Origin of the sequence: Nocardioides astragali (assembly GCF_024436375.1) — a bacterium.
GTDB classification, from domain to species: Bacteria; Actinomycetota; Actinomycetes; order Propionibacteriales; family Nocardioidaceae; genus Nocardioides; species Nocardioides astragali.
In genome coordinates this window covers 81,627-196,969 of record NZ_JAFMZM010000003.1, presented here as the reverse complement: position 1 = coordinate 196,969, position 115,343 = coordinate 81,627, and the positions used below count along the sequence as shown (strand labels likewise).

The 115,343-nt window shown below is 70.7% G+C and carries 94 protein-coding genes and 1 pseudogene (1 of these 95 only partly in view); 47 read left to right on the top strand and 48 right to left on the bottom strand.

All coding sequences use genetic code 11. From position 1 onward, the window contains the following. The 9 genes from J3P44_RS10005 to J3P44_RS09965 all read right to left on the bottom strand — a co-directional run. A protein-coding gene (locus J3P44_RS10005) for a (Fe-S)-binding protein (protein ID WP_372496551.1) crosses the window boundary here: on the bottom strand, positions 1-25 show its 5' portion. Its footprint begins 704 nt before the window's first position; only the first 25 of its 729 coding nucleotides appear in the window; its start codon is at positions 23-25; the stop codon falls past the left edge of the window. Beyond that, complete coding sequence (locus J3P44_RS10000; RefSeq protein WP_255890192.1) at positions 22-1,482, bottom strand: rhamnulokinase; 1,461 nt, start codon at positions 1,480-1,482, stop codon at positions 22-24. The genes J3P44_RS10005 and J3P44_RS10000 overlap by 4 nt, the downstream gene beginning before the upstream one ends. Before the next feature lie 21 nt (positions 1,483-1,503). Continuing rightward, complete coding sequence (locus tag J3P44_RS09995) at positions 1,504-3,567, bottom strand: bifunctional aldolase/short-chain dehydrogenase (protein WP_255890190.1); 2,064 nt, start codon at positions 3,565-3,567, stop codon at positions 1,504-1,506. 75 nt (positions 3,568-3,642) lie between these two features. Next, entirely contained in the window at positions 3,643-4,821 is a 1,179-nt protein-coding gene (rhaI, locus tag J3P44_RS09990) for an L-rhamnose isomerase (RefSeq protein WP_255890189.1), read from the bottom strand. Then, positions 4,821-5,228, bottom strand: a complete 408-nt coding sequence (locus J3P44_RS09985; protein ID WP_255890188.1) for an L-rhamnose mutarotase — start codon at positions 5,226-5,228, stop codon at positions 4,821-4,823. The genes rhaI and J3P44_RS09985 overlap by 1 nt, the downstream gene beginning before the upstream one ends. Before the next feature lie 94 nt (positions 5,229-5,322). Beyond that, entirely contained in the window at positions 5,323-6,369 is a 1,047-nt protein-coding gene (gene rhaS / locus J3P44_RS09980) for a rhamnose ABC transporter substrate-binding protein (protein WP_255890187.1), read from the bottom strand. A 21-nt stretch (positions 6,370-6,390) separates the two neighbouring features. Beyond that, entirely contained in the window at positions 6,391-7,461 is a 1,071-nt protein-coding gene (locus J3P44_RS09975; protein ID WP_255890185.1) for an ABC transporter permease, read from the bottom strand. After that, on the bottom strand, positions 7,458-8,543 hold the full coding sequence (locus J3P44_RS09970) for an ABC transporter permease (RefSeq protein WP_255890184.1): 1,086 nt from the start codon (positions 8,541-8,543) through the stop codon (positions 7,458-7,460). The genes J3P44_RS09975 and J3P44_RS09970 overlap by 4 nt, the downstream gene beginning before the upstream one ends. Continuing rightward, entirely contained in the window at positions 8,540-10,057 is a 1,518-nt protein-coding gene (locus J3P44_RS09965; RefSeq protein WP_255890183.1) for a sugar ABC transporter ATP-binding protein, read from the bottom strand. The genes J3P44_RS09970 and J3P44_RS09965 overlap by 4 nt, the downstream gene beginning before the upstream one ends. Positions 10,058-10,231: 174 nt before the next feature. Between J3P44_RS09965 and J3P44_RS09960 the strand changes: the two genes are divergently transcribed. Continuing rightward, positions 10,232-11,245, top strand: coding sequence for a LacI family DNA-binding transcriptional regulator (locus tag J3P44_RS09960; protein WP_255890182.1), 1,014 nt, complete (start codon positions 10,232-10,234; stop codon positions 11,243-11,245). Between the two features lie 50 nt (positions 11,246-11,295). On the opposite strand, the gene J3P44_RS09955 is transcribed toward J3P44_RS09960, so the two are convergent. Continuing rightward, on the bottom strand, positions 11,296-11,958 hold the full coding sequence (locus J3P44_RS09955) for a hypothetical protein (protein ID WP_255890181.1): 663 nt from the start codon (positions 11,956-11,958) through the stop codon (positions 11,296-11,298). A gap of 391 nt (positions 11,959-12,349) precedes the next feature. On the opposite strand from J3P44_RS09955, the pseudogene J3P44_RS25800 reads away from it, so the two are divergent. Beyond that, positions 12,350-13,087, top strand: a pseudogene (locus tag J3P44_RS25800) (DUF222 domain-containing protein); the annotation flags it as partial. 373 nt (positions 13,088-13,460) lie between these two features. Next, a complete protein-coding gene (locus J3P44_RS09945) occupies positions 13,461-13,760 on the top strand; it encodes a hypothetical protein (RefSeq protein WP_255890179.1) in 300 nt (99 codons plus the stop codon). Positions 13,761-14,266: 506 nt separating this feature from the next. Here J3P44_RS09945 and J3P44_RS09940 read toward each other — a convergent pair. Beyond that, positions 14,267-14,731: a hypothetical protein gene (locus J3P44_RS09940; protein ID WP_255890178.1), complete on the bottom strand. Its 465-nt coding sequence runs from the start codon at positions 14,729-14,731 to the stop codon at positions 14,267-14,269. 128 nt (positions 14,732-14,859) lie between these two features. On the opposite strand from J3P44_RS09940, the gene J3P44_RS09935 reads away from it, so the two are divergent. Then, a complete protein-coding gene (locus J3P44_RS09935; RefSeq protein ID WP_255890177.1) occupies positions 14,860-15,600 on the top strand; it encodes an SMI1/KNR4 family protein in 741 nt (246 codons plus the stop codon). 64 nt (positions 15,601-15,664) lie between these two features. Here J3P44_RS09935 and J3P44_RS09930 read toward each other — a convergent pair whose 3' ends face one another. Further along, on the bottom strand, positions 15,665-16,057 hold the full coding sequence (locus tag J3P44_RS09930; protein ID WP_255890176.1) for a hypothetical protein: 393 nt from the start codon (positions 16,055-16,057) through the stop codon (positions 15,665-15,667). A gap of 100 nt (positions 16,058-16,157) precedes the next feature. Here J3P44_RS09930 and J3P44_RS09925 point away from each other — a divergent pair, with 100 nt between their 5' ends. Continuing rightward, positions 16,158-16,859, top strand: a complete 702-nt coding sequence (locus J3P44_RS09925) for a 4a-hydroxytetrahydrobiopterin dehydratase (protein WP_255890175.1) — start codon at positions 16,158-16,160, stop codon at positions 16,857-16,859. A 25-nt stretch (positions 16,860-16,884) separates the two neighbouring features. Here the strand turns inward: J3P44_RS09925 and J3P44_RS09920 are convergent, their stop codons facing one another. Together J3P44_RS09920 and J3P44_RS09915 are read right to left on the bottom strand one after the other, a co-directional pair. Beyond that, positions 16,885-17,559: a Type 1 glutamine amidotransferase-like domain-containing protein gene (locus tag J3P44_RS09920; protein WP_255890173.1), complete on the bottom strand. Its 675-nt coding sequence runs from the start codon at positions 17,557-17,559 to the stop codon at positions 16,885-16,887. After that, on the bottom strand, positions 17,556-18,392 hold the full coding sequence (locus J3P44_RS09915; RefSeq protein WP_255890171.1) for an endonuclease/exonuclease/phosphatase family protein: 837 nt from the start codon (positions 18,390-18,392) through the stop codon (positions 17,556-17,558). Before J3P44_RS09915 ends, J3P44_RS09920 begins: the two co-directional genes overlap by 4 nt. 22 nt (positions 18,393-18,414) lie before the next feature. Here J3P44_RS09915 and J3P44_RS09910 point away from each other — a divergent pair, with 22 nt between their 5' ends. From J3P44_RS09910 to pntB, 3 genes are all read left to right on the top strand, one after another. Beyond that, positions 18,415-18,978, top strand: coding sequence for a nucleotidyltransferase family protein (locus tag J3P44_RS09910; RefSeq protein WP_255890169.1), 564 nt, complete (start codon positions 18,415-18,417; stop codon positions 18,976-18,978). A 140-nt stretch (positions 18,979-19,118) separates the two neighbouring features. After that, a complete protein-coding gene (locus J3P44_RS09905; protein ID WP_255890168.1) occupies positions 19,119-20,648 on the top strand; it encodes a Re/Si-specific NAD(P)(+) transhydrogenase subunit alpha in 1,530 nt (509 codons plus the stop codon). 9 nt (positions 20,649-20,657) lie between these two features. After that, on the top strand, positions 20,658-22,112 hold the full coding sequence (pntB, locus tag J3P44_RS09900) for a Re/Si-specific NAD(P)(+) transhydrogenase subunit beta (RefSeq protein ID WP_255890167.1): 1,455 nt from the start codon (positions 20,658-20,660) through the stop codon (positions 22,110-22,112). A 119-nt stretch (positions 22,113-22,231) separates the two neighbouring features. Here pntB and J3P44_RS09895 read toward each other — a convergent pair whose 3' ends face one another. Genes J3P44_RS09895 through J3P44_RS09885 form a run of 3 tightly spaced genes read right to left on the bottom strand, consistent with a single transcriptional unit; the run spans position 22,232 to position 24,730 of the window. Further along, positions 22,232-22,960: a VIT1/CCC1 transporter family protein gene (locus tag J3P44_RS09895; protein WP_255890166.1), complete on the bottom strand. Its 729-nt coding sequence runs from the start codon at positions 22,958-22,960 to the stop codon at positions 22,232-22,234. Positions 22,961-23,018: 58 nt separating this feature from the next. Beyond that, on the bottom strand, positions 23,019-23,585 hold the full coding sequence (thpR, locus tag J3P44_RS09890) for an RNA 2',3'-cyclic phosphodiesterase (RefSeq protein WP_255890165.1): 567 nt from the start codon (positions 23,583-23,585) through the stop codon (positions 23,019-23,021). Beyond that, a complete protein-coding gene (locus J3P44_RS09885) occupies positions 23,585-24,730 on the bottom strand; it encodes an acyl-CoA dehydrogenase family protein (RefSeq protein WP_255890164.1) in 1,146 nt (381 codons plus the stop codon). The genes thpR and J3P44_RS09885 overlap by 1 nt, the downstream gene beginning before the upstream one ends. A 94-nt stretch (positions 24,731-24,824) precedes the next feature. Here J3P44_RS09885 and J3P44_RS09880 point away from each other — a divergent pair, with 94 nt between their 5' ends. Next, the gene (locus J3P44_RS09880) at positions 24,825-25,679 is read left to right on the top strand and encodes a M15 family metallopeptidase (RefSeq protein WP_255890163.1); all 855 of its coding nucleotides are present in this window, start codon (positions 24,825-24,827) and stop codon (positions 25,677-25,679) included. Between the two features lie 98 nt (positions 25,680-25,777). After that, complete coding sequence (locus J3P44_RS09875) at positions 25,778-27,634, top strand: sensor histidine kinase (protein WP_255890162.1); 1,857 nt, start codon at positions 25,778-25,780, stop codon at positions 27,632-27,634. On the opposite strand, the gene J3P44_RS09870 is transcribed toward J3P44_RS09875, so the two are convergent. Together J3P44_RS09870 and J3P44_RS09865 are read right to left on the bottom strand one after the other, a co-directional pair. Then, positions 27,559-28,257 (bottom strand): NAD-dependent deacylase, encoded by a 699-nt coding sequence (locus J3P44_RS09870; RefSeq protein ID WP_255890161.1) that lies wholly within the window; start codon positions 28,255-28,257, stop codon positions 27,559-27,561. The two genes, J3P44_RS09875 and J3P44_RS09870, sit on opposite strands and share 76 nt — an antisense overlap. 47 nt (positions 28,258-28,304) lie before the next feature. Continuing rightward, positions 28,305-28,997 (bottom strand): NUDIX hydrolase, encoded by a 693-nt coding sequence (locus J3P44_RS09865; protein WP_255890160.1) that lies wholly within the window; start codon positions 28,995-28,997, stop codon positions 28,305-28,307. A 92-nt stretch (positions 28,998-29,089) separates the two neighbouring features. Between J3P44_RS09865 and J3P44_RS09860 the strand changes: the two genes are divergently transcribed. Continuing rightward, entirely contained in the window at positions 29,090-30,097 is a 1,008-nt protein-coding gene (locus J3P44_RS09860; protein ID WP_255890159.1) for an SPFH domain-containing protein, read from the top strand. Next, positions 30,094-30,972 carry an NAD(+)/NADH kinase gene (locus tag J3P44_RS09855; RefSeq protein ID WP_255890158.1) on the top strand — a complete coding sequence of 293 codons (879 nt, stop codon included), beginning with the start codon at positions 30,094-30,096 and terminating at the stop codon, positions 30,970-30,972. Before J3P44_RS09860 ends, J3P44_RS09855 begins: the two co-directional genes overlap by 4 nt. Positions 30,973-31,012: 40 nt before the next feature. Here J3P44_RS09855 and J3P44_RS09850 read toward each other — a convergent pair whose 3' ends face one another. The 7 genes from J3P44_RS09850 to J3P44_RS09820 all read right to left on the bottom strand — a co-directional run bounded on the left by J3P44_RS09850 (position 31,013) and on the right by J3P44_RS09820 (position 40,813). Beyond that, entirely contained in the window at positions 31,013-33,529 is a 2,517-nt protein-coding gene (locus J3P44_RS09850) for a polynucleotide kinase-phosphatase (RefSeq protein WP_255890157.1), read from the bottom strand. Next, entirely contained in the window at positions 33,522-34,934 is a 1,413-nt protein-coding gene (locus tag J3P44_RS09845) for a 3' terminal RNA ribose 2'-O-methyltransferase Hen1 (RefSeq protein ID WP_255890156.1), read from the bottom strand. The genes J3P44_RS09850 and J3P44_RS09845 overlap by 8 nt, the downstream gene beginning before the upstream one ends. Positions 34,935-35,296: 362 nt before the next feature. Continuing rightward, positions 35,297-36,892, bottom strand: a complete 1,596-nt coding sequence (locus J3P44_RS09840) for a TROVE domain-containing protein (RefSeq protein WP_255890155.1) — start codon at positions 36,890-36,892, stop codon at positions 35,297-35,299. A 391-nt stretch (positions 36,893-37,283) separates the two neighbouring features. Further along, a complete protein-coding gene (locus J3P44_RS09835) occupies positions 37,284-38,201 on the bottom strand; it encodes a nucleotidyltransferase domain-containing protein (RefSeq protein WP_255890154.1) in 918 nt (305 codons plus the stop codon). Between the two features lie 89 nt (positions 38,202-38,290). Continuing rightward, positions 38,291-39,037, bottom strand: a complete 747-nt coding sequence (locus J3P44_RS09830; protein ID WP_255890153.1) for a hypothetical protein — start codon at positions 39,035-39,037, stop codon at positions 38,291-38,293. 88 nt (positions 39,038-39,125) lie between these two features. Continuing rightward, complete coding sequence (locus tag J3P44_RS09825; RefSeq protein ID WP_255890152.1) at positions 39,126-39,809, bottom strand: hypothetical protein; 684 nt, start codon at positions 39,807-39,809, stop codon at positions 39,126-39,128. 68 nt (positions 39,810-39,877) lie between these two features. Beyond that, a complete protein-coding gene (locus J3P44_RS09820; RefSeq protein WP_255890151.1) occupies positions 39,878-40,813 on the bottom strand; it encodes a 1,4-dihydroxy-2-naphthoyl-CoA synthase in 936 nt (311 codons plus the stop codon). A 141-nt stretch (positions 40,814-40,954) separates the two neighbouring features. Here J3P44_RS09820 and J3P44_RS09815 point away from each other — a divergent pair, with 141 nt between their 5' ends. Next, positions 40,955-41,395, top strand: a complete 441-nt coding sequence (locus J3P44_RS09815; protein ID WP_255890150.1) for a nitroreductase family deazaflavin-dependent oxidoreductase — start codon at positions 40,955-40,957, stop codon at positions 41,393-41,395. Positions 41,396-41,399: 4 nt separating this feature from the next. On the opposite strand, the gene J3P44_RS09810 is transcribed toward J3P44_RS09815, so the two are convergent. Then, entirely contained in the window at positions 41,400-41,585 is a 186-nt protein-coding gene (locus J3P44_RS09810; RefSeq protein WP_255890149.1) for a hypothetical protein, read from the bottom strand. A gap of 134 nt (positions 41,586-41,719) precedes the next feature. Between J3P44_RS09810 and J3P44_RS09805 the strand changes: the two genes are divergently transcribed. After that, positions 41,720-43,036 carry an MFS transporter gene (locus J3P44_RS09805; RefSeq protein ID WP_255890148.1) on the top strand — a complete coding sequence of 439 codons (1,317 nt, stop codon included), beginning with the start codon at positions 41,720-41,722 and terminating at the stop codon, positions 43,034-43,036. Positions 43,037-43,055: 19 nt separating this feature from the next. On the opposite strand, the gene J3P44_RS09800 is transcribed toward J3P44_RS09805, so the two are convergent. The 6 genes from J3P44_RS09800 to J3P44_RS09775 are packed head-to-tail and all read right to left on the bottom strand — an operon-like array spanning position 43,056 to position 52,944. Then, complete coding sequence (locus tag J3P44_RS09800) at positions 43,056-43,652, bottom strand: ACT domain-containing protein (protein WP_372496571.1); 597 nt, start codon at positions 43,650-43,652, stop codon at positions 43,056-43,058. A 46-nt stretch (positions 43,653-43,698) separates the two neighbouring features. Beyond that, the gene (gene recD, locus J3P44_RS09795; RefSeq protein ID WP_255890146.1) at positions 43,699-45,450 is read right to left on the bottom strand and encodes an exodeoxyribonuclease V subunit alpha; all 1,752 of its coding nucleotides are present in this window, start codon (positions 45,448-45,450) and stop codon (positions 43,699-43,701) included. Beyond that, on the bottom strand, positions 45,447-48,839 hold the full coding sequence (locus tag J3P44_RS09790; protein ID WP_255890145.1) for a UvrD-helicase domain-containing protein: 3,393 nt from the start codon (positions 48,837-48,839) through the stop codon (positions 45,447-45,449). Before J3P44_RS09790 ends, recD begins: the two co-directional genes overlap by 4 nt. 4 nt (positions 48,840-48,843) lie before the next feature. Then, on the bottom strand, positions 48,844-52,200 hold the full coding sequence (gene recC / locus J3P44_RS09785) for an exodeoxyribonuclease V subunit gamma (protein ID WP_255890144.1): 3,357 nt from the start codon (positions 52,198-52,200) through the stop codon (positions 48,844-48,846). A 35-nt stretch (positions 52,201-52,235) separates the two neighbouring features. After that, complete coding sequence (locus tag J3P44_RS09780; RefSeq protein ID WP_255890143.1) at positions 52,236-52,370, bottom strand: hypothetical protein; 135 nt, start codon at positions 52,368-52,370, stop codon at positions 52,236-52,238. Between the two features lie 28 nt (positions 52,371-52,398). Then, entirely contained in the window at positions 52,399-52,944 is a 546-nt protein-coding gene (locus tag J3P44_RS09775; protein ID WP_255890142.1) for a CinA family protein, read from the bottom strand. Positions 52,945-52,993: 49 nt separating this feature from the next. Between J3P44_RS09775 and J3P44_RS09770 the strand changes: the two genes are divergently transcribed. Beyond that, positions 52,994-54,184, top strand: a complete 1,191-nt coding sequence (locus J3P44_RS09770) for a hypothetical protein (protein ID WP_255890141.1) — start codon at positions 52,994-52,996, stop codon at positions 54,182-54,184. Here the strand turns inward: J3P44_RS09770 and J3P44_RS09765 are convergent. Both J3P44_RS09765 and J3P44_RS09760 read right to left on the bottom strand, forming a co-directional pair. Beyond that, positions 54,174-54,347 (bottom strand): CsbD family protein, encoded by a 174-nt coding sequence (locus J3P44_RS09765; protein ID WP_255890140.1) that lies wholly within the window; start codon positions 54,345-54,347, stop codon positions 54,174-54,176. The genes J3P44_RS09770 and J3P44_RS09765 overlap by 11 nt on opposite strands. A gap of 119 nt (positions 54,348-54,466) precedes the next feature. Next, on the bottom strand, positions 54,467-54,745 hold the full coding sequence (locus J3P44_RS09760) for a DUF7218 family protein (protein ID WP_255890139.1): 279 nt from the start codon (positions 54,743-54,745) through the stop codon (positions 54,467-54,469). Between the two features lie 86 nt (positions 54,746-54,831). On the opposite strand from J3P44_RS09760, the gene J3P44_RS09755 reads away from it, so the two are divergent. Further along, the gene (locus J3P44_RS09755) at positions 54,832-55,293 is read left to right on the top strand and encodes a DUF6328 family protein (RefSeq protein WP_255890138.1); all 462 of its coding nucleotides are present in this window, start codon (positions 54,832-54,834) and stop codon (positions 55,291-55,293) included. On the opposite strand, the gene J3P44_RS09750 is transcribed toward J3P44_RS09755, so the two are convergent. Beyond that, the gene (locus J3P44_RS09750; RefSeq protein ID WP_255890137.1) at positions 55,290-55,745 is read right to left on the bottom strand and encodes an SRPBCC family protein; all 456 of its coding nucleotides are present in this window, start codon (positions 55,743-55,745) and stop codon (positions 55,290-55,292) included. The two genes, J3P44_RS09755 and J3P44_RS09750, sit on opposite strands and share 4 nt — an antisense overlap. 140 nt (positions 55,746-55,885) lie before the next feature. Between J3P44_RS09750 and speB the strand changes: the two genes are divergently transcribed. Both speB and J3P44_RS09740 read left to right on the top strand, forming a co-directional pair. Then, on the top strand, positions 55,886-56,896 hold the full coding sequence (speB, locus tag J3P44_RS09745) for an agmatinase (RefSeq protein WP_255890136.1): 1,011 nt from the start codon (positions 55,886-55,888) through the stop codon (positions 56,894-56,896). A gap of 13 nt (positions 56,897-56,909) precedes the next feature. After that, positions 56,910-58,031 carry a LacI family DNA-binding transcriptional regulator gene (locus J3P44_RS09740; RefSeq protein WP_308212248.1) on the top strand — a complete coding sequence of 374 codons (1,122 nt, stop codon included), beginning with the start codon at positions 56,910-56,912 and terminating at the stop codon, positions 58,029-58,031. Here the strand turns inward: J3P44_RS09740 and J3P44_RS09735 are convergent. Continuing rightward, complete coding sequence (locus tag J3P44_RS09735; protein ID WP_255890134.1) at positions 58,013-58,903, bottom strand: helix-turn-helix domain-containing protein; 891 nt, start codon at positions 58,901-58,903, stop codon at positions 58,013-58,015. The genes J3P44_RS09740 and J3P44_RS09735 overlap by 19 nt on opposite strands. Before the next feature lie 165 nt (positions 58,904-59,068). On the opposite strand from J3P44_RS09735, the gene J3P44_RS09730 reads away from it, so the two are divergent. The 14 genes from J3P44_RS09730 to J3P44_RS09665 all read left to right on the top strand — a co-directional run bounded on the left by J3P44_RS09730 (position 59,069) and on the right by J3P44_RS09665 (position 72,202). Further along, positions 59,069-60,073, top strand: a complete 1,005-nt coding sequence (locus J3P44_RS09730; RefSeq protein ID WP_255890133.1) for an ABC transporter substrate-binding protein — start codon at positions 59,069-59,071, stop codon at positions 60,071-60,073. A gap of 178 nt (positions 60,074-60,251) precedes the next feature. Continuing rightward, complete coding sequence (locus tag J3P44_RS09725; protein ID WP_255890132.1) at positions 60,252-61,826, top strand: sugar ABC transporter ATP-binding protein; 1,575 nt, start codon at positions 60,252-60,254, stop codon at positions 61,824-61,826. Then, complete coding sequence (locus J3P44_RS09720; RefSeq protein ID WP_255890131.1) at positions 61,819-62,877, top strand: ABC transporter permease; 1,059 nt, start codon at positions 61,819-61,821, stop codon at positions 62,875-62,877. The genes J3P44_RS09725 and J3P44_RS09720 overlap by 8 nt, the downstream gene beginning before the upstream one ends. Further along, complete coding sequence (gene yjfF / locus J3P44_RS09715; protein ID WP_255890130.1) at positions 62,874-63,875, top strand: galactofuranose ABC transporter, permease protein YjfF; 1,002 nt, start codon at positions 62,874-62,876, stop codon at positions 63,873-63,875. The genes J3P44_RS09720 and yjfF overlap by 4 nt, the downstream gene beginning before the upstream one ends. After that, positions 63,872-64,915: a LacI family DNA-binding transcriptional regulator gene (locus J3P44_RS09710; protein ID WP_255890129.1), complete on the top strand. Its 1,044-nt coding sequence runs from the start codon at positions 63,872-63,874 to the stop codon at positions 64,913-64,915. The genes yjfF and J3P44_RS09710 overlap by 4 nt, the downstream gene beginning before the upstream one ends. A gap of 2 nt (positions 64,916-64,917) precedes the next feature. Further along, positions 64,918-66,642 (top strand): ribulokinase, encoded by a 1,725-nt coding sequence (gene araB, locus J3P44_RS09705; protein WP_255890128.1) that lies wholly within the window; start codon positions 64,918-64,920, stop codon positions 66,640-66,642. 1 nt (position 66,643) lies between these two features. Further along, on the top strand, positions 66,644-67,321 hold the full coding sequence (locus J3P44_RS09700; RefSeq protein ID WP_255890127.1) for an L-ribulose-5-phosphate 4-epimerase: 678 nt from the start codon (positions 66,644-66,646) through the stop codon (positions 67,319-67,321). Positions 67,322-67,391: 70 nt separating this feature from the next. After that, entirely contained in the window at positions 67,392-68,903 is a 1,512-nt protein-coding gene (gene araA / locus J3P44_RS09695; protein WP_417629404.1) for an L-arabinose isomerase, read from the top strand. A gap of 11 nt (positions 68,904-68,914) precedes the next feature. Further along, positions 68,915-69,910, top strand: coding sequence for an aldo/keto reductase (locus J3P44_RS09690; RefSeq protein ID WP_255890126.1), 996 nt, complete (start codon positions 68,915-68,917; stop codon positions 69,908-69,910). Positions 69,911-70,055: 145 nt separating this feature from the next. Then, positions 70,056-70,202: a hypothetical protein gene (locus tag J3P44_RS09685; protein ID WP_255890125.1), complete on the top strand. Its 147-nt coding sequence runs from the start codon at positions 70,056-70,058 to the stop codon at positions 70,200-70,202. A 92-nt stretch (positions 70,203-70,294) separates the two neighbouring features. After that, the gene (locus J3P44_RS09680) at positions 70,295-70,771 is read left to right on the top strand and encodes a hypothetical protein (protein ID WP_255890124.1); all 477 of its coding nucleotides are present in this window, start codon (positions 70,295-70,297) and stop codon (positions 70,769-70,771) included. Between the two features lie 116 nt (positions 70,772-70,887). Then, complete coding sequence (locus J3P44_RS09675; protein ID WP_255890123.1) at positions 70,888-71,346, top strand: SRPBCC family protein; 459 nt, start codon at positions 70,888-70,890, stop codon at positions 71,344-71,346. Continuing rightward, a complete protein-coding gene (locus J3P44_RS09670; protein ID WP_255890121.1) occupies positions 71,343-71,720 on the top strand; it encodes an ArsR/SmtB family transcription factor in 378 nt (125 codons plus the stop codon). The genes J3P44_RS09675 and J3P44_RS09670 overlap by 4 nt, the downstream gene beginning before the upstream one ends. Further along, positions 71,717-72,202 carry an SRPBCC family protein gene (locus J3P44_RS09665; RefSeq protein ID WP_255890120.1) on the top strand — a complete coding sequence of 162 codons (486 nt, stop codon included), beginning with the start codon at positions 71,717-71,719 and terminating at the stop codon, positions 72,200-72,202. Before J3P44_RS09670 ends, J3P44_RS09665 begins: the two co-directional genes overlap by 4 nt. Before the next feature lie 12 nt (positions 72,203-72,214). Here the strand turns inward: J3P44_RS09665 and J3P44_RS09660 are convergent, their stop codons facing one another. Beyond that, positions 72,215-73,372, bottom strand: coding sequence for a glycoside hydrolase family 15 protein (locus J3P44_RS09660; RefSeq protein ID WP_255890119.1), 1,158 nt, complete (start codon positions 73,370-73,372; stop codon positions 72,215-72,217). A gap of 65 nt (positions 73,373-73,437) precedes the next feature. On the opposite strand from J3P44_RS09660, the gene J3P44_RS09655 reads away from it, so the two are divergent. The 6 genes from J3P44_RS09655 to J3P44_RS09630 are packed head-to-tail and all read left to right on the top strand — an operon-like array spanning position 73,438 to position 81,006. Further along, on the top strand, positions 73,438-74,427 hold the full coding sequence (locus J3P44_RS09655) for a LacI family DNA-binding transcriptional regulator (RefSeq protein WP_255890118.1): 990 nt from the start codon (positions 73,438-73,440) through the stop codon (positions 74,425-74,427). A 9-nt stretch (positions 74,428-74,436) separates the two neighbouring features. After that, entirely contained in the window at positions 74,437-75,714 is a 1,278-nt protein-coding gene (locus J3P44_RS09650; RefSeq protein WP_255890117.1) for a sugar ABC transporter substrate-binding protein, read from the top strand. A gap of 1 nt (position 75,715) precedes the next feature. Next, entirely contained in the window at positions 75,716-76,669 is a 954-nt protein-coding gene (locus tag J3P44_RS09645; RefSeq protein WP_255890116.1) for a carbohydrate ABC transporter permease, read from the top strand. Between the two features lies 1 nt (position 76,670). After that, positions 76,671-77,564: a carbohydrate ABC transporter permease gene (locus J3P44_RS09640; protein WP_255890115.1), complete on the top strand. Its 894-nt coding sequence runs from the start codon at positions 76,671-76,673 to the stop codon at positions 77,562-77,564. A 37-nt stretch (positions 77,565-77,601) separates the two neighbouring features. Beyond that, a complete protein-coding gene (locus J3P44_RS09635) occupies positions 77,602-79,161 on the top strand; it encodes a glucoamylase family protein (RefSeq protein WP_255890114.1) in 1,560 nt (519 codons plus the stop codon). Then, positions 79,162-81,006: a GH39 family glycosyl hydrolase gene (locus J3P44_RS09630; RefSeq protein ID WP_255890113.1), complete on the top strand. Its 1,845-nt coding sequence runs from the start codon at positions 79,162-79,164 to the stop codon at positions 81,004-81,006. 29 nt (positions 81,007-81,035) lie between these two features. On the opposite strand, the gene J3P44_RS09625 is transcribed toward J3P44_RS09630, so the two are convergent. From J3P44_RS09625 to J3P44_RS09605, 5 genes are all read right to left on the bottom strand, one after another. Further along, entirely contained in the window at positions 81,036-82,490 is a 1,455-nt protein-coding gene (locus J3P44_RS09625) for a glycoside hydrolase family 32 protein (RefSeq protein WP_255890111.1), read from the bottom strand. A gap of 56 nt (positions 82,491-82,546) precedes the next feature. Then, positions 82,547-83,440, bottom strand: a complete 894-nt coding sequence (locus tag J3P44_RS09620) for a carbohydrate ABC transporter permease (protein ID WP_255890110.1) — start codon at positions 83,438-83,440, stop codon at positions 82,547-82,549. Between the two features lie 3 nt (positions 83,441-83,443). Next, positions 83,444-84,448: a carbohydrate ABC transporter permease gene (locus J3P44_RS09615; protein ID WP_255890109.1), complete on the bottom strand. Its 1,005-nt coding sequence runs from the start codon at positions 84,446-84,448 to the stop codon at positions 83,444-83,446. A 53-nt stretch (positions 84,449-84,501) separates the two neighbouring features. Next, entirely contained in the window at positions 84,502-85,812 is a 1,311-nt protein-coding gene (locus J3P44_RS09610) for an extracellular solute-binding protein (RefSeq protein ID WP_255890108.1), read from the bottom strand. A 107-nt stretch (positions 85,813-85,919) separates the two neighbouring features. After that, complete coding sequence (locus J3P44_RS09605; protein ID WP_255890107.1) at positions 85,920-86,954, bottom strand: LacI family DNA-binding transcriptional regulator; 1,035 nt, start codon at positions 86,952-86,954, stop codon at positions 85,920-85,922. A 253-nt stretch (positions 86,955-87,207) separates the two neighbouring features. Here J3P44_RS09605 and J3P44_RS09600 point away from each other — a divergent pair, with 253 nt between their 5' ends. After that, positions 87,208-89,793: a GH32 C-terminal domain-containing protein gene (locus J3P44_RS09600; protein ID WP_255890106.1), complete on the top strand. Its 2,586-nt coding sequence runs from the start codon at positions 87,208-87,210 to the stop codon at positions 89,791-89,793. A 65-nt stretch (positions 89,794-89,858) separates the two neighbouring features. On the opposite strand, the gene J3P44_RS09595 is transcribed toward J3P44_RS09600, so the two are convergent. Next, positions 89,859-90,092, bottom strand: coding sequence for a hypothetical protein (locus tag J3P44_RS09595; protein ID WP_255890105.1), 234 nt, complete (start codon positions 90,090-90,092; stop codon positions 89,859-89,861). Between the two features lie 77 nt (positions 90,093-90,169). After that, entirely contained in the window at positions 90,170-95,308 is a 5,139-nt protein-coding gene (locus J3P44_RS09590; protein WP_255890104.1) for a family 43 glycosylhydrolase, read from the bottom strand. Positions 95,309-95,515: 207 nt separating this feature from the next. Here J3P44_RS09590 and J3P44_RS09585 point away from each other — a divergent pair, with 207 nt between their 5' ends. From J3P44_RS09585 to J3P44_RS09575, 3 genes are all read left to right on the top strand, one after another. Continuing rightward, positions 95,516-100,132, top strand: a complete 4,617-nt coding sequence (locus J3P44_RS09585) for an alpha-L-arabinofuranosidase family protein (protein ID WP_255890103.1) — start codon at positions 95,516-95,518, stop codon at positions 100,130-100,132. A gap of 26 nt (positions 100,133-100,158) precedes the next feature. Then, positions 100,159-103,860, top strand: a complete 3,702-nt coding sequence (locus J3P44_RS09580; protein ID WP_255890102.1) for an immunoglobulin-like domain-containing protein — start codon at positions 100,159-100,161, stop codon at positions 103,858-103,860. Positions 103,861-103,943: 83 nt separating this feature from the next. Then, positions 103,944-104,984, top strand: a complete 1,041-nt coding sequence (locus J3P44_RS09575; RefSeq protein ID WP_255890101.1) for an aldose epimerase family protein — start codon at positions 103,944-103,946, stop codon at positions 104,982-104,984. 14 nt (positions 104,985-104,998) lie between these two features. On the opposite strand, the gene J3P44_RS09570 is transcribed toward J3P44_RS09575, so the two are convergent. Then, positions 104,999-106,159 carry an ROK family protein gene (locus J3P44_RS09570; protein ID WP_255890100.1) on the bottom strand — a complete coding sequence of 387 codons (1,161 nt, stop codon included), beginning with the start codon at positions 106,157-106,159 and terminating at the stop codon, positions 104,999-105,001. Between the two features lie 89 nt (positions 106,160-106,248). Between J3P44_RS09570 and zwf the strand changes: the two genes are divergently transcribed. From zwf to eda, 3 genes are read left to right on the top strand one after another with little or no spacing between them, the layout of a single operon-like run. After that, positions 106,249-107,739: a glucose-6-phosphate dehydrogenase gene (gene zwf, locus J3P44_RS09565; protein ID WP_255890099.1), complete on the top strand. Its 1,491-nt coding sequence runs from the start codon at positions 106,249-106,251 to the stop codon at positions 107,737-107,739. Then, positions 107,736-109,625: a phosphogluconate dehydratase gene (gene edd, locus J3P44_RS09560; RefSeq protein WP_255890098.1), complete on the top strand. Its 1,890-nt coding sequence runs from the start codon at positions 107,736-107,738 to the stop codon at positions 109,623-109,625. The genes zwf and edd overlap by 4 nt, the downstream gene beginning before the upstream one ends. Further along, positions 109,609-110,250, top strand: a complete 642-nt coding sequence (gene eda, locus J3P44_RS09555; RefSeq protein ID WP_255890097.1) for a bifunctional 4-hydroxy-2-oxoglutarate aldolase/2-dehydro-3-deoxy-phosphogluconate aldolase — start codon at positions 109,609-109,611, stop codon at positions 110,248-110,250. Before edd ends, eda begins: the two co-directional genes overlap by 17 nt. Positions 110,251-110,266: 16 nt before the next feature. Here the strand turns inward: eda and J3P44_RS09550 are convergent, their stop codons facing one another. Continuing rightward, positions 110,267-111,166 carry a LysR family transcriptional regulator gene (locus J3P44_RS09550; protein WP_255890096.1) on the bottom strand — a complete coding sequence of 300 codons (900 nt, stop codon included), beginning with the start codon at positions 111,164-111,166 and terminating at the stop codon, positions 110,267-110,269. 74 nt (positions 111,167-111,240) lie between these two features. On the opposite strand from J3P44_RS09550, the gene J3P44_RS09545 reads away from it, so the two are divergent. Together J3P44_RS09545 and J3P44_RS09540 are read left to right on the top strand one after the other, a co-directional pair. After that, positions 111,241-112,173, top strand: coding sequence for an EamA family transporter (locus J3P44_RS09545; RefSeq protein WP_255890095.1), 933 nt, complete (start codon positions 111,241-111,243; stop codon positions 112,171-112,173). Between the two features lie 99 nt (positions 112,174-112,272). After that, positions 112,273-113,808 (top strand): MDR family MFS transporter, encoded by a 1,536-nt coding sequence (locus J3P44_RS09540; protein ID WP_255890094.1) that lies wholly within the window; start codon positions 112,273-112,275, stop codon positions 113,806-113,808. A 175-nt stretch (positions 113,809-113,983) separates the two neighbouring features. Here the strand turns inward: J3P44_RS09540 and J3P44_RS09535 are convergent. After that, positions 113,984-115,343: Ig-like domain-containing protein (locus tag J3P44_RS09535; protein WP_255890093.1), on the bottom strand; the 1,360-nt coding region annotated here is incomplete at its 5' end.

Here is a 115,343-nt window from a genome sequence, read left to right as displayed (position 1 = left end):
AGGTGATCTGGAGGGCGACCCTCACGCCTCGACATCCTTCCACGCACGCGCGTGCGGCTCGTATCGGCGGAGGTGCTGGGTGCGCGCGATCAGCGCCCGCAGGTCGCCGAGCCCGCCGCGTACGGCCCCAGCGGCGCGGGCCTGCACCAGCACGTTGCCGAGGGCGGTCGCCTCGACCGGTCCGGCGACCACCGGCAGGCCGGTGCCGTCGGCGATCGCCTGGCACAGCAAGGTGTTCTGGCTGCCGCCGCCGACGACGTGCACCACCTCGACCCGCTTGCGCGCGAGGCGCGACGCCGTCGTCAGCGCCTCGGCGTACGCCGCCGCGAGCGACTCGACGATGCAGCGCACGATGCCGGCCGCGTCGCTCGGCGCGGCGACGTCGTGCTCGGCGCACCACGCCGCGATCCTGGCTGGCATGTCGCCGGGCGGCACGAAGCGCGGGTCCTGGACGTCCACGACCGGCACGGGACCAGTGACGTCCCCGGCTGCCGCAAGCAGGGCGGGCAGGTCGTCGCGGCCCCACGCCCGCAGCGACTCGCTGAGCAGCCAGGTGCCCATCACGTTGGTGAGGAACCGGGTCGTCCCGTCCACCCCGCCCTCGTGGGTGAAGTTGGCCAGCCGGCTCTCCTCGGTGAGCACCGGCTCGTGGAGCTCGAGCCCGACGAGGCCCCAGGTGCCGAGGGAGACGTACGCCGCCTCCGCCCGCTCGAAGGGCACCCCGACCACCGCGGACGCGGTGTCGTGGGAGCCCACGGCGACCACCGGCAGGCCCGGGGCGCCGACGGCCTCGCCGACCTCCGGGAGGAGGGTGCCGACGGTCGTGCCGGGGTCGACCAGGTCGGCCAGGAGCGAGCGGGCGATGCCGAGCCGGGCGATGACCTCGTCGTCCCACTCGCGGGTGCGGACGTCGAGCAGACCGGTCGTCGAGGCGTTGGTGCGCTCGGCAGCCTCGACGCCGGTCAGCCAGTAGGCCATCAGGTCGGGCACGAGCAGCAGCCGGTCCGCGTCGGCGTGCAACGGATCGGCGGCGAGCTGGAACAGCGTGTTGAACGGCAGGAACTGCAGCCCATTGCGCGCGTACAGCTCCTCGGGCGGGAGCACGTCGTGCACGAGCAGCGGCCCTCGGTCGCTCCGCACCTCGTCGCGGTAGTGGAAGGGATGCCCGAGCAGGCGTCCGTCGCGGAGCAGGCCGTAGTCGACCGCCCAGCTGTCGATGCCGACGCTGGCCAGCCGTCCGGCCGCGGTGTCCGCGGCCAGCCGGCGCGCAGCCGCCAGTCCGGCCAACGTCTGCCGGTGCAGCTCGTGCACGTCCCAGTGCAGGCCGTCCGTGGTGCGGATCGGCTCGTTGCCGAAGCGTGCGGCCGCGTGCAGGCGGAGCACGTCGGGTCCGACCTCGCCCACCATCACCCGGCCGCTCGAGGCCCCGAGGTCGACGGCGGCGACGGCGACGGGTGGTTTCGAGGCTCGCTGCGCTCGCACCTCAACCACCGAAGCGCTCGGTCACCGGAGGAACGCCGCCGCGACCCCGGCGTCCACCGGGACGTGGAGGCCGGTGGTGTGGCTGAGCTCGTCGGAGCAGAGCACGAAGACGGCGTTGGCGATGTTCTCCGGCAGCACCTCGCGCTTGAGCAGGGTGCGCTGGGCGTAGAACTTGCCGAGGTCCTTCTCGTCGACTCCGTAGACGGCCGCCCGCGACGCGCCCCAGCCTCCGGCGAAGATCCCGGAGCCCTGGACGACGCCGTCGGGGTTCACGCCGTTGACCTTGATGCCGTGCTCGCCGAGCTCGGCGGCCAGGAGGCGCACCTGGTGGGCCTGGTCGGCCTTGGCGGCGCCGTACGCGACGTTGTTGGGGCCGGCGAAGACCGAGTTCTTCGACGAGATGTAGACGATGTCGCCGCCGATGCCCTGGTCGATCATCACCTTCGCCGCGGCCCGGGCCACGAGGAACGAGCCCTTCGCCATCACGTCGTGCTGGAGGTCCCAGTCCTTCTCGGTCGTCTCCAGCAGGGAGCGCGACAGGGAGAGCCCGGCGTTGTTGACGACGAGGTCGAGGCCGCCGAAGGCCAGCACGGCAGCGTCGACGGCGGCCTGCACCGCAGCGGCGTCGGAGACGTCGACCTGGACGCCGACGGCGACGTCGGGGCCCCCGATCGCCGCGGCCGCCTCCCGGGCCAACTCCTGCGACAGGTCGGCGATCACGACGCAGGCGCCCTCGGCGGCCAGCTTGACCGCGGTGGCCCGGCCGATGCCGGACGCGGCGCCGGTGACGAGCGCGACGCGCGTCGCGAGCGGCTTGGGCTTCGGCATCCGCTGGAGCTTGGCCTCCTCCAGCGCCCAGTACTCGATACGGAACTTCTCCGACTCGTCGATGGGGGCGTACGTCGACAGGCCCTCGGCGCCGCGCATCACGTTGATGGCGTTGACGTAGAACTCACCCGCCACGCGAGCGGTCTGCTTGTCCTTGCCGTAGCTGAACATGCCCACGCCCGGCACCAGGATGATCAGCGGGTCGGCGCCGCGCATCGCGGGCCACTCGCCCCCGAGCGCCTTGGCGTTGTGGTCGTAGTAGGCCGCGTAGTCGGCGCGGTAGGCCTCGTGCAGCTCGGCGACCCGGGTCCGCACCTTGTCCATCGGGGCGTCCGGGCCGAGGTCGAGCAGCATCGGCTTGACCTTGGTGCGCAGGAAGTGGTCGGGGCACGACGTGCCGAGCTCGGCCAGGCGCGGGGCGTTGCGGCTGGCGAGAAAGTCGAGGACGACCTTGTCGTCGATGAAGTGGCCGACCATCGGGCGGTCCTGCGACGCGACGCCGCGCAGCAGCGGCGCGACCTCGGCGGCGCGGGCACGACGCCTTGCCGGGCTGAGCGGCTCGTACTTCTTCACGCGGGCACCGAACGGGTTCTTCTTCGAGTGCTGCTTGATGTAGCGCTCCGCGGTGCGGATGATCCAGAGCGAGTTCTTGCGCGACTGCTCGCTGGTGTCGCCCCAGGCGGTGATGCCGTGGCCGCCGAGGACGCAGCCGATCGCCCGCGGGTTGGCCTCCTTGATGGCGGCGATGTCGAGCCCGAGCTGGAAGCCTGGCCGGCGCCACGGCACCCACACCACCTTGTCGCCGAAGACCTCCTTGGTCAGGTGCTCACCATCCGCGGCAGTGGCGATGGCGATGCCCGAGTCGGGGTGCAGGTGGTCGACGTGGGCGGCGTCGACCAGGCCGTGCATCGCGGTGTCGATCGACGGCGCGGCCCCGCCCTTGCCGTGGAGGCAGTAGTCGAAGGCCGCCACCATCTCGTCCTCGCGGTCCACCCCGGGGTAGACGTCGACGAGCGCGCGCATCCGGTCCAGCCGGAGCACCGCGAGGCCCGAGGGCGTCAGCGTGCCGAGGTCCCCCCCGGACCCCTTCACCCACAGCAGCTCGACGTCCTCGCCGGTGACGGGGTCCGTCGCAGTGCCCTTGGCCGAGGTGTTGCCACCGGCGTAGTTGGTGTTCTTGGGGTCCGAGCCCAGCCGGTTCGAGCGCTCGACGAGCTCGGCCACAACAGGGCTGGCGGTGGGGTTGAGGTCATTCACGATTGCAGGATTCCTGTTCGGTTTCGCTGGTCGAGGAGGTCGCTCTGGCGACCGTCACGAGACCGGGTTGATGTGTCAGTTCCAGCCGGCCTGCGAGCCGCCGACGCGGTCCGCCTCGATCTGCTGCTGGTAGCCGGAGTCGAGGTAGGCACGCATGGGGTCGGCCGGCAGGCCGCGCTGCTCGCGCCAGGCGGCCAGGTCGCGTCGTACGTCGGTGTAGAAGGCGTCCATGTAGATCTCGTTGGCGAGCAGCACGTCGCCGGACGTACGCGCCTTGTCGAGCGCGTCGGTGTCGAGCAGCAGTGCCCGGGCCGTCATCTCCTGGACGTTGAGCACGGAGCGGATCTGCCCGGGCACCTTGGCCTCGATGTTGTGGCACTGGTCGAGCATCAGCGCGACGTCGTTGGGCCTGCCGTCGGCGCTGTTGCCGTAGCCGCCTCCGCGCACGACCTCGACCATGATCCGGAAGAGCTGGTAGGGGTCGGCGGCACCGACGATCAGGTCGTCGTCGGCGTAGAAGCGGCTGTTGAAGTCGAACGAGCCGAGCCGGCCGAGCCGCAGGAGCTGGGCGACGATGAACTCGATGTTGGTGCCGGGCGCGTGGTGGCCGGTGTCGAGGCACACCATCGCGCGGTCGCCCAGGGCGGTGCAGTGGGCGTACGACGTGCCCCAGTCCGGCACGTCGGTGTGGTAGAACGCCGGCTCGAAGAACTTGTACTCCAGCACCAGCCGCTGGTCGTCGGAGAGCTGGTCGTAGATCGTGCGCAGGCCCTCGGCCAGCCAGTCCTGGCGCGCGCGGATGTCGCCCTGGCCGGGGTAGTTCGTGCCGTCGGCGAGCCAGATCTTCAGGTCGCGCGAGCCCGTCTGGTGCATCACCTCGATGCAGTCGAGGTTGTGCTGCACCGCCTTCGCGCGGACGGCCGGGTCGGCGTGGGTGAGGCTGCCGAGCTTGTAGTCGTCGTCCTGGAAGGTGTTGGAGTTGATGGTGCCGAGGCGCACGCCCTGGTCCTCGGCGTACGACGCGAGCGCGGCGTAGTCGTCGACGAGGTCCCACGGGATGTGCAGCGCCACGGTCGGCGCCAGGCCGGTGAAGCGGTGCACCGTGGCGGCGTCGGCGATCTTCTCCTGGACGCTGCGCGGAGTCCCGGGGGAGCCGAAGACCTTGAAGCGGGTGCCGGAGTTGCCGTAGGCCCAGGACGGCACCTCGATCGCGAGGTCGCCGAGCCGGGCGCTGATGGCGGAGAAGGTGGTCATCACTGGTCCTGAGCTGTCTGGGTGGGTGCGTCTGGGCGTGTGTCTGGCTGTGCGTCTGGCTGTGTGTCGGCGGTGAGGTCGGCGAGCTGGTCCTCGAGGTGGAACACCTCGGTCAGCTGCCAGAACCCCTGGTCGGCGGGAAGGTCGAGGTCCTCGAAGAACGGGGCCATCTCGGCCTGCCAGCGGACGTTGACCTCGGTGTCGGCCATGCCATGTCGGGCGGCTGCGAGGTCCGGGGTCTCGAGGTAGCCGACGAGCAGGCCGTCCTCGCGCAGGAAGAGGGAGTAGTTGTGCCAGCCGGTGTCACGGAGGGCGCGGAGCATCTCGGGCCACACCGCGGCGTGGCGCTCGGCGTACTCCGCCATCCGGTCACGGCGGACCTGGAGGGTGAAGCAGACGCGGTGCATCGCGTTCTCCTTGCTCGTGGGGGCACGGTGGTGGGAGGTCCCGGGGCCGGCGGATGTGGCGCCGGCCCCGGGACGTCAGGTGGTGGGGGGCCGATCAGAAGTCGAAGTCGCCGATGTTGTCCGCGTTGAAGGTGAACGGCTCGCCGAGGAGCACGACGCCGTCGGCGCCGACCTCGAACTCGCCGAGGTCGCCGGCCTCGAAGGTGTCGCCCTCCTCGCCGGAGATGTCACCGTTGACCAGCGCGGCCGCGGCGTACGTCGCCAGGAAGCCGAGGTCCTCGGGGTTCCACAGGGCGAAGGACTCGACCGTGCCGTTCTCGACGTACTCACGCATCTGGTTGGGGGTGCCCAGACCGGTCAGAGCGACCTTGCCCTTCGCGTCGGAGTCCGACAGGTAGCGGGCTGCGGCGGCGATGCCGACCGTGGTGGGCGAGATGATGCCCTTGAGGTCGGGGTGGTTCTGCAGCAGCGCCTCGGTCTGGTCGAAGGACTTCTGGTCCTCGTCGTCGCCGTAGACGGTGTCGACCAGCTCGATGTTGGCGTAGTCGGGGTTCTCGGCGAGCTCGGTCTCCATCATCTCGATCCACGCGTTCTGGTTGGTCGCGTTGGCGCTGGCGGACAGGATGGCGATCTCGCCCTCGCCGCCGATCTGCTCGGAGATGAGCTCGAGCTGCTTGGCCGCGATGCCCTCGGCGGTGGCCTGGTTGACGAACAGGTCGCGGCACTCGGGGTTGGTGTCGGCGTCGAAGGTGACGACCTTGACGTCGGCGCTGCGGGCCTCGTCGATCGCGTCACAGAGGGCCTCGGGGTCGTTGGCGGAGAGGATCAGCGCGTCCTGGCCCTGCTGTGCGACGGTGTTGATGTAGGACACCTGCGCGTCAGGGCTGGCGGCCTCGGGGCCGACCTCCTCGATCTCCGCGCCGAGCTCCTCGGCCGCCTTCTCCGCGCCCTTGGTGCTGGTGTCGAAGTAGGGGTTGCCCAGGTTCTTGGGGAGCATGGTCATGCTGAGCGCGCCGCCACCATCGCCGCCGCTGCCGGAGTCGCCGCCGTCGCCCCCGTCGTCGCCGCAGGCGGTCAGGGCAACGGACGCGGTGAGCAGGATCGCAGCCAGTGCCGTCGGCCGCCTCGTGTGGAACTTCATGCGTGTCTACCTTTCGTGTTCCTAGACGCCGGCGGATGCCGCGTTCTGGGTGGGGCGCGACTCCGGGGGAGTCGCTGCCTTGCGCGGCAACCTCGATGAGGTCGACGCAAGGACGCTGGGGAGGATCACCGAGGCCACCAGCAGGCAGCCGACGATGATGTTGGTGACGTTGACCGTGACGCTCTCCAGACGGAGCGCGCTGGAGATGACACCGATCAGGACGACGCCGGCGAGCACGCCGTGCAGCCGGCCGCGACCACCGAAGATCGAGACGCCGCCGAGGAGCACGGCTGCGATGACCTGCAGCTCGTAGCCGGTGGCGTTGTCGCCCCGGGCGCTGCCGAAGCGGAGCGTGAAGTAGATGCCGGCGAAGGCGGACACCACGCCCGACAGGACGAACAGGATGAACTTCGTGCGTGCCACGTCGACGCCGGTGAAGTGCGCCGCCTCGTCGTTGAGACCGATGTCGTAGACACCGCGCCCGAAGGTCGAGAAGTGCAGCAGGACGACGAAGGCGACGGCGAGCACCGCGAACGGGATGATGACCAACGGGATGCGGCTGTCGCCGATCGTGCCGGTTGCCACGTCGCTCCACTTCTCCGTGAAGTCCGTGACCGCCTTCGTGCCGAGGAGGCCGACCGCGATGCCCCGGAAGAGCGCCAGGGTGCCGATGGTGACGGCGAGCGAGGGCAGTCCCACGTAGGCGATCAGGAACCCGTTGAGGGCGCCACACGCGAGGCCGGCGAGCAGCGCCAGGAGCGCCGCGGCGGGGACGGACATGCCGTTCTCGTGGAGCACGCCGAGCAGCACGCTGCTCAGGCCCATGATGCTCGCGACGGAGAGGTCGATCTCGCCGGTGATGATCACCAGCGTCATCGGCAGCGCGATCAGCAGGATCGGTGCGATGTCCTGGAGGAGGAACTTCAGGGTCAGCGGCCCGTCGAAGTTGGGCACGTTGACGATCGAGTAGAGGATCACCGCCGCAGTCAGGGCGATGACGGCCGTCTCCCGGGTGAGCAGGACACGTCGCCACAGCGGCGCCGAGTACGCGGCGTACGTGCGGGCGGGTGCCGTCGGCTTGTGGGTGCTCATGCGTGGTCCCTCGATTCGGCGAGCCGGCGGGCCTGTCTGGCGGCGAGGACGCGGTCGAGCACGATCGCGCCGAGGATCAGGGCGCCCACGACGGCGCGCTGCCAGAAGTCCTCGATGCCCAGGCTGGGCAGGGCTCGGTTGATGGTCACGAGCAGGAAGGCGCCGATGGCTGCGCCCCACACGGTGCCGCTGCCGCCGAAGATCGCGATGCCGCCGATCACGGCCGCGGCGACGGCCTGGAGCTCGATGCCGTTGCCGACGCTCGAGCTCACCGTGCCGTAGCGGGCGGTGTAGAGGGCGCCGGCCAGCCCGGCCAAGGCGCCGCTGAGGACGAAGGCGGCCAGCACGCGACGGCGTACGGCCAGGCCGTAGAGCACGGCCGCGTCGGGGTCGGAGCCGATGGCGTAGAGCTCCCGGCCGCCACGGGCGGTGTGGAGGTAGTAGCCGACCGCGGCGAGCACCACGAGCGCGATGATCGTCAGGATGGGTACGCCGAGGACGGCGCGGGTGCCGAGCCGCAAGAACTCGCGGGGGAGGTCGCCGGCGTTGATCCGGTCGCTGCCCGCCCAGGTGAGCATGATCCCGCGGTAGATGTAGAGGGTGCCGAGCGTGATGACGAGGGCCGGCACGTTGCCGTACGCAACCAGCGCGCCGTTGACGAGGCCGAGGACCGCGCCGAGCAGCAGACACGCGGCGAGGACCACGACCACCGGCAGGCCGGGCTGCTCGATGAAGAGCCGGCCGGTGAGGTAGGCAGTGAGCGCCATCACCGAGCCGACGGACAGGTCGACGTTGCGGGTGATGATCACGACGCCCTGGCCGACTGCGAGCAGCACCAGGATCGACGGGTTGAGCAGGAAGTTGCGCCAGCCGTCGGAGCTGAAGAGGAAGCTCTCGTTCTTGGCGGTCGCCAGCACGACGACCGCGACCAGCACGAGGAAGATGGACAGCTCGCGCGAGCGCAGCACGGTGGTGAGGACCCGGCGGGTGGGCGAGAGCCGACTCGGCTCGACGAGCAGGGCCTCGCTCGCGGACACCTCGCTGGACTCCGCGTCCGGGCGCTCGATGTCGGTGTGGCTCATCGCGCGGCCTCCAGGTGGTGGGTGGCCGCGTGCATCACGGCCTCGGGGGTGGCGTCGGCGCGATCGAGCTCGGCGGTGATCCGTCCCTCGCAGAGGACCAGGACGCGGTCGGCCATGCCGAGGACCTCGGGGAGCTCTGAGGAGATCATCAGGATCGCGAGGCCCTGGCCGGCCAGCTCGGAGAGCAGCCGGTGGACCTCCGCCTTGGTGCCGACGTCGATGCCGCGGGTGGGCTCGTCGATGATCAGCAGCTTCGGCCCGGTCGCCAGCCACTTGGCGATGACCACCTTCTGTTGGTTGCCTCCGCTCATCGTGGCCGCGGTCATGTCGAGCGCGCTGGTCTTCACCTCGAGGGTCGCGGCCCAGGGGCCGGCGGCACGGTGCTCCATCGCCGAGGTCAGCAGGCCCGCCTTCGCGATGCCGCGACGGATCACGCCCGCGACGTTGCGGGTCACCGAGGAGTCGATGACGAGGCCCTGCTTGCGTCGGTCCTCGGGGATGAACGCCATCCCGGCGCGGATGGCCGAGCGCGGGTCGTGGCCCTTGACGGGCTTCCCGGCCACCGACACCGAGCCCGAGTCGTAGCGGTCGACGCCGAAGACGGCGCGGGCGATCTCGCTGCGGCCGGCGCCGACCAGTCCGGCGAGGCCGACGATCTCCCCGGCCCGCACCTCCAGGTCGATGTCGTGGAAGACCCCGGCACGGTTGAGGCCGCGCACCTGGAGGACGGGCGCGCCGATCTCCGCGGGGACCTTGGGGAAGAGGTCGTCGACGTCGCGGCCCACCATCAATGAGACCAGCTCGGACGGCGACGTCTCGTCGATGCGGCGCGTGTCGATGTAGGCGCCGTCACGCATGACGGTGACCGTGTCGGCGAGCGCGAAGACCTCGTCGAAGCGGTGCGAGATGAACACGAGGGCGCGACCCTCGTCGCGCAGGCTGCGAGCGACGGCGAACAGCCGCTCGACCTCGACGCCACTCAGCGCGGCGGTCGGCTCGTCCATCACCAGGAGGCGCGCGTCGAGCGAGATCGCCTTGGCGATCTCGATGATCTGCTGGTCGGCGATCGAGAGGCCCTCGGCGGGGCGGCGCGGGTCGATGCGGACGCCCAGTCGGGTGAAGAGGCCCTCGGCCTCGGCGTACATCGCCTGCCGGTCGATCCGGCGGCCCCGGCTGAGCAGCTGGCGGCCCATGAAGATGTTCTCGGTCACCGACAGGTCGGGGAAGAGGGTCGGCTCCTGGTAGATCACCGCGATGCCGGCCTGCTTGGACTCTGCGGTGGAGGAGAAATCGACCGGCTCGCCACCGAGCTCGAAGGTGCCGGTGTCGCGGCGGTGCACGCCGGCAACGACCTTGACCAAGGTCGACTTCCCCGCGCCGTTCTCGCCGACGAGGGCGTGGATCGAGCCGGCGTCGACGCGCAGGCTGCCGGACCGCAGGGCGACGACGGGGCCGAACGACTTCGAGACGTCACGCAGCTCGAGCACCGGCGCGGCGGTGTTGCTGGCGATCATGGAGCTCCTCGGATTGAAAGGTTTCAACGAAAGGTAAGTGAGCGCCGTCACAGGTGTCAAGAGGTGTCTTCGCGGAGATTCGCCGCTGATCCCTGAGCCGGTGCCGCAGGGAGGGGGAATGGCGTACGCTTCCCGCCACATCGTTTCAACCGCCGACAGCGGGGAGGTGCACAGGTGGCACGGGCACATTCCGTCAAAGACGTCGCCGCGCGCGCCGGCGTCTCCTTGGGCACCGTCAGCAACGTCCTCAACCGGCCTGACCGCGTCTCGCCCAAGACGCGGGCGAGGGTCGAGCAGGCCATGCAGGACCTGGGCTTCGTCCGCAACGAGTCCGCGCGCCAGCTGCGCGCCGGGCACAGCCGGACCCTCGCCTACGTCCTGCTCGACGCCCGCAACCCGTTCTTCACCGACGTCGCCGAGGGTGCCGAGCGCGCCGCCGAGGCCGCCGGACTGCGGCTCTTCCTGTGCCACTCGGACAACCGGGCCTCGCGGGAGGGCGACTACCTCGCCCACCTCGTCGAGCAGCGCGTGCAGGGGATCCTGGTGACGCCCGTCGATCCCCAGGCGTCCGTCCTGGACGACGTACGCCGCAACGGCACGCCGCTGGTCATCGTCGACCGCACCCGTGAGGACGACCAGTTCTGCTCGGTCGCCGTCGACGACGAGCTCGGCGGGCGCCTGGCCGTCGAGCACCTCGTCGAGCAGGGACACACGCGCGTGGCCTTCATCGGCGGGCCCGACACGATCGGCCAGGTCCGTGACCGGCTCGAGGGCGCCCGTCGCGCCTGGAAGGAGGCGGGCCTTCCCGACGACCAGCTGACCGTCGTCCCGACCGACGGCCTCACCGTGGTCGAGGGTCGCTCGGCGGGCGAACGGTTGATGGGCCTCGCCAAACGCCGCCGCCCGTCCGCCGCGTTCTGCGCCAACGACCTGCTCGCCCTCGGCCTGCTCCAGCAGCTGAGCACGTCGGGCCTCGCCGTTCCGGGCGACCTCGCGATCGTGGGCTACGACGACATCGAGTACGCCAGCGCCGCGGCCGTCCCGCTGACCTCGGTGCGGCAGCCACGGCAGGAGCTCGGGCGGCGCGCCGCCGAGCTGGTCCTCGACGAGGCCGACAACCCCGCGCACGTGCACGAGCAGCTGGTCTTCCTCCCCGAGCTCGTGGCCCGGCGCTCCACTCTCGGCTGAGAGTCCTTGCGCTCCCATCCTGGCTTCAGGATCGTCGGCGAGCCCAAATCCTAGGCGTGAGCGGTCGTGTGGTCAGGGTGCGTGGGCCACCGGGCGTCAACGGTCGCCGGGTCGGACCAGACACCGGCGGCGGCACGCGCCTGCTCGACGGTGTCGGGGAAGGTGATCGGCCGGCCCAGGTCGAAGTGGTACGTCGACGCGTCCCGCACCTCGACCAGGGCCAACCCGGCGGGCTCGACGCCGAACCCGATAACCACGACATCGACCTCCGGCAGCGCGGTCGTGAAGGCCGCCCAGGCCCCCGCCCAGTCCAGCACCGACGCCGAGACGGTCTGGTGGTCGACCATCCAGGACGCCTGCCGCCACCCCGTGTGACCGGCGGCTCGGGACAAGGCGACGTCCAGCAGCCGTTGGCCGTAGTCGTCGGGCCGGTTCGCCAGGTCAGGCATGGTCGCGTCCACCACTGCCACCGCGGCTATCCCAGCAGCCCGTTCGTCGGCGTCGACCCCGGCACCCGGGAACCGGTCGCCGGAGAAGGTGCCCACCTGCGTCCACGGGCGCCGGGAATCTCGCCGCGTGCTCCCGTGCCCCAGCCAGACCCCGGTCGCGGGAGACCCCAGGCGGCCCTCCACACCGTCGAGCCACCGCGGGCCGTCCGGGCCGTCGGAGAGCCCGTAGACGGGAAAGTCCAGAACCGGGTGAGTCATCTCCATGCGCCCAGCATGGCGCTAGCGGTCATTGTCGGCGCCGGTGGGCGCCCGGTCGGGTAGCGGGGCGCGAGCAGAAGTTCGCTGATGACCTCGGCCTCTGAGGCACGGGCACTGCAAGAGCAGCGCAAGCGTCCGTCAAGCGCGGCGGCCGACTCTGGTCAGGTCACACCCACTCGACCAACGGGACTACTGCGCCAAGTACTGACCCAAGGGCGCCGACGTGCGCCAGCTCACCACCACCGAATGCGACCACGTCGCACTGAGCCTGAACACCAGGCCCGCAAGACCCTCGAATGGCAGACCTCCCGGCCAGGCCCTCAACAAGAGGCTCGTTGCAACAGCCGTTTGATCTCGCTGTCGGCGATTGTCAGTGGCGATCTCTAGAATCGAACACATGATCGGGACGCTTGCACGGAGACGCGAGGCAGAGGTCGGAGACCTCGACGCCTCCGGTCTGCTCGCCACGATCAAGGCCTCGCGAGAGGTCGAGAACGCCGAAGCTGCCCGTCAGCTCGACCTCGCCGCCCGCTGGGCGGACCTCCATCCGCCGGAGTCGATCCACATGGCGGCGACCTTCACCGTGCCGGGATGTGAGCACGAGGAACCCATCGCCGGTGAGGGCTGCCCGGCGGTGGCGGAGTTCTGCGTCGCCGAGCTCGGCACCGTCCTCGGGATCTCGACGGTGTCGGCGAAGCGGCTGATCGGGCACGCCCTGGAGCTGCGGCACCGGCTCCCGCGGTTGTGGGCGCAGGTGCAGTCGGGTCGGGTCGCGCCGTGGCGGGCCCGGATGGTGGCCGAAGCCACGATCCACGCCACCCCGTCGCTGACTCCTGAGGCGGCCGGGTGGGTCGATGCCCAGGTCGCGGCCGTCGCCGGACGCATCGGCCCCGCCCAGCTCGACCGGCTGGTCCCAGAGAGCATCAAGCGCTTCGAGCTCGCCCCAGCGGATCCGGCGGCGGACCCCGATGACGGCTACCTGTCCGTGGACCCGCGGCACGTCACGGTTCACGGCGAGGACGTCCACTTCGCCGGCACCGTACGGATCGAGGCGGAGGTCGACCTGGCCGACGCCCTCGACGTCGACCGCGTCCTGACCCACGGCGCCGAGCGGCGCAAGGCCCTCGGCTCCACCGAGTCCCTCGACGCCCGAAGGGCTGCCGCCCTCGGCGACCTCGCCCGGACCCAGACCGCCCTCGACCTCCATTCCCAGACCAAGGCCAGGCAGGTGCATCCGGCCAGAACGGCCTCCCGGCCGCGCGGGCGGTGGTGCTGCACGCCCACTTCGACGCCCGCTCCGTCGAGGACGGCCACACGGTGTTCACCCCGACCGGGCGGCTCGAGGAAGGCCAACGCCTCCTGCTGCTGGAGCAGGTCCGGGCCTGGTGCGGCGACTCCCGCACGAAGGTCACCGTCAAGCCCGTCATCGACCTCAACGCTCACCTCGAGGCGCCCGGATACGAGATCCCGGACCGAATCCGCGAGCAGGTCATTCTGCGAGACCGGACGTGTGTCTTTCCCTGGTGCAGCCGGCCGTCCAGACGCTGCGACGTGGACCATTTGTCATCGAGTACGACCACGACGCCGAGGCCGAAGGCAGACCCCAGCCCGGACCCACCGAGACCGACAACCTCGGTGCGCTGTGTCGGTTCCACCACCGCCTCAAGACCCACACTGCATGGCACTACGACGTCATCGGGCCCGGCGAGTTCGTGTGGACCAGCCCCCACGGCCACCGCTACCGCCGCGACGCCACCGGCACCATCCCACTCGACCCGCCCGGGATCGCGCAACAGCGTCGACGATGACCCCGCCCCACACCCCGCTGCGCACCAGGCAGCGGGGCCATCGGCACGCCCGGGGGCTCAGCTCGCCTGCTCGATCGGGCTCGCAAGAGGCAGATCGCGCACATCGGTACGAGTGGGCGTACGGGTCGCGGTGGATCAGTGCGTTGCGTCAGACAACCAGCAGGCGGTCTCCTAGGCTGATCTGGTAGCTCTTGTAGTGCGCCTCAGGTGTCTCCCGAGAAGCCGAGCTGCACCTGGTGCTGGCCGAAACCGACAAAGGTCAGTGCGCAACCGCTCAGGGGACTCAGGTCGGTGTCACGGCTCAGTCCGTACATGCCGACACGCTGTCAGCCTCGACGTTGGTCCGCCCATCGGCTGTGTGAGCGCATCGGGGCCCATCCGGCTGCTCGTCAGGGGAGGTGGCGCGCTTCGCGGTGACGCAAGGAACCGGCACGGAGGTCTCGCAAGAAGTGCTGCACATCATCAGTTCGTCGCTGCGTCAACTGCGCCTGCGTTCGGCCGACCAGCTACTCGCGTCGGTTGTCGGCAATGAGTGCAGCGTTGCCGACTCGCCGCGCGGTCTTGCGGAGAAGGCCGCGCACCTCGTACCGCTGCGCCAGGACCACCTCGGCTCCAGTGCGATCAACGGCTCGCGCCAGCACCGCGTCGGTGCGCCTGCCTTCGACGGTGAGGTAGCCGTCCCAAGCGCCGCAGGCGCCGTCTACGTCAGCATCCACTTCAGCGGTCCGGTCTCCGCGGTCCCCGGCAATGACGGCCGCCAGGTGCTGCTCGACCTCCGCCAGGCCGTCCTCGAGGCGTTCGGTGAGGAAGCGCTGCAGACTCAGCCGGTCGCCCGTGCGTGCGAGAACGAACGGGATGAGTGGACCCCCACTGGCCTCGACGCTGTCGATGGCGTGGTCCAAGCCGGTGAAAGCCAGGTGGAGCAGGGGGTCGGCGTCGGGGTTGGCGTTGGTGGAGTCCGGTGAGTCCATGCACGTGATTGTCCCAGACCGGCCTGCCGGTAGGGCTCCGAGAGCCAGGCGGGTGTCGTCTCTCACGTAGCGTGGACCGAACCATGAGAGGGGCTTGTGTGAGAGCCGATTGGCGCGACTTCTACCTGGTGAAGGACGAGCTGAGGCTCTGGACGGACGCCGACGTCGACGCCGCTGGGGAATCCCTCGACAGTCGGCTACCGCCCGGATACCGCGAGCTCATGACCACGCTCGGCGACGGGACGTTCTACGACGACCTCCGCCTGTTTGCGCCGACGGACCTCGCGAGCAAGCAAGCCTTCTTCCGAACCGTGGTCGAGGAGTCGTGGTTCTTCGACGGTCCAGACGAGGAGCTCACCCCGGCGTACGCACTCGCCTCAATGTCTGTCGCCGAGTCCTTGCAAGGTGACCAGATCATCTTCCACGCAGGGACGGGCCGCATTCATGTGCTGCCGCGGGACGGGGACCGGACTTACATCGCCGGAAGCGACCTGCCTGAAGTCGTTGCGTGGTGGCTGGACTCCGGAGTCATGTTGCGCCCACGCGGATTCCGATTCTTCGAGTCCCCTCTCGGTCCAACCGGCGCTGTCAACGGCAAGGGCGACAGAACGAGCCTCGTTCGCGTCAGCGAGGCAATCAGATCGCTGCAGGCCCACGATGTCGAGGTCGCCGAAGAGGACGGGGCCGGCCGTACGTTCTTCGTGCGGGCGGTCGGGGGCTTCGTCTCGGTCCAAGGGACCGGTCCCACGGACGTGTCCGTTCACTTCCGCTCTCAGGCGGACCGTGCGCCAGAGATACGCGCACAGCTGCAGGAAGCAGCAGTGGGCGGCGGAGTGACGTTCGCAGAGCCCTGGTCGATGACGCCCTGACTGCGAGGCTTGCACGCCATCAGCTCGGGACGTACCGGTCGCGTCGGCAGACTGGCCCAGCGCGCTAGCCGGACTGAGCGACAGTCCACTGCGGCAAAGCCTCGAACCGCTCACGGCAGTCCGACGGAACGGGCCGCGAGGCGCTGGAGCCTCCGCCGCCGAGGGCGATGCTGTCGCCTGTGCCATACGTCGAAACGGCATACCGAAGCCCCTCGTCGCTCCACTCGACCTCGTCCGCCGGGAAGTAGACGAGGAAGCGCTCGCTGGTGCTGGCTTCGACGAAGAAGCAGCCGTCGTCTAGTTGGACAGTTCCCTCAAGCAGCGCGCCATCACCACCCTCGCCAGTGGCCTCGTAGGTGCCGACATGACGCGAAACCTCATCGGACGTCCCCGCGCTGCAACCAGCGCCAGCGACACACAAGAGTGCCAAGGTCACGGTGACGGGGACATGCCGCATGCCAGTACGACGCTTACCCGTCGTGGATCGTTGCTCCGACCGCGAAGCGATGAGCTCGGGTGCTCCGCCTGGATCGGGGCTAGGGTCCCAGCGTATGGACATGCTGAGGGGTGACAAGATCGCCGAGGCCGATCTGACCGACTGGCGCAAGCTCGCTCAGGGACTGCACGCCCGGTACGTGGTCGACGACTTCGCTGCCGGCGCACGGTTCGTCGCCGCGGTGGGCGAGGCGGGCGACGCGCTCGGCCACCACCCGCGCGTGTCGATCGGCAAGGGGTACGTCGACTTCAAGCTGGTCAGTGACGACGCGATCTACCGCGACGACGAGGGCACTGAACACGTCGTCGAATGGGTGACCCAGCAGGACGTCGACCTTGCGCGACGGATCACCGAGGTCGCCGCCGACCACCAGCTCACGTCTGACCCGGGCTCGGTCAGCCACATCGAGCTCGGCCTCGACACGGCGGACTCTGCGGCCATCGCCCCGGTGTGGGCCGCGCTGCTGACCGGAAGCGCTGAGGCCCAAGGCCGGGGAACCCCCAGCGACGAGATCCGGGACGCAACGGCACGCGTGCCGAATCTGTGGTTCGGGGACGCCGACGAGCACGAGACCGCGGGGCGGCGGTTCCACATCGAGGTCTACGTGGCGCCCGAAGTGGCCGAGCAACGGGTCGCCGCCGCCGTCGCCGCCGGCGGGACCGTCGTCGACGACAGCAACGCGCCCTCGCACACCGTGATCGCCGACCAGGACGGCAACAAGGGAATCGTCTGCGTCGACGTGTCCGCTGCGAAGAAGAGCTGAGACACCGACTCGTTCAGCGTGGCCCTCAAGGTCCTGCCGGGAAGGCCTTCCAGTGTCCCTCGGAGATGACCTCGACCCTGCCCTCGGTCACCTTGATGGCGGTCTGGTCGTCGATCGCGTACGCCGGACCTGCGATGTCGGCCGCCCATCTCTCCGCCTCGGCCAACGTGTTCCCCGGCATCTGCTCGTGGTCCAGGTGGGGGTAGATCGAGAAGTCGACGACCCCGAGCGCGCGGTCGTCCGGGGCGGACGGCCACGAGACGAAGTCGTCACCGATCCGCGGTGTCATCACCATGCTGCCGGCACTCATCCCGACCCAGACCGTCTCGGGCAGCGACGCCATGACCCGCGACAGCCCTGACTCCCGCATCCAGTGGCACAGGTACGTCGTGTCGCCGCCGTCCACCAGCAGCACGTCGGCCTCTCGGACCCACGCCACCCACCGCTCCTCGCCGATGCTGGGCAGCGCGGTGAGCTCGAGGACGCCCAAGGACGCCCAGCCCAGGCTGGCCATCCTGTCGAACGGAGGCTCGCCGGCGACGGAGCGTCGTACCGTGGCGGGCCCGAGCATCGGGTGGCCCCACTGCGCCGTGGGGATGCAGAGCGCGTGGGACGCGGAGATCGGCTTGCCCAGCAGATCGACCAGAGCGTCGCGGATGCTCTCGTTCGTGATGCCTCCGGACGTGAGAAGGAGCTTCACCACGCCTCCTGAGACGAGTGCGACGGATTCGGACGACGTCGGTCGGACACGTCGACCACCAAAGCCCGGTGGTCCGACAGCGGCATCTCGACCGCGCGACCGGTAGCCGTCGGCAGGTCGCCGTCGAGCAGGACGTGGTCGAGCTGCATGCGCGGCGTGTGCGCCGGGAAGGTCGGCTGGGACACCAGCGGTCGCATCCCCGTGATGCGCGCCGCCCGTGCCGGCCCCATGTTGAGGTCGCCCATCAGCACGAGCGGGCGGTTCGCGGTCGCCAGCGAGTCGCGCACCAGCGCCAGCTGACGGCCGTTCCACCACTCGACGAAGGTGAGGTGCACGTCGGCGACCGTCACCATGCCGTGGGGTGTCTCGACGGCGGCCGCGACCGCCACGCGCGGCTCGTCGCGGATCAGCTCGGGGCGGCGCGAGCCCTTGAACCACATCGGAAACTTGAGCGGGACCGGGGCCAGGCGGACGGTGTGCCAGGCGTGCACCGGGTAGCGGGAGAGCAGCGCGATGCCGTACGCCGCGCTGTCAGGCTGCTCGTTGCCGTCCGCGGCCATCCAGGTCGCGCCAGGCACGCCGGACAGCGCCGCGACGAACCGGTGCTCCGGGGCGCCCATGGCGTCAGCGGCGACCGCGGTGAGATCGGCGTCCGAGGAGCGGGACTGGTAGCGGTCGACCTCCTGGAGCGCGAGCACGTCGGCGTCCAGGGACGCGATGGCCGCGGCGAAGCGGTCGATGTCCACGCGATCGTCCTGCTGCGAGCGCGCGTGCAGGATGTTGAAGCTGGCGAGTCGCATCTCCCCCTCGTGCCCCATCGGGCGTGAAGTCATGCATGACGGGTACCTGCCCGGCATGGACGGTTCCCAGGAGGCCCTGCGCGAGGCGCTGAAGCGCGTCGCCGTGGCGTTGAAGCAGTCCGGTGTCCCCTTCGCGCTGACGGGCGGCTACGCGGTCTGGGCACGCGGTGGCCCAGAGCCCGACCACGACGTGGACTTCCTCATCGCGGCCGAGGACGTGGACCAGGTCGAGGAGTGCCTCGAGGCGAACGGGCTCGAGGTCGTCCATCCGCCGGAGGACTGGCTCTTCAAGGTCTATAGCGACGGCGCCATGGTGGACCTGATCCACCGGCACTCCAGCGGCCCCGCCGAGCGCGCGGTCGTGGAGGACGCCGACGTCCTGGAGGTCCTGTCCGTGGAGATGCCGGTGCTGTCCGCGACCGAGGTCGTCGTGCAGAAGATGCTCGCCCTCGACGAGCACTACTGCGACTTCGGGGCGATGATCCCGGTGGTCCGCGCGTTGCGCGAGCAGGTCGACTTCGCGCGGGTGCGGGAGGAGACCGCGACGAACCCCTTCGCCGCGGCGCTGCTCTTCCTGCTCGAGCGGCTCGAGGTCGTGGAGCCCGTACGCGAGACGTGAGCGCGGGGCTCGACGCGGCCGACACGTGACCCACCTCACCTGAGACGTCGGCGGTGCCGGACGGGACTTCGGTACGTTGAGCCGGGCCCGCACGCCTTGAGGTCCCGTCCAGATTCCCCGGCCCCCACCAGGAGGCAGCAGTGCGCATCGGCATCCCACGTGAGTCCCGACCCGGCGAGACGCTCGTCGCCGCCACGGCGAAGACCGCGTCGCAGCTGGCCGCGCTCGGGTACGACGTCGTCGTGGAGCAGGGCGCCGGAGTGGCGGCCGACCAGCCGGACACCGCCTACACCGATGCCGGGGTGAGGGTCGGTCCCGCCGACGACGTCTGGTCGAGCGACGTGGTGGTGAAGGTCAACGCTCCCACCGACGACGAGATCGCGCGGCTGCGCCCCGGCGCCACGGTCATCGCCCTCCTGGCTCCGGCCCGCAGCCCTGAGCTGGTCGAGCGGCTCAGCGCCGCGGGAGTCACCGCGCTGGCGATGGACGCCGTCCCCCGCATCTCGCGCGCGCAGTCGATGGACGTGCTGTCCTCGATGGCCAACGTCGCCGGCTACCGCGCCGTGATCGAGGCCGCCCACGAGTTCGGGCGCCTCTTCACCGGCCAGGTCACTGCCGCCGGCAAGGTGCCGCCGGCCCGGGTCTTCGTCGTCGGCGCCGGTGTCGCCGGCCTGGCGGCGATCGGTGCGGCCGGCTCCCTGGGCGCGATCGTGCGCGCCTTCGACGTACGCCCCGAGGTGGCCGAGCAGGTCGAGTCCATGGGTGCGGAGTTCGTGACCGTGGAGATGGAGCAGGAGGTCTCCTCCGACGGCTACGCCAAGGAGATGACCGCCGAGCAGGAGGCCGCGACCGCGGCGATGTACGACGAGGAGGCGCGCGCCGCCGACATCGTCATCACCACCGCCCTCATCCCCGGCCGCCCCGCTCCGCAGCTGGTGCGGGCCGAGACCGTCGCGGCGATGCGACCCGGCTCGGTCATCGTCGACATGGCCGCCGCCAACGGCGGCAACGTCGCGGCCACGGTCAAGGACGAGCGGATCGTGACCGACAACGGCGTCACCGTCCTCGGCTACACCGACCTCGCCGGCCGCCTGGCCGCCCAGACCAGCCAGCTCTACGGCACCAACATCGTCAACCTGCTCAAGCTGCTCACGCCCGAGAAGGACGGGCAGCTCACGCTCGACATGGACGACGTGGTCCAGCGCGGGATCACCGTCTCCCGCGACGGCAGCACGATGTGGCCGCCCCCGCCCGTGCAGGTCAGTGCTGCCCCGGCCGCCGCCGCTCCGGCCGCCCGGCCCGAACCGGTGGAGAAGAAGCCGGTCGACCCACGGCGCAAGCTCTTCGCAGCAGCGCTCGCGGCCGTCCTCTTCGCGCTCGCCGCGGCGTACTCACCGCCGAGCTTCCTGGGGCACTTCACCGTCTTCGCGCTGGCGATCTTCGTGGGCTACTACGTCATCTCCAACGTCGCGCACGCCTTGCACACACCGCTCATGAGCGAGACCAACGCCATCTCCGGGATCATCCTGGTCGGCGGGATCCTGCAGGTCGGCAGCGACAACCTCGCCGTCACGATCCTGGCCCTGGTCGCCGTGCTCGTCGCGAGCATCAACATCTTCGGTGGCTTCCTGGTGACCGCACGCATGCTCCAGATGTTCCGGAAGGACTGAGCCCCGCCCATGAGCGACTTCCTGACCTCCGAGCGACTGCCCGGCCTGATCCAGGCTGCCTACATCGTCGCCGCGATCCTCTTCATCGCCGCCCTGGCGGGACTGTCCAAGCACGAGACCGCGCGCCGCGGCAACACCTTCGGCATGGCCGGCATGGCGCTCGCACTCGGTGCCACCCTCGTCCTGGCGGCGCGCAACAGCCAGTACGGCGACCAGCGCCCGCTCGCCGTGACCCTGGTGCTGATCGTGGTGGCCATGGCGATCGGCGCCGTCATCGGCGCCCGGCGGGCCCGTACGGTCGAGATGACCGGCATGCCCGAGCTGGTGGCGATGCTGCACAGCTTCGTCGGCATCGCAGCGGTGCTGGTCGGCTTCAACTCCTACCTCGAGGCGAACCACGGTGACGGCCACCTCGAGGGCTCGCTCGGCACCATTCACGACGTCGAGGTGTTCCTCGGGGTCTTCATCGGCGCGGTGACCTTCACCGGCTCGATCGTGGCCTACCTCAAGCTCAGCGCGAAGATGACCTCGAAGCCGCTGACGCTCCCCGGCCGGCACCTGCTCAACCTCGGGATCCTCGTCACCTCGGCGTTGCTGCTGGCGTGGTTCGTCCCGGTCGAGGGTGACCTCGGCCTGGTGCCGCTGATCGCCATGACCGCGCTCGCGCTGCTGCTCGGCTTCCACCTCGTGGCGGCCATCGGCGGCGGCGACATGCCGGTCGTGGTCTCGATGCTCAACTCCTACTCCGGCTGGGCCGCGGCGGCCGCCGGCTTCATGCTGAGCAACGACCTGCTCATCATCGTCGGGTCCCTGGTCGGCTCCTCCGGTGCGATCCTGAGCTACATCATGTGCAAGGCCATGAACCGGTCCTTCGTCAGCGTCATCGCCGGTGGGTTCGGCTCCGACGGTGCGGTGAGCGGGGAGGACCGCGACTACGGCGAGCACCGCGAGATCCAGGCCGACGAGGTCGCCGAGCTCCTCGCCCACGCGTCGTCGGTCGTGATCACGCCTGGCTACGGCATGGCCGTCGCGCAGGCGCAGTACCCGGTCGCGGAGATGACCAAGAAGCTGCGCGACAAGGGCGTCGAGGTTCGATTCGGCATCCACCCCGTCGCCGGCCGGCTGCCCGGCCACATGAACGTGCTGCTCGCCGAGGCCAAGGTGCCGTACGACATCGTGCTCGAGATGGACGAGGTCAACGACGACTTCCCCGACACCGACGTCGTACTCGTGATCGGCGCCAACGACACGGTCAACCCCGCCGCGCTGGAGGAGCCGGGCTCGCCCATCGCGGGGATGCCGGTGCTGGAGGTCTGGAACGCCAAGGACGTCGTCGTGTTCAAGCGCTCCATGGCGACCGGCTACGCAGGCGTGCAGAACCCGCTGTTCTTCAAGGACAACACCCAGATGCTCTTCGGTGACGCCAAGGACAAGGTCAACGAGATCGTGGCGGCCCTCGGCTGAGGCTGCCGCTTCATCATGGGATGTCGACCGACCCGCACTTCCCCTGGTCAATTGACGCAGGGAAGTGCGGGCTCACCGACATCCCATGGTGAACAGACCGGGGAGCGAGCGCGGCGCGCTCAGCCGAGGTGCGTACCGGCGAGCATGCCGATGACGTAGGTCACGCCCATCGCGAGCAGGCCGCCGGAGACGTTGCGCACCATGGCCGGCAGCCGCGGGCTGTAGCCCAGCTTGGCGCTGACCGCGCCGGCCCCGGCCAGCGCGAGCGCCACCGTGACGACCGTGGTGGCGACGCGGGCGCCGTCGGGCACGAAGGCGACCACCAGGAGCGGGAGCAGCGCACCGAGGGTGAAGGCGACCATCGACGCGAACGCGGCCTGCCACGGGTTGGTGAGCGCGTCGGGGTCGATGCCGAACTCGATGTCCGCGTGCGCGCGGAGCGCGTCCTTGCGTGTGAGCTCGGCCGCGACCTTCTCGGCGGTCTCCTTCGACAGCCCCTTGTCCCGATACATCCGGGCCAGCTCGGACTGCTCCGTCTCCGGCATCTGCTCGAGCTCGACCTGCTCCATCGCGAGGATCGAGCGCTCCGAGTCGCGCTGGGTGCTGACCGAGACGTACTCGCCGGCGCCCATGCTCAGTGCTCCCGCCGTCAGTGCGGCGATGCCGGCGATGAGGATGGCGCCGCTGTCGTCGGTCGCTCCGGCGACACCCATGACGACCCCGGCCGTCGACACGATGCCGTCGTTGGCGCCGAGCACTCCGGCCCGCAGCCAGTTGAGGCGGCCGCTGACGTCGTCCCCGACGTCGTCGTGCCAGTGCTGGGGTGCGTCGTCCGTCCCAATTTCCATGCTCACACCTCGATCCTCGCCGCGCGTCGTACGCCGTGCAACGAAGGTGAGGCTGCGCTCAACCCAGCGGGTACGACGCCACGACCTCGTGCCGCGGACGTCGGCGCGGCCCCTCCCCGAGGTGCGAGGCGACCAGGCTCACCTCGTCGACGCGCCAGGCAGGACCCTCGTAGGCGTCGAGCAACCGGACCCACGACGTGACGTTGTCGGGGTGACCGAGGCGAGCGAGCGTGAGATGGGGACGGAAGCGTTGGCCGTCGACGCGCGCGCCCGCGCGCGACATCGCACGGCGGCACCCGGCCGCGAGGTGCTCGAGCTCGGTCGCCGCCTCGTCGTCGGCCCCGAGCCGGGCGACGAGGACGCGAGCCCGGTCGGCGTGGGGGAACGCGCCACCGCCGGCCACTCGCAGCTCGAACGGTCGTCGCCGGCCCCCGGCCCGGGCGAGCCGCTCGCCGAGGTCCTCCACGCTGCGGTCGGGCACCGCGGCGGAGAACGCCAGCGTCACGTGCCACTGCTCGGGGACCGACCAGCGGAAGCCCGCCGCCTCACGGCGTACGGACAGGAAGTCGTCGAGGTGATCCACCACCTCCGGTGGCGGGACGACCGCGACGAACATCCGCGTCATCACAGGCCCAGGTCGCGCCCGATCAGCATCTTCATGATCTCGTTGGAGCCCGCCCAGATCTTGGTGACCCGGGCGTCGCGCCAGGCGCGGGCGACGCGGTACTCGTTCATGTAGCCGTAGCCGCCGTGGACCTGTACGCAGTGGTCGAGCACGTCGTTCTGGACCTGCGAGGTCCACCACTTCGCCTTCGCCGCGTCGACCGGCGTCAGCTCCTTCTTGGTGTGGGCGATCACGCACTGGTCGACGAAGGCCTCGGTCACGTCGATGCGGGTCACCAGGTCGGCGAGGAGGAACTGGGTGTTCTGGAAGGAGCCGATCGGCTGACCGAAGGCCTGCCGGTCCTTGGCGTACTGGACCGTCTCCACGAGGATCTGCTTGGCGTGCGCGAGGTTGGTGATGGCGGAGCCGAGTCGCTCCTGCGGCAGGAACTGCATCATCGAGATGAAGCCGGTGTCGAGCGGGCCGACGAGGTCGTCGTCGGAGACCCGGACGTTCTCGAAGGCCAGCTCGGCGGTGTCGGACTCGTCCTGGCCCACCTTGTCGAGCACCCGCCCGACGCTGAAGCCCTCGAGCGTGGTGTCGACGGCGAAGAGCGAGATGCCCTTGGCCTTCTTCTCCGGGCTGGTGCGGGCCGCGACGAGCACGAGGTCGGCCGACCCGCCGTTGGTGATGAAGGTCTTGGAGCCGTTGATGACCCAGCCGTCGCCGTCACGGACCGCCGTGGTCTTCAGGTTGGCGAGGTCGGACCCGCCGCCCGGCTCGGTCATGCCGATGGCGGTGACGATCTCGCCGGTCGCGGCGCCCGGCAGCCAGCGCGCCTTCTGCTCGTCGTTGGTGAGGTGCACCAGGTAGGGCACGGTGATGTCGGCGTGGATGCCGACGCAGCTGGGCAGGGTCATGTTGACCTTGGCCAGCTCCTCGGTCAGCACGGCGTTGAAGCGGTAGTCGCCGGCCTCGGAGCCGCCGTACTCCTCGGGGATCTCCAGTCCGAGGAAGCCCTGCTTGCCGGCCGCGAGCCAGAAGTCGCGGTCGAGGCCGTGGTTGGCGGCGTACGTCTCGAGCTGCGGGGTGACCTCGCGGTCCAGGAACTGCCTGACCGAGGCGCGGAAGGCCTCGTGGTCCTCGTCGTAGATCTCTCGCTTCATGCGGCCATGTTACCCGCGAGTCACCTGGCGCGGGGAGTGATCCTGACCTCGGACGCCTGGACGGTGGCGGGTCACGCCCACGTACGGTGAGGTGGTGTCGGTCAACGGGTTGCTCGCCGCCCTGGTCCAGGTGGTCCTCACGGTCGCCGCGGTGCCGGTGCCGGTCGTCGCCGAGCGCGTCCGGGTCGAGGCTCCGCCCAGCGTGGACGGCACGCAGGACGAGGCGGCCACGGGGTTCGGCAGCGTCCCGCCGCCCTGGCTCGGCACGCGCGTGCTGCCCGAGGACCCGGCCACCGGCTACGGCGTGGTGCGACCGACCCCGCCGGTGATGCGCCACCGTCGCTGGACCCTGCCCGACGACGTACGCATGCTGCCGGGACGCGGCTACGCGAGCACGGTGGTCTCACCCGCCCCGCGGCACGTCATCCGGCGCTCCAGCTGGAAGCCGGGGTGTCCCGTCGCCGCCACGGACCTGGCTTGGGTGCGGTTGGCCTTCTGGGGCTTCGACGGCGAACGCCACACAGGTGAGCTGCTGGTGCACCGCACGGTGGCCGACGACATCGTGGAGGTCTTCGGGGTGCTCTACCGCACGCGCTTCCCGCAGGAGCAGGTCGGCATCGTCCGCGCCTACGACCCCGACGCACCGAGCACCGGGGACGGCAACGGGACGGGCTCGTTCGTGTGTCGCCCGTCCACCGGGGCGACGTACTTCTCCCAGCACGCCTACGGGCTGGCCATCGACCTCAACTCGTTCCAGAACCCGTACGCGAAGGGGCCGGTCGTGCTGCCCGAGCTGGCGTCGGCCTACCTCGACCGCCCCCGCGTCCGTGCGGGCATGGTCACCGCCGACGGTCCCGTCGTCCGCGCCTTCGCCCGGATCGGCTGGGAATGGGGCGGTGCCTGGCGTCACTCCAGGGACTACATGCACTTCAGCCAGAACGGGTTGTAGTCAACAGTTCCTCCACAGCAACGACCAAGTCCTGTGGAAGATCTCCCGGAAGTCCATCCCCACGCTTACGATCCACATGGCGGGGAGGACGAAAGCCCATGGACCAGGTGCGGGCAGGGGAGCGCCGGACGCGCGACCTGAGCTGGGGTGATGCACGTGCTCGGGCGCTGATGCACGCCCTGGCGCGCGACGCCGCCACCCGTGCCGGCTTCCGGGTGTGCGCGATCGAGGTGGTCCGGCCCAAGGGCCTGCTGGAGTTCGTGGCCATCTACGGCGACATGACCAGCGCTGACGAGCGCCTCGGCACTGCCTCCCGCCTGGCCGACATGCAGATGGTGTTTGCGGATGGCGAGCGCATCGGGCACTTCATCTGGATCCCGGACGAGAGCTACTCCGACTCGACCCGCGAGCTCATCGACGGCGTCGTGGCGGTGCCGGACATCCCCAGCACCGGCAATCCCGAGGACTGGCACCCGATGGACATGCTGGTCGCGCAGATCGCCGACGAGCGCGGTGACCTCCGGGCGCTGCTCTACCTCGACGTGCCTGCGGACCTGAAGCGACCCGACAAGGACCGCGTGCTGGAGATCTCCGACGCCCTGTCGCTGACCCTTCGCTCGGTGGTCACCCTGGTCGAGCGTGAGGAGTTCGCCGACCACATGCGGATCATCCGGGCCACGCGGCGCCTGGCGAGGTCCAACCCGGCCCGGCACGACGTCAACCACCTCCTGCGGGAGGCCCGTACGACGCTGCTCGGGGCGCTGTCGGTCGATGAGCTCGAGATCCACGTCTTCCTCGACCAGGACGCCGAGAGCCCCGACACCCTCGGCCTCGGCATGGCGCCGGACGTGAGGCAGGCGCTCGACGAGGCCGCGGCGCGCGCGTGGGCCAACCAGCGGGTGCTGATCATCGAGACCTCACGCATCTGGGGCGACCCGGAGCTCGACGCCACCCATGCCGACTGGTTCAGCCAGGCCCTCGAGGCCGCCGGGTTCGAGGCGGTCGTGGTGGCCCCTGTCGGTGTGGACGACGAGGTCCTCGGCATGCTCATGGCAGCCCGGCGGACCGGCTCGCGACGGTGGACCGACGGCGAGGGCGTCGCGGCGCTCGAGCTCGGCCACGACCTCGGCCGGGCCATCGCCAACGCGCACGCCACCCAGCGCGAGCGTGCCCTGCTCGAGGAGCTGCGCGAGCTCGAGGAGGCCCGGCACCGGTTCCTGCGCGAGCTCACCCACGAGATCAACAACCCGATGACGGTGATCGCGGCCAATGCCGAGTTCCTGGCGGCCAGCGAGTTCGCCGGCGACCGCGACCAGCGGCGGGCCCAGGCCATCCTGCGCGGCACCGAGCGGCTGAGCGACCTGCTGGAGGGGCTCGCGATGCTGTCGCGCGTCAGCGACCCGCAACACCCTCCGATGATGGAGCGCATCGATCTCGTCCCCATCGTCGACGAGACCCTGGCATCCATGACGGCCGTCGCCGAGAAGGCCAGCATCACCCTGCACCTCGTCGGCGAGACCCACCCGGCGATGGTCTACGCCGACGCCCGCGAGATCGCGAGCGCGATCATCAACCTGGTCGACAACGCCGTGAAGTACTCCAACCCCGGCGACGAGATCTGGCTGGGGGTCGAGCGCGGGCTCGACGGCAGCATCACCTTCGGCTGCAAGGACGAGGGGATCGGCATCTCCCAGGCGGACCAGGACCGTCTCTTCCTGCCGCTGTTCCGGTCGACCAACGAGGAGGCGCTGCGTCGCCCCGGCACGGGCCTGGGGCTGGGGATCGTGCGCGAGATCATGCAGCGCCACGGCGGCAGCGTGGAGGTCGAGTCACGCCTCGGGCGCGGCACGTGCATCCGGCTGCACTTCCCGCCGATGCCTCAGGGCGAGGTCCGCGACCCGTCCCGCAGGAGCTCGTCCACCCAGCCCGGCACGAGCCGCGTCGCCGGTCCCTGACGGGACTCGGCGAAGTCAGTGGCACCCGCGCTGGGCTCGAGGTTGAGCTCGAGTGTCGCGCCGCGGGCCCAGTGCACGAATGCGGCTGCCGGGTAGACGACACCCGACGTGCCGACGGACACGAACAGGTCGCAGTGCCACAGGGCTTGCTCCACGAGGGCCATGCCGTAGGGGACCTCGCCGAACCAGACGATGTCGGGCCGCAGCGTCGACACACCGCAGCCGGGGCACGGTGGGCCATCGGCCAGCGGAGCGTCCCATTCGTGCCGGACGTCGCAGGTCGTGCACCAGGCCGACCGCAACCTCCCGTGGATGTGGTGGACCCGCCGCGAGCCCGCGCGCTCGTGGAGGTCGTCGACGTTCTGGGTGACGACCAGCAGGTCGTCGCCGAGCGCCTCTTCGAGCCGCGCGAGCGCGTGGTGGGCCGCGTTGGGCTCGACCCGCGACAGGGCGGCGCGCCGGTCGTCGTAGAAGCGCTGCACGAGGCCGGGGTCGTCGGCGTACGCCTCGGGGGTCGCCACCTGCATCGGGTCGTGGCCCTCCCACAGGCCGTCGGAGTCGCGGAAGGTGGACAGCCCGCTCTCGGCGGAGATCCCGGCGCCGGTGAGGACCACGACTCGCATGCCCCAGTAGTACCAGCCCGCACCCGCAGGAGCGCACGCTGAAGGGTTCAGCGGAGCAGAGGCGGGTGCAGCTGCGCGACGGTCCCGACCCGGTAGAGCCGGGCGGGGCGTCCGCCCTCCCGAGTCGTCGTGTCACCCGTCGGCTCCAGGAACCCCTCGGTCCGGGTGACCTTGCGGTGGAAGTTGCGGGGATCGAGCACCGTCCCCCACACGACCTCGTAGACGTGCCGGAGCTCGCTGACGGTGAACTCCGACGGACAGAACGCGGCGGCCAACGGCGTGTACTCGAGCTTCGAGCGGGCGCGCTCCACCCCGTCCGCCAGGATCGCTGCGTGGTCGAAGGCCAGCTCCCGGTCGCCCTCGAGCAGCTCGCTCACCGGTTGCCACCGAGCGTCCGCAGCATCGGTGCCCGCAGTCGGCACCGGGAGGTCGGCCGCGAGGGCGATGTAGGCCACCGTCACGGTGCGCATTCGCGGGTCCCGATCCGGAGCACCGTAGGAGGCGAGCTGTTCGAGGTGGAAGCGGTCCGACGAGAGCCCGGTCTCCTCGTGGAGCTCGCGAGCCGCCGCGTCCGGCAGGTCCTCGTCGGGCTGCAGGAATCCGCCGGGGAGTGCCCAACGCCCGGCGTACGGCGCCTCCCCGCGCTGAACCGTGAGCGCCTGCAGCTGCTCCGAACGCACCGTCAGGACGACGAGGTCGACCGTGACGGCGACCGAGGGATGCGCATCTCCAGGAGCCACGAGAAGACTCTACCCGCCTTAGCGTCAGTTTGACACTTAGCCGCGAGGCGACTTATCGTCATACTGACATTAACAACGAGGAGGAGCCTCTCATGGCCGACATCGCCCGCTATCCCTTCGCCCACCACCTGCGCGGGTCCAGCACCACGCACGTCGGGCACATCCGCAACGGCAGGACCATCCGCGCCGGCGTCGGTGCGTCGTTCTGGTTCCGGCCGCTCAGTGCGGTCCTGCACGAGGTCCCGGTCGACGACCGTGAGCTGCCGCTGTTGTTCCACGCTCGCACGAGCGACTTCCAGGACGTCACGGTCCAGGCGACCATCACCTACCGCGTGACGGACCCTGCCACGGCGGCCGGCCGCATCGACTTCTCGATCGACCCGGAGACCGGTGCCTGGCGCAGCACCCCGCTCGACCAGGTCGCCGGCCTGCTGACCGAGTCCGCGCAGCAGTACGCCATCGACATGCTGGCCATGGTCGACCTCACTGCGGCCATGGCCGGGGGTGTCGGCCCGGTGCGGACGGTGATCACCGACGGCCTGCGAGGGGACGAGCGTCTGGCCGAGACCGGCATCACCGTCGTCGGCGTACGCGTGGTCGCGGTGCGCCCCGAGCCCGAGGTGGAGAAGGCGCTGCGCACCCCGACACGAGAGCGGGTGCAGCAGGAGTCGGACAAGGCGACGTTCGAGAGGCGGGCGGTCGCGGTGGAGCGCGAGCGGGCGATCGGCGAGAACGAGCTGCAGACGCAGATCGAGCTGGCCCGACGTGAGGAGCAGCTGGTGAGCCAGCGAGGTGCCAACACCCGTCGGGAGGCGGAGGAAGCCGCCGCGGCGGGCGCCATCGCCGCCGAGGGGGAGGCGCGGCGCACGGTGACGCTCGCGGAGGCCCGCGCGGAAGGAGCCCGGCTGGCGGGCGTCGCGGAGGGTGACGCGGAAGCGGCTCGGGTCGGTGCCTACCGCGACGTGCCGGAGGCAGTCCTGCTGGCGTTGGCCCTGAAGGAGCTCGCCGCCAACCTGCCCGCCATCGAGACGCTGGTCCTGAGCCCCGACCTCGTCAGCACCGCCCTGGCCCAGCTGGCAGCGGGCAGGTCGACGACATGAGCCTCACGCCTCGCGTCGTGATCGTCCACCGTCGCACGGAGTACGACGAGCTGATCGGCACGCACGGCACCCGCGGGCAGGCCGCGTTCTTCCTCAGCACCCGCGGCCGTGACATCGCCGAGCTCGAGGAGCGCCACCGGCTCGCACAGCAGGCACTCGAGACCGCGGCCGCCGCGATCCCCGTCGAGTGGCGTCGGGGAACCGTCGAGCGGGCCGACGTGTCCCGCTTCATCTTCTCGCCCGACGACGTCGTCGTCGTCGTCGGGCAGGACGGGCTGGTGGCCAACGTCGCGAAGTACCTCGACGGGCAGCCGGTGATCGGCATCGACCCGGAGCCGGGTCGCAACGCGGGCGTGCTGGTCACCCACGCCCCCGCCGACCTCGGGCAGCTGCTGCGGGCCACCGACCACGCCACCTCTCACACCATGGTCAGGGCCAGTCTCGACGACGGGCAGCAGCTGCTCGCCCTCAACGAGATCTACCTCGGGCACCCGACCCACCAGACCGCGCGTTACGAGCTGGAGGCGCCAGGGGCGACCGGTGAGTCACAGGCGTCGTCGGGCGTCATCGTCTCGACCGGCACCGGGTCGACCGGTTGGTGCCGCTCCGTCGCACTCGAACGGGGCAGCCGGCTACGACTGCCCGGCCCCGAAGAGCCCCGACTCGTCTGGTTCGTGCGCGAGGCCTGGCCGTCCCCGGCCACGGGCACCACGCTCACCGAGGGCGAGCTGGTCGGGACCGACCTGAGCCTGACGGTGAAGTCCGATCGCCTGGTCGCGTTCGGTGACGGCATCGAGGGCGATGCCCTCACCCTGACGTGGGGGCAGACGGTGCGTATCGGCCTGGCCGACACCGTGCTCCGGTTGGTGCTGTAGGCGCCGTACGTCGTGCCGCCGGTGGGGTTGGGAATGCAGCTCAGAGCCGCGGGTCGACGGGTTCGGACTCCAGCGCGAGGACGGCGAACACGGCCTGGTGCACCTTCCACAGTGGCTCGTGGTCGACGAAGGCGGAGAGCGCATCCAGGCCCAGTCCGTGCTCACGCTGCGCGAGCTGGCGCTTCTTGCCGAGGTGCCGTTGGCGCAGGACGTCGAGGGAGTCGGTGTAGTCCGGGCCGTAGATGATCCGAAGGTACTCGCGACCACGCACCTTGATGCCCGGCTGGACACGGCCCTCGGTGAGGTGAGCCGGCTTGACGACCATCCCCTCACCGCCGGACGCGGTGAGGTCCAGCCACCACTGGGTTGCGGCGTCGCGCTCCTCGGGTGAGGACAGGTCGACGAAGCGGTGCCGCGTCGGCGTGATGAGATCGCCCTCCAGCTTGGCCAGCTCGGCGAGGTGCCAGTCGTGGGGCTCCGTGAGGGCGAGGGCGCGGCCTTCGCACGCGAGGATCTGGAACGGCGCGAGCGTGACACCGTCCAGGCCGTCGGTCGGACGGACGTACGCGGCGTACGCATCGCGGAAGGCCTCGGAATTGTCGCGCCGCCGCACGGTCTTCGCGATGAGCGCCTCGACGTCGAGCCCTCGGCGCTTCGCGCTCTCCAGGACGTCCAGCGCCTCGGGCAGCACCCGACGGGCCGCGGCACCGACGGAGGCGTACTGGACCTTGATGAGGGGGAGCGCCTTGGCCGACCACGGCAGCAGCTCGCAGTCCAGCGCGAGCCAGTCGGTGTCCAGCGACTCGAACAACGGAGCAGCAGTCGTGCGCAACCGGTCGACGAGCTCGGAGGTGTCCGCGAAGAAGGGGCGACCGGTGCGGGTGTAGACCACGCCCGCGGTGCCGTCGCCGACCCCGAACCGCCGCTCGGCGGCATCGGCGTCCTTGGCGATGACAGCGATGGCGCGCGAGCCCATGTGCTTCTCCTCGCACACCACCCGGGTGACACCCCAGCCGGCGTACTCCTCGAAGGCCTGCTCAGGGTGCTCGAGGAACCCCTCGCGCGTCGAGGTCGCGACCGGCGACATCGTGGGCGGGAGGTAGACCAGCCACCGTGGGTCCACCGCGAACCGGCTCATGATCTCGAGCGCGGCCGCGGCGTTCTCCTCCGGGACCTTGACCTTGCCGGCATGCGTGGTCTCCAGCCAGCGCGTGCCGGCGACGTCGCTGATCCTCAGCACCGCCGGCTCTCGATCGCCGACAGCGGGGACGAGCGGGCGAACCGGCTCGTACCACTCCTTCTCGGCCGGGACCGACACGATCGCCCGCTCGGGGTAGCGCAGGGCCGTCAGGGCGCCGCCGAACACGACGCCGGTGTCGAGGCAGATCGTGTTGTTGACCCACTCGGCCTTCGGGACCGGAGTGTGGCCGTAGACGACCATCGCCTGTCCCCGGTAGTCCTGGGCCCACGGATAGCGGACCGGCAGGCCGTACTCGTCGGTCTCGCCCGTCGTGTCGCCGTAGAGGGCGAAGGAGCGGACGCGCCCGGAGGATCTGCCGTGGTAGGACTCCTTGAGCCCGGCGTGGGCCACCACGAGCCTGCCGTCGTCGAGGACGTAGTGGCTGATGAGCCGGTCCATGAAGCCCAGTGCCTGCGCGCGGAACTCCTCCGGCTCGGCCTCCAGCTGGGCGAGGGACTCCGCCAGCCCGTGGGAGACGGTCACCTTGGAGCCCTTGAGGGCACGCACGAGCTTGGCCTCGTGGTTGCCGGACACGCAGATCGCGTTGCCGGAGGCGACCATCCCCATGACGAGGCGGAGCACGCCGGGCGTGTCGGGCCCGCGGTCGACGAGGTCGCCGACGAAGACGGCCTGACGTCCGTCGGGGTGGGTGGCGTCGACCGCGGCAGTGCCGTCGTAGTCGATCTTCCAGCCCAGCTCGCTCAGGAGCGTGCGGAGCTCGGAGGCGCAGCCGTGGACGTCCCCGATGAGGTCGAAGGGGCCGTGGAGATCCCTGCGGTCGTTCCACGGACGCTCGCGGACGATCTCGACGGCATCGACCTCGTCGGTCCCCCGGAGGACGTGGACCCGACGGAAGCCCTCCTTGGTGAGGCGCGCCATGGATCGCTTGAGGTCGCGGTGCTGCCGGGTGATGACGTGGCTGCCGAAGTTGCGGTCCGCGCGCCGCTCGTTGCGCTCGATCGCGACGGAGTCCGGGACGTCGATGACGACAGCGTCGACCAGTACGTCGTGGCTCTTGGCGAGCTTGATCAAGGACGCTCGGTCGGGCTTCTGGACGTTGGTGGCGTCGACCACGGTGAGGAGGCCGCGGCGCAGCCGTGTGCCGACGATGTAGTGCAGGACGTCGAAGGCGTCGGGCGTGGCCGACTGGTCGTTCTCGTCGTCGGCGACCAGGCCCCGGCAGAAGTCGCTGGAGACGACCTCGGTGGGCTTGAAGTGGGTGCGTGCGAAGGTCGACTTGCCGCTCCCGGACACGCCCACGAGGACGACCAGTCCCATGGCGGGCAGCGTGACCTGGCGCTTGGGTGCCTCAGTCATCGCTGTCCTCCTTCCTGGTGAAGATCGCCATCTGCGTGGGGTTGCCGAGTGTCTCGTCGAGATCGCCGATGCCTCGCCGTTCGACCTGGTAGCCGTAGGTCGAGGCGACGCGGTCCGACCAGTCGCCAAGCTCGGCGCGGGTCCACTCGAACCGGTGGTCGGGGTGCCGCATCCCGACGAGCCCTTCGTAGAGCGCGTTGTACTCGGCGTTGGGTGTGGTCACGACGACCGCACCCGGCCGGGCGGCTCCGAACACGACGCGCTCGAGCGCCTCCAGCCGCGGAGGATCGACGTGCTCGACGACCTCCATGAGCACCGCGGCGTCGAAGCCGGCGAAACGCTCGTCCTCGTAGGTGAGGGCGCTCTGGAACAGCTGTACGCGCTCGGCCTGCCGCTCGCTCATCCGTTCCACGCGCAAGCGGCGGGCGGCGTGTTGGAGCGACCGGGTGGAGACGTCACTTCCGGCGATGCGGGTGAAGGCAGGGGTCTTCACGAGCCGGTCGAGGAACTGGCCCGGGCCGCAACCGAGGTCGATCACGGACCGCGCGCCCAGGTCGAGCAGTGCCTGGTGGACCGCTTCGTGGCGCTGGGTGTTGAGCGGGACGCGCTTCTCCTCCGGCTGCAGGACCTCCTCGTCCTCCGACGGTTCGACAGCGTCCTCGACCTCGTCGCCCAGCTCCGCCAGGCGCGCCAGCGCCACGCGAGTGAGTCCACCGCGGCGACCGAGGTAGCGGCGGGTGATGAGGTCCGCCTCGGGGTGGGACGCGAGCCAGCCCTCCCCGGACCGCATCAGCTTGTCGACCTCGTCCGGGCCCTGCCAGTAGTGCTCCGACTCGTCCAGCACCGGAAGCAGGACGTGGAGCTGGTTCAGCGCGTCGGCGAGTCGTACGAGACCGGTGAGCCGCAGCCGGACGTAGCGCGAGTCGCCCCACTCGGCGAACGCGTCGTCGAGCGGGATCGGCTCCGCCTCCACCGTCCAGCCGAGCGGCTCGAACAGCCGGTGCGCGACCTCAGGGCCACCCCGGCACGGGAGCACCGGGATCACGATCTCCAACGGGATGGCCGAGTCCGCGAGCTCCTGGCGCGAGTCGCAGCGGCCACTTCGCGCGGTGCTGAACACGTCGGCCATCGCCACGGCGAGGAGCGACGACGCGGCGTACGACCGGTCGTTGACGTACTGGGCGAGGCTGAAGTCCGGAGCGTTCTTGGTGCGGGACCTGGCCAGCCGCAGCGGGTCGACGTCGAGCGCCAGCGCGACGGTGCACCGCTCCCGGGTCGCCTCGGGGTAGAAGACCGTCACCGTGCCGAACGACTGCTTGAACTCCTGCACCCGGTCGGGATGCTTGTGCAGCAGGTAGCCCAGGTCTGTCGCCGGGGTGTGGGTCGTGGTGACGGTCAGCAGCACTGGCTCAGTCTGCCCGGGGTCCGGGCATTTCCTTCCTGTCGTTGCTCGAGGGGCGTTCTGCGCTTCCGCGTTGTCGCTTGATCACCAGGGCGATCAGCTCGCGACTGCAGCCGATCGCCTCCGCCAGCGCTGTGTAGCTCCATCGCCCCGGGTCCTCCGCGCGGAGCTGGAGCAGGAGCCGATCGCGTTCGGCGCGGCTGCGTGCGGCCAGCTGGTCGGCTTCGGCTGCCTTGCGGTGCAGCTCGCGGGCACGGGCGGCACGCGCGTCCGCGGTGGACGATCCGGACCTGGAACCAGTACGGCGCCGGAGGCCGACCCCCCTGAGGGGATCGGCTCCGGCGCCGCCTGTGCCTCCTGGACGCTCAGATCCCACGAGCGAACTCGGTGATCAACGAGGGCGCCGCGGCATCGAAGCCAACGACGTCGAGCATGCCGGCATCCGTGGGGTCCGCGATCGAGAACTCGGTCGCCGTCATGCCGACGACCACGAGCTTCGCCGCGATCCCCGACGCCTGCCGGTAGGCCTCGAGCGCCTGGTGCGGGTGGATGTCGCCCGCCCAGGTCTCGTTGTCCGTGTAGACCACGAACGTGTCGACCTCGAGCCGCTTCCTCGTCGCGTGGACCATCGGCAGCGCACAGTCCGTCCCCGACATCGGCATCGCGTCCACGACGCGCAGGGCGTCGTCGAGCCGCTGCCGCGGCGAGATCCTCAGCGGCTTCAGCACCGAGTGGTGCCAGTCGCCGCCGGAACCCGTCGTGAACCCGACCGCCGACGCGTACGGCTCGGTGGCCAGCTGCACCAGGGTCAGCGCCGCCGACGCCTCCCGCGCCGTGATCGGCAGGCCCGAGATGGGCACTCCCATCGAGCCGGACACGTCGACCGCGAGCAGGGTGCGCTTGCCTGAAGGCTCCACCGCCCCGAACGCGGCGTAGAACGCAGCGTCCAGCGCGTCGGCGACCGTCTGCGTCGGCGACCACGTGCCGGCACCGCGGGCGGACTGCCCCGAGGCGTAGGTCCGCTGCGCGACCAGCACGTTCACCGGGTGCACCCGCGCCTTGCGCAGGCGCGCCGCGTCGGCCAGCTGCTCGGACACCTCGTCGGTCCGGCCACCGATGTCCGGCAGCAAGCCCAGGCGCGTCAGCCGCGGCAGCTGGCGCATCAGCGCCGTCTGGGGCACACCCACGTCCAGCAGCGCGTTCCAGACCGCGGTCTCGCCGAGCGCCGCGTCCGGGAGCATCTCCCAGGACAGCCGGTGCGCGTGCACCAGCCGCACCCACTCCGCCACCTCGGTGGTGGACTGCGCCTGGACGAAGCCCTCGATCAGAGCCGGGACCTGGTCGCCCACCGAGCCGTTGACGATCCACGCATAAGTGTCCTTGAGCTCGGGCACGGTCGAGACCGGGTGTGCCAGCCGCAGCAGGTCGCGGTGGCTCCAGCCCTCGCGCTGGCGGTACTTCACCGCCTGGTACGCCAGGGCGTCTGGCTCCTTGTCGGTGTACCAGGAGGCGACCGCCCGCCGCAGGCCTCGTCCCCAGCCGCGGAACTGCTCGACGTACGTCGCGAACAGGAACAGGTGCGTTCCCGTGCGGGCGACCTGGGGCAGCGCCGCCAGGGCCAGTGCCGAGGACTCGGGCACCGAGGCGGCGTACGCCAGCGCGAACAGCACCGGGTTCGGCTTCGGCGCGGCGCCGCGGGTGGAGACGTCGACGATGGTGGAGACCAGGGCCTCCGGCTCGGACTCGGCCATGCGGACCAGGACCTCGACGTTCTCGGCCACGAGCTGCCGAGGAGCGGCGTAGTAGGTCCCGCCGTCCACGCCGAGCATGAGGAACCGGCGCAGCCGCGCCGAGTCGTCCAGCGTGAAGGTGTAGCCGCCGGCGGAGTTATTCCGCTGGCGCCGGTCAGCACGGGAGGTCTGCTCGGTGCGGCGCAGGTTGAAGGCGCGCAGCACGTCCATCGTCGTTCCTTTCGTCGTCATGAGCCGTGGCCCTGGGTCAGGTGCGTGCCGTCCGGGAGTGGCGGGCGAGCTGTGCGGACCGACCGGACCCCGGATTCCCGGGGTGCCCTCCTCCGAGGGCTTCCGTGAGAGGGAGATAACCGATCCGCTCCGGCCCGCCACTCTCGTGACGGTGTGGACGGGCAAGCCGTCCGGAGGGTCCGCGTGGGCATGTTGTGATCGCCGAATCCTGCTCTACCCATTGAGCTACGCGACCCGAAGGTCGTGACGGGACTCGAACCCGCAACCCGGCCATCCGTAGTGGTAACCGACGATCTCCGGCCCACGCGGGCCGCTCTGTTGTGTTGTCCTGAGGAGTGTAGGGGTCTACACACCTAGGCGCGCAACGGTTTTATTCCGGGGTAGGGGTGCGAGCCCAGTAGTCCACGTGACTCGCGTGCAGCCACTGATCGACCCAGTCCCGATCAGGTTGGTCGGGCACGGATGCTGACTCGCTGAGCCGCACCAGTCGCGCCTCGGCCCGGTCGATCGCCGCGATGACATCGTCGAGCTCGACCTCCCCGCGGCGGATCGCCCGCAGGTAGGACAGGTCGGGTTCGGGGATCGGAAGGGTGATGCGCCCGGTGGTGAGGAGCTCGACGCCCTGGACGCCGAGGCGTAGCGCGTGCATGGCGAACTTCGTGTCGTACCCGTGGATCGCGACGAGCTCGGGGCGGTTGGTGTGCGCGCCGATCTCGCCGGTCATCGCCGCCTTCTGCGAGCGGAGGTAGCCGAGGAACCGGTCGGCCGCCAGCTTCGAGACGAACCGGTGTGCGTTGTCGACGAGCCGGGCGCCGACCTCGTTGCGGTGGACGACCTCGTGGTCGGGCACGAAGAGGACCAGCAGCACCGTGGGATTGCCGGCCAGTGCGAGGCTGGCCCACTTCCGCGCGGAGTACACGATGACGTCGAGGTCTCCCGGGCCCGAGCGGTTCGCCAGTCCGCCCGGTCGGTCCCAGCCAGTGTGCCGCTCGAACTGCTCGAACCGGATCGGCGCCGCGCCACCGCGGGTGCCACTGGGGACTCGGGCGAGCCCGGTGACGTACGCAGCGGGCTCGAGGCAGATACCCATCTCGTCTCGGTCGTCCTGCCCGTCGATCGAGGTGCCGTGGACGCCGGACCCGACCTGGACGCGGAGGATCATCCCGTCCTCCGCGATCCGGCGGGCTTGCTCGGACGCGTGCGGGTGGTCGAAGCCGGTCGGGAGAGCGGTCGAGCCCTCGATGGCAGGGGCTCGGTGACCCTCGTCGACGTCGCTCTCTTCGGTCACGCGGCAGACGTTAGTCGCGACACGGCCGTGACGTCGTCGAGGTTTCCGCCTGCCCTGGCCACTGACAGGCAGCGCGGCACGAGTCGCCGTCAGGGTGCCACCTGGTCGGCATCGACGAACTCGGCCGTTTCGGCCATGGCGACCATCTCCGCGACCAAGCGGGGACTGGGGCCGTTGGGACCGGGGAAGTAGCCGACGACGAGCATCAGGCGTTGACCATCGACCTCCACGATCCACAGCAGCTGGGCCTTGCCGGCACCGATCCCTTGAAAGCCCCCGAGGTGGTCGCGCCAGCTGGACAGCTCGGTACGACAGGCGCCGCGGAGGCGGGCAGGCACGTTGAGCTCCATGAAGACGCCTTCGTGCCCCCCGATGGTCACCGGCACCGGAGGCGTGGTCTCCCACACCGACAAGGACCGGAGCGCGTCGGCAAGATCGGCCACGCTGGGTCCGGGGTCCTTCCACTCGGTGTCTCCGCACGCCCGGGTCGCCACCACGTCGACGGTCCAGGTGTCGAGGTGGCGGAAGCCGCTGCTCTCGTCGGCGCCCGTGATCTCGTACCCGTCTCCGCGGCCGTGATAGCCCGCTGGGACCTCGATCAGCACCATCGGCGGGTCGGGCTCGGGGCTGACGAACCCCATGGCGTAGCGCCCGGGCGCGAGCGTGGCCTCGTCGGCCGCATCCGTGAGTCGGGTCGCCGAGACGAAGTCACGTGAAGGCTCTGACGGGGGGTCGCCGCCGCCCGAGTCGCCACCTCCGGAGTCACTGCACGACGTGAGGAGGACCGCGGTTGCCGTGAGTGCTGCGATGCGGATCGGTGTGGAGAGGTGTGGCATGACGCAGGTCTCCCTTGCTCCCCGCGCCGGGAACTTCCCGTCACTCCTATGACGCGACGAGCAAGGCGGAAGGTTCAGTGACACGCGATCAGATCGGACCGATGGCGGATTGGGCTCCCTCCGCCCATTTCCTCCACCTCGGGGCGCCCTCCTGCGACTCGCTCTGCGCCTCAAGGCTGAGGCGCTCGTCATGCCCGTAGAAGGCGTCCCACTGACGGACTCCGTCAGCGATGAACGTCTCGATGGGGATCTCATGCTCTGCGGCATCAAGCACGACAAGATCGTCGAAGGTGACCGTCCCCTCGATGCAGAAGGACTCGGTGTCACCGTCCCCCTCGACGCCGCACTCGTTGAACCAGAAGAACGAGTGCGCACCGCCGCCGGAGCGGATCGAGATGCGGAGACTCGGATCCGCTGACCAGTCACGAGTCAGTCCCGGATCGTCGAAGAATCGCCAGCCGTAGACGGAACCACCCCAGGCGAGCGATTCGAAGAAGTCCTCGACGGCAGCCTCGTCAGCCAGAGGGATGGCGGGCTGGGCCGCCGCCTGCTCACCGACCGGATCTCGCCGCAGCAGGAACCGAAGGTCTGCAGGCCGCATGAGCCTCATGATCCGGCGACCGTCCTTCGTGAGCGGGCCGGACTCTGGCAGTGCAAGCACGTGGAGCAGGACGTCGACGTGGGCACCGGCGGGGTCGAGCCGAACTCCGACCACGTCGGACTCGTTGAGCGCTGTCTCGAGCCTCTCGCGAGTCGCGTCATCCCAATCCATGCGCCCATAGTCACGCAGTCCCGGGGCCGCGGCGAGCGAAAATGCGCCGACCAGACTGCGAGCAGGGTTCAGTAGTACCAGGGGTAGGGCGACCAGTCGGGCTCGCGCTTCTCGAGGAACTGGTCGCGGCCCTCCTGTGCCTCGTCGGTCATGTAGGCCAATCGAGTGGTCTCGCCGGCGAAGAGCTGCTGGCCGACCAGGCCGTCGTCGAGGAGGTTGAAGGAGTACTTCAGCATCCGCTGGGCAGTGGGCGACTTGCCGTTGATCTTCCGGCCCCACTCCAGCGCCTCGCGCTCCAGATCGGCGTGGTCGACGACCCGGTTGACCGCACCCATCCGGTGCATCGTCTCGGCGTCGTACTCGTCGCCCAGGAAGAAGATCTCGCGGGCGAACTTCTGGCCGACCTGGCGGGCGAGGTACGCCGATCCGTAGCCGCCGTCGAAGGAGCCGACGTCGGCGTCGGTCTGCTTGAAGCGGGCGTGCTCGCGGCTGGCGAGGGTCAGGTCCGCCACCGCGTGCAGGCTGTGCCCACCGCCCGCGGCCCAGCCCGGGACGACGCACAGGACGATCTTCGGCATGAAGCGGATCAGCCGCTGGCACTCGAGGATGTGGAGCCGCGCCAGCCTGGCCTTGTCGATCGGGTTCGGTTCCGCGCCCGCGTCGGTGTGGCCTTCGGTCTCGTACTGGTAGCCCGCGCGCCCACGGATCCGCTGGTCCCCGCCGGTGCAGAAGGCCCACTTCCCGTTCTTGGCGCTGGGCCCGTTGCCGGTGAGGATCACGCACCCGACGTCGGCGGACGTACGGGCGTGCTCCAGCGCGCGCAGCAGCTCGTCCACCGTGTGCGGCCGGAACGCGTTGAGGACGTCGGGACGGTCGAAGGCGATCCGCACCGTGCCGTGCTCGCGGGCGCGGTGGTAGGTGAGGTCGGTGAGGTCCTCGAAGCCGGGAACGGCGTCCCACGCCTCGGGGTCGAAGATCTCGCTGACGCCTTCGATCGCACTCATGCCCCGCACCGTATCGAGTCGGCCCGACCGGCTCCGCCCGGGTATCTGAGGACGTGGTGAACGGGAACCGGAGCCCGACACGTTCACCACGTCCTCAGGTATCGGTGGAAGATCGCCGCTGATCGTGGCGTTGGGACTGACATGGCACTCACTGGCACCTATGCCCCGAGCGCGACCGGATGGGTCCGCAAGAACGTCGAGGAGTACGAGGCCACCAACGGGGAGAAGGGCGGCACGCTGCCCGGCACGAGCTACCCGGTCGTGGTCGTCACGTCGGTGGGCTCGTCCTCGGGCAACCTCCGCAAGAACCCCGTCATGCGGGTCGAGCGCGACGGGGCCTACCTCGCGGTCGCCTCGAACGGTGGTCGCGCGAAGGACCCCGCCTGGGTGGACAACTACCGCAAGCACCCCGAGGTGGAGCTCCAGGACAAGGCGGAGAAGCACACCTACCGCGTGCGCGAGCTCAGCGGTGAGGAGCGCGAGGACTGGTGGCAGCACGCGGTCGCGACCTGGCCGACGTACGCGTCGTACCAGGAGAAGACCGACCGGCTGATCCCGCTCTTCCTGCTCGAGCGAGCCTGACGCCTCAGCTGGGCTGGCGCGGGGCAGGGGCCGCTTCGTCCGCGGTCGCCTCGTCGTCGAGGTCCTCGTCGTGGGCGACCGTCTCCGGGTCGGGGTCCAGGTGCGCGGGGGCCTCGGGCTCGAACGGGTCGGCCGGCTGGGTCACGCCGGTGTCGTCGGGGGACTCGGGGTTCGGTGCGTCGATGGTCAACGGACGTCCTCTCGTCGCAGGCGCACCCACGTTACCGCGCGGAGGGGAGAGGCATGCGTACCTGTGACGGCGGCCCGGGCAAGGGTGGGCCAGACCTGCTGTCGCACGAACCCGCTTGCCCTCACAATGTCGCCGTGACCACTCAGGCAGCAGCGCGCTCGGCCTTCGACGAGCCCGTCGACGCACCACCGGCTCGCTGGGTCGGCGCCCTCGTGCTGCTCAACCTCGGCGTGATGGCCGGCTGGTTCGGCCCGATCCAGGTCCTGCTCGCCCAGCAGGCGGACCGGATCGCCGCTGCGGACGCCGGCGGCATGAGCAAGGAGGCGCTCCTCGCGGTGGTGCTGTTCGCAGGCGCCGCGGTCTCGATGTTCGCCAACCCGGTGTGGGGCGCGTTCTCCGACCGTACGCGGTCACGGCTCGGACGGCGGGTGCCGTGGGTGCTCGGCGGCGTCGTGCTCGGCGCGGCCTCGCTGCTCCTGCTGTCGGTCGCGGAGAGCGCGCTTCTGATGGTCGTCGCGTGGAGCCTGGTCCAGCTCGCCCTCAACGCCGCGTGGGCCGGCGGCGTCGCCGCGGTGCCCGACCAGGTCCCCGCCGAGCGACGCGGACTGATCGGCGGACTGGTCGCGATCGCCGGCACCGTCGGTGTGCTGATGGGCATCAAGATCGCCGAGCTCACCGGCTCGATCGCCCAGGGCTACCTCGTGATCGCCGTCGTGATGCTGGTGCTGTCGGTGCCCTACCTCGTCGGCTCGCGCGACGTGGCGCTGCCGGCCGACCACGTCATCGAGCCGATGGACTGGAAGCGACTGGTGCGCTCCTTCTGGGTCTCCCCGCGCGAGCACCCTGACTTCGCCTGGGCCTTCCTGACCCGGCTCCTGGTCAACCTCGGCAACTGGATCGCGCTCAACTACCTCTACTACTTCCTCACCGACGGCCTCGGCTACGGCGACGACGACGCGACCTCGCGCCTGGGCCTGCTCGTGCTGATCTACGGTGCCGCCATCGTGGCGACCACCGTGGTGGTCGGGCACTGGAGCGACCGCGTCGGCAGGCGCAAGGTCTTCGTGATCTGGTCCGGCGTCCTGATCGGCGCCAGCTCGCTGGTGCTCGCCCTGTGGCAGGACTGGCCGGGCGCGCTGGTCGCGGCGGTCGTGCTCGGCGCCGGGTTCGGCGTCTACCAGGCCGTCGACTTCGCGCTGATCACCCAGGTGCTGCCCGGGGCCGGCGACCGGGCCAAGGACCTCGGCGTCATCAACATCGCGTCCGCGCTGCCGCAGGTCCTCGCCCCGGCGATCGCCGGACTCATCCTCGTGCTGGTGCGGGAGCTCGGTGGATCGGTCGCGACGCAGGGCGAGAGCTGGTCGCTCGGCTACGGCTTGGTGTACGTCGTCGGCTTCGTGCTCTGCGTCCTCGGGTCGGTCTTCGTCACCAGGATCAAGTCGGTCGCCTGAGTGGTCCGATCGGAGAGCGTCAGCGGCCGCTGATCGTGGTCGCCAGGCCGAGGAGGTGCTGCAGCCGCGCGAGCTCGGAGTCGAGGAACTCCGGACCGCCCCGGCGACCCATCAGGACCACCTCGTCGCCGAAGGGGGCGGCCAGCTCGACGTACGTCTCGTCGCCGGGCAGTCGTGTGGGCGAGGTGATGGGACCGATCTCGAACTCGGTGGGTGCCGCGTCGGTCGCGTGCACGACCGACGCACCGTTCATGCCGGGCCGGACGCGGGCGGCCCAGTCGACGCGGAACGCGATCGGCAGCAGGTCGATGAGCCGGTCCCGCGCCGTGTCGGGGTCCTCGGTCAAGGCCTCGACGACCTCGAGGTCGAGGAACAGGTTGCCGCCCGCGGCGTAGCGGTTGATCCACAGCACGCTCACGCCGTCGAGCACGGAGCACGCGGAGACCACCGAGTCGGGCATCGTGCCGGGAGCCATCTCGAGGAGCACGTCGTCGACCGCGTAGCCGTCGCGCTTCTCGACGATCTCGATCGCGTCGATGTCGCCGCCCGCCTCACCGATCGCGCCTGCGACACGACCCAGCGATCCCGGGACATCGGGAAGCTCGACGCGCATCAGGTAAGGCATGCGAAGGAGGCTATCCCGTGGGTGTGTCGCCCACGTTTCAGGCATCCGCCAGCCGGGCACGCAGGCCGCTGGCGCGCAACGCCTGCCTCGCGATGGCGGCCCGGACTGCCGACTCCGAGCCGATCACGCGCACCTTGCGCTGGGCGCGGGTGACCGCGGTGTAGAAGAGCTCACGGGTCAGCAGGCGGGAGTCCTCGTCGGGGAGCAGGACGGTGATCTCGTCGGCCTGGCTGCCCTGCGACTTGTGGATCGTCATCGCGTGCATGGTCTCCACGTCACCGAGGCGCGACGGCGCGATCTCCAGGAACCCGACCCCGGTCGCGATCGCGGCGCGCGCGCCGACCGCACTGGCGACGATCACCCCGGTGTCGCCGTTGTAGACGCCGAGCGAGTAGTCGTTGGACGAGGCCAGGATCGGTCGCCCGAGGTAGGCGGCGTCGTGCACCGACACCCCGGTCTCGGCGGTGAACCACTGCTCGATGCGCCGGTTCCAGTGGCGTACGCCGAAGGGCCCGTCGCGGTGCGCGCAGAGCAGCCGGTGGCGGTCCAGGGCCGCCAGCGCCCGCGTGGGGTCACCCGCGACAGCGCCGTCGTGCACGGCGAGTGCGTGGGGCAGGACGGCGGAGCGGATCGTGCCGGCCGGATCGCCGGCGGCCACCCACTCCACGGCATCGCCGCCGGCCCGCAGGGCGGCGACGGCCCGATCCGCGTCGCCCAGCCGGAGCGCCTCGGCGAGCTCACCGATCTCCGCGCCGTAGCGGTGGGCGGTGGTGAGGGCGGCGACCGGAGTGTCGCCCCGGTGCTCGTAGCCGCGGACCAGGTCGGTCAGCACCGCGCCCGCGTCGACGGAGCTGAGCTGGTCGGGGTCGCCGACGAGCACGAGGCGTGCCTCGGGGCGTACGGCCTCGAGCAGGCGAGCCATCATCGTCAGCGACACCATCGACGCCTCGTCGACGACGACGAGGTCGTGGGGCAGCCGGTTGCCGCGGTGGTGGCGGAAGCGGGTGCTGTTGCCGGGGTGCCGGCGCAGGAGGCGGTGCATCGTCATCGCGGTGACGTCCGCAAGCCGACCCTGGTCCTGGCCCCCGAACCGCGACGCGGAGTCGCGCACGGACTGCTCCAGCCGGGCTGCGGCCTTGCCGGTCGGGGCGGCCAGCGCGATCCGCAGCGCCTCGCCGCGCGCCTCGGCCTGCTCGACCAGCGCGACCAGGAGCCCGGCGACGGCCGTCGTCTTGCCGGTGCCGGGCCCACCCGTGATCACGGTCGTCGCCTGGGTGGCGGCACGGCGGCAGGCCGCTCGCTGCTCGGCGGAGGCGACGTCGGGGAAGACGCGCGCCAGGGACTGGTCGAGCAGCGCCTCGTCGACCGTGTGGACGGAGCGACCACGGTCGCGCAGGTCGTGGAGGACCTGGGTCTCCTGCTCGTGGTAGCGGTCGAGGTAGACCAGGCCGTGCTCGAGGTGCACCACGCCCGCGGCCACCAGGGGGCTGGCGGAGATGGCGGCGGGCCACGTGCCCGGCTCTGGCCACGGCAGGTCGAGGTCTGCGAGCGACTGCGGCACGGCTGCCAGGTCCAGGCACACCGACCCGTGGCGCACGGCACGCACCGCCAGGGCAACGGCGAGGAGCACCGCGTCGTCGCCCTCGCCCACCAGCCGCCCGAGGTTGGCGGCGACGTGCACGTCGGCGGAGGTCAGCACCCCGGCGACGTTGAAGTGCGCGAGGAGTCCACCGGCGCCGAGGGCGAGGTCGCGGTCGTGGGCGTCGACGGGCTCGAAGATGATGCTCATGCGGGGTCCCTGCGGCGTTGTTCGTCACGCACTCCGTCGAGCAGGTCGGAGAGCTCCTCGACCAACGCGACCGGGGGCCGCCACGAGAAGACCCCGCACGGCATCCCGTCGACCACGGGCGTCTCGGGTCCGCACATCCCACGGAGGTAGAGGTAGAGGACGCCGCCGAGATGGATCGCCGGGTCGTAGGCCGGCAGCCGCCAGCGCAGGAAGCGGTGCAGGACCACGGTGTACAGCAGTGCCTGCAGCGGGTAGTCGGAGTGGGCCATCGCCTCGTCGAGCATCTCGGGGCGGTAGTCGTGGGCCGTCAGCGGCTGGTCGACGGGGCCCAGCCAGTTGGTCTTGTAGTCCACGGTCAGGAACCGCTGCTGCCCGTCGACGTCGAGCCGGAGCACGACGTCGATCGACCCCGTGAGGTAGCCGCGCAGCGACTGGGCGGCGAGGTCGGGGTCAGCGTCGAGCGCGTCGGCGTAGACCCGGACCGCATCGCCCTCGGGCAGGTGCCGTCGCAGCAGCGGGGCGAGGTCGCCCAGGCGTACGTCGGCGGGCGCGGCCACGGTGTCGCCGCCGGCGAGGGGGACCTCGAAGTCGAGCTCGCGCAACCGGTCGGGGAGGCCGAGCGACAGGAGCGTCCGGTCGCCGGCCAGCGGTCCCAGCGGGCTCCGGCACACCGCGACCAGCGCATCGGCGAGCTCGCCGGGGTCGAGGTCGACCGGCCACCACACCAGCTGCTCGTGGATCAGTCGGAGCAGCTCGGAGCGGAAGTCGTCGGCCGCAGGGTCGGCGTGCTCCAGGACCGCGTGGACCAGCGAGCCGAAGGTGGCACCGACCGGCAGCGTCGCCATCGGCGACGGCACCGAGGCAGCGCCCACGGCGGCGCCGTCGACGACCATGCCCCCGAGGTCGACGGTCACCTCGTCGACCGTCACGTCGGGGTCCTCGTCGGGCACCAGCTCCGGCTCGGACAGCCCGGCGGCCGCGTGCACCGCACTCGCGGCTGACAGCGAGGAGTACGACGTCCGCCGCCACGTCGTGTCGACCGCCCGGGTGAACGTCCGCAGCCCCAGCGCGTCGGTGGAGCGCTCGAGCGGGGTCGGGTCGGGCGGCCTCAGCGCAGCGAGCTCGACGCTCGGCCCGCCGGCCTCCTCCCAGGCGGCGAGGATGGCCAGCAGACGGTCCTCGTCGACCAGCGCCTGGGCGTCCGGGACGGGCGCCATGCCCGGCCGGCGGCCGAAGAGCATCCGGTGGAGCGGTGAGTCGGGCGTGTTGCGGTCGGCAGCGGCGTACCACGCGACGACCTGGGACTGCGCCCGCGTCATCGCGACGTAGAGCAGTCGGAGGGACTCGCCGGCGTCCTCGCGCCAGTGGCGCCGCACGGCCTCGCGGTGGAAGGCGCTCGCGCCGCCGACGTCGCGGCACCGTCGCCCCTCGTCGTCGTGGAAGAGGGGGACCGCCGGGTCGCGGCCGGTGAAGCGGTTCCACAGCGTGGGGAGGTAGACGACGGGGTATTGCAGGCCCTTGCTGCCGTGGATGGTGACGAGCTGGACGGCCTCGGCGTCGGAGTCGAGGCGCCGGGTGCGCTCGGAGGCGACCTCGAGCTTCTCGTCGGCGACCTGCTCGCGCAGCCACGCCAGCAGGCCGACGAGGCCGAGCTTGTCCTCGGTGGACACCCGGAGCAGCGACTCGCCGATGTGGCGGAGGTCGGTGAGCGTGCGCTCGCCGCCGACGCGGGCAAGGACCCGCGCCGTCAGCCCTTCGACCGCGGCCACCTCGACCACGGCCGCGACCCCGCGCTGGGTGAAGACGTCGGCGAGCAGGCGGACCCGGCCGGCGAGGTCGTCGGTCAGCTCGTCGCCGCCCGCGTCGAGGGACTGGGCCGTGTGGCCGAAGAAGGACGTGAGGGCTGCTGCCCGCACCCGGTCGGCGCGGTGGGGCTGCTCCAACGCCTCGAGCAGCGTGAGCCACTCGCCGGCCGCCGGGGTGTGGAACACCGAGCCGCCCGCGTTGACGACCGACGGCACCCCGACCGCGGCCAGCGCGTGCTGCACGGCTTCGAGCTCGTTGCGCCTGGCCGCCAGCACGGCGATGTCGCCGGGTTTGAGGTCGCGTCCGTCGAAGGTGGGCCGGGCCTCGATCAGTCGCTTGATGTCGTGGGCGGTGTCGGTGATGACGTGGTCGCGCCACACGGCGACCGGCGGCTTGGACCGCGGACCCTTGCCGAGCTCGCTCCGTCGCACGACCCGCAGCCGGAAGGGAGCGCCGGCGCCCTGGAGTCGCGACTCCTGCAGGTGCGCCTCGACCGGGTGTACGACGATGCGCTCCTCGCCGAGCTGTGCCCCTTGGAGCACGGCCTGGATCGACCGCAGCAGGGGGCGGTCGGAGCGCCAGTTGACGCCGAGGGTCTGTGTCGTGGTCGCGGTCTCGGCAGCCTGGAGGTAGGTGACGATGTCGCCGCCTCGGAAGGCGTAGATCGCCTGCTTGGGGTCGCCGATGAGGACCATCGTCGTGGTCTCGCTGAAGGCTCGCTGGAAGACCTGCCACTGCACCGGGTCGGTGTCCTGGAACTCGTCGATCAGGACGAACTTCCATCGGTGCTGCATGCGCCGGCGCGCGGCCGCGCTGGTGTCCTCGAGGGCGTCGGCCAGCTGGCTCAGCAGGTCGTCGTAGCTGAGGACGCCGAGGCGCCGCTTGCGGCGCTCCACCTCCTCCAGCACGTCGCCCGCGAACCGCACCCTCATCGCGGCAGTCGAGTCGGGGGACTCGGTGAGCACGGCGGCCGGCTCGACCACCGCCCGTGGGTCGCCGACGACGGACCGGGCGAGCTCGAGCGCGGCGGCGCGGGTCCAGGGTGGCTTCTCCACGGTGCCGAACTGGGCGAGGTAGAGGTCGTCGACCGTCTCGGTCGTCAGCTGCTCCAGGTCCTCGACCAGCGTGGCCGACGCATCGGTGTCACCCGCGACGCCGAGGCTGCGCAGCACGAGCTGGCAGAACTGGTGGATCGTGGCGATGGTCGCGGCGTCGAACGAGACGAGGGCCGTCGTGAGCCGGGCCAGGCGCTCCTCGAGCTGGGCTCCGGACGCGTCGAGCAGCCAGTCGTGCAGCCGGTTGGCGGGGTCGCGGTGCCCCGGGTCGGCCAGCAGCTGGACCGCCTCGTCGAGCTGGCGGCGTACGCGCTCGCGCAGCTCCTGACTCGCGGCACGCGTGAAGGTGACGACCAGCATCTCGTCGAGGCCCACCTCGCCAAGGGCGATGTGCTTGGTGACGAGGGCGGCGATGGTCCAGGTCTTGCCGGTGCCGGCGCTGGCCTCGAGGAGGGTGGTGCCGGGCCTGAGGTCGGCGGCGATGTCGAAGGTGTCCATGGTCATCGCGTCGGTCATCGCGTCGGTCATCGCGTCACAGCCCCCTGACCTGTTCGTGGCCGGAGTCGATCAGCGGACTCCACAGGCGCCAGGAGTAGTGACCCAGTCGGTGCGGGCCGTCCTCGACGCCGCGGGTGGGCGCAGCGAGCAGCGTGTAGTCGGCGTGCTCGCCGAAGGCGCGTACGTGCCAGGCGTCGGCGTCCTCCTTGGGAAAGCCGGAGTCGTTGAAGCGCGGCGTCTCCCACTCGGCCCGGCCCTTCATGTCAGCGTCGCCGTCGCTGCCGGCACGCACCCGACGGTGCTCCTCGGCCCAGGCCAGGGTCGTCTTCACCGGCAGCGGGAGGGGCTCGCACTGGCCGCCGTCGTAGAGAGCGACGAGGTCGCGCAGCCACGTCTGGGCGTCGTGCTGGGCCAGCGGACCGATCAGCTGGACCTGACCGCCGGCGCGGTGCTTGCCGATGGTGTGCACGGTCCAGTTCTCGTCGGGGAGGCCGGCGGCCAGCGCGAGCGCGTTGATCCAGGCGGCGAGGCGGTGCTTGGCGCCGAGGTTGGAGAAGGAGACCGACACCGCGTTGTTGCCCCAGACGTCGCCGACGGTGCCGGAGAGCCGCCGGCCGCCGCCCAGGTCGATGTCGACGTCGAGGGTGCGGAGCGGGCCACGGCGCAGCTCGAGGGCGCGGATGACGAGGGGGCGGACGACCTCGATGATCTCGTCGAGCACGCCCTTGCCCAGTGGACCGGGTGGCAGCTGACCGGAGGCCTTCAGGGCCTCGCCGACGGCGAGGGCGTCGGCACCGCCCAGCACCTCGGACGCGAGGTGGTCGCCGACGGCCCACTTCTCCAGCGCGTCGAGGGTGATCGGGATCTCGTCCTTCACCTCGTCGGCGTCGTAGGGGCGCGCGACCCGGAGCCGGCGGAAGAACCCGCGCACGGGGTGGGCGAAGAAGTCCTGCAGGTCCGCGAGGGAGACGTCCTGGGGCGAAGGGTCGGCGACTGGCAGCGGGTGGGGCACGAGCACCCCCACCGGCTCCCGGTCGAGGCGGGCGGCACTCGCGCCGGCGAGGGCGAACCGGTCGAAGGTGAAGGCGGCGTCCCCGCGCAGCCGGCCGGCGACGAAGTTGGCCTCGTCGAAGGGCTGGAGGGGGTGGTGGGTCAGCACCTGCTCGCGCACCGGCTCGGCCGCCGTGCGGTCCAGCGCGTCGAGCAGCTCTCCCAGCGGGACGGCCGGCGGACGCTCGGCGCCGGTGTGCTCGCCGCGGCCGGTGTAGGTGATGACGAGCTTGTCGGTCGCGGCCACGATCGCGTCGAGGAACAGCTGGCGGTCCTCCGCGCGCAGGTCGCGCTCGCCGGTGCGCGGCCGCCGGGCCAGGACGTCGTCGCCGTCCACGGTCGACACCCGCGGGAACACCCCGTCGTCGAGCCCGACCAGGCACACGACGCGGTGCGGCACCGAGCGCATCGGCACCATCGTGCAGACGGTGAGCGTGCCGGTGCGGAAGTTGGCCCGGGTGGGCCGGCCGCGGAGCCGCTGCTGCAGCAGCGCTCGTACGTCGGCCTGCCGCAGCGTCGTGCTGCTCTCGCCGGCCCCGGCGGCGATGCGCGCCACCTCGCGGTCGAACTGCGCCACCTGCCACACCTCCGTCACCGGCGTGGAGGTGAGGCGGTGCACCGCCTCGGACAGGGCCGTCGTCCAGTCGGTCACCGTCGTGGCGCGCTCGGCACTCGCGACGAAGGCGTGCACCCGCTCGACGAGCTCGGCGAACCGGCCGACTAGGTCCAGGTCTCCGTCGCTCACGTCGTCGACCGGCACCGTGCCCGACACCAGACGGTGGTCGAGCCCGGACATGGCAGCCCCCAGCAGGACGCGGCGCAGCCCGGTGGTCCAGGTGTTGGCGTCGAGCCCACCGAGCCCGAAGGTGTCACGGTGCTGGGCGTCGTAGCCCCAGCGCACGCCGCCCACGTCGACCCAGTGCGCGACGCGCTCGAGCTCCTCGTCGCCGAAGCCGAAGCGGGCACGCACCGGATCGGCACCCGCCACGTCGAGCACCTGGCTCGCCGTCATCCGGCCGCGGACGAGCTCGACGAGCTGCGCGGCCAAGGCCAGCAGCGGGTTGGTGGCGGCGAGCGACCGGTCGGCCAGCCGCACGCGCAGCTGGTGGCCGGGGTGGCCGGCACCGTCACCCGCGACGTCGGCCATGCCGAAGGCCGCCGAGATCAACGGGGCGTAGGTCTCGATGTCGGGGACCATCACCAGGATGTCGCGCGGCTCGAGCGTCGGATCGTCCTGGAGCAGACCGACCAGCACCTCCCGCAGCACGTCGACCTGCCGGGCGGCGCCGTGGCAGGCGTGCACCTGCACCGAGTCGTCCCCCCGAGGGGACCACGTGCGTGCGGACCGCTCCTCTGCGCTCGGCGCGCGGTTGGCGCGGAGGTCGTTCTGGAGCCAGCCCAGCAGCGTGTCGGGCGGCGGAGGAGTCGCCGCCGCGGGGCGGCTGGGCAGGTCGCCGAGCGTACGCCGCAGCTCTCGTGCGTCACGGCCGAGCGAGCCGAGGAGCGGGTGGCCGACGACGGCGGCCGAGGTGTCGATCGAGCGGGGCACCTGCCCCTCTCGGGCGGCCGGTGCCAGCGCGCTCCACAGCGCGGTCGAGGCCTGCGGCAGCCACAGGTGCACGTCACGCAGCTCGGCGAGCGCGGTCAGGAGGGACACCTCGGTCTCGGGCAGCCGCGTGTGCCCGAAGAGCGAGAGCCGCGGCGGGAGGTCGAGGTCGTCCCCACCCGCCCGCAGCCGGGCCACTGTCTCCGCGTGTCGCACGTCGGGCGGCGGCTCGTCGACCACCGCGAGGACGCGGCGCCAGAGGGCGGCCTGCCAGACCAGATCGCCGTCGAGCGCGCCGCCCGCCCCGTCGGTGTCCTGGCCCTCGCGCCACTGGGTGAGCAGGTGCGGGCGCTGCACGGCGTAGGAGGAGAACAGCCCCGCGAGGCGGCGGGCCACGGCGTAGCGCCGCGCCGACCGGTCGTCGGCGGGGTCACCGCCGCCGAGGTGGGTGGTGAGGTCCTCGAAGCCGGGCGCGCCCATCACGTCGTCGATCACGGTGAGCAACGGCCAGGCCAGCCGGTCCGGGCTCCACGGGTCCTCGGCGTCGCGGTCGAGCAGCATCGAGACCAGCGAGTGCGGGGTCACGAAGTCGACGCCGGCGCAGACGCCGTCGCCGCCGCGGCCGCCTACCCCGAGCCGGTGGGAGAGCCGCTGGGTGAGCCAGCGCTCGACGCCGCGCGCCGGCACGACCACGACCTCACGGGCGAACGGATCGGGGAGCGGGGTGACCAGCAGGTCCGCCAGGCCGTCGGCCAGCGCGTCGGTGCGCTCGGCCGTGTGCAGGTGCAGGGTCACGGGAGCACCCTACGAGCGGGTGCCGACAGTGCTGGTCAGGTCGACAGGACGTAGACGACGATCAGCAGCGCGAGGACGACCATCAACGCCACTATCGCGCCCGTGATCAGCAGGGGTCGCCCGGACTGATCGGTCGGGTCCACCCGGTCAGGGTCCTGCGGAGGGGCCATGCCGGGACCGTACCCACTGTCCTGCCGCTCATGCACTGGTGCGCTCAGGCGCCTGCGCCCCATCTGGCTCTGACTCCACCCCGGACTCGCTGTCGAGGCCCAGCGCACGCGCCAGCTCGAGCAGGGCGATGGTCGTCGAGGAGGCCACCACGGCCTCCGGGTCGCCGTCGAACGACACCTCGCGCGACCGGGTGCCGTCCTCGTCCGTCACGGCGAGGTGCACCGTGCCGGGGGGCTTCCCCTCCTGGCTGTCGGGTCCGCCGACACCAGTGATCCCGAGGGCCACGTCGGACCCGAGCAGCCGGCGTACTCCCTCAGCCATCTGCCTGGCGCACAGGTCGGTGACCACGGGCCCGCGGGCGACGCCGAGGACGTCGTACTTCACCTCTGAGGCGTAGGCGACCACCGCGCCGCGGTACCACGTCGAAGCGTCGGCCCCCTGCCCCAGCAGTGCCGAGAGCTGGCCCGCCGTCAGTGACTCGGCCACCGCGACGGTCGTGCCGGTCTCGCACGCGCGTTCGGCGATGCGCTGCACCCACTGCTGGTCGGTCGCCTCGTGCTTCTTCTCGGTCACGCGGCGTCGAGTACCCACCAGCGAGCCGGTCATGCACGAGGATCGGGCCGTGGACAGCACGCGCCGCCGAAAGGGCCGGCTCCCTCTCGCCCTCCTCGCGGCCTGCCTGGCCAGCGGGTGCGACGCCCCGGATCCGGACCGCGATCCGGAGTCGATGACGATCACCTGGGCCGAACGGACGCTCCCCGCTCCCGCCGGCGCACCCGGTCGCACGGTGGTTCGCGACGCGGTCCAGTGCGGAGAGGGCTGGTGGGTGGTCGGCGCGGTGTTCCTGGACCGCCCCACCGAGACCCGGGACACCCGTCCGGCCGCGTGGTTCTCCCCCGACCGCGAGACCTGGACGTCTGTCGCGGTGGACGCCCGGACCTACTGGGGCCGCCGGGCGATCCTCAACTCGATCGCCTGCTCACGCGACCAGATCGCGGCGGTCGGCGCCCGGTCCGGCGGCGCCCACGGCAACCCGCGCGTGACGACGTTCCGCCTGGACGGCGAGGCGCTGGTGGACGTGTCGGCCGTCTTCACCCAGTACGGCGGCATCTCGGCGACCAACGTCGGACCGATCGCCGGCGGCCCGACCGGGTGGCTGATCACGGGCAACCGCACGTCGGGGCCTGGTGTGTGGTTCACCGACGACCCGCGCGAGTTCACCAGGGTGGAGGCCGAGCCCGGACTCACCGACGACGGCGACCTCGAGTCGCTGGCCCAGGGCGCTGGCTGGGCCGGTGAGGAGTGGGTGGTCGTGGGAGCCGGTGCCCGCACTGGTCGGCACCTCGACCCGGACCCTTTGGCGTGGACCTCCCCCGACGGCCTCAGCTGGACGCCCGAGGAGATGCCGGCGGGGAAGGATGTTGAGGACGTGCACCGGGTCACCCGCCTCCCCGGCGACCGGCTGCTCGCCGTGGGCCGGAGCGGGGACCAGTACGCCGCCTGGACGCGCGACGCGGACGGATGGCAGGAGCCGGTGACGTTCGGCGCGATCGCCGAGGAGTGGCACGGTGCCCCGTACGTCGCGTCGCTGGCGACGACGCCGGTCGGCGTGCTCGCCACGCTGAGCACCGGCGACCACTACGAGCTCTGGCACACCGGCGACGGCCGGGACTGGCAGCGCGTCGACGTACCCCTCCAACCGCAGACCGCCGGCGACCACACGTTGATGGTGGCCGCCGGCGAGGACCTGCTCGTCGTCGCCGATGCCGGCGACGGAGGGCATGTCTGGGTAGGTGAGGGAGTCAGCTCTTGAAGGCGTCCTTGACCTTCTCGCCGGCCTGCTTGAGGTTGGCGCCCGTCTGGTCGCCCTTGCCCTCGGCCTCGAGCCTCTCGTCGTCGGTCGCCTTGCCGGTGGCTTCCTTCGCCTTGCCCTTCAGCTCGTCACCCTTGTTGCCGATCTTGTCGTCGAGACCCATCGCGATACCTCCTGTGGCGTTGGTGCAGACCTGAGTGGTCCTCTCGAACCTGCCACGCAGGCAGGCCTGGAACGACACCCGTCCGGGTGGGAACGCCGCCCGGATCAGTGGTTGCCGGATCAGTGGTTGCGCAGCGCGTCGATCAGCTCGTCCTTCGACATCGACGAGCGACCCTCGATGTCGAGCTCGGCCGCACGCTTGCGCAGCTCGTCGACGGTGCGGTCCTGGTAGTCGCCCGCCTCGCCGCCGCGCTCGCCGACCGTCGACCGGCCCTCGGCGGCGGACGCGTTGGCGATGCGAGCTGCCTTCTCCTTGCTCGCACCCTCGTCGCGCAGGGCCTCGTAGACGTCGTCGTCCTTGACCGATGGCCCGTGGTCCTTGCTCTTCTTCTCGGCCATGCATTCCACGGTGCCACCGGCGATCAACCCCTGCCTCACCCGTCGAGGGGGTACGACCGCTCCGCCGCGTGAGTAGCGTCCGGGGGATGACCGACGATGACCGCGAGGAGACGCCCAAGGAGCGCGCCGACCGCAACTGGAACGAGCTGCTGCAGGAGCTCCGCGTGAGCCAGACCGGTGTCCAGCTCCTCGCCGGGTTCCTCGCGACCCTGCCCTTCCAGAGCAGGTTCGAGGAGCTCGACAGCTTCCAGCGCGGCTGGTACGTCGGCCTCCTGGGCCTCGCGTTCGCGACGGTCGCCGTGATGCTGGCACCGGTCGCCATCCATCGCCACGTCTTCCAGCAGAACTCCAAGCCCGAGCTCGTCCAGGCGGGCCACCGGCTCATGATGGTGGCCCTCGCCATGATCGGCATGCTGCTCGGCGGCATCCTCTTCCTGGTCGTGGACATGGTCTACGACCGCACGGCCGCCGCCTGGGGCGCGGTCGCGTCGGTGCTGGTCCTCGCGGTGCTGCTCGTGGCGCTGCCGCGGGTCGTCCAGCGCGACTAGGCGCTCAGCGGACCCGGGTCGTCCAGCCGGTCGAGGCACGTGCGCAACTGGTCGACGGTCCTCGAGGCGAGGGTCGGCAGGTACGCAGCCACGACCGGCGTCGCGAGTCGGGCGAGTCCTGCGAACGACATCTCCGCGGTGTAGCTGACCTGCGAACCCCGCCCCGATGCGGCGATCTCGAAGATGTCGTGCCCCTCGAACTGGTCGTTGGTGCCGCGGAGGTGGACTCGGCGGGGAGGCGCCAGCTCGGCGGTGGCGTACATGACCTCCACCTCACGGCCGAGGAACCTCGACACGTTTCGGTACGTCGTGCCCACCCCGCCGTCCCCCGCGACGCGCTCGCAGGTCTGCGTCCCCGGGTCCCACTCCTCGGTGTTGCGGAAGTCGGCGAGATAGGCGTACGCCGCCTCCGGGGAGGCCATGGTGGTGAAGGAGCGCGACACGGAAGGCATGTCGCGACGCTAGCCAGACCTGCCCACTCAGGGACACCCCAACCGGTGCGCGGTTCGCAGGACTCGGCGCCTGGTAGGCCCGGCATGCCGGGCGTTGAGCGGCCACGGGTCCGCTCGAGTCGGGGCCCTAGAGTCGGGCCATGGCTCGCTACGGCGCTCAGTTCGGTCCCGACATCACCTTCCTCGGCGTGCCCGCCTGCGACCTGGACGACGAGGCGACGTACGCCGGCGCCGACGTCGTCGTGATCGGTGCGCCGTTCGACGGTGGCACCTCCCACCGTCCCGGCACCCGCTTCGGGCCGCAGGCGATCCGGATGACCGACTACCTCGCCCACGACGGCTCGCGGCCCTCGCTGGCGCTGCGCACCGACGGTCTGCGGGACCTCCGCGTGGTCGACGCCGGCGACGTCGAGATGCCGCCCGGCGACATCGAGGTCGCCCTGCCGCGGCTCGAGGCGGCGGTCGAGAAGGTGGCGCGTGCGGGTGCGATCCCGGTCGTGCTCGGCGGCGACCACTCCATCGCCTTCCCCGACGCCAAGGGGGTCGCCAACGTGCTCGGCCACGGCCGGGTCTCGATGATCCACTTCGACGCCCACGCCGACACCGGCGACATCGAGTTCGGCTCGCTGTGGGGGCACGGGCAGCCGATGCGCAGGCTGATCGAGTCGGGCGCCCTGCGCGGCGACCGCTTCCTCCAGGTCGGGCTCCGGGGCTACTGGCCGGGTCCGGAGACGCTCGACTGGATGGCCGCCGAGAAGATGCGGTCCTACGAGATGACCGAGATCGTCCACCGCGGGCTCGCCGCATGCCTCACCGAGGCGTTCGACATCGCCACCGACGAGTGCGAGGGCGTCTTCCTCTCGGTCGACATCGACGTCTGCGACCCGGGCCACGCCCCGGGCACGGGTACGCCGGAGCCCGGAGGCCTGACCGCCCGCGAGCTGCTCGACTCGGTCCGCCGGATCTGCCTCGAGCTGCCGGTCGTGGGGGTGGACGTGGTCGAGGTGAGTCCTCCCTACGACCACGCCGACATCACCGCCGCCCTCGCCAACCGCGTGGTCCTCGAAGCCCTCTCGGCCATCGCGCGCAAGCGGCAGGACGAGCGCGACGGCACCACGTGGGATCCCGCGCGGCCGCTGCTGGACCGCTAGCACTCCCCCTAGGATGCGTCCCATGGGGGAGCAGGCAAGGAACGGTCCAAGCGGCGGTCAAGGTGGCAGTCAAGGTGGCGCAGCATCGCGGTCGCCGAGCATGGCGCAGGTCGCCGAGCGTGCCGGCGTGTCGCACCAGACGGTGTCCCGTGTCCTCAACGACGCCTCCCTGGTCAAGGAGGAGACGCGGCTGCGGGTCCTGGCCGCCATCGAGGAGCTCGGCTACCGCCGCAACTTCGCGGCCCGCCTGCTGGCCACGAACCGCTCCCGGAGGATCGGGATGGTCACGGCGCACCTGGCCCTGCACGGGCCGAGCATGATCGCGCTCGCGGTGCAGGAGGCCGGCTATCGAGAGGGCTACGACGTCGCCCTCGTCGGACTCCCGGAGTTCTCCCCCCAGGCGCTGCAGAACGCGGTGGACCGGCTGTCCGACCAAGCGGTAGAGGCGATCGTCGTGGCGGTCGCGCATCGCGAGGCGGCCGAGATGACGCGCTCCCTCCAGCTGTCCATCCCCGTCGTGATGGTGGAGGGCGTCACCGGGGCTGCGCCGCTCGCGGCAGGCATCGACCAGGAGGCAGGCGCGCTCCTGGCGGTGGACCACCTCCTCGACCTGGGCCACCGGCACGTCGCCCACGTCAGCGGCCCGAAGGACTGGGTCGAGGCGAGCCAGCGCAGCGCCGGGTGGCGGCGCGCGCACGAGCAGCGTGGCTGGTTGCCTGGTCCCGAGCTCGACGGCGACTGGTCGCCCGCCAGCGGCTACCGGGCCGGACAGCTCATCGCCGCGGACCCGGACGTCACGGCGGTGTTCGCCGGGAACGACTCGATGGCCCTGGGGCTGTTGAAGGCCTTGCACGAACGGGGCAGGCGGGTGCCGGAGGACGTCAGCGTCGTGGGCTTCGACGACCTTCCCGACGCCGCCTTCTACTGGCCCGCACTCACCACGGTGGCGCAGGACTTCTCCGAGCTCGGGCGGCGCGCGCTCAGCCTCGCCCTGCAGGCCCTGCGCAACGAGCCGGAGCCGAAGGTCGACCTCATCGAGCCCACGTTGGTGGTCAGGGGTTCCACGTCCGAGCGTGGTCGCCCGCCGGCGGCCTCGACCTCACCCGGGGAGGGCGGTCAGCCCGCCTCCGGGTAGGCCGCGAGGAGCGACCCGGGTGGTAGGCCGTACAACCGCTCGAGCCGCTCGCGCGATCGTGCGCGGGGGACGGTGCGCCCGCTCTCCCACGCCCGCACGGAGGAGGGGTGGGATCCACAGCGCGCCGCGACAGCCCGCTGGGTGAGGCCGCTCCAGGACCGCAGGGTTCGCAGGACCTCGGCGAGGTCACCGCGGGACCACTGCCGTACGTTGAGCGCCGGGCTGGCCACCACCCCGGTCGCTCGTGCCACGCGCGAGACCGGCACGCCGTAGACCGCGGCCAGCCGTCGCACGGCCCAGAGGGGCGGCTGCTGCTCGCCGCGTTCCCAGGCGCCGATGCGGTGGCGGGTGGTGCCGACCCGCTGTGCCACCGCCTCCTGCGACAGGCCCGTACGCCGGCGCAGGCGACGCATCGGCGGCACAGGAGGTCGGGGCCGGGTCGCGGGCGCGGCGATGAGCTGCGTCGTCAGCGCGGGCACCTCCGTGTCGAGCACCGACGCCAGCGCCGGGACGTGGCTCGGCGGGATGCGCACCCGACCGGCCTCCCAGTTGTAGACGGTGGCGGTGGTGATGCCGAGCCGTCGCGCGATCCGCCGCACCGGCACTCCGGCACCCTGCCGCAGGGCCCTCAGGCCGTGTCCTCTGAAGCCCCGAGGAGGCTCGACCGGTGCTCGGGCGCCGTCGAAGAACCGCGCGACCGCGGAGGTGTCCAGCTCGAGCGTGTGGGCGAGTGCCTTCACGTGCTCGGGACCGGGCAGCCGCTCCCCGCGCTCCCAGCGCAGCACCGAGTTGGGGTGCACGGCCAGGTCCCGCGCCACGTCGCGGACCGACAGCGTGCGTCGAACTCGCTGGTCCCTCAGAAAGGTGCTCACTCTGTCTCCCTTGTGAGTGCCGGACCCTTGGGTGAGCGTTCACATTTGTTATGAAACAATCTGCCCAGAAGGCTTGACGACGGGAATGTTAGCGCTCACACTCAACGACACGTGACACCGGTCACACGGGCGAGACGGCCCCTTTGATGTGGAGGAAAGACAGTGGTGAAGAAGACCCTGGTCGCTGCGGCAGCGATCACTTTGAGCACCTTCGCTCTCTCGAGCTGCGGTAACGGCTCGGAGGCGGACAGCGGCTCCGACAGCAGCGGCAACGACGACGGCACCATCACCATGGGCTTCGCGCAGGTTGGCGCGGAGAGTGGATGGCGCACCGCCAACACCAAGTCCATCCAGGAGACCGCCGAGGCGGAGGGCATCGAGCTCAAGTTCAACGACGCCCAGGGCAAGCAGGAGAACCAGATCCAGGCGATCCGCTCCTACATCCAGCAGAAGGTCGACGTCATCGCCTTCAGCCCGGTCGTGGAGACCGGCTTCGACGCGGTCCTGCAGGAGGCCAAGGCGGCCGGCATCCCGGTCATCCTCACCGACCGCGCGGTCGACGTGGAGGACCCCTCCCTCTACGAGACCTTCCTCGGCTCCGACTTCGTCCTCGAGGGCGAGCGGGCCGGCGACTGGCTGGTGGAGAACGCCAAGGACTCCGACGTCAACGGCGACGGCACGATCAACGTCGTGCAGCTCGAGGGCACCACCGGTGCGGCTCCCGCCATCGACCGTGCCGAGGGCTTCGCCTCGAAGATCAGCGCCGACGACTCGATCGAGGTGACCGCGTCGCAGACCGGTGAATTCACCCGCGACGGTGGCAAGCAGGTCATGGAGTCCTTCCTGCAGTCCGACGACAGCATCGACGTCGTCTTCGCCCACAACGACGACATGGGCCTGGGCGCCATCGAGGCCATCGAGGCCGCCGGTCTCGAGCCGGGCAAGGACATCAAGATCATCACGATCGACGCGGTCAAGGACGGCATGACGGCCCTCGCCGACGGCAAGATCAACTTCATCGTCGAGTGCAACCCCCTGCTCGGCCCGCAGCTGATGGACCTGGCCAAGAAGGTCCTCGACGGCGAGGAGGTCCCCGAGCGGGTCGTCACCGACGAGGGCACCTTCACGCAGGAGCAGGCCATCGAGGCCCTGCCCCAGCGCCAGTACTGAGCAGTCGTGCGGCCCGCGCCCCGGCGCGGGCCGCACACCAGTCACTCGGGTGACGACGTCCGCCACGCGTCGGGCCCGCCCGGACCGACCGGTCGGGCCCGTCCGCGCATGCGCAGCCATCCAGGCGGAGACATGCGGAGACATCGGGCGGAGACATGAAGAACCAGAGAGGAAAGAGATGACCCAGATGACGGAGCCGGATGTCGTCACCGCACCGGGGACGGATCCGCAGCCGGTGATCGAGATGCGCGACATCTCCATCACCTTCGGCGCCGTCCGCGCCCTGGACGAGGTCTCTCTGCGACTGTTCCCCGGCGAGGTGCACGCCCTCATGGGCGAGAACGGCGCCGGCAAGTCCACGCTCATCAAGGCGCTCACCGGCGTCTACACCATCGACGAGGGCACGGTCCTCGTCGAAGGCGAGAGCCACGAGTTCCACTCCCCGGCAGCCTCCCAGGCAGCCGGCATCAGCACGGTCTACCAGGAGGTCAACCTGGTCCCGAACCTGACCGTGGCCGAGAACATGCTGCTGGGCCGCGAGCCCCGCCGGTTCGGTGCGATCAGTGTCCGCGAGATGAACCGGCGCGCCCGGCGCACCCTCCTGCACCTCGGCGTCGACATCGACCCGCGGTCCGTCCTGGACGAGCACCCCATCGCGGTGCAGCAGCTCGTGGCCATCGCCCGAGCCGTCGACGTCGAGGCGAAGGTGCTCATCCTCGACGAGCCCACGTCCAGCCTGGACGCCGACGAGGTCGAGAAGCTCTTCACCGTCATGCGCAGGCTGCGCGACGAGGGCGTCGCCATCGTCTTCGTCTCCCACTTCCTCGACCAGATCTACGAGATCGCCGACCGGATGACCATCCTGCGCAACGGCCGGCTGGTCGAGGAGCGGATGGTGGCCGAGACCACCCAGCTCGAGCTGGTCAGGCTGATGATCGGCCGCGAGCTCGAGACCCTCGAGCGGCTGGACCGCGAGGCGCCCAACACCGAGGCCGAGTCCGGCACGCCCGTCCTCAAGGCGGTCGGGCTGGGTCGCAAGAACACGCTCGAGGCGACCGACCTGGAGCTCTTCGAGGGCGAGGTCGTCGGCATCGCGGGCCTCCTCGGCTCGGGGCGCACCGAGCTGGCGCGGCTGCTCTTCGGAGCTGACCACGCCGACACCGGAGAGCTCACCGTCAGGTCCGAGAAGCGCCGGCTCAGGAGCCCGCGCCACGCCATCGACCGCAGGATCGCCTTCTCGAGCGAGGACCGCAAGGCGGAGGGCGTGGTCCAGGACCTCACCGTCGCCGACAACATGCTCCTCGCGCTGCAGGCGTCCCGCGGCTGGCTGCGGCCGATCCCGCAGGCCACCCGCACCAAGCTCGTCACCGAGTACATCAAGGCGCTGGACATCCGTCCCGCCGACCCGACCGCGCTGATGCGCAACCTCTCCGGCGGCAACCAGCAGAAGGTGCTGCTCGCGCGCTGGCTGATCACCCAGCCCGACATCCTGATCCTCGACGAGCCCACCCGCGGCATCGACATCGGTGCCAAGGCCCAGATCCAGGCCAAGGTGGCCGAGCTCGCCGCCCAGGGCATGTCGGTCGTCTTCATCTCCGCCGAGCTGGAGGAGGTCCTGCGCCTGAGCGACCGCCTCGTGGTCATGCGTGACCGTCGCAAGATCGACGAGCGCCGCAACGACGACGTGAGCGTCCGCGACGTCCTCGAGATCATCGCCGGCGAGGCCCACCCCGAGGGAGATCCCCATGCCTGAGTCCCCGACCCTCGTCGTACGCGTGCTGCGGCACCCATTGATGTGGCCCGTGCTGGCCCTGGGGGTCCTGCTCGTCATCAACGTCGGCGTCAAGCCGTCCTTCCTCGACGTACGCATGCAGGACGGCCACCTCTACGGCAACGTCGTCGACATCATGCGCAACAGCGCGCCGGTGATGCTGGTCGCGCTGGGCATGACGCTGGTGATCGCCACCCGCGGCATCGACCTCTCCGTCGGAGCGATCGCCGCCATCGCGGCCGCGGTCGCCTGCACGCGGATCATCGGTGCGGGCGACGAGGCGGCACTGAGCACGGCCGTGATGGCCATGACGTACGCCGTCGTCGTCTGCATCGCCCTCGGCGCGTGGAACGGCCTGCTGGTCTCCGTCCTGGGGATCCAACCCATCATCGCCACGCTGATCCTCATGGTCGCGGGGCGCGGCATCTCGATGGCGATCACCGACGGACAGATCACGACGGTCAACAACCCCTGGTTCAGCGACCTGGCGTCCGGCTTCGTGCTCACCCTGCCGCTCGCCTTCCTGGTCGCGATCGGGGTGCTGGCGTTCACCGCCGTGCTCACCCGGCGCACCGCGCTGGGGATGCTGATCGAGTCGGTGGGCATCAACCCCGAGGCGAGCCGCCTCGCAGGTGTGCGCTCGCGGACGATCATCTGGACGGTCTACGCCTTCTCGGGCTTCTGCGCCGGCCTGGCCGGGCTCGTGATCGCCGCCAACACCAACTCCGTCAACGCCAACAGCCTGGGGCTGTGGATCGAGCTCGACGCGATCCTGGCGGTCGTCATCGGCGGCACCTCGCTCGCGGGAGGACGGTTCTCCCTGATGGGCACCTTCATCGGTGCGCTGTTCATCGCGACCCTGACGCGGACCATCCCCAACATCGGGATCCCCTCCGACCTCAACTACCTCTTCAAGGCGGTCGTGGTCATCGCCGTGTGCCTGCTGCAGTCGCCGAAGGCCCGAGCCGTCCTGCGGGCCGGCCGCCCGAGCAGCCCCCGTCCCGTCCCCGCGAAGGCAGGTTCCCCAGCATGAGCACAGTCACCGCTCGTCCCGACTCCGCCTGGGACCGGGTCAAGGACTTCACCCCGCCGCCGCGCTACATCCCCATCATCGCCACCTTCGCCCTGTTCGTCGGGCTGTTCGGCGTCGGGGGCATGCGCTACGACGGGCTCACCGACCCGCAGGTCCTGATCAGCCTGCTCATCGACAACGCCTTCCTGATCGTGCTGGGCGTCGGCATGACGTTCGTGATCCTCACGGGCGGCATCGACCTCTCCGTCGGCTCGGTGGTCGCCCTGTCGACGATGATCGCCGCCAAGACGCTGCAGATGGGCTGGTCGCCCTACCTCTCGATCGCGGCCGTGCTCCTGACGGGCACCGTGCTCGGACTGCTCATGGGCCTGCTCATCCACTACTTCGACATCCAGCCCTTCATCGCGACTCTCGCCGGGCTGTTCTTGGCGCGTGGCCTCACCTACCTGATCAGCGTCGAGTCGATCTCGATCAACAACAGCACCTTCTCCGAGCTGGCCTTCGGCACCGTCTACCTCGGGGACTACTACATCCGCTGGACGGCGCTCCTGGCGCTCGCGGTGGTCGCCATCGCGGCGTACGTCCTGGCCCGCACCCGCTTCGGACGCACGGTCTACGCGATCGGCGGCAGCGAGAGCTCGGCGATGCTGATGGGCCTGCGGGTCGCCTTCACCAAGGTGGGCGTCTACGTGATCAGCGGCTTCTGCGCCGCCCTCGCCGGCCTGTTGTTCTCCCTCTACATCCTGTCCGGCAACAGCCTGCACGCGATCGGCATGGAGCTCGACGCCATCGCTGCGGTGGTGATCGGCGGCACGCTGCTCACCGGTGGGCGCGGCTACGTCGTCGGCACGCTGCTCGGCGTGCTCGTGCTCGGCGCCATCAAGACGCTCATCTCCTTCGACGGGACCCTCAGCTCCTACTGGATCCGCATCATCACCGGCGTCCTCCTGCTCACCTTCGTCGTCGTGCAGCGCTTCGCCACGCGGCGGCAGCAGTGACCTTCACCGAGCCTCGGCCAGCCGGGCGCAGCCCGGTCATGGCCGACGTGGCCCGGCTCGCGGGGGTGTCGCACCAGACCGTGTCGCGGGTGATCAACGGCCAGGACAACCTGCGACCCGCCACGCGCGAGAAGGTGGAGCAGGCCATCCGACAGCTGGGCTACCGGCCCAACTCGGCGGCCCGGGCGCTCGTCACCCGACGCTCGGCCACCATCGGTGTGATCGGCTCCAAGAGCGGCTACTGGGGTCCGTCCACCGTGCACCGCACGATCCAGGCCGCGGGCCGTGAGGCCGGCTACTTCGTGAGCTCGGTCAACCTGCAGAGCCTCACCCGCCAGGAGCTCGTCGACGCCATCGACCACCTGCGCGGACAGGCGGTCGAGGGCATCGTCCTCATCTCCGCGACGGACGAGGCCCTCGAGGTCGCCCGCGCCCAGGAGAACCTCGGGGTGCCGGTGGTGGTGGTCGAGGGCGACCCGTCCAAGACCCGCTGGACCGTCGGTGTCGACCAGGTCGCCGGCGCCGAGCTCGGCACCCGGCACCTCATCGAGCTCGGCCACACCGACATCGTCCACATGGCCGGCCCGCTGGAGTGGACCGAGGCGCGTGCCCGGCTGCTCGGCTGGCGCAACGCGATGTACGCCGCGGGCCTGAGGCCCGACCAGCACGTCACCGGCGACTGGTCCGCCGCCAGCGGCTTCGAGGTCGGCGTCGAGATCGCTTCCCGCGAGGAGGTGACGGCCGTGTTCTGCGCCAACGACCAGATGGCCCTCGGCCTGATGCGTGCCCTCTCCGAGGCGGGCCGCGACGTGCCCACCGGCCCTCGAGGGGTCAGCGTGGTCGGCTTCGACGACATCCCCGAGGCGGCCTACCTCATCCCGCCCCTCACCACCGTGCGCCAGGACTTCCAGGCCGTCGGCCACCGTGCGATCGAGATCCTCCGCGCGGCGCTGGGCCAGGGACCCGAACCCCAGGGACTCATCAGTCCCGAGCTCGTGGTGCGCGCCAGCAGCGCCGCACCTGTCGAAAGGAACCCGTGACCATGCCTGACCAGCCGCACGACCAGTACGTCGTGGGCGTCGACTACGGCACCCTGTCCGGCCGGGCAGTGGTCGTCCGGGTCTCCGACGGTGCCGAGCTCGGCACCGCGGTGCATGCCTATCCCCACGCAGTGCTGGAGCGCTCGATCCCGCCCCACCTGGCCGGCAGCGAGCTGCCCCTGCCGCCCGAGTGGGCACTGCAGGTCCCCGAGGACTACCGCGAGGTGCTGCGCGTCGCCGTCCCCGCCGCCGTCGCCGCGGCGGGCATCGACCCCGCGCACGTCATCGGCATCGCCACCGACTTCACCGCCTGCACGATGGTGCCGACGCTCGCCGACGGCACCCCGCTCAACGAGGTGCCGGGGCTGCAGGACCGTCCCCACGCCTACGTCAAGCTCTGGAAGCACCACGCCGCGCAGGGACAGGCCGACCGCATCAACGAGCTGGCCCGGACGCGCGCCGAGGCCTGGCTGCCCCGCTACGGCGGCCTCATCTCCTCCGAGTGGGAGTTCGCCAAGGGCCTGCAGCTCTTCGAGGAGGACCGCGAGCTCTATGACCGGATGGAGCACTGGGCCGAGGCCGCCGACTGGATCGTCTGGCAGCTTTGCGGCACCTACGTCCGCAACGCGTGCACGGCCGGCTACAAGGGGCAGTACCAGACCTTCGACGGCCAGGACGGGGAGTACCCGTCGCCCGGCTTCCTCGGGGACCTGGCCACCGGCTTCGACGGATTCGTGGCGGACAAGCTCGAGCACGTCATCGGCCAGCTCGGTGAGCGCGCCGGGACGCTGAGCGCCGAGGCTGCCGGTTGGACGGGGTTGCCCGAGGGCATCGCCGTGGCCGTCGGCAACGTCGACGCCCACGTCACCGCCCCCGCCGCCCAGGCGGTCGGAGCCGGCCAGATGGTCGCGATCATGGGCACCTCGACGTGCCACGTGATGAGCGCCGACGTGCTGCGCGAGGTCCCGGGCATGTGCGGCGTCGTCGACGGCGGCATCGTCTCCGGCCTCTGGGGCTACGAGGCCGGCCAGAGCGGGGTGGGCGACATCTTCGGGTGGTTCACCCACCACGGCGTCCCCGCCGCCTACACCGAGGCGGCCGCGGCAGCAGGGGAGTCGGTGCACGAGCACCTCACCCGGCTGGCGGCGGACCAGGAGATCGGGGAGCACGGCCTCGTCGCACTCGACTGGCACTCGGGCAACCGGTCCGTGCTCGTCGACCACGAGCTGTCCGGCCTCGTGGTGGGCCAGACCCTCGCGACGCGCGCCGAGGACGTCTACCGCGCACTGCTCGAGGCGACCGCCTTCGGCACCCGGGTGATCGTCGAGACGTTCCGCGACAGCGGTGTGCCGGTCGAGGAGTTCATCGTGGCCGGCGGGCTGGCGAAGAACGCGCTGCTCATGCAGATCTACGCCGACGTGACCCGGCTGCCGCTGTCGATCATCGACTCCGAGCAGGGCCCCGCGCTCGGTTCGGCCATCCACGCCGCGGTCGCTGCCGGTGCTTACCCCGACGTGCCGACCGCCGCCAAGCAGATGGGCAAGGTGCGACGCCACGTCTACCTGCCCGACGAGGCCCGCGCGGCGGCGTACGACGCGCTCTTCGAGCAGTACCTCGCCCTGCACGACCACTTCGGGCGGGCGACGACGACCATGCGGCGGCTCAAGGCCATCCGTCGTGACGCCGTGGCGCGTCGGACGTACCGCAAGACGCAGGAGGAACGCTGACATGACAGTCCTTGCCGACGTAGGCGACACGATCCGCGCGCTGCGCAAGGAGGTGTGCGCGCTGCACGAGCAGCTCACCCGCTACCAGCTCGTGGTCTGGACGGCAGGCAACGTGTCGGCCCGTGTCCCGGGTCACGACCTGCTCGTCATCAAGCCCAGCGGGGTGGCCTACGACGACCTGACCCCGGAGAACATGGTCGTGTGCGACCTGCAGGGCCGGGTGGTCGAGGGCGAGCACGCTCCCTCGTCGGACACCGACGCCCAGGCCTACGTCTACCGCGAGATGCCGCACGTCGGGGGCGTGGTCCACACGCACTCGACCTACGCGGGCGCCTGGGCGATCCGCGGCGAGCCGGTGCCGTGCGTGCTCACGATGTGCGCCGACGAGTTCGGGGGCGAGATCCCGATCGGACCCTTCGCGATCATCGGGGACGACTCGATCGGCCGCGGCATCGTCGACACGCTGAGCACCAGCCGCTCACCGGCGGTGATCATGCGCAACCACGGCGTCTTCGCCATCGGCCCCACCCCGCGCAAGGCCGTGGCGGCCGCCGTGATGTGCGAGGACGTGGCGCGCACGGTCCACATCTCGCGCCAGCTCGGCGAGCCCGTGCCCATCGAGCAGAAGCACGTCGACGCGCTCTTCGACCGCTACCAGAACGTGTACGGCCAGCGCTGACCCGACCGGTCCGCGCACCAACCAGGACAGTCCGCCACCACACGGACTGCGAAACCGGAGGAAACACCCCATGAGCATGACGTCCGTCCCTGTCCACGAGGTCTGGTTCCTGACCGGGAGCCAGGGCCTCTACGGCCCGGAGACCCTGGACCAGGTGGCCTCGCAGTCACAGGCCATCGCCGCGCGGCTGGCCGCGGTGGCGGACCTTCCCGTCGAGGTCGTCTGGAAGCCCGTCCTGCTCGACGCGGGATCGATCCACCGGCAGATGCTCGACGCCAACTCCGACCCGGCGTGCGTCGGTGTCATCGCGTGGATGCACACCTTCTCCCCGGCCAAGATGTGGATCGCCGGGCTGGACGCGCTGCGCAAGCCCCTGCTCCACCTGCACACCCAGGCCGGCATGGAGCTGCCGTGGTCGAGCATCGACATGGACTTCATGAACCTCAACCAGGCCGCCCACGGCGACCGGGAGTTCGGCTACATCCAGACGCGCCTCGGCGTCCCGCGCAAGACCGTCGCCGGACACGTCGAGTCCCCTGTCGTCGCCGAGCGGATCGCGCGCTGGGCCCGGGCGGCCCTGGGCCGCAACGAGCTCAGCCACCTCAAGCTCGCCCGCTTCGGCGACAACATGCGCGACGTGGCCGTGACCGAGGGCGACAAGGTGGAGGCGCAGCTGCGCTTCGGGGTGTCGGTCAACACCTACGGCGTCAACGACCTGGTCGCGGTCGTGGACCAGGTGGCCGACGCCGACATCGACAAGCTCGTCGCCGAGTATGCCGACACCTACGCCGTGGCCCCCGAGCTGCTCCCCGGCGCCGACCGCCACGACTCGCTGCGCTACGGCGCTCGCGTCGAGCTCGGCATCCGGCAGTTCCTCACCTCCGGCGGGTTCGGCGCGTTCACGACCAACTTCGAGGACCTCGGCGGTCTCCGGCAGCTCCCGGGGCTGGCCGTGCAGCGCCTGATGGCCGACGGCTACGGCTTCGGGGGCGAGGGCGACTGGAAGACGTCCGTGCTGCTGCGTGCCATGAAGACCATGGCCGGCGGGCTTCCCGGGGGGACGTCCTTCATGGAGGACTACACCTACCACCTGGTGCCGGGCGAGGAGAAGATCCTCGGCGCGCACATGCTGGAGGTCTGCCCGACCATCACGACCCAGCAGCCCTCGCTGGAGGTCCACCCGCTCGGGATCGGTGGGCGCGAGGACCCGGTGCGGCTGCGCTTCACCGCTGACCCCGGCCCCGGGGTCGTGGCGGGGCTGTCCGACCTCGGCGACCGCTTCCGCCTGACCGTGAACGAGATCGACGTCGTCGAGCCCGACGAGGCCCTGCCGCTGCTCCCCGTGGCGTGCGCCGTCTGGGAGCCGCGACCGTCGCTCTCGACGTCGGCGGAGTCGTGGCTGATGGCCGGTGCGCCGCACCACACCGTGCTGTCCAAGGCCGTGGGCGTCGAGGTGCTCGAGGACTTCGCCGAGATGACCGGCACGGAGATGGTCACCATCGACGCCGACACCACGCCGCGCAGCTTCCAGCGCGAGCTGCGCTGGAACGCCGCCTACCACCGACTGGCCACGGGTCTGTGACACTGTCGGGCATGGAGCAGCGCACCCTCGGACGCACCGGTCGGTCCGTCTCCGTCGTCGGCCTCGGCACGTGGCAGCTGGGGGCGGACTGGGGAGACGTCAGCGAGGGCGACGCCCTGGCGGTGCTCGAGGCGTCGGCAGAGGCGGGAGTCACCTTCTTCGACACCGCCGACGTCTACGGCGACGGCCGCAGCGAGCAGCTCGTGGGACGCTTCGTCGCCGACCATCCCGATGCCGGGTTCACGGTCGCGACCAAGATGGGTCGCCGTGAAGAGCAGGTCCCCGCTAACTATGTCGAGGCCAACTTCCGCCAGTGGATCGACCGGTCCCGCCGCAACCTCGGCACCGATCGGCTCGACCTGGTGCAGCTGCACTGCCCGCCCAGCGCCGTCATCGACAGCGACGCGACGTACGACGTGCTCGACGTGCTCGTCGACGAGCAGGTGATCGCCGCCTACGGCGTGAGCGTCGAGACGGCCGACCAGGCCCTGAGCGCGATCGCGCGGCCCCACGTCGCGAGCATCCAGATCATCCTCAACGCCTTCCGCATGAAGCCCCTCGACGAGGTGCTGCCGGCGGCGCAGGCGGCCGGTGTCGGCATCATCGCCCGCGTGCCGCTGGCCTCGGGACTGCTCTCGGGCAAGTACGGCCTCGACACGACGTTCGCCCCGGACGACCACCGCTCCTACAACCGCGACGGAAGCTCCTTCGACGTGGGGGAGACCTTCTCCGGCGTCGACTACGCCACCGGGGTCGAGGCGGCGCAGGAGTTCGCACGACTCGTCGCCGACAGCGGGTTGGGTGACGTGACGCCCGCCCAGGTCGCCCTCGCCTGGGTCTGCCAGCAACCGGGGGTCACCACGGTGATCCCGGGCGCGCGCAACGTCGCGCAGGCGCAGGCCAACGCGAGCGCGGGCCGGATCGGTCCGCTGCCTGTCTCGCTCCTCGACGCGGTGCGCGACCTCTACGACCGACGGATCCGCGAGCAGGTCCACGGCCGCTGGTAGTCGGTCGGCAGATCCGGACGTCATTCGGGCGGCGCCAGCGATGGCCCCGTCCGTATGACGTCCGGCATCTTGCGGGGCTCGCGCGCTGCTCGCGCATCCACGCGTCCACGTCGGGTACAGCGGTGGGGAGGCAAGGAGACGACTCATGAGCAGCCAACCGAACGATCCCGACGTCGGAAGACCCGGGGACGAGACCGAGGACCAGGACGCCGCCGGCGTGGAGATCGGCAGCACCGAGGGCGAGGGCAGCACCTTCGAACCTGAGGAGGACCCGGAGGGCCACGCCGGCTGACGGGCACGCTCGCCAGGCGGCCACCGACCGCCCGGCGGGTGGCGGAGCGAGTCTCAGGGCCACGTGGCCCTTCCTGTGACACCGTGGGCGCCATGGGCTACACAGTGGAGACGACTGGTCGGGTGCGGCTGCCCCGCGACCGTGAGGACGCTGCCTTCCAGGCGTTGCGCGTGACGATGGCAGACCGTGATGGGTGGTTCGACCCCGATGACGCGCAGGGACCGGTCACCACATTTGCCGACCTCGCGTCGTTCGCCTCGACGTCCGTCACCCGCGACGGCGATTGGCTCGTCCTCGCCACCGACGACGAGGGCGACCCGAAGTGGTCGGAGCAGGCCACCGCGTTCTATGCAGAGCTGGCCAACTGGGTCAGCGAAGGCACGGTCGTGTTCTCCGGCGAGGACGGTGGGGAGTGGGGCTACACCTACGCCGCGGACGGCCTGACCCAGTCGGGGATCAACGGCTGGGACGGGTCGAGTGAGCCGTTCGGGGACCCGGTCGAGGAAGAGCCGCCCGCAGAGCGACCGGCAGAGCGGCCCAAGCGACAGGGATGGTTCCGGCGACGCTGACACCTGGAGCCGGGCGCCGACGGGTCTGACCCTCTTCAAGTTTGCGCAATCGATGGTTGCGCATGCGGAATGTCCGCGCTAGGCTCACGCGCAACCAAACGTTGCGGGAGGCTGTCATGGAGCTGGGAACCATCGAGCGCGAGCTGTACGTCGAGGCGACGCCCGAGATCGTCTTCGAGGTGGTGAGCGATCCGGCCCACGTGAAGCAGTGGTGGTCCGACGACGCGCGCTACGAGACCGTGGTCGGGTCGGAGGGCGAGATCCTGTTCGCCGACGCCGACGGGGGGAAGGTCGAGGCGATCACCGTCGTCGACGTGGACCCGCCCGCGCGCTTCTCGTTCCGCTGGACGCACCCGGCGGGGGAGCAGGCAGTGGAGGGCAACTCGCTGCTCGTCACCTTCGAGCTCGTCCCCCAGGGCGACGGCACGCTGGTGCGCTTCCGAGAGACCGGCTTCCGTGAGCGGGGCTGGACGGCCGCGGTGCTCGAGGCGACCTACCAGGACCACGTCCAGGGGTGGGACTACTTCCTGCCACGCCTCGTCGCCCACGCCGCGACGCTGGACGCCCGGCCATGACCGACCGCGTCGACGACGAGCTGTGGTCGGCGATCGGAGACCCGACCCGGCGCCAGATGCTCGACCTGCTGCTCGCGGCTGGATCAGGTACGTCCACCTCGCTCAGCGAGCGCCTGCCGGTGAGCCGGCAGGCGGTCGCGAAGCACCTGGCCGTGCTCGACAGGGCCGGGCTCGTGCACGGGCGGACGGCCGGCCGTGAGCGGCACTACCGGATCGACGAGGAGCAGTTCGCGCGCGCGCTCGCGCAGCTCAACGCCGTGAGCACCGCCTGGGACGGCCGGCTCCGTCGCATCAAACGCCTCGCCGAGGCACTGCAGAACATCGACGAAGAGCGCGGGACTCCCCCGCCTGATCACGAAGGGACCGACGCATGAGCGACCTGACCCACACCTTCACCGTGGACGCGACGCCGCAGGAGGCCTACGAGGCCATCATCGACGTCCGCTCCTGGTGGGGTGCGACCAACATCGTGGGCCCGACCGACCAGCTCGGCGCCGACTGGTTCTATCTCGTGCCGGACATCCACTACTCCAAGCAGCGCACCGCCGAGCTCGTCCCCGGCGAACGCGTGGTGTGGGAGTTCACCGACGGCTATCTCGACTTCATCGCGGAGAAGGGCGAGTGGATCGGGACGAGAGGGCGCTTCGACATCGCCCCCGACGGCGGCCGGTCGCAGGTGACCTTCACTCACGAGGGCCTCGCGTCGTCCGACGAGTGCTTCGACGTCTGCCATGACGCCTGGCGTCACTACATCACCGAGAGCCTGCGCCAGCGGATCGTGACCGGACACGGCACGATGCGCACCCGCGAGGAGGACCAGGCGGCGGTGAGGCAGCACGCCGAGACTCGGAAGTAGGCGCCGAGTCGGCTACAGGTCGAGGTGCTGAGCGGAGCGGGGCGCCCGGACTGAGCCGGGCACGTGGGCGGCCACTCCCGCCAGGAACATGCCGTGCGACCAGAGCAGCGGGTGGGCCGGAGGTCCCCAGCGCTCGAGCCACTCCGCGAGGACCTCGCCGGCCAGCAGGGGCGCGACCTGCTCGGGCAGCAGCAGGCCGGGGTCGGCGGTGGAGACGACCCAGTCGAGCAGCTCCGTGGCTCGCTCCGGACTGCCGGCGCGCGCGTGGTGTCGAGCGAGCAGGGCGGCGAGGACCGGCCACTGGCCGCCGCCGTAGAAGGTGTCCGCCGTGTAGCGGTGCACACCGCCCTCCACGAGGACCGCTTCGATCGCGGCCACCGTGGCGGTGACCACCGGGTCGTCGAGTGGGAGTACGTCGTACAGCGCGGCCACGGCCAGCAGCGACGCGTCGACGTCGGTGCCGCCCAGCCACTTGACGAGGTGGCCGTCGTGCACGCCCTCCGCGCGGATCAACGACACACACCGCTCGGCCACTGTCAGTGCCTGCGGGACCAGCCCGTCGGGCAGCGTGCCCATGCGCACGGCCGCCCGCATCCCCCCGGCCACGCCGGCGAGCGTGGCCACATGGGTCTGGTCCCGGCTCTCCTCCCACCAGTCCCGGCAGGTGCCGGTCCCGGTGGCGACCAGGTAGCGGACGGCGGTCTCGATGCCCGCGGCGTACGCCGTGGCCTCGCCGGCCGAGGCCCGAGCGAGGTGCCGTTCGAGTGCCCACAGCCAGGTGCCGTAGCCGTCGACCTGAAAGTTCCACCAGTCGTCCTCGTGTCGGGTGCCGTCGAGGTTGTAGCGCGCCGGCAGGTAGTCGGAGTCGGCCGGCTCGCGCCCGTCGGCGAGCATCGCGAGCACCCGCTCGACGGCCGGACGCTCGCGCTCCAGGATCCGGGAGCACCATGCGTGGAAGCGGCCCGCCTCGTCGTGCAGACCGGCTGCGGAGGCACCGTCCGCGATGAAGGAACCGTCGCGGAACCAGGAGTACTGGTAGGGACCGAAGACAGGGGACGCGGGCCACGCGCCACCCGGATCCTGGTGGCTGCGAAGGAGCTCTGCCGAACGGTCGGCGAGCGGTCGCCAGCGGCCGGGAATGCCGTCGAGGGGGTTGACAGGACCGTCCATGTCCGGCACGTTATCGGATGTAACCGGTTTCTGTAACCGGTTACATCACGGTCAGGAGACTTGGGATGTTGCCCACGATCCGCGATGTGGCCAAGGAGGCCGGCGTCTCGATCGCGACCGTCTCTCGCGTGATGCGAGAGTCCGAGGGGGTCCGTGACGCCACCCGTCTGCGGGTGCTGGCCGCCGCCGCCGAGCTGGAGTACACCCCCAGCCACTTGGGCCGGCAGCTCGCCGAACGGCGCCACGCTGCCAACGGCATCGTTTTCCCCGACCTCTCCGGCCCGTACTACGCGGAGGTGGTCCTGGGCTACGAGGGCGTGGCCGCCGAGCTGCGCCGTTCCGTGCTGATCCTGTCCACGCACGGTCGCAGCGATGCCGAGGACGCCGTACGCGAGATGGCCGGACGCTGCGACGGGCTGGTCATCCTCGGCCGCACGGTCAGCGACGCCGCCGTCCAGAGCCTCGCCGCTCGCGGCACCAAGCTGGTCCTCGTCGCCCGACCGCCCATCGGGACCGTCGACTCCGTGAATGCCGAGAACCACGCCAGCGCGCGCTCTCTCACCGAGCACCTGTTGTCCGAAGGGGTCCGCAGCCTCCGTTTCGTCGGTGACCCGGTCAGCTCTCCCGACGTGGCCGAGCGGTGGGCAGGCGTGCGGGATGCCTTCCTCCGCTCCGAGTCGGACCGCGCTCCCGAGCTGGTGACCGTCGACGAGCTCGACGAGGAGTCCGGCGCGGCCGTGGCCGACGCTGCCCTCGCGGCCGACGACCTGCCCGACGCCTTCGTGTGCGGCAACGACGAGCTCGCACTCGGGCTGCTCGGCCGACTCGCGGCCGCGGGGGTCGACGTCCCAGGCACCGTCATGGTGACCGGCTGGGACGACGTGATGGCTGCTCGCTACGCCGGCCTGACCACAGTCCGCCAGCCGATGCGTGAGCTCGGCGCGACCGCCGCCCGACTTCTCGAGGAGCTCATCGTCGACGAGCGCACCGAACCACGCCACGAGCTGCTCCCCACCGAGCTCGTGATCAGAAGCAGCAGCTCCACCTCCCACTAAGGAACCCACATGAACCGCACCGCCAGCGCACTAGCCGCACTCGCCGTCACGAGTCTCGTCCTCACGTCCTGTGGACGCGACGACGCCGGAGGCGGCGGAGAAGCCCAGAGCACGGAGGTCGCCGAGGGCGCCGCCACCGGGACCATCGAGGTCTGGGCGATGGGCACCGAGGGTGACGAGCTCCAGGAGTTCTCGGCCGACTTCGTGAAGGACAACCCGGACGCCGAGGTCAAGGTGACCGCCATCCCGTGGGACGCCGCGCACAACAAGATCGCCAACGCGATCGCCAGTGGCGAGACCCCCGACGTCAGCCTGATCGGCACCACCTGGATGGGCGAGTTCGCCGAGGCCGGCGGCCTGATGCCGACCCCCGAGGGCCTGGTCGACGAGGCCGACTTCTTCCCAGGCGCGTGGGGCTCGACCGAGGTCGGCGGGACGTCCTACGGCGTCCCCTGGTACGTCGAGACGCGTGTCCTCTACTACCGCAAGGACATGGCGGAGAAAGCCGGCTGGAGCAAGGCTCCCGAGACGTGGGAGGAGCTGCACCAGTTCGCCACCGACATGAAGGAGAAGGGTGGCGCGGACTACGGCCTGAGCCTCCAGCCCGGCCAGACCGGCTCCTGGCAGTCCGTGCTGCCGTTCGCCTGGTCCAACGGCGCCTCGATCACCAACGAGGAGGGGACGGAGTACACCATCGACTCCCCGGAGATGGCCGAGGCGCTCGACTACTACACGTCCTACTTCGACGAGGGCCTCTCGCCGAGCCGGTTGCTCGACCCGGGCGAGCTCGAGAGCGGCTTCGCGGACGGCACCTACGCTGCGTTCATCTCCGGTCCGTGGCACACCGGTCTCGTCGAGGAGGCCGGGCTGAGCACCGACGAGTACGCAGTGGCGCCGCTGCCCGGCAAGGACTCCGGACCCGGTACGTCGTTCGTCGGCGGTGGAGACCTCGCGGTCTTCTCGGACTCCGACAACACCGATGCCGCCTGGAAGTACGTCCAGTGGCTCAGCGAGGCCGAGACCCAGCAGCGTTTCTACGACGTGGTCGGTGACCTGCCGGCCGTCAAGGCTGCCTGGGAGACCGGCGAGCTCGCGGAGGACCCGCAGCTCCAGGTCTTCGGCACGCAGCTCGAGACCACGGAGGCGCCGCCGGCCGTCCCCACCTGGGAGCAGGTCGCAGCGACGATCGACACCCTCGTCGAGCAGGCCTCGAAGGGCGACGCCGAGCCCGAGGACGTCGTCAAGGAGATGCAGACCAAGGCATCGTCGATCGGCACCGGTCTCTGACATGAGCGTCACGGCAACGGAGTCCCGACGGGAGCGGCCGGCGCAGGACAGCCGGCCGCCGAAGTCGCGACACGTGGACCCGACGCGGCGCAGCCAGGCTGTCGCCGCGTGGGTCCTGGCCCTGCCGTTCTGCCTGCTGTTCTTGGTCTTCACCGCGGGACCCGTCCTGGCCAGCCTCGGCATGAGCTTCACCGACATGCGCAGCACCGACGTGCGCAGCCCCCTCGGGGTCGAGTTCGTCGGGCTCGAGAACTATGCGGACCTCCTCTCGGACCCGGTGTTTCGCAAGGTCACGTTCAACACGCTCATCTACCTCCTGCTGGGCGTCCCACTGACGATGGCGAGCGCGCTCGCGGTCGCGGTCGCCTTGAACCGGGTCACCCGGCTGCGCGGCTTCTTCCGGGTCGGCTACTACCTTCCGGTCGTCACCAGCATCGTGGCGGTGTCGGTGGTGTGGAAGTTCCTGCTGCGCGACGAGGGCGGGCTGCTCAACGCGATGATCGGCTGGTTCGGCATCGACGGCCCCGGGTGGCTGGACTCCACCACGCTGGCCCTGCCCTCGCTGGTGGCCATGTCGGTCTGGCGCAACTTCGGCACCATGATGGTGATCTTCCTCGCGGGGCTGCAGACGATCCCACGTGAGATCGTCGAGGCGGCGGAGGCCGACGGGGCGAATGCATGGGGTCGCTTCCGCCACATCACGCTGCCGATGCTGCGCCCGACCCTGCTCTTCGGCGCGGTGATCACCAGCATCGGCTACCTCCAGTTCTTCGAGGAGGCCTTCGTGATGACGAAGGGCGGTCCGCTCGACTCCACCAAGTCCGTCACGTTCTTCACCTACGAGCAGTTCGGCTTCGGCAACTACGCCTACGCGTCGGCTGCCGCCTACCTGCTGTTCTTGGCGATCGTGCTGATGACCTTGGCGCAGTTCCGCCTGTTGCGCGAGAAGGACTGACATGACCCAGACTCTCCAGACCCCGGCCCCGCTCGGCGACGAGCCCGCCACTGTCGGGCCCCGGCGCCGCTCCGATCGCGGTCCGTCCACCCCGCCCTGGCTGTACGCAGTGATGGCCGTAGGCCTGTTCCTGGTGGTGATCCCGTTCCTGTGGATGGTGATCAGCTCCTTCAAGCCCGAGGCCGAGGTGCGCGCCGTACCCCCGACGTGGTGGCCGGAGACGGTGACCACGGAGAACTACCGTCAGCTCTTCACCAAGCTCGACTTCCCGCGCTACTTCCTCAACTCGGCGATCGTCGCGGTCGCTGTCGCGGTCGGCAACATGGTGTTCTGCTCGATGCTCGGCTACGCCCTGGCCAAGCTGGACTTCCCCGGCAAGAGGCTGGTCTTCGCCGTCGTCCTCGGCACCCTGATGGTGCCCGGCGTCGTCACCTTCGTGCCGCTGTTCGTCCTGACCACCAACATCGGCCTGACCAACACCCTGCCGGGCATGATCCTGCCGTTCCTGGCCGGGCCGTTCGGTGTCTTCCTGATGCGGCAGTTCGTGATGAGCCTGCCCGACGAGCTGATCCAGGCCGCGCGGGTCGACGGCGCCGGTGAGCTGCGGATCTTCTTCTCGATCATCCTGCCCCTCTGTGGACCCGCCGTCGCGACCCTCGGGGTGCTCACGTTCCTCACGTCGTGGAACAACTTCCTCTGGCCGCTCGTCGTGGCCACGTCGGAGGACAAGTACACGCTGCCGGTGGCGCTCGCGCTCTACGCCGTCGGCCAGAACGCCACGAAGTACGGCCTGCTGCTCGCCGGCTCGGTCGTCGTCGTACTGCCCGTGCTCGCCGTCTTCCTGATGCTGCAACGACACATCATGCAAGGCATCGCCAGCACCGGGATCAAGTAGTCCCCACACCCATCGCGCCCATCTCGGAGGAGTCCTCATGCGCGTACGCCGACCATCTGTCCTCGCGGCCATCACTGCCGCCACTGCCCTGGTCGCCACCACGGCTGCCGCACCGTCGGCACCCGCGGCGATCGAGCGCCAGCACAGCACCGACGCTCGCGTGCTCGAGAGGTACGCCGCCGACACCTGGCGGTCCTTCGAGGCGATGACGGTGCCCACCACCGGGCTGCCTGCCGACAACATCGCCGGCAACCTCGACCCCGCGACTCGCAGCGGCTTCACGTCGCCCACCAACATCGGCGCCTATCTGTGGAGCACCGCCGCCGCCCGGGACATCGGCCTGATCGGCCGGCGTGAGGCGCGGGCGCGGATGGCACAGACCATCGGCTCGATCGGCGACCTCGAGCGGCACGAGGACAGCGGCATGTTCTACAACTGGTACGACCCGGTCACCGGTGAGAAGCTGCGTACCTTCCCCGAGTCCGGCGACCCGATCAAGCCGTTCTTGTCCTCGGTCGACAACGGATGGCTGGCCACCGGTCTACTGCTCGCCGCGCGCGCCGAGCCCTCCCTCGCCAGGAAGGCCGACCGGATCCGCGAGGACATGAACTTCGGCTGCTTCTACAACCCCCTGGAGAACGCGCCCGCCGGGCAGATCCGCGGCGGCTTCTGGGACGAGGACCCGCTGGAGGCGGCCGCGGTCAAGGGCACCTACTGCGGAGGCGCCGACGTCTGGTTCACCGGCCACCACTACGGCGCCTTCAACACCGAGCCCCGCATCGCGTCCTACCTCGGCATCACCGCCGGGCAGATCCCCGCCCGCCACTACTTCGGCACCTACCGGACCTTCCCCAACGACAACTGTGACTGGTCCTGGACCGAGACCAGGGCCGTCGGCTCCTGGGCCGAGCACCAGGGCGTGCGCGTCTTCGAGGGCGCGCTCCCCTACCGCGGCATGCAGATCGTGCCGACCTGGGGCGGCAGCATGTTCGAGGCGCTGATGGTGCCGCTGTTCGTGCCCGAGGAGACGTGGGGCCCGCGCTCGTGGGGCGTCAACCACCCGCTCTACGTCCGCGGCCAGATCGAGCACGGGATGCAGGAGGCCGACTACGGCTACTGGGGATTCTCCCCGTCCAACAACCCTGCCGGCGGCTACCGCGAGTACGGCGTCGACCAGCTCGGCATGGACGGGCCGGGCTACACCTCCGACCAGCAGCGCACGTCCGTCGACCAGCCCTACGAGGGCTGCCCGGGTCGTGAGGGCTCGCCCGCGCCGACGTCGTACGGCGACGGCGTCGTCACCCCGCACGCCTCGTTCCTGGCGTTGCGCTACGCCCGCGACGCCGCTCTCGAGAACCTCGTGAACATCCGGGACGACTTCGACGCCTACGGCCCCGGCGGCTTCTACGATGCCGTCGACGTGGGCACCGGCACGGTCTCGAAGCGCTACCTCTCGCTCGACCAGGGGATGGTGATGGCTGCCCTGGGCAACGCGCTGGCCGGCGACGACATGCGCACCTACGTGTCCCGGGGCGCGATGGAGACGACGCTGCGCCCGCTGATGAGCGAAGAGATCTTCGCGAGCAAGGGGGACTGAGTGAGCGCCGATGCACGCGCCGACTGGGAGAGCCGGATCGGCCTGAGCAGCGGGCACGCCTTCGGCGGCTCCGCCCCCCGGCTCCCGCCGCCGGGTGGCCTGCGAGCCGTCGCCGGTGGCGCGCAGGTGACACTGACCTGGTCACCAGTGAAGGGGGCGATCGGCTACCAGGTGCACGTCGCCGACTCCGCCGACGGACCCTGGGAGCCTCTCGACCACCAGGGCCGCGACGTCACCTCGGTGCCGCACCCGCCGTACGTCGACACGACCGGCTCACCAGGGGTCGAGCGGTGGTATGCCGTCTCCTCGCTGTCCGACGTGCACGTCGAAGGAACACCGTCCTCGATGGTGTCGGCGACGCCGCTCGCAGAGGCGACGGGGCCCGTCACTGTCGAGGTCGACGCGTCGAACGTCGTCGGCGAGCTGGACCGTCCGTGGCGACCGATGATCGGCAGCGAGCACCTGTCGCACACCCTCTCCACCGACACCAGCGGCGGCCGGGTGGTCGGCGAAGAGCTCACCGCGGCGCTGTCCGCGGCGCACGCCGAGCTGGGCGTGACCCACGTGCGGGCCCACGGGATCCTGTGCGACGACCTGGCGGTCTACCGCGAGGTGGACGGCCGGCCCGTGCACGACTTCACCGGGATCGACCGGGTCTACGACCACGTCCGATCGCTCGGGCTCTACCCCGTCGTGGAGATCTCGTTCATGCCCCACGACCTGGCCACCGACCCGAGCAAGACTGTCTTCGGCTACGACGCGATCATCTCGCCGCCCAAGGACTGGCAACGCTGGTTCGACCTGGTCCGCGAGCTCACCGCCCACCTCGTCGAGCGCTACGGCCAGGAGGTCGTCGAGCAGTGGTCCTTCGAGGTCTGGAACGAGGCCAACCTGGAGGTCTTCTGGTCCGGAGAGCCCGAGGACTACCTCAAGCTGTACGACGTCACCGCGGCCGCCGTACGCGACGTCGACTCGCGCCTCGTCGTCGGTGGGCCCTCGTCCGCAGCAGCCGGGTGGGTGGAGGAGCTGCTGGCCCACGCGGAGAAGTCAGGTGCTCCGGTCGACTTCATCTCGACGCACACCTACGGTGCTCCGCCACTGGACTTCCGGCCGATGCTCGCTCGCTACGGTCGGTCTGGCACGCCGATCTGGTGGACGGAGTGGGGCGTGACGCCGACCCACTTCAACGAGGTCAGCGATGCCGTGTTCTCGGGCGCCTTCCTGCTCCGCGGCATGAAGTCGGCCATGGGCCGGATCGACTCGCTGGCCTACTGGGTGGTCTCCGACCACTTCGAGGAGCTCGGGCGACCGCCGGAGCTGCTGCACGGCGGCTTCGGCCTGCGCACCGTCGGCGAGCTGCGCAAGCCCCGCTGGTGGGCGCTGGCCATGATGGAGCGGCTCGGACCGCACCGGCTCGCGGTGTCGGCCACTGGAGACGGCGGCGACTCGCTCGTCGAGGCCGTCGCGGCGTCGACCGAGACGGGTGAGGTCTCGGTCGTGCTGTGGAACCTCACCCTCGACCAGAGCAAGGCGGCCGGGTCGGCGGCTCTCGGTCGCGATGTCGAGGTCGAGGTGCACGGCCTCGTGCCCGGGTCGTCGTACACGCTGCGCCACGACCGGGTGGACGAGGATCACGCGAACGTCGCCTCGGCGTGGGCTCGACTGCGCGAGCCCGGCCAGGCCTGGCCGACCGACGAACAGTGGGAGACCTTGCGGGCGGCCGACCAGCTTGCGCAGCTCGAGCCGGAGCGGGTCGTCACCGCCGACGGCTCCGGCGCGGTCAAGATCGACGTCGAGCTCCCGATGCCGTCGATCAGCCAGCTGACGCTGGACCCTGTCGAGTAGGCCCGGCGCGGTGGCCCCTCTCCTGGTCGTCACCCGCGGGTGACGGGAGTCCTGGTCAGGCTGTGCAGGTGGGCGGCGCCACCCTCGGCGAAGACAGCGATCCGGTCGCTGGTGGGGGAGGGGAACACCAGGTCGGTGATCACGACGCGCCCGCCGTCGGCGTAGACCTCGACCGAGGTCGTGTCGATGTGGATCTCCAGCGCCAGGCGGTCTCCCTCGTCGAGGTCGAGAGGAGCGCTGTGGACGGCGCGGAAGTCGGGGTGGAAGCCGGTGTCGCCGGAGAGGGTCCGATCGACGTACAGCGTGCGCTCGGCGGTGTCGTAGCCGACCACGGTGCGTTCGCCGTCGCCCACGCGCACGTGGAGCCCGCATCGCGAGGCCGTGCCGGGGTCCAGCTCGACCGTGAGCACGGCGCTGCTGCCGCGCCAGCTGTCCGGCAACGCATGCACTCCGTCGACCACTTCCGTCGACGTATTCCGCTGGGCCTGCGCCGCAAGGCCCTCGACCACCGGCGCCTGCGCCAGGACGAGCTGGTCGCGACGGGTGCGCAGCTCGTACGAGCGCGCCGCCGACATCGCGCCGCGGTAGGGGCGCGTGGGCACCTCCCGGCCGTAGTCCCAGTTGCTCATCCAGGCGAGCACGAGCCGCCGGCCGTGGGGCTCGTCGTTGAAGGAGACCGCCGCGTAGTAGTCGGCGCCGAAGTCGACCCACGACGCCCCGCCCGGATCGGCGCCGGGGACCGGATCGGCGGTGAAGGTGGTGCCGTCGAAGTCGCCGACGAAGTACTGCGTGCCCGATCCCCCGGCCGGCCCGCCGACCTGGACGCTCACGACCAGCATCCAGCGCGTGTGGGTGGGGTCGCCGTCGACCGCGAGCGGGAAGAGGTCCGGGCACTCCCAGATGCCCTCGACGGACCCGGCCGGCCCGAAGTCGCTCAGGTGCGTCCAGGCGACCAGGTCGTCGGAGCGGTAGAGGCGTACGACGCGCTCGGTCGAGAGCGCGACTGCCATCACCCAGTAGCCACCCTCGGCGTACCACGACACCTTCGGGTCCCTGAAGTCGGTGGAGCCGATCTCGAGCACCGGGTTCTTCGGGTGGCGGGTCCAGGTCCGGCCCTTGTCGGTGCTCCACGCGACCGACTGCCCCTGGTGTCCGGTGATCAGGTCGTGGCTGGTGTAGACGGCCACCATCGCCGGAGTGCCGTCGCTGCCGAGGCCGGACGTGTTGGCCCGGTCGACCACCACGCTGCCTGAGAAGACGGCCTCGGTGGGCGTGTGCTCGAGTGCGACCGGGAGCTCCTCCCACGTGGTGAGGTCGCGGCTGACGGCGTGCCCCCAGGACATGTTGCCCCAGGCGCTGCCCAGCGGGTTGTACTGGAAGAACAGGTGGTACTCGCCGTCGTACCAGACGAGCCCGTTGGGGTCGTTCATCCAGTTGCGGGCGGGCGTGAAGTGGAAGGTGGGCCGCATGGGCTCGCCGGACAAGAAGATCTCCTGGCGGGTCTGGTCGGGACGGGACGTGAAGGACGGTGGCGCGGGGTTCAGCCCTTGACCCCGGCAGACGCGATGCTGCCGATGAAGGCGCGCTGGAAGGCGAGGAACAGGGCGAGGACGGGGACCGTGATCATCGAGGCGTAGGCCATCACCTGGCCCCACGCCACGTTGAGCTGGAAGAAGTACTGGATGCCCACCATGACCGGCCGGTACTCCTCGCTCTGCACCACCATGAGGGGCCAGAGGTAGGAGTTCCACGCCGGCAGGAAAGTCAGGATCGCCACCGTGGCGACGGCCGGACCGGACAGCGGCATCACGATCCGCCGGTAGATCCCGAACCAGCTCGCGCCGTCGACACGGGCCGCCTCGTCGAGCTCCCTCGGGATGCTCGAGAAGTACTGGTAGAAGAGGAAGATCGAGAAGGCATTGGCGACGAAGGGCAGCACCTGCACCTGGTAGGTGTCGAGCCAGCCCTCGGTCAGCACCAGCCGGAACCCCTGCATCTCCAACCACGGCAGCTTGTTGATCCACCACACCAGCGGCAGCGCGAAGGTCTCGAACGGCACGATCAGGGTGGCGATGATGCCGGTCAGGATCACCCGTTGTCCGCGCCACCGCATCCGGGAGAGCGCGAAGGCCGCGAGGGAGTTCACGAAGATGCCGAGGACCACCGTGATCGTCGAGACGCCGATCGAGTTCATCAGCATCCGGCCGGCCGGGACCCGGTCGAAGACGCCACGGTAGTTGTCGAGGGAGATGTCGCCCACCGGAACGAAGGCGCGCCAGGAGGTGAGGTCGGCGAAGATCTGGGCGTCCGGCTTGAAGGACGACACGAACATGAACACGATCGGGAAGGCGAAGACCAGCAGCAGCAGGACGCGCACGGCCTGCAGGGACAGCGTCCGCCCGAGGGGCAGGGTGGTCGGGGTCATGACGGCCATGGGTCAGGCCCTCTCTCGGGTGAGGAAGCGCTGCACCAGGGAGATGGTCAGCACGATGACGAAGAAGACGAGCGAGACCGCTGCGGCATACCCGGTGGCGTGCTGCTCGTAGCCGGTGCGCACCGCCATGAAGACCACCGTGGTGGTGCTGTCGAGGGGTCCGCCCTGGGTCATCACGCTGATCTGCGTGAAGAGACTGAACGCCGCGATGGTGATGGTGATCAGGACGAAGGTCCGCGTCTGCAGGAGGCTCGGCCAGGTCACGTTGCGGAAGAGCCTCCAGCCCGAGGCGCCGTCCAGCGCGGCGGCCTCGTAGAGGTCGCCCGGGATGGTCTGGAGGCCGGCGAGCCAGATCACCATGTGGAAGCCGACCGCCTGCCAGATCGACATGATCATGATGGCCGGCATCGCGGTGCTGGGGTTGTTGAGCCAGTCGGTGCCTTCCCAGGCCCCGAAGGACACCGTGCTGATCAGCTGGTTGAGCAACCCGTCCGGCTCGTAGATGAAGCGCCAGAGCAGCGACACCACGACCATCGAGGTGACGACCGGGATGAAGTAGACCGTCCGGAAGAAGTTGCGGCCCCGGACCTTCGCGTTGACCAGCATGGCGAGCACCAGGGCCAGGCCCGCCTGGACCGGGACGACGACGACGGCGAAGTAGGCCGTGTTGCGCAACGAGGCCCAGAACAGCGAGTCGCCGAAGAGCATGGTGAAGTTCTCGGTGCCGGTGAACTCCGCCGGTCGCGGCGAGATCAGCCGCGCGTTGGTGAAGGCGAGGCCGAACATCAGCGCCACCGGGACGACGAAGAAGACGAGCAGGAGCACGACGGCAGGGGTGGTCATCGCCAGGGCCAGCAGGGCCTCGCCCGTGTGGCCACGATGACGCCGCTGACGTGGTGCTTTCGCGACGCCGGGGCGCGCGTTCGCGTGGTCGGCGCCTCGTGGTGCAGAGGTGACGCCCGGCGCTCGGCCGGTCTCGGTCATGGTGTCGGGCTTGATGTCAGGCATGGGTCGCTCCCTTGCCCGGGTGCCGGCCGAGGTGGCCGGCACACGGAAGGTGGTCAGAACTCGTAGTCGCCGTTCTGCTGGATGTTGGCGTCGATGTCGCTGACCGCCTTGTCAAGGACCTCCTGCGGGTCGCCGCCGGACAGGATGTCGGCGTAGGCTTTCTGGAAGGTCGAGGAGATGAACGGGTAGGCCGGCGTCACGGGTCGGAGGACGGCGTACTCGGTGGCGTAGTCGTAGAAGTCACGGAACGTGCCGCCGGGTGCGAAGTCGGGGACCTGCGCGGCGGCTTCCTCCGTGGCGGGGATGAGGCTGAGCTCCGTGGCGTAGTCGACGTAGTACTCCGTCTTGGCGGAGAACTCGAGGTACTCGCGCGCGGCCTCGACCGCCGGGCAGTCCGAGCTCAGGCCCCACTGCCACGACCCGCCGCCGATCTTCGGGCCGTTGCCGAAGTCCACCGGGGGGAGGAAGAGGGCGTCGTCGCCGTACTTCTCCTTGACGGGCACGGCGGCCCAGCTGCCCGACCACACGATCGCGGTCTTCCCGTTGACGAAGTCGAGCGTGGAGTCGGCGCCGGACTTCCTGGCGACGTACCCCTTCTCGACGAGGTCGGTGTTCCAGTTGGCCCACTCCAGGGCCTCCGGACCGTTGAGGACGCCCTCGGCCGTGGTGTAGGAGTCGCGGTCGATGAGGTCGCCGCCGAAGCTCTGCAGGATGGGGGAGTAGGCGTAGGGGATCCACTCGCCACCCCCGGCGGTGCCGAGGTCGAAGGGATAGGTGAACTCGCCGCCCGCCTTGATCTTGGCCAGCGCCTCGTCGAACTCCTGGGCCGTCCAGGGCTGGTCCATGTCGGGCACCCGGATGTCGTACTTCTCGAGGGTCGAGCGCCGGGTGACCAGGTTGAGGGCCACGTCGTAGTGGCCGAAGGAGTAGATCTCGTCGTCGACGACGCCGAGGGTGCTCTCCAGCTGACCGTCGAAGAGGTCGTCGGAGAGGCCGAGGGGCTCGAGGTAGCCCGCCCACGCCCAGTTGGGCACGTTGGGCGCGTCGATGTCGAGGACGCAGGGCAGCTTGTCGGCCGCGGCGGCCGCGGTGACGGCGTCGTTGTAGGCGTCCTGGGGGAACGACTCGATCTCGACCTTGATGTCGTCGTGGCTGGCGTTGAACTCCTCGACCACGCGCTCGTTGATGGCGAGCTCCGCCTCGTTGCCGCCGTTGTGGGTCCAGAGGCTGAGGGTCGTGACACCGTCCTTCGTGGTGGCGCCACTGCCGTCGCTCTCGGCGGAGCAGGCCGTGAGGGCGAGCCCGGCGGCCAGCGCCGTGGTCATGGCGACGCGGCGGGACCGGGACGTGGGTCGGTGGGACATGGGTGTTCCTCTCAGGATGATTCGGGCGGTTGCGGGCGCAACGGCCCGGCCCGGGGGCTACCGGGCTGGAAGTGCTGGCTGTGGAGCTGTCGAGCGGAGTACGCCGTTCAAGCGCCGGGGCTCGCTGCGGGCGGGCTGACCGAGCCCCGTTCGACGACGGGACATCGGAGCAGGACCTGCTCCGACGGGGTGTCGGGATCCTCGAGGCGGCGGATGAGGGTCTCCACCGCCCAAGCTCCCATCTCGTAGTGCGGCAGGGCCACGGTCGTGAGCCCTGGGCGCAGTCCGTCGGCGATCAGCTCCTGGTTGTCGAAGCCGACGACGGACAGGTCCTCCGGGATCCGGAGGCCACGCTCGGCGGCGGCCTGGTAGAGGCCCATCGCCATGCGGTCGTTGAAGCAGAAGATCGCCGTGGGGCGGGGATCGCGGTCGAGCAGGGCGAGTCCGGCGGCGTACCCGCCCGACGCCTCGCTGCGCCCGCGCTCGACGAGGTCGTCGTCGGGCTCGATGCCTGCCTCGCGGAGCGCACTGAGGTAGCCGGTGAGGCGGCCCTCGGTCGCCGGGATGTCGTCGGCGTTGTTGATCAGTCCGATGCGCCGGTGGCCCTGGTCGAGGAGCAGCTGGGTGGCGACCTGCCCACCCTGGACCTCGTCGGGTGCGACGGAGGGGATGCGGCGGTCGTCGCACCGGGCGTCGAGCAGCGTGACGGCGGAGTCGCCGAGCTCGGCCGGGACGTCGACGACCTGGTGGTACATCGTGGCGTAGAGGAACCCGTCGACCTGCCGCTGCTGGAGCGCCAGGATCTCCGCGCGCTCGGTCTCGCGGTCGCCCCCGCTGTTGACGAGCATCAGCAGCCAGCCGCGCTTGGACGCGGCCTCCTGCGCCCCGAGGATGATCTGTCCGGCGTGGGGAGTGGTGGCGATCTGGTCGCTGACCATCGCCAGGATGTGGGAGCGCTGGAGCCGCAGGCTGCGCGCCATGCTGTTGGGCCGATAGCTCAGCTCATCGGCGGCCTGGCGGACGCGGGACCGGGTGTCGTCGCTGATGCGCTTGCCCGGGACGTCGTTGAGGACGTGCGACACCGTGGTCACGGAGACGCCGGCGCGGGACGCCACGTCCTTGATCGAACTCCGCTTCGCCATTGTGTGCCCAATCGTTTTGGCAATCTAACGGGATCGAGTGTGTGTGACTGGGGTCACTTCTGTCAAGACATTCGCCCAATCGTTTTTTCATCGCCCCGTCCGGCCTCCAGCGCGCCGAACATTTTGGCAAGCGTTTGGCGGTTGACGCGTGACGTGCGTCACCTCTAGGAAGTGCTTGACAACGTTGTCGAGCCTCGCTGCGGCAGGTCGACTCCCACCCCCACCCCGGCGTCCCCCGCGCCCTGGAGGAATCATGAAACGTCATCTCCCCGTCACGCTGGCAGCCGGCGCGTTGGCAGCCGGCACCGCCCTGTCGGCGTACGCCATCCCGGCATCCGCCGGCTCCTCCGGCTCTCCTGGGTCCGCCTCGAGTGCCGGAGCGCCGACCTTCGCGGAGCCCTATCGCCCGCAGTTCCACTTCACCCCGGCCAGGCACTGGATGAACGACCCCAATGGTCTCGTCCACCACAAGGGCGAGTACCACCTCTTCTTCCAGCACAACCCCAACGGCAGCTCCTGGGGCGACATGTCCTGGGGGCACGCCGTGAGCACGGACCTGGTGCACTGGAACGAGCTGCCCCTGGCCATCTCCCACGACGACGACGAGATGATCTTCTCGGGCTCGGTGGTCGTGGACCACCAGAACACGACCGGGTTCGGCACCTTGGCCAACCCGCCGATGGTGGCGGTCTACACGAGCCACCCGAAGGCCGGGCCGGCAGACCAGAACCAGTCGCTGGCCTACAGCCTCGACCGCGGGCGGACCTGGACGAAGTACGACGGCAACCCGGTCCTCGACATCGACAACAGCGAGTTCCGTGACCCGAAGGTGCAGTGGCATGCGCCGACGCAGCGCTGGCTGATGACGGTCGTGAAGGCCACCGAGCGCAGGGTCGCGTTCTACTCCTCCCGGGACCTCAAGTCCTGGGAGCACCTGAGCGACTTCGGACCCCAGGGCGCCGTCGCGGGCGTGTGGGAGTGCCCCGACCTGTTTCAGCTGCCCGTCGACGGGAGCGGGAAGCGGAAGTGGGTGCTCCTCGTCAGCCTCAATCCCGGTCACCTCTACGGCGGCTCCGGCACGCAGTACTTCGTCGGGCAGTTCGACGGCACGACGTTCACGCCGGACGACGACGGCTCCTACGAGCCTCCTGCTGAGCTGTCGGTCCTCGAGGACTTCGAGAGCGAGTCCTTCGGCGACTGGACGGCGACGGGTACGGCCTTCGGGCCCGGGCCTGCCCCCGGCGCGGCCGTGGGCACCGACCAGGGCGGCGTGAGCAACTACCAGGGAGACCGGCTGGCCAACAGCTTCCACGGCTTCGACGGCAGCACCGGCACCCTGACCTCCCCGGAGTTCACCGTGCAGGCCGACTTCCTCAACTTCCTCGTCGGTGGAGGCAATCACTCGCGCAACCCGGGCGAGGTCCTCGACCCGCCGGCCCCGGTCGCAGCCACGATGCTCGCTGACTTCGAGGGCGGGAGCTACGGGGAGGGCTGGACGACCACGGGCGACGCCTTCGGCACGGCGCCCTCGACGGGCACCATCGGCGACCAGCAGCCGGTCACCGGGTTCGAGGGGAACGGGCTCGTCAACACCTTCCTCGACCACGACCGGTCGGTCGGCACCTTGACCTCACCCGAGTTCGAGATCACTGCCGACTACGTCAACTTCCTCATCGGCGGCGGTCGCCACCCCATGTCGGAGGCCGACCCCACCGCGGTGAACCTGCTCGTGGACGGAGAGGTGGTCCGCACCGCGACCGGCAAGGACGCGGAGCGGCTGACCTGGTCGGCCTGGGACGTCTCCGAGCTGCGCGGGCGCACCGCGCGGCTCGAGGTCGTCGACCAGAACACCGGCGGCTGGGGACACCTCAACCTCGACTCGGTCATGCTCTCGGACGCACCGGCGCAACCCGCGTCGGTCGAGACGACGGTGAACCTCGTGGTGGACGGCGAGATCGTGCAGAGCGAGACGGGTCCCGCCAGCGAGCGACTGGACTGGGCCTCCTTCGACCTCCGCCGCTACCAGGGCCAGCAGGCACAGGTGAGGCTCATCGACGCCAACAGCGGCGGCTGGGGGCATCTCCTGGCCGACCAGTTCAGCTTCTCCGACGAGCCGGCGCTGTCGGTGGCCGAGCGCGCCGACTGGGTCGACTTCGGCAAGGACAACTACGCCGGGATCACCTGGGACAACGTGCCCACGGGCGAGCGGTTCACCATCGGCTGGATGAACAACTGGCAGTACACCGGGAGCACGCCGACCTCCCCGTGGCGCGGAGCGATGACGGCCCCGCGCGAGCTGGCACTGAAGACCATCGACGGCGAGGTGCGGCTCACCCAGGAGCCGGTCACCTCGCTCCGGTCCCTCCGTCAGGGGGACGCCCTCACGGTCAACAAGCGCACGATCCCCGAGGGCTCCGCGGTGCTCGCCGGAGGGCGGGGCAACGGGAAGGCACTGGAGATCGATGCCACCTTCTCCATCGCTGCGGCGGAGCGGTTCGGCCTCAAGGTCGCCACCGGGCCCGGCCAGGAGACCGTGATCGGCTACGACGCCCTGACCGAGGAACTCTACGTCGATCGGACCCGGTCGGGAGTCGACGACTTCAGCGGCGGCTTCGCCGGAATCCACCGGGCGCCGCTGAAGGCTCGTGACGGGAAGGTCCGGATCAAGATCCTGCTCGACTGGTCCTCGGTCGAGGTGTTCGGAGGTGCCGGCGAGGCCGTCATCACGGACTTGATCTTCCCGGACCCGGACAGCGACGGAGTCGAGCTCTTCGCCGAGGGCGGCTCCGCCCGGCTCGACAAGCTGACGCTGCGGCACCTCGGGTCGTACCGCGACTGACATGCCGGCGCGCGAACGCCCCGGGCGGCCGAAGGATGGGGGCCGCCGCCCGGGGCGTTCGCAGCTCAGCGGCCGACAGCGGACTCCAGCAGAGATGCGCGCTCGGACGACGAACCGTTCCGCAGCTCTCGCACGCCTGCTTCGTCGGTGAACCAGTCGATCCCACGCGCCTCGCGGTAGACCGGAAGGCCGTGCACAGGGCAGACGCCGTGCGTGGAGCTGATCCCGATGTGGACACCGCATCGGTTGTGGATGTTGCCGCCCAGATCGTGGCGGATGTCAGTCACGTGGTGTGTCATGGGCAATCACTCTCTGGTCGACGCGTTCGCCCCGGGCGGCCGAAGGAGGGGGGCCGGCCGTCCGGGGCGTTCGCAGCTCAGCGGTGGGCGCGCACCTGACGCTCGGCGTCGGTCGCGGTGACCGTCGCCGAGCCGAGGTACAACGCCTTGACCTTGTGCGCGCCTCTCGCGAACGCCAGGGCCAGGGTGGCCTTGCCGTCGGTCAGCCTCAACCTGCGGACCACCTTGCCGTCCACCAGGACCTTGACCCGTCCGCCTACCTCGACGGTCGAGGGGGTGGCGCTCACGCGGATCGTGATGCGGGTCTTCGAGCCCGCCTCCGGGGTGCGGTCGGCGATCCCCAGACGGACACGTCCGGCCGCCTTGGCCACCGGGGAGGTGGCCGCGGACCGCGCCGTGCCCGGTGCCACGCCGGCCCGGCTCGCCGTGACCTGGACCGACATGCGGTGACCCGCGTCTGCCGCGCCCAGCAGGAGCTGTGCCTGCGTCGCGCCGGCGACGGGGACCCCGTCACGCAGCCACTGGTAGGTGAAGGTGAGCCCGGCCTGGTCCCAGCTGCCGGTGGTGGCGCTGAGGGTCCCGCCGACGACGGCCTTGCCGCTGACCTGCGGTGCGGCGGTGGCCACCGGCGACGGGCCCGGGGCGGCGGGAACTGCATCCACGTGCAGGGAGCCGGGGAGGGACTGGTTGCCTGCGACGTCGGTGGCCCGGAACGCGATGTCGTGCTGCGCGCCGTCGACCTGGAAGGGGGCGGTGTAGGCGAGCCAGCCGCCGCCGTCGATGCGGTACTCGAGCACGGCGACACCGGAGCCGGTGTCGCTCGCCGTCAGGGTCACCGTGCGCTGGGCCTCTGCGCCCGACACTGTCGGCACGGTGGTGTCCACCTTGACGGGGAGGACACGGTCCTCGCTCCACTGCAGGTTGGTGCCCCTGGCGCGGTAGGTGATGTCGTACGACCCGGCCGGCAGCGCGACCGGCGCGGTGTACGCCGTCCACTCCCCGGCCCCGAGCCGGTACTGCACGGTCTCTACCGTGTCGTCCGCGGTCAAGGTCAGGGTGGCGTCGGCGCCGTACCAGTCGGCGGATCCGGCGTCGGACACCGCGGCCGTCGGGACCGAGCCCTCGAAGCCGAGCGGCTCGATCGACTCCAGGGTCGGGACGACCTTCTGCATGAGGCCGTCGGCCCCGAAGGTCAACCGGTCGATGGTGGTCTCCCGGTGCGTCCCGTCACCACCGGGCATGCCGAAGCGGTGGTAGGCGATGTACCACTCGTCGGTTCCGGGGACCTGGATGATCGAGCTGTGCCCGGTGCCGAGGATCCCCTGTGAGGTGTCCTTCTCCAGGATGACGCCGCGGTAGGTCCACGGCCCGGTCGGGCTGGTGGAGGTGGCGTAGCCGACCCGGTAGTTGGGAGAACCGGTGTCGTCGATGGCGTACGTCAGGTGGTAGAGCCCGCTGCGGTAGTTGAGGAACGTGCCCTCGCGGAAGTCGGTCAGGCCGGTGATCGCCTTGATCGTGTCCGCCTTGATGGAGAGCATGTCGTTGCTCAGCTCGGCGTACAGCGGCTTGCCGTTGCCCCAGTAGAGGTAGTGCTTGCCGGTCTGCGGGTCCTTGAACGCCGCCGGGTCGATCGCCTGGCCCGAGGTCACGGTCTCGTTGTTGAGGATCATCGCCGCCGGCTGGGCCGTGAACGGCCCTTCGGGGCTGTCGGCCACGGCGACACCGATCGTCTTGCGGTTGAGCGCGGCGTTGTGACCGGAGAAGTAGAAGTAGTACTTCCCGTCCCGCTCGATGATCGTCGGCGCCCACGCGTTGCCCGTAGCCCACGGCACGTTGCCGTTCATCCCGTCGAGGGTCAGGAACGGCTCGGCCGAGCGCTCCCAGTCGACGAGGTCGGTGGACTTCCAGACGTAGAACTCCTTGCCGCCCCATCCGGGGAACCCGTCTGTCGTGGCGTAGATGTAGTAGGTGCCGTCGAACTCCGCGATGTTGGGGTCGGCGTAGAACCCGGGCAGGAGCGGCGACTTCATCTCGACCGCCCGCACCGTCCAGGCGCGGTCGGCGCCGGCTTCCGTGGTCACCGTCACTGTGCGCGGCGAGGTGTAGTCGGCGGGCCCGTCGGCGTCGACGCTGGAGCTCGACACCACGTCGTACGCCGGGTCGAGCGTCGTGAGGTCGGTGCCGGGCTCCACGGGGAGGGTGACCGTCGACGTGGCGGCGTCGATGATGGCCGGCACCTTCAGGCTGTCGAGCTCCACGCCGAGGACGGCGCTCGAGTCCGCACCCATCTCGCGGACCTCGGCGGCCGAGAGTGCCCGGTTGTAGATCCTGAAGTCGCGCACCTTGCCCTTGAGGTACTTGTCGCCCGTGTAGACCGAGCGGCCGATGTAGTTGGCCGTGGTGCGGCCGTCGCCGATGTCGCCGGGATCGATGGTCACGCCGGTCTTCTCGCCGACCTTCACGCCGTCGAGGTAGAGGGTGGCGACGTTGTCGGGCGACAGGGTGTAGGTCAGCGTCTTCCAGGCGTCGCGGGCCAGGTTGGCCCCTGAGGTGGCGGTCTGCTCCGTGGTCCAGTTGCCGGTGGCGATGGAGGACCGGTAGGCGTTGCCGGTGGTGAAGAGGTAGCCGTTGCCGGTGCCGCCGCCGTCGGTGTTGCCCATGCCCCAGATGAAGTACGGCGTCGGCTGGCTCGCGTCGACCCACACCTCGGTCGAGACGGTGATCGCCTCGAGGCCGGTCATCATGTTGTCGGGCAGCTTCACGTGGCCGTTGGTGCCGCCGAGCGTGAGCCCGCCGTCGGCCCAGGACGTGTCCCCGCTGACGGTCCCGTCATAGCCGTGGCCCGTGCTGTCGACGGCGGTGGTGCCGGACGTCGCGTCGAGCTCGTAGTGGGCGACCAGGCCGTTCTCGTCGGCCACGACCGGCGTGGGCGGCTCGGGGATGACGATCCCCTCGCGGAGCTCGTCGAGCTCTGCCTGGGTCACGGGGATGACCGTGCCGTGTCGCGGGCTGGCGGGCAGGTTGTAGGCCGCGGGCACCTGCCAGTTGGGGTTGTCGAGGTCGTTGGTCGTCAGCGGGATGTAGCCGCGCCCGCCGTACTCGTCGACGAAGAGGTAGTACTGGCCGCCCGAGGTGTCGCCCGGGTTGCGCTTGAAGACCGTCGGTCCCTCGACGGCGGACGTGCCGGCGTCACGGCCGATGCAGGCGTCCATGAAGGTCCAGGACGGGTTGCCCGGGAGGTCGACCGCGGTCAGCGAGGAGGACTTCTCCTGGATGATGTCGGAGCAGCCGGTGCCGCCGCCGCCCTCGTCCTTGGTGAAGCGGTAGTAGGTGCCGTTCTCCTTGATCACGGTGGAGTCGATGCGCGACTCGCCGCGGTCCTGCCAGATCTTCGCCTCGCTGAAGGTCACGAAGTCGCGGGTCGTGGCGTAGAGCATCCGGTTGTAGCTGTTGCCGATGTGGGTGGTGTCGTTCTCGGCGTACAGCTTGGAGGCCCAGAACACGACGTACTGCTGGAGCGACTCGTCCCAGTAGGCCTCCGGCGCCCACGTGTTGCCCGCGGTGTCGGGGGAGACCTTCACGTGCCGCTGCGCGGACCAGGTCTTCAGGTCGGTGGACTCCCAGACCTCGAGGTACTTGCTTCCGGTGCGCTGCGAGCGGTCCCAGTCGCCGTTGCGGCCGATGGAGAGGTCGGTGGCGATCAGGTAGAACCGATCACCCTCGGGGGAGCGGATGAGGAACGGGTCGCGCAGGCCCATCTCGCCCATCGTCGACTCGAGCAACGGCTTGCCGTCGTTGAGCTCGTCCCACTCCAGCGCGTTGTTGCCGCGGCTGGCGGCGAAGTAGATCTTCTCGCCGGCGATGGAGTTGCCGGTGAAGTAGCTGAAGGCGTAGCCCGTGTAGGGGGCCGCTTCCGGCAGCTCGCGGACGACGAGCTCGAAGTCGCGGGTGGCCGTCCCGGAGCCGACCTTCACGGTCGCCGTGAGCGTCACGATGGCGTCCCCGGTGCCGTGGGCCGGCCGGTTCACGATGCCGTCGTCGGCGACGATCCCGGAGGCGGAGGAGGCCCACGTGACCGTCGCGCCATGCCTGCCGGAGTCGGGCAGCGTCAGGTGCCCGCGTACGTCGTCGGGGTGGACCAGGGAGAGGGCAGCCGCAGCGTCGGCGGCCTTGGCCTGGTCGTCCTCCTCGGGCAGGACGGTGGCCTCGAAGGTCTTGGTCGCGGTGCCGGAGCCGCGCGTCAGAGTCGCGGTGAGAGTGACATTCGCGGGCTCCTCGAGGGCTCCCGGGCGGGTGACCACGCCGCTGGTGCTGATCACCGCGGAGTCGCTGGAGGCCCACGAGATGGTCGAGCCGAACGAGCCGGTGGTCGGCAGGGTGAGGTTGCTGGTGACGGCCGACAGGTCGCCGAGGCTGAGCGCGGCGGTGTCGGAGGAGAGCCGGTTCTCGTCGGTCAGCGAGATCGCGGAGACCTCGATGGGCGTCAGGGCCCGGTTGTAGATGCGGAAGTTCCTGACCTTGCCCTTGAGGGTGTTGTCGACGGCGTAGTTCGACTCGCCGAGAACGTTGTTGGTCGTGGTGCCGCCGCCGATCGCGTTGGGCAGCACGGTGACGGCGGTGTTCTGGCCGACCTGCACGCCGTCCTCGTACAGCGTGCCGGTGGTGCCGGTCTGCGTGTAGGTGACGGTCTTCCACACGCCGCGCGCCAGTGCGCGCCCCGGCGACGGCGCCGTGTTGCGTTCGTTGTTGTACCACTGGTTGGTGATACTCGCCCGGAAGGTGTTGCCCGTCGCCATGAGGTAGCCGGAGCCCGTCCCGGACGGCGTTGCCGGGTTGCCAAGGCCGAAGATGAAGTAGTTGCCGCTCTGGGAGGCGTCGATGTAGACGTCGACCGACACCGTGATCGACGACAACCCGGCCAGGATGTTGTTGGGCAGCTTCACGTGGTCGTCGACCCCGTCGAGAGCCAGCCCGGTGGCTCCCGTCCAGGTGCCGCCACCGGTCAGGGTGCCGTCCTTGCCGTTCCCGGACGTGTCCGTCACGACCGTTCCGGAGGCCTGGGTCAGGTCGTAGCGCAGGACCAGGCCGTCGGTGACGTCCTCGGCGGCCGCGGCCGCCTGGGGCAGTGCCAGCAGCAGTCCGGCGACGAGGGCGACGGTGGTGCTCCAGGCGGCGGCGCGCCGTCGCGGGAAGGGGAGGGAGAGGGGCAGACGCATCAGGGGGTCCCATCTATGTGAGCGCTAACAGAGGGAGTGTGACCCCCGCCACACCCGTTCGTCAACGTTCAGACAAGAACTCGGCCATTCGACCGGTTGAGCGTTCACATAGGAATGAGACGGTTCTTGACGTTCGTGGTGTTAACGCTAACAATCCGTCCTGTGGTGCCCGTCACACCGCGTGCCCCCGACTCCCTGAGGACAGACATGTTGATGCCCCGCCGCACGTCCGCCGCCCTCTGCGCGGTCGCCGTGCTTGCCGCCGGACTGGCCGCGACGACGGGCCTGACCAGCCCGGCGTCCGCCGCCGTCGACGACGTCAGCTGGACCGACACGTTCGACGGTTCTTCGCTCGACGAGCGGTGGCAGGTCGTGAATCCGGACCCGGGGAACCTGTCGGTCTCCGACGGCGAGCTGCGGATCGCCGGGCAGCCGGGGGACACCTGGCAGACCGTCAACACGGCGAAGAACGTCGTCGTGCTCGACGTCCCCTCGGGCGACTTCACCGCGACCGCCGAGGTGTCCGCCGCGGTGGCCAAGACCTTCCAGGGTGCCGGCCTGATCGCGTGGCAGGACATGGACAACTACGTCCGGTCGGGCCTGACCTTCGTCGGCACCAACCTCTCGCCATCGGGCATCGCGGTCGAGACGGACGTGGAGACCAACGCGACCTTCGCGGCCGAGGGCTTCGCGGACCGCCCGGCGTCCACCGGAGAGCGCCTCCGCCTCCAGAGGATGGGCGACACCATCACGACCAGCTACTGGACCGGCAGCGACTGGGCGACCGCCGCCACCACCGAGGTCGCCTTCGACACGACCCAGGTGGGCCTCTACTCCCTGGCCGCACAGGACGGCACCGTGCTCCCGGCGGCGTTCGACTCGTTCACCATCGAGCACGCAGCCGGCGCCGACGTCACGCCGGATGGCCCCTTCATCCTGCAGGCGAAGGGAGACACCCCCTACCTCGTGGTGGCGGACGGTGCCCTGCGCCTGACCTCGGAGCAGCCGACCGCCAGCCTGCGCCTGCGTGCCACCGACCTCGGTGAAGGCCGGCTCGCGCTCTCGACCGACGACGCCCCGCTCGTGCTCCGCGACGGCGCATTGGTCCTGGGTGGGGCCGGCGACGACCCCACGACCTTCAGGCTGACCGACGCCGGCGGCGGCACAGTGGTGCTGCGCGACGAGACGTCGTACGTCGCGCTCGGCGACGACGGTGCGCTCGTGAGTGGCTCCGAGGAGGACGGCGTGCGGTTCCTCCTCTCGGAGGTGGACGATGGGATGTCCACGCTGAGCATCGACGGCGACGCGACGGGCGCGTCCATCAGCGACACGATGTTCGGCATCTTCTACGAGGACATCAACTACGCCGCCGACGGCGGTCTGTACGCCGAGCTGGTGCGCAACCGCTCGTTCGAGTTCAACAGCTCCGACAACGGCTCGTTCAACGGCATGACCGCCTGGCAGCGGCTCGACCGCAGCGCGTTGGGCACCACCACGGCCGTGGTCAACGACGACAACCGGCTCAACGCCATGAACCGCAACCACCTGCGCCTCGAGGCCGGCGCTGCGGGCGACGGCATCCGCAACATCGGCTACAACAACGGGTTCGCGGTGAAGGCTGGGGCTGCCTACGAGGGCTACGTCTGGGCCCGCAGCACCACCGCCCAGCAGCTCACCGTCCGGCTCGAGAACGCGGCCGGTGACGCCACCCTCGCGTCGGCGACCGTCGCCCTCGACGGCTCCGACACATGGAAGAAGTACCCCTTCACCCTGAACCCGTCGGTCACCTCCGACGCCGGCCGCCTCGCCGTCCTGGCCGGGGCTCCGTCCGTCATCCGGCTGGACATGATCTCTCTGATGCCCGCAGACCGCTGGGTGGGCCCGGTCAACGGCAAGTCCGTCCTGCGCAAGGACCTCGCCGAGAAGATCGCCGCGATGGACCCGACGTTCCTCCGGTTCCCGGGCGGCTGCGTCACCAACGTCGGCACCTTCCGCACCTATGAGGAGAGCGGCTTCACCGACCGTCGCCGCACCTACCAGTGGAAGGAGACCATCGGCCCGGTCGAGGAGCGCCCGACAAACTGGAACTTCTGGGGCTACAACCAGTCCTACGGCATCGGCTACCTCGAGTACTTCGAGCTCGCAGAGGACCTCGACGCCGAGCCCCTTCCGGTCGTCTCCGTCGGCGCCAACGGGTGTGGTGGCGCCGGCATCCCCGAGATGCACGACCCGGCGATGATCGACCGCTGGGTCGACGACACGGTCGACCTGATCGAGTTCGCCAACGGCGGCACGGACACGGAGTGGGGCGCCAAGCGGGCTGCCCTGGGCCACCCCGAGCCGTTCGGCCTGGAGATGATCGGCCTCGGCAACGAGGAGAACACCACGACCTTCGAGCAGAACTTCCCGGAGTTCCGCGACGCGATCGCGGCGAAGTACCCCGACATCCAGATCATCTCCAACTCAGGCCCCGACTCCTCGGGCGCCCGCTTCGACACCCTCTGGGACTTCAACCGCGCCCAGGACGTCGACCTGGTCGACGAGCACTACTACCGCGACCCGCAGTGGTTCCTCGAGAACCACCACCGCTACGACTCCTACGACCGTGACGACCCCAAGGTGTTCCTGGGCGAGTACGCCTCGCGCGGCAACACGATGTACAACGCGCTGGCTGAGGCGTCGTACATGACGGGCCTGCAGCGCAACGCGGACGTGGTCCGCCTCGCGTCCTACGCTCCGCTGCTGTCCAACGAGTCCCACGTGCAGTGGAACCCCGACGCGATCTGGTTCGACAACGACGAGTCGTGGGAGACGCCCAACTGGGAGGTCCAGAAGCTCTTCGGCAACAACGTCGGTGACGAGGTCGTCCCCAGCACCTTCGACGGAGCCGTCAGCTCGGCCGAGGACATCACCGGCGGCGTCTTCCTCTCGACCTGGTCCACGTCCGCGGCGTACGACAACGTCACGGTGACGTCCAACGACACCAACCAGGTGCTGTTCTCCGACGGGTTCGCCGACGCCTCGCAGTGGTCGCCGCAGAGCGGCTCGTGGGCGGCGACGGGCGGCAGCTACGTCCAGTCGTCGACCTCCGTCAACGACGCCCGCAGCATCGTGACCGGCGCCTACGCCAAGGACTGGAGCAACTACACGCTCGAGCTCGACGCCACCAAGCTCGCGGGTGCCGAAGGATTCCTCGTCGGCTTCGGCGCCACCGGGTCCAACAACTTCTACTGGTGGAACCTCGGCGGCTGGGGCAACAGCCGGTCGGTGCTCCAGCGCGCCACCGGCGGCAACGCCGGCGAGGTCAAGGCCCTGGAGGGCCACAGCCTGACGACCGGGCAGAAGTACCGGATCAAGGTGGTCGTCGACGGCACCCACATCGAGCTCTACCTCGACGGCGTGCTGCAGATGGAGTACGACCAGCCGGCGCCGCCGGCCAAGGTGTTCCAGGTCGTGACCCGTGACGAGGCGAGCGGCGACATCGTGGCGAAGGTCGTCAACACCTCCACGAGCCCGGCCCGCACCCGGATCGAGGTCGCCGACGCCGGCATCGAGCCGACGGCGACCGTGACCACCCTGAGCGCCCCCTCGCCGACCAGCACCAACACCAAGACGAACCCGGACCTCATCAAGCCGCGGACCCGCGAGGTCGAGGGCATCTCCGAGTCGTTCGTCTACGAGTTCCCCGCGTCGTCGGTCACCTTCATCCGGATGCGGACCGCCGACGCCGTGGCACCCGTGGTCGGTGACCTCGAGGTGCTCGGGCAGGACGTCAACGGCTGGTACGCCGAGCCGGCCACCGTCCGGGTGACCGCGTCCGACGACCGCGCCGTCAAGCGCATCGAGGTGTCGGTCGACGACGGCCCCTGGGCCAGCATCGCCGGCGACAACGGTGAGGTGACCGTCGCCGGTGACGGCGTCCACACGGTCCGCGTCCGCGCCGTCGACGCGGCGGGCAACGTCGGGGAGGTCAGGCCGCTCACGGTCGCCGTCGACGCCTCGGCGCCGGTCAGCCAGGCCGCGTTCGACGCCGCCACCCGCACGGTCACGCTGACCGCCGCGGACGCGGGTGCCGGTGTGGAGCGGGTCGAGTACCGCCTCGCAGGCGGTGCGTGGACGACGTACGCCGACCCCGTGCGGCTGGGTGCGGCAGCGACCACCGTGGACCACCGGGCGGTCGATCGCCTCGGCCGAGTCGAGCAGCCCGGAACGCTGAACGTCCCGGCGGCCGGCACTCAGCTGGCGCCGACGGTGACCGCGGCCGTGCCGGCGCAGGACCCGGTCCGGCTGGGCAGCCCGGTCCGGTTCAACGTGAGCGTCAGCGGGCAGGGCTCGCAGCCGACGGGAACGGTCACTCTCGTGGACGGGGCAGACGCCCTGGCCACCGCGACACTGGTCGACGGCCGGGCTGTGCTCGCGGTGCCCGCAGCCAAGCTCGGCGTGGGAACCCACACCCTGTCCGTCAGCTACGCCGGTGACGCCGCGAACGCGGCCTCCCAGGACACCGTGACGGTGGTCGTCGACAAGGCGCGCTCGACCACCAAGGCGAGCGTCCGTCCGCGCAAGGCGACCTCACGGCGGGCAACCGTTACCGCCAAGGTGTCCGCGGCCGTCGCCGCCGAGGGCAAGGTCTGGGTCAAGGTCCGCCGGGACGGACGCGTCGTCCTGACGCGCACCCTCACGCTGACGGACGGCCGGGCGAGGTTGGCCCTCCGCTCGCTCGCCCCGGGCAGCTACCGCATCAGCGTGACGTACGCCGGATCGGCGACCGTCGCACGCTCGTCGGGCACCACCGCCCTGCGAGTGACCGGAGCCGGCCGATGAGCCGCGCGAGCCACGAGGAGACCGGCATGACCAGCAGCACCCGGCACGCATGGCGCGGCGTGGTCCGCGCCTGGACCGTCGGCGCGCTCGCGCTGGCTGCCTCGATGGGCGGGGTCGTCGCGGGTGTCGGGCCCGCCTCCGCGGTCGAGGGAGACCTCACCTCCGACCTGGTGGGCTGGTGGAAGCTCGACGAGTCCTCCGGGACCGTCGCGACCGACTCCTCGGGCAACGGCCGCCACGGCGCCGTCGCCGGCACAGCCTCGTGGAACGGCGGCGACGGCTTCATCTTCAGCGGCGGCAGCAACAGCTCGGGCAACGCGATCACCCTCCCGAACAACCTGCTGGCCGGCCTCCAGGACGTCACCGTCGACTTCGACGTGTGGGTCGACCCGAGCCTCCCCACCGATGACAACTGGTTCATGTACAACCTCGGCAACTCCGCGACGTACCCGAACGGCACCGGCTACCTGTTCACCACCAACGACAGGGATGGACGATTCCGCGCCACCATCGCCGAGAACGGCTTCGCCACCGAGCAGAGCACAGCGCGGGCAAGCCTGGTGCCCACCGGCCAGTGGCGGCACGTCACCTTCAGCATCGACGGCGGCACCCCCGGCAGCCCGGGCGTGGCGCGGCTCTACGAGGACGGGGTGCTGGCCGCGACCAACAGCAACCTGACGACCAACCCGTCGCTGATGGGCACCCCGGACGGGACCACGACCAAGAACGTGCTGGGCCGGTCGGCCTACGGCGGCGACCTGTCGTTCAAGGGTCGCCTGCGCGACTTCCGCATCTACTCACGGGCGCTGACCGGCGCCGAGGCCGCGGCGTCGGCGGAGGAGACCAGCACCGCAGCGGCCGAGGCCGACACGGCCGCGCTGACCCTCGGCGACACCGGCGCGGTGGTCGCCGACCTGTCCCTTCCGGCGAGCGGAACCAACGGCTCGACGATCACGTGGGCGACCAGCGACGCGTCGGTCGTCACCGCGGCGGGAGACGTCACGCGACCGCCGTACGGCGACCCCTCGGGGACCGCGACGCTGACCGCCACCGTCACCCGCGGCGCTGTCTCGCGGACCAAGCAGTTCGCCGTCACCGTGCTCCCCGAGGAGCAGTCGGACGAGGGGAAGGCGCAGCAGGCGGTCGTGGCCGTCCAGCTGGTGCACCCCGACGACGTCCGGGGCAACCTGACCCTGCCGAGCGAGGGCCTGCACGCCACGACCCTGGCCTGGGACTCCAGCAACGACGACGTCGTGAGTGACACGGGCGAGGTCACGCGCCCGGCCCACGGCGCGCAGCCGGTCGACGTGACCTTGACGGTCACCGCCACCCGTGGTGCCGCCTCCGCCTCCCGATCGATCGTCGTCCGCGTGCAGCCCCTGCCTGCGCCGGCCGACTACGAGGCGTACGCCTTCGCCTACTTCGCTGGCGAGAGCACCGACAACGCCGAGAAGATCTACCTCGGCGCCAGCCGGGGCAACGACCCCCTCGACTACGACGTGCTCAACGACGGTCAGCCCATCCTGGCCTCGGACGAGGGGACGATGGGTCTTCGCGACCCCTTCATCATCCGCTCGGCCGAGGGCGACCGGTTCTACCTCCTGGCGACCGACCTCAAGGCCTACCCCGCCGTCGACTTCGGCGAGGCCCAGGAGACCGGCAGCAAGTACATCGAGGTCTGGGAGTCCACCGACCTCGTGAACTGGTCCGACCAGCGGCACATCAAGGTCTCCTCCGACTTCGCCGGCAACACGTGGGCGCCCGAGGCGTTCTACGACGAGCAGGCGGGGGAGTACGTCGTCTACTGGGCGTCGGCGCTCTACCCGACCATGAGCACCGCCGGCCGCGACATCAACACGTCCTACCAGCGGATGATGTATGCCACCACCCGCGACTTCGTGACGTTCAGCGAGCCGCAGCCGTGGGTCGACGTCAAGCGCGGCACGGGTCGCGGCATGATCGACGCGACGGTGGTCAAGGACGGCGACACCTACTACCGCGTCATCAAGGACGAGGCGTCCATGATGCCGCGCCAGGAGCGCTCGACCGACCTGCGCGCGACGGTCACCGGGTCACTTCCGACCACGACCTCGTCGCCCGGCTGGCAGCTCGTCAAGGAGAAGGTCGGTGTCGGGCAGCCCAACCCCTGGGGCGGCACGTTCAGCCAGGGCGAGGGCCCGACCGTCTTCCCCGACAACGAGGTGGCGGACCGCTGGTACATGTTCATCGACCAGCCGAGCTACCACGGCGGCAAGGGCTACCTCGCGTTCCGCACCGACGACATCGCCAGCGGGAGCTGGGTGTCCGTGCCGACGGCCGACCTGCCCAGCAGCCCGCGCCACGGCACCGTCATCCCGGTGACCCAGGCCGAGCTCGACACCATGCGCGCGGCCTACCAGGAGGACCTCCTCGTCGAGTCGGTCACCGACCCCTCGGTGTCGACGCGGGCGGGCACGGCTCCCGGGCTCCCGCCGACCGTGACGGCCGAGATGGGCGACGGATCCACCGAGCAGGTGGCGGTCCGCTGGGACGACGTGGACCCCGCGTCGTACGCCGCGCCCGGGACGTTCACGGTGTCCGGCACCGTGGTCACCGGCTCGGCCGACAGCCCCGTCGCCACGGTCACGGTGACCGACGCGGACGACCCTGTGGTGACGCTGACCACCGGCGCCAGTGACGGTGCGGGCGGCTGGTGGACCACCGCCCCGGTGCCCGTGACGGCGACGGCCACGGACAGCTCGGGCCTGGAGCTCGTCGAGACCTCGGTCGACGGCGGACCGTGGTCGGCCACCTCGGGCGCCAGCCGCACGCTGGCCGTGTCGGGTGACGGCACGCACAGCGTGGAGGCGCGAGCCTTCGACATCACCGGCAACTGGTCGGCGACGGCCTCCACGGAGGTCCGCATCGACACGACCGACCCGGTCAGCCGCGCGACGTACGACGCCTCCGGCCGGCAGGTCACCGTCCGAGCCGCTGACGCCACGTCGGGCGTGAGCCGGATCGAGACCCGCATCGGCACCGGCGCCTGGACCACCTACGCGGGCCCCCTCCCGATCGGTCCCGCCGCGACGACCGTCGCCTACCGGGCGGTGGACGCCGCCGGCAACGTGGAGCCCGTGAACACGGTCGTCGTCCCGGCGGCGGGCCGGGCGCTGGCGCCCAGTGCCCTGGCGGCCTCGAGCGTCGACGTGGCACGCGTCGGCGCCACGGTCCCGGTCCTGGTCCGGGTCGCAGGCGACGGGTCCGTCCCGACGGGCAACGTCCGGGTGGTCGCGGGCGACCGGCTGGTCGCCTCGGGACAGCTCGTGGACGGGCGGCTCCGGCTCCTGGTCGACACCGCCGACCTCGGCGTCGGCGACCACACGCTCCGGGTGCTCTACGACGGCAGCGACCGCCACGCGGCCTCGGCCTCGACGGTGGCGCTCCGGGTGGTGAGGGCCGCGTCGCACACCCGCCTCCGCGTCGTCCGCACCACGGACGGCGAGGCTGCGACCGCTCGCGTGCGGGTCACCAGTGATCCCGGAGGCCTGGTACCCGACCGCGTGCGCGCCGCCCTCGTTCGCCGAGGCGAGGTCGTGCGGTCCCGCTGGCTCGACCTCTCCGCGACCGGTCGGGCACGTTGGCGGGTCACCGCCGAGCGCCCGGGCTCGTACGTCGTGCGGATCGTGACGCCACGCTCGGACGTCCTCACCCGCTCGACCGACTCCGCGCAGGTCCGGCTGCGCTGACAAGCCTGGTCTGCCGGGAGGACGTGCGGCCTCCCGGCAGGCCAGTTCCACTCCCCGCACGGCAACCACCGAGGATGACACCTGTGACCACCGAGAGCGTGTACGGCGAGATGCCCGACGGGCGCGACGTACGCCTCCTGACCGTCGGCACGGCGCCGGGGCCCGTCGTCGAGGTGCTCACCCTCGGCGCCACCGTCCACCGTCTGGAGGTGACCGGGTCCGAGGGCGTCCGGCGCAACGTCGTCCTCGGCCACCCGGACGTCGCCGAGCGACTGAGCAGCGGCCACTACGTCGGCGGCACCATCGGGCGCTACGCCAACCGCATCGCAGCGGGCCGCTTCGAGCTCGACGGGGAGGTCGTCGACGTTGCCACGCACGACCGCGGCAACAGCCTGCACGGCGGACCCGAGGGCTTCGACGTGCACGTGTGGGACGTGGTCGAGCACACCGCGGACACGGTGGTGCTGGCCATGGTCAGCCCCGACGGCGACCAGGGCTTCCCGGGAGCGGTGACCGCCCAGGTCAGCTACCGGGTGGACGGCGACACGGTGTCGGTGACGATGCGGGCGACGACCGACGCGGCCACCGTCGTCAACATGACCAACCACGCCTATTTCCACCTCGACGGGGAGGGCGCGGGAACGATCGACGACCACCTCCTGCTGGTCGACGCGGACGCCTACACGCCGGTGGACGCCACGGGGATCCCGACCGGCGGCCACGAGCCGGTGGCCGGCACGCCCTTCGACTTCCGCGACACCCGCCTCGTCGGGCCGGCGCTGCGCTCGGAGCACGTGCAGGTGGTGGACGCGCGAGGCATCGACCACAACTACGTGGTGCGGGGCAGCGGTCTGCGGCGCGCCGCCGTGCTGGAGTCCTACGTCAGCGGGACGCGTCTGGAGCTCTGGAGCGACCAGCCCGGGCTGCAGGTCTACACCGGCAACTTCCTCGACGGCAGCACGCGATCAACCACCGGGGGAAGGTACCGGCAGGGCGACGGGATCGCGCTGGAGCCCCAGCTGTTCCCCGACTCGCCCAACCGACCCGAGTGGCCCTCGTCCGTCCTGCGGCCGGGCGAGACCTACACGTCCGAGATGGAGTGGCGCTTCACACGCCTTCCGTGAGGGGGCGCGCCGCGTCAGGAGGCGGCCGGGACCGCCAGCATCGCGTCGATCGAGGTCGGAGCGAGGGCGGCGTCCAACGCCATGACCGCGCACCCGACCAGGCCGGCCCGGTCCCCGAAGGTGGACGGGAGGACCTGCAGCTCGCGGGTCGCGAGCGCGGTGGCGCGTGCGTACAGGCTCTCGCGCACGCCGGCGGCGTAGACGTCGAAGGCGGCAGCCATGTCGCCACCGAGCACGACCGCCTGCGGGTTGAGCAGGGTGACGGCGGCCGCGACCACCTCGCCGACGAGGCGGCCGCTCTCGCGCAGCAGGGCCTTGGCCTCGGCGTCCCCCGCCAGCGCCAGGGAGGTGAGCTCGCGCACGTGCTCGACCTTGCGGCCGGAGTCGGCGCACCGTGCGACCAGCGCCCATCCACCGGCCAGCGTCTCGAGGCACCCCTCGGCGCCGCACCGGCACGTACGCCCGGCGGCAGCGTCGATGCGTACGTGCCCGATCTCGCCGGCTCCCCCGAGGTGACCGGTGACGATCGTGCCTGCCGCGACGATCCCGAGGCCGAGCCCGGTGGAGGCCTTGAGCACCAGCAGGTCGTCGTAGCGCGCGGCGTGGCCGCGCTGCTCGGACAGCGCGAGCACGTCGGCATCGTTGGCGACGTGCAGAGGTGCGGTGCTGACGCCGGCGAAGTAGGGGGCGAGGTCCACGCCGTCCCAGCCCGCCATCACGGGTGAGTCGAGGCTCACGGCGCGCTCGGGGTGGACCGTGCCCGGGATGCTCAGCCCGATGCCGAGGATCGGCCGGTCGAGGTCGCGCACCAGGTCGGCGAGCCCGCCCGCCACCGGGCGGAGCACCTCGTCGGGGTCCGCGCCCACCCGGTGCTCGATCGCGCTCGCGGCCAGCTCGTCCCCCGCCAGGTCGAACACCGCGAGCTGGGAGCGCGACCTGCCGACCGCGACGGCGAGGACGACGCCCGCGTCGACGTTGAACGACAGGCCGCCCGGTCGACGGCCGCCGGTGCTGTCGAGCTCCTCGCCCAGCACCAGGAGTCCGGCGTCCACCAGCGCCGACACGCGCGCCACGACCGCGGTCCGTGACATCCCGGTCAGTCGGCGGAGGTCGGATCGCGTGTGGGCCCGTCCGGTGCGGACGAGGTCGAGGAGGGTGCCTGCGGTCTGAGTCATCGTGCGAAGAGTACAAAACTCGATGAACTTCTGTCTTCAAAAGACCCAAGGCATGTACTAATGCGGCCTATCTGACGTACGGTGCTCCGGTGACCTTGCCCACGACAGAGCTGACGACCGAGCTGCCGACGTGCGACTTCGTCGTCTTCGGAGGCACGGGCGACCTCGCCCTCCGCAAGCTGCTGCCGGCGCTCTACCACCGCGAGCGTGCCCACCAGCTGCCCATCGACTTCCGGATCATCGGGGCGTCGCGCAGCGACCTCGACGACGAGGGCTACAAGCGCCTCGCCCGCGAGGCGCTCGGAAAGCACCTCCCCCCGGAGGACCTCGACCCCGAGGCCGTCACCCGCCTGCTCGACAGGATCCACCACCTGACGATCGACGCGGCCGATCCCGAGGGCTGGCACCTGCTCCACGGGCTGCTGAAGGAGCGCGACCGGGGTCAGGTGCGGGCCTTCTACCTCGCCGTCGCGCCCGCCCTCTTCGGCCCGATCTGCGACCGCCTCGACGAGATCGGCGTCGTCGACGCCACCTCGCGCGTCGTGATGGAGAAGCCGATCGGTGTCGACCTCGCGTCCGCGCGCCTCGTCAACGACGCCGTCGGCAGGGTGTTCGAGGAGCACCAGGTGTTCCGGATCGACCACTACCTCGGCAAGGAGAGCGTCCAGAACCTGCTGGTCACCCGGTTCGCCAACACCTTCCTCGAGCCGCTGTGGAACTCCCGCTGGGTCGACCACGTGCAGATCACCGTCGCCGAGACGCTCGGGGTCGGCGACCGCGGCAGCTACTACGACACCTCGGGCGCACTGCGGGACATGGTGCAGAACCACCTGCTCCAGCTCCTGTGCCTCGTCGCCATGGAGCCCCCGACCTATGTCGGTCGCGAGACGGTCCGCGACGAGAAGCTGAAGGTGCTGCAGGCGCTGCGACCCATGTCGCCCAGCGACGTCGACCGTGACACGGTCCGCGGCAGCTACGGCCAGGGCGTCGTCGACGGCGCGGTCGTCCCGTCGTACGCCGAGGACCTCGGCCGCCCGGGCAGCCGGACGGAGACCTTCGTGGCACTGCGCGCCGAGGTGCAGAACTGGCGGTGGGCGGGCGTCCCGTTCTACCTGCGCACCGGCAAGCGGATGGGCACGCGGCTGTCGGAGATCGTGGTGGTCTTCAAGGAGCCGCCGCACGCGATGTTCCCCCACTCCGAGGGCGTGGCGCTGGGCAACCGGCTGCACATCCAGCTCCAGCCCGAGGAGGGCATGCAGCTGCACATGACGGCCAAGGAGCCCGGTCCCGGCGGGATCCGGCTGCACCCCGTCTCCCTCGACCTCAGCTATGCGACCGCTTTCACCGAGCGCTCGCCGGACGCCTACGAGCGCCTGCTCATGGATGTCATCAAGGGCAACCCCACCCTCTTCATGCGCCGCGACGAGGTCGAGGCCGCCTGGGCGTGGGTCGAGCCGATCCTTCGCCGCTGGCGCGACACCGCCGTCTCGCCCAAGCCCTACCCCGCCGGTACGACCGGCCCGACCGCCGCGGCCCTGCTCCTCGAGCGGGACGGCCGCACCTGGCAGGAGATCGAATGACCACCCACCCCCTCCACCCCGTCGTCGCCGACGTGACCGACCGGCTCATCGAGCGCAGCCGCGCCAGCCGCGCGGCGTACCTGGCCCGGGTCCGCGCCGCTGCCGGCACCGGCCCCGCCGCCCGGACGGACCTCGGCTGCGCCAATCTCGCCCACGGCTTCGCGGCGAGCGAGGCGCAGGACAAGGTCGCGCTGCGTGGACGGGTCAAGCCCAACCTCGCGATCGTCACGAGCTACAACGACATGCTGTCCGCGCACCAGCCGTTCGTCGACTACCCGCCGCTGCTCAAGAAGGCGGCGGTCCGTGCCGGTGGGCTCGCCCAGGTCGCGGGCGGTGTGCCGGCCATGTGCGACGGCATCACCCAGGGCCGCGCCGGGATGCAGCTGTCGCTCTACAGCCGTGACGTGATCGCCATGTCGACGGCGATCGCCCTGAGCCACGACATGTTTGACGGCGCCCTCCTGCTCGGGGTCTGCGACAAGATCGTCCCCGGCCTGCTGATCGGAGCACTCTCCTTCGGCCACCTGCCGACGATCTTCGTCCCCGCCGGGCCCATGCCGTCCGGCCTCCCCAACGGCGAGAAGGCGCGGGTCCGCCAGCTGCACGCCGAGGGCAAGGCCACCCGCGACGAGCTCCTCGCCGCCGAGGCGGCGTCCTACCACTCGGCCGGCACCTGCACGTTCTACGGCACCGCCAACTCCAACCAGCTGCTGATGGAGGTCATGGGCCTCCACCTGCCCGGATCGTCCTTCGTCAACCCCGGTACGCCGCTGCGCGAGGCGCTGACGGCTGCCGCCGCGTCCCGCGCGGTCGCCATCACCCGGCAGGGCGGCGAACCGACCCCGGTCGGGGAGCTCGTCGACGAGAGGACGATCGTCAACGCGTGTGTGGCGCTGCTCGCCAGCGGCGGGTCGACCAACCACACCCTCCACCTCGTCGCGATCGCCCGGGCCGCAGGGATCGCCCTGACGTGGGACGACCTGTCGGACCTCTCGGCTGTCGTGCCCCTGCTGTGCCGGATCTACCCCAACGGCCAGGCGGACGTGAACCACTTCCACGCCGCGGGTGGCATCGCGTTCCTCGTGCACACCCTGCTGCGCCACGGCTTCCTCCACGAGGACGTCCAGACGATCGCCGGACGCGGGCTCTCCCTCTACACCCGCGAGCCGGTGCTCCGCGGCGCCCCGTCCGACGGTCAGAGCCTGACCTGGGAGGAGGGCCCCAAGGCCAGCCTCGACCACGACGTGCTCCGCCCCGCCGACGACCCGTTCGCCGCGGACGGCGGCCTGAAGGTGCTCACCGGCCCGCTCGGCACGGCGGTCATCAAGACCTCGGCCGTCGCCCCCGAGCACCGCGTGGTGACAGCGCCCGCGCTCGTCTTCGACGACCAGGCCGACTTCCTCACCGCCTTCGCCGAGGGCCGTCTCGACGGGCGCGACCTGATCGCGGTCATCCGCTACCAGGGCCCGGCGGCCAACGGCATGCCCGAGCTGCACAAGCTGACGCCCGCCCTCGGCGTCCTGCAGGACCGCGGCCAGAAGGTCGCGATCGTCACCGACGGTCGCATGTCCGGTGCCTCGGGCAAGGTCCCGGCCGCCATCCACGTGACGCCGGAGGCCGCGCTCGGCGGTCTGCTGTCCCGCATCGCCGACGGCGACGTCGTCACCGTGGACGCCACCACCGGTCGCCTGTCCGTGGAGGACGAGGCCGCCCTGCGCTCGCGCCCGGCGACCGGGCGCGCCCCCGAAGGCGAGGAGTTCGCCGGCACCGGCCGCGAGCTGTTCGCCGCCTTCCGTGCCACCGTCGGGCCGGCCGACGCCGGCGCCAGCGTCTTCCCCGCGTTCGACATGCCGTCCCCGGAGGTGCCCGTTGCCCAGCACGCCTGAGTCCCCGTCCCTGCTCGACCTCGTCCCGGTCATGCCGGTCGTCGTGGTCGACGACGTCGCCCACGCGGTCCCTCTCGCCCGAGCGCTCGTCGCCGGAGGCCTGCCGGCCATCGAGCTCACGCTGCGCACGCCGGTCGCGCTCGACGCCATCGCTGCCATCGCGGCCGAGGTGGCGGAGATCCTCGTGGGCGCCGGCACCGTGCTCAGTGCCCACCAGGCCGAGCAGGCCCGCGCGGCCGGTGCCGGATTCCTCGTCTCGCCAGGCGCCACGCCGTCGTTGCTCGAGGGCATGGCCGCCACCGGGCTGCCGTTCCTGCCCGGCACCTCCACGGTGTCGGAGGTGCTCGCGGTGCTGGAGGCGGGCTTCACGGACATGAAGTTCTTCCCGGCCGAGGCGTCGGGTGGCACGGCGTGGCTCAAGTCCGTCGCGGGTCCGGTCCCGGACGCGCGCTTCTGCCCCACGGGCGGGATCACCGCCGCCAGCGCACCGGCGTACCTCGCCCTGCCCAACGTCGGTTGCGTCGGCGGCTCGTGGCTCACGCCCGCTGCTGCGCTGCGCGGCAAGGACTGGCCGCTCGTCGAGCAGCTGGCCCGCGACGCGGCAGCCCTGGGCGCCGCGCGCTGACGGCGCCGAGGTCCTCCTAGGGAGACGTGGCCGAGGTCAGGGCGCGGACGACCTCCCGGACGGCGGGGGAGTCGCGCATGGACGTCCGGTGCACCACTGCTATCTCACGAGTGGGTGAGGGTCGATGAGCCGTGACGGCGACGACGTCGTCGGGCAGCGGTCGCCGACCGAGCCGCGGGACGAGCGCGATCCCCAGGCCGGCGCCCACCAACGCGAGGTGTGAGTCGAACTCCAGCGCCACGTGGGCGATGCGGGGGGTGCGGCCGGTGCCGTCGTGCATGCGCATCAGCCACTGCCTGCAGATCGTGCCCTCCGGGGTCGCCACCCACGACTCGTCGAGCAGGTCGGGTGGTGAGACGCGCGTACGTCCGGCAAGGCGGTGGCCTCGCGGCACGATCACGTCCGCGACGTCGTGGGCGATCGTGACGGCGACCAGGTGCTCGGGCACGTGCAGAGGGACGTCGCCCCACCTGTGCACGATGCCCAGGTCCTGCTGACCGGACGCCACGAGGTCGATCGTGTCCCACGGTTCGCGCTCGGCCAGGGTGAGCGCGAGGTCGGGGTGGCGGCCGAGCAGGTCACGGACCACCGGGGCCACCAGCCCGCGCATGGCCGTCGAGAACGCCGCGACGCGGAGCCGGCCGACCACCCGTCCCGCGTCGCGGTGCACGCCGGACTCGAGCTCCTCGAGATCCGAGAGCAGGCGTGATCCCTCGTCGACGAGCCGGAGCCCCTGTCCGGTCAGCATCACGCCGCGTCCCACGCGCTCCAGCAGCGCGACGCCCACCTGCTTCTCGAGACGTTTGACCTGCTGGGAGATCGCGCTGGGGGTGAAGCCCAGGGCGTCGGCGGCGCCGACGACACTTCCGTGGGTGGCGACGGCTTGCAGGCTGGTGAGGGCGGCCAGGTCGATCATGAAGGGATGCTACACAAAACAGTGCAGGAGAGTTCGCTGGTCCTTCATGGTCGCCAGCACCCACACTGAGGCGCGTGAACCTCCGTGACTCCCTCCTCGCCGCCCTCGTCGCGACCATCTGGGGGTTCAACTTCGTGGTCATCGACTGGGGCATGGCCGACGTCCCCCCGCTGCTCTTCGTCGCCCTCCGGTTCGCCGCGGTCGTGGTGCCGGCGGTCTTCCTCGTCCCTCGTCCCGATGCGCCGTGGCGCAGCATCCTCGCGGTGGGGCTGTTCATGTCCCTGGGACAGTTCGCCTTGCTCTACCTCGCCATGTCGGCAGGCATGCCCCCCGGCCTCGCCGCGCTGGTCCTGCAGGCACAAGTCGTCTTCACGGTGGTGATCGCCGCCGGCGTGCTTCGTGAGATCCCGACGGTCGCCCAAGCAGCGGGCGTGACCCTCGGGGTCGTCGGCCTCGTGGTCGTCGGGCTCGGGCGCGGGGGCCACGTCCCGCTCGGCGCGCTGCTGCTCTGCCTGCTGGCGGCGCTCTCGTGGGGTATCGGCAACGTCGTGGCGCGTGCTGCCCGGGTGCCCGGCGGGCTGTCCCTGACCGTGTGGTCGGCGCTCGTCGTGCCAGTCCCCCTTTTCGCGCTCTCACTGGTCCTCGACGGCTCGTCGGCCGTCAGCGCGGCTTTGACCGGCTTCTCGTGGCAGGCCGCGCTGTCCACCCTCTACACCGCCGGACTGGCTTCGCTGGTGGGCTACGGCATCTTCAACGGCCTGCTCGCTCGCTGGCCCTCGAGCGCGGTCGTGCCGTGGGTGCTGCTCGCTCCGGTGGTCGCGATGGCTTCCGCGTGGGCCATTCTGGGGCAGCGTCCCAACGCCGCCGAGGCGGGCGGGGGCGCGCTGCTGCTGGTGGGGGTCCTGGTGGCGCTGCGACCGCCACGACTCGACGCGGGAAGCGGAAAATCGGTGGCTGGAGCTCGTGGACCTTCGCCACACTTGGCGCAGTCGAGCCCTCGCCGATGAGTTCGGTCGTCCGGACCTGTCGAAATAGATGACGCCCGTTCGACGTTCGATCAGAAGCGGGCGGAGCCGAGCTCGCTCACCGTCCTCAGAGGAGCCCTCATGCCTGCGTCCATCGACACCACCACGCCTGAGCTGGCGAGCGCCACGCCTCGCCGTACCCCCGCCGTCGTGCGGCTCCTCGTCATCGCCACCTTCGTGGTGATCCTCAACGAGACGATCATGATCAACGCGATCCCTCGGCTGATGGAGAGCTTCCGCGTCAGCGAGCAGGCGGCGCAGTGGGTCTCCACCGCGTTCATGCTCACCATGGCGGCGGTCATCCCGGTGACCGGCTGGTTCCTCCAGCGGGTGAGCACCCGCACGGCGTACGCCACCGCGATGGGCGTCTTCCTCACCGGCACGGCGCTCGCAGCGGTGGCCCCGCTCTTCGAGGTGCTGCTGCTCGGCCGCGTCGTTCAGGCCGCCGGCACCGCGGTGATGATGCCGCTGCTGATGACCACGCTGATGACCGTGGTGCCCGTGAGCGACCGCGGCCGGGTCATGGGCAACGTCACGATGGCGATCTCTGTCGCGCCGGCCCTCGGCCCTGCCGTGTCGGGCGTGGTGCTGCAGCTCGGGTCGTGGCGGCTGCTGTTCCTGCTCGTGCTTCCCATCGCGGCCGCGGTGACGTGGTCCGGACTGCGGCAGCTGGAAGACATCGGTGAGCCCCAGGTCAGCGACATCGACTGGGTCAGCGTCGTCATCGCCGCGCTCGGGTTCGGCACCCTGGTCTACGGACTGACCCGGTTCGCCGAGGGGGAGGCCGGCATGGCGCTCGCCATCGTCGCCGCGGGTGTCGCCCTGGTCGGCGCCTTCGTCGCTCGCCAGCTCCGCCTGCAGCGCACCGGTGCTCCGCTGCTCGACCTGCGTGCGCTGACCCGCAGCACGTTCACCAAGGCGCTGGTGCTGATGTCGGTGGCGTTCATGTCGATGCTCGGCGCCATGATCCTCCTGCCGCTCTACCTGCAGAACGTGCGTGGACTCTCGCCGCTCGAGACGGGCCTGCTGGTCATGCCGGGCGGACTGGCGATGGGGCTCCTCGGCCCCACGGTCGGCAAGATCTTCGACCAGCTCGGCGGCCGGGTCCTGGTGATCCCAGGCTCCCTCGGCATCGTCGCCAGCTTGGTCGGCTTCACCCAGATCTCGATGACGATGCCCTACTGGCAGCTGCTCGGCCTCCACATGCTGATGATGATCAGCCTCGCGGCCACGTTCACGCCGGTCTTCACGCTGGGTCTCGGCGCCCTCCCGATGCACCTCTACTCCCACGGCAGCTCGATCCTCGGCACGCTGCAGCAGGTCGCCGCGGCGTTCGGCACCGCGCTCTCGGTCACGGTGATGACGTTGCAGGCCGAGCGGGTCGTGGGGAGCGCCGGCCCGGTCGAGGCCCAGCTCGAGGGCATGCAGGCCGCGTTCGCCGTCAGCGCCGCGATCTCGCTCGTCGTGGTCGTGATGGCGTGGCTGCTGCCGGGGCGGCCCGACGAGGTCTCGCCCGACGCGGTCTCGCCCGACGCGGGGGAGCCGGCGGCGTCGACCTCGACCGACGAGCTCGAGGACTGCGAGCACGACCTCGAGTCGGCCGCCTGCACCTGCTGAGGACAGTCGGCTGACTTGACTGTTGGGAGGCATCGGAGGGACTGTCGGCGCTGACGTGACGTCAGTTGACGACGCAGAGCGGGCCACCAGCTTGATGCTGGTGACCCGCTCTTCTCCAGTCCCCCCACCGCGCACCTACCCCCTCGTGCGCTCTGGGTCTGTGACGTCCCGCCGCCTACTTCTTCGGCTGGAACAGCGCCCTCAGGATGATCGGCCCGGTCGAGCTGCCGAGCCGGACTCGCAGTGTGTAGTCCTGACCGGCCTTCATGCTCCTCGTGCTCAGGTTGTAGATGTACATCCCGCCCGAGATCCGCATCTGTGTTCCGGTGTCGGCGTTGCTGACACTCTCGACGACCACGTTCGGGGTGCCGTCAGGGACATCATCGCTGACATTCCCTTCCGCAACGGTGAGGTACAGCAGCCCGGGCGTCGTGATGGCCGCACCGGAGCACGAGCTGGTGAGCTGGACCTTGACCGGGACAACGTTGCCGTACTTGGCGATGTTGCGCTCGTTGTCCCGGATGGGGTCCCTGAACCCGGCCTGGTAGATGTCTGTGCTGCCGTAGGGCGCGGACTTGCTGCCGCTCCCACCGTCGTCGTCCCGCACCGTCGCGGTGACGGTGTAGGTGTAGCAGCCGCGCGGCAGCTGCACCTGGGCGGTCATCGTCCGACCTGAGACCTGGACATTGGTCACTGTCGCTGCCCCGCCGCTGTAGGTGACGGTGAATCCGCTCCCCGGGAAGGTGTCAGCGCCCGGGTCGGTGAAGGTCGCCTCGAGCGTGGCCGTGCCGGTCACCGGGTTGATGTTCGACATGGTGACCGTGTTCACCACCGGATCCACGTTCTTCACCGTGACGTTCACGCTCACGGACCCCGACTTGGGGTCAGCAACCCCGCCGGTCGTGCCGTTGTCCTTAACCGTCACGGTCGCGATGTACGGTGCGTTGCCGGCCTGGTTGTCCGCGTACGTGTGGCTCGCAGTGACGGCGCCGCCGGTCGCAGTCCCTTCCGATTGGGACCCGTCGCCCCAGACCACGGTGTACGTGTGGGTCTGGCCCTCGTCGACATCGCTGAAGCTGGCACTGATGGTGACCGAGCTGCCCTCGTCAGTGGACTGTGCCGGACCCGCTGTCACCACCGGGGTGTCGTTGACCGCGGTCACGCTGATCACCAGGGTGGCCTGGTTGGAGACCAGGTCGCCGTCGGTGGCCTTGTAGGTGACGGTGAACCCGGCGGGGCCGACGTTGCCGTTGTTCTTGTTGGTGTCCGGGGTGAACCGGATGGTGCGGCCGTCAGCGGCCAGGGTGGCGGTGCCGTTGGTCGCCGAGATCGAGGCCTCGACCACCGACAGCTGGGTGTTGGTGTTGTCGACGTCGGTGTCGTTGGTGATCACGTCGGTGGCCACCAGGGTGTCCTCGTCGGTGCTGGCGGTGTCGTCGTTCGCGACCGGGGTGTCGTTGACCGCGGTCACGCTGATCACCAGGGTGGCCTGGTTGGAGACCAGGTCGCCGTCGGTGGCCTTGTAGGTGACGGTG

Coding starts and splice junctions, on each gene's coding strand:
- J3P44_RS09870 (WP_255890161.1), bottom strand. CDS start 28,257: ATGCGAGTCGTGGTCCTCACCGGCGCCGGGATCTCCGCCGAGAGCGGG.
- J3P44_RS09700 (WP_255890127.1), top strand. CDS start 66,644: ATGACAGTCCTTGCCGACGTAGGCGACACGATCCGCGCGCTGCGCAAG.
- J3P44_RS09690 (WP_255890126.1), top strand. CDS start 68,915: ATGGAGCAGCGCACCCTCGGACGCACCGGTCGGTCCGTCTCCGTCGTC.
- J3P44_RS09645 (WP_255890116.1), top strand. CDS start 75,716: ATGAGCGTCACGGCAACGGAGTCCCGACGGGAGCGGCCGGCGCAGGAC.
- J3P44_RS09930 (WP_255890176.1), bottom strand. CDS start 16,057: ATGCGGCATGTCCCCGTCACCGTGACCTTGGCACTCTTGTGTGTCGCT.
- J3P44_RS09665 (WP_255890120.1), top strand. CDS start 71,717: ATGAGCGACCTGACCCACACCTTCACCGTGGACGCGACGCCGCAGGAG.
- J3P44_RS09610 (WP_255890108.1), bottom strand. CDS start 85,812: ATGTCCCACCGACCCACGTCCCGGTCCCGCCGCGTCGCCATGACCACG.
- speB (WP_255890136.1), top strand. CDS start 55,886: ATGGCTCGCTACGGCGCTCAGTTCGGTCCCGACATCACCTTCCTCGGC.
- J3P44_RS09615 (WP_255890109.1), bottom strand. CDS start 84,448: ATGCCTGACATCAAGCCCGACACCATGACCGAGACCGGCCGAGCGCCG.
- J3P44_RS09925 (WP_255890175.1), top strand. CDS start 16,158: ATGCTGAGGGGTGACAAGATCGCCGAGGCCGATCTGACCGACTGGCGC.
- J3P44_RS09885 (WP_255890164.1), bottom strand. CDS start 24,730: ATGAAGCGAGAGATCTACGACGAGGACCACGAGGCCTTCCGCGCCTCG.
- J3P44_RS09675 (WP_255890123.1), top strand. CDS start 70,888: ATGGAGCTGGGAACCATCGAGCGCGAGCTGTACGTCGAGGCGACGCCC.
- thpR (WP_255890165.1), bottom strand. CDS start 23,585: ATGACGCGGATGTTCGTCGCGGTCGTCCCGCCACCGGAGGTGGTGGAT.
- J3P44_RS09685 (WP_255890125.1), top strand. CDS start 70,056: ATGAGCAGCCAACCGAACGATCCCGACGTCGGAAGACCCGGGGACGAG.
- J3P44_RS09750 (WP_255890137.1), bottom strand. CDS start 55,745: ATGCCTTCCGTGTCGCGCTCCTTCACCACCATGGCCTCCCCGGAGGCG.
- J3P44_RS09975 (WP_255890185.1), bottom strand. CDS start 7,461: ATGAGCACCCACAAGCCGACGGCACCCGCCCGCACGTACGCCGCGTAC.
- araA (WP_417629404.1), top strand. CDS start 67,392: ATGAGCATGACGTCCGTCCCTGTCCACGAGGTCTGGTTCCTGACCGGG.
- araB (WP_255890128.1), top strand. CDS start 64,918: ATGCCTGACCAGCCGCACGACCAGTACGTCGTGGGCGTCGACTACGGC.
- J3P44_RS09780 (WP_255890143.1), bottom strand. CDS start 52,370: ATGGCCCCTCCGCAGGACCCTGACCGGGTGGACCCGACCGATCAGTCC.
- yjfF (WP_255890130.1), top strand. CDS start 62,874: ATGAGCACAGTCACCGCTCGTCCCGACTCCGCCTGGGACCGGGTCAAG.
- J3P44_RS09755 (WP_255890138.1), top strand. CDS start 54,832: ATGACCGACGATGACCGCGAGGAGACGCCCAAGGAGCGCGCCGACCGC.
- J3P44_RS09650 (WP_255890117.1), top strand. CDS start 74,437: ATGAACCGCACCGCCAGCGCACTAGCCGCACTCGCCGTCACGAGTCTC.
- J3P44_RS09660 (WP_255890119.1), bottom strand. CDS start 73,372: ATGGACGGTCCTGTCAACCCCCTCGACGGCATTCCCGGCCGCTGGCGA.
- J3P44_RS09855 (WP_255890158.1), top strand. CDS start 30,094: ATGAGCCTCACGCCTCGCGTCGTGATCGTCCACCGTCGCACGGAGTAC.
- J3P44_RS09620 (WP_255890110.1), bottom strand. CDS start 83,440: ATGGCCGTCATGACCCCGACCACCCTGCCCCTCGGGCGGACGCTGTCC.
- J3P44_RS09910 (WP_255890169.1), top strand. CDS start 18,415: ATGGACGGTTCCCAGGAGGCCCTGCGCGAGGCGCTGAAGCGCGTCGCC.
- J3P44_RS09955 (WP_255890181.1), bottom strand. CDS start 11,958: ATGGAGATGACTCACCCGGTTCTGGACTTTCCCGTCTACGGGCTCTCC.
- J3P44_RS09970 (WP_255890184.1), bottom strand. CDS start 8,543: ATGAGCCACACCGACATCGAGCGCCCGGACGCGGAGTCCAGCGAGGTG.
- rhaS (WP_255890187.1), bottom strand. CDS start 6,369: ATGAAGTTCCACACGAGGCGGCCGACGGCACTGGCTGCGATCCTGCTC.
- J3P44_RS09840 (WP_255890155.1), bottom strand. CDS start 36,892: ATGGACGTGCTGCGCGCCTTCAACCTGCGCCGCACCGAGCAGACCTCC.
- J3P44_RS09790 (WP_255890145.1), bottom strand. CDS start 48,839: ATGACCGACGCGATGACCGACGCGATGACCATGGACACCTTCGACATC.
- J3P44_RS09680 (WP_255890124.1), top strand. CDS start 70,295: ATGGGCTACACAGTGGAGACGACTGGTCGGGTGCGGCTGCCCCGCGAC.
- J3P44_RS09570 (WP_255890100.1), bottom strand. CDS start 106,159: ATGACTCAGACCGCAGGCACCCTCCTCGACCTCGTCCGCACCGGACGG.
- J3P44_RS09850 (WP_255890157.1), bottom strand. CDS start 33,529: ATGACTGAGGCACCCAAGCGCCAGGTCACGCTGCCCGCCATGGGACTG.
- J3P44_RS09635 (WP_255890114.1), top strand. CDS start 77,602: ATGCGCGTACGCCGACCATCTGTCCTCGCGGCCATCACTGCCGCCACT.
- J3P44_RS09725 (WP_255890132.1), top strand. CDS start 60,252: ATGACCCAGATGACGGAGCCGGATGTCGTCACCGCACCGGGGACGGAT.
- J3P44_RS09605 (WP_255890107.1), bottom strand. CDS start 86,954: ATGGCGAAGCGGAGTTCGATCAAGGACGTGGCGTCCCGCGCCGGCGTC.
- J3P44_RS09765 (WP_255890140.1), bottom strand. CDS start 54,347: ATGGGTCTCGACGACAAGATCGGCAACAAGGGTGACGAGCTGAAGGGC.
- J3P44_RS09815 (WP_255890150.1), top strand. CDS start 40,955: ATGGCACTCACTGGCACCTATGCCCCGAGCGCGACCGGATGGGTCCGC.
- edd (WP_255890098.1), top strand. CDS start 107,736: ATGACCACCCACCCCCTCCACCCCGTCGTCGCCGACGTGACCGACCGG.
- J3P44_RS09825 (WP_255890152.1), bottom strand. CDS start 39,809: ATGGATTGGGATGACGCGACTCGCGAGAGGCTCGAGACAGCGCTCAAC.
- J3P44_RS09740 (WP_308212248.1), top strand. CDS start 56,910: ATGCGTCCCATGGGGGAGCAGGCAAGGAACGGTCCAAGCGGCGGTCAA.
- J3P44_RS09670 (WP_255890121.1), top strand. CDS start 71,343: ATGACCGACCGCGTCGACGACGAGCTGTGGTCGGCGATCGGAGACCCG.
- J3P44_RS09940 (WP_255890178.1), bottom strand. CDS start 14,731: ATGGACTCACCGGACTCCACCAACGCCAACCCCGACGCCGACCCCCTG.
- J3P44_RS09595 (WP_255890105.1), bottom strand. CDS start 90,092: ATGACACACCACGTGACTGACATCCGCCACGATCTGGGCGGCAACATC.
- J3P44_RS09965 (WP_255890183.1), bottom strand. CDS start 10,057: ATGATCGCCAGCAACACCGCCGCGCCGGTGCTCGAGCTGCGTGACGTC.
- J3P44_RS09860 (WP_255890159.1), top strand. CDS start 29,090: ATGGCCGACATCGCCCGCTATCCCTTCGCCCACCACCTGCGCGGGTCC.
- J3P44_RS09895 (WP_255890166.1), bottom strand. CDS start 22,960: ATGGAAATTGGGACGGACGACGCACCCCAGCACTGGCACGACGACGTC.
- recD (WP_255890146.1), bottom strand. CDS start 45,450: ATGAGCATCATCTTCGAGCCCGTCGACGCCCACGACCGCGACCTCGCC.
- J3P44_RS09600 (WP_255890106.1), top strand. CDS start 87,208: ATGAAACGTCATCTCCCCGTCACGCTGGCAGCCGGCGCGTTGGCAGCC.
- J3P44_RS09985 (WP_255890188.1), bottom strand. CDS start 5,228: ATGCACCGCGTCTGCTTCACCCTCCAGGTCCGCCGTGACCGGATGGCG.
- J3P44_RS09590 (WP_255890104.1), bottom strand. CDS start 95,308: ATGCGTCTGCCCCTCTCCCTCCCCTTCCCGCGACGGCGCGCCGCCGCC.
- J3P44_RS09915 (WP_255890171.1), bottom strand. CDS start 18,392: ATGACTTCACGCCCGATGGGGCACGAGGGGGAGATGCGACTCGCCAGC.
- J3P44_RS09820 (WP_255890151.1), bottom strand. CDS start 40,813: ATGAGTGCGATCGAAGGCGTCAGCGAGATCTTCGACCCCGAGGCGTGG.
- J3P44_RS09585 (WP_255890103.1), top strand. CDS start 95,516: ATGTTGATGCCCCGCCGCACGTCCGCCGCCCTCTGCGCGGTCGCCGTG.
- J3P44_RS09550 (WP_255890096.1), bottom strand. CDS start 111,166: ATGATCGACCTGGCCGCCCTCACCAGCCTGCAAGCCGTCGCCACCCAC.
- J3P44_RS09830 (WP_255890153.1), bottom strand. CDS start 39,037: ATGCCACACCTCTCCACACCGATCCGCATCGCAGCACTCACGGCAACC.
- rhaI (WP_255890189.1), bottom strand. CDS start 4,821: ATGACCACCTTCTCCGCCATCAGCGCCCGGCTCGGCGACCTCGCGATC.
- J3P44_RS09875 (WP_255890162.1), top strand. CDS start 25,778: ATGGACCAGGTGCGGGCAGGGGAGCGCCGGACGCGCGACCTGAGCTGG.
- pntB (WP_255890167.1), top strand. CDS start 20,658: ATGAGCGACTTCCTGACCTCCGAGCGACTGCCCGGCCTGATCCAGGCT.
- J3P44_RS09540 (WP_255890094.1), top strand. CDS start 112,273: ATGCCTGCGTCCATCGACACCACCACGCCTGAGCTGGCGAGCGCCACG.
- J3P44_RS09655 (WP_255890118.1), top strand. CDS start 73,438: ATGTTGCCCACGATCCGCGATGTGGCCAAGGAGGCCGGCGTCTCGATC.
- J3P44_RS09720 (WP_255890131.1), top strand. CDS start 61,819: ATGCCTGAGTCCCCGACCCTCGTCGTACGCGTGCTGCGGCACCCATTG.
- J3P44_RS09580 (WP_255890102.1), top strand. CDS start 100,159: ATGACCAGCAGCACCCGGCACGCATGGCGCGGCGTGGTCCGCGCCTGG.
- J3P44_RS09760 (WP_255890139.1), bottom strand. CDS start 54,745: ATGGCCGAGAAGAAGAGCAAGGACCACGGGCCATCGGTCAAGGACGAC.
- J3P44_RS09640 (WP_255890115.1), top strand. CDS start 76,671: ATGACCCAGACTCTCCAGACCCCGGCCCCGCTCGGCGACGAGCCCGCC.